At 67.9% G+C, this 92,311-nt stretch carries 88 protein-coding genes and 1 tRNA gene (2 of these 89 running past the window's edge); 36 read left to right on the forward strand and 53 right to left on the reverse strand.

All coding sequences use genetic code 11. The features are described 5' to 3' along the window. Positions 1-6 carry the end of a hypothetical protein gene (locus KBY95_RS08120; RefSeq protein ID WP_254964457.1) on the forward strand. Its footprint begins 216 nt before the window's first position, so 6 of the gene's 222 nt are visible here — the last part of the coding sequence; its start codon lies off the left edge, out of view; its stop codon occupies positions 4-6. Beyond that, on the forward strand, positions 1-155 hold the 3' portion of the coding sequence (locus KBY95_RS16485) for a nucleotidyltransferase family protein (protein WP_396094939.1). Its footprint begins 85 nt before the window's first position; only the last 155 of its 240 coding nucleotides appear in the window; its start codon lies beyond the left edge, outside the window; its stop codon occupies positions 153-155. Before KBY95_RS08120 ends, KBY95_RS16485 begins: the two co-directional genes overlap by 91 nt. Before the next feature lie 315 nt (positions 156-470). After that, positions 471-857, forward strand: coding sequence for a VOC family protein (locus KBY95_RS08125; RefSeq protein WP_254964458.1), 387 nt, complete (start codon positions 471-473; stop codon positions 855-857). A 256-nt stretch (positions 858-1,113) separates the two neighbouring features. Continuing rightward, on the forward strand, positions 1,114-1,629 hold the full coding sequence (locus tag KBY95_RS08130) for a hypothetical protein (RefSeq protein WP_254964459.1): 516 nt from the start codon (positions 1,114-1,116) through the stop codon (positions 1,627-1,629). Positions 1,630-1,723: 94 nt separating this feature from the next. Here the strand turns inward: KBY95_RS08130 and acnB are convergent, their stop codons facing one another. Next, a complete protein-coding gene (acnB, locus tag KBY95_RS08135; protein ID WP_254964460.1) occupies positions 1,724-4,366 on the reverse strand; it encodes a bifunctional aconitate hydratase 2/2-methylisocitrate dehydratase in 2,643 nt (880 codons plus the stop codon). Positions 4,367-4,534: 168 nt separating this feature from the next. Here acnB and KBY95_RS08140 point away from each other — a divergent pair, with 168 nt between their 5' ends. Both KBY95_RS08140 and KBY95_RS08145 read left to right on the forward strand, forming a co-directional pair. Next, positions 4,535-5,608, forward strand: a complete 1,074-nt coding sequence (locus KBY95_RS08140; protein WP_254964461.1) for a 3-deoxy-7-phosphoheptulonate synthase — start codon at positions 4,535-4,537, stop codon at positions 5,606-5,608. 125 nt (positions 5,609-5,733) lie between these two features. After that, the gene (locus KBY95_RS08145; protein ID WP_254964462.1) at positions 5,734-6,087 is read left to right on the forward strand and encodes a hypothetical protein; all 354 of its coding nucleotides are present in this window, start codon (positions 5,734-5,736) and stop codon (positions 6,085-6,087) included. Between the two features lie 38 nt (positions 6,088-6,125). Here KBY95_RS08145 and KBY95_RS08150 read toward each other — a convergent pair whose 3' ends face one another. From KBY95_RS08150 to KBY95_RS08180, 7 genes are all read right to left on the reverse strand, one after another. Continuing rightward, entirely contained in the window at positions 6,126-7,589 is a 1,464-nt protein-coding gene (locus tag KBY95_RS08150) for a mechanosensitive ion channel family protein (protein ID WP_254964463.1), read from the reverse strand. Beyond that, complete coding sequence (locus tag KBY95_RS08155) at positions 7,589-8,266, reverse strand: diacylglycerol/polyprenol kinase family protein (protein WP_254964464.1); 678 nt, start codon at positions 8,264-8,266, stop codon at positions 7,589-7,591. Before KBY95_RS08155 ends, KBY95_RS08150 begins: the two co-directional genes overlap by 1 nt. Before the next feature lie 20 nt (positions 8,267-8,286). Continuing rightward, positions 8,287-9,294 (reverse strand): sigma-70 family RNA polymerase sigma factor, encoded by a 1,008-nt coding sequence (locus KBY95_RS08160; protein WP_254964465.1) that lies wholly within the window; start codon positions 9,292-9,294, stop codon positions 8,287-8,289. A 117-nt stretch (positions 9,295-9,411) separates the two neighbouring features. Then, complete coding sequence (gene ppk1, locus KBY95_RS08165; protein WP_254964466.1) at positions 9,412-11,574, reverse strand: polyphosphate kinase 1; 2,163 nt, start codon at positions 11,572-11,574, stop codon at positions 9,412-9,414. A 35-nt stretch (positions 11,575-11,609) separates the two neighbouring features. Continuing rightward, positions 11,610-12,857, reverse strand: a complete 1,248-nt coding sequence (locus KBY95_RS08170; protein ID WP_254964467.1) for an MFS transporter — start codon at positions 12,855-12,857, stop codon at positions 11,610-11,612. 50 nt (positions 12,858-12,907) lie between these two features. After that, positions 12,908-14,194, reverse strand: a complete 1,287-nt coding sequence (locus KBY95_RS08175) for a glycosyltransferase family 4 protein (RefSeq protein ID WP_254964468.1) — start codon at positions 14,192-14,194, stop codon at positions 12,908-12,910. 73 nt (positions 14,195-14,267) lie between these two features. Continuing rightward, positions 14,268-15,260 (reverse strand): glycosyltransferase family 2 protein, encoded by a 993-nt coding sequence (locus KBY95_RS08180; RefSeq protein WP_254964469.1) that lies wholly within the window; start codon positions 15,258-15,260, stop codon positions 14,268-14,270. 84 nt (positions 15,261-15,344) lie between these two features. On the opposite strand from KBY95_RS08180, the gene KBY95_RS08185 reads away from it, so the two are divergent. Both KBY95_RS08185 and KBY95_RS08190 read left to right on the forward strand, forming a co-directional pair. After that, positions 15,345-15,992: a succinate dehydrogenase gene (locus tag KBY95_RS08185; RefSeq protein ID WP_254964470.1), complete on the forward strand. Its 648-nt coding sequence runs from the start codon at positions 15,345-15,347 to the stop codon at positions 15,990-15,992. Continuing rightward, a complete protein-coding gene (locus KBY95_RS08190) occupies positions 15,989-17,911 on the forward strand; it encodes a fumarate reductase/succinate dehydrogenase flavoprotein subunit (RefSeq protein WP_254964471.1) in 1,923 nt (640 codons plus the stop codon). The genes KBY95_RS08185 and KBY95_RS08190 overlap by 4 nt, the downstream gene beginning before the upstream one ends. On the opposite strand, the gene KBY95_RS08195 is transcribed toward KBY95_RS08190, so the two are convergent. After that, positions 17,883-19,646 carry an EAL domain-containing protein gene (locus KBY95_RS08195; protein WP_254964472.1) on the reverse strand — a complete coding sequence of 588 codons (1,764 nt, stop codon included), beginning with the start codon at positions 19,644-19,646 and terminating at the stop codon, positions 17,883-17,885. The genes KBY95_RS08190 and KBY95_RS08195 overlap by 29 nt on opposite strands. A 207-nt stretch (positions 19,647-19,853) precedes the next feature. Between KBY95_RS08195 and KBY95_RS08200 the strand changes: the two genes are divergently transcribed. Beyond that, positions 19,854-20,597 (forward strand): succinate dehydrogenase/fumarate reductase iron-sulfur subunit, encoded by a 744-nt coding sequence (locus KBY95_RS08200; RefSeq protein ID WP_254964473.1) that lies wholly within the window; start codon positions 19,854-19,856, stop codon positions 20,595-20,597. Positions 20,598-20,601: 4 nt separating this feature from the next. On the opposite strand, the gene KBY95_RS08205 is transcribed toward KBY95_RS08200, so the two are convergent. From KBY95_RS08205 to KBY95_RS08215, 3 genes are all read right to left on the reverse strand, one after another. After that, positions 20,602-21,705: an acetate/propionate family kinase gene (locus tag KBY95_RS08205; protein WP_254964474.1), complete on the reverse strand. Its 1,104-nt coding sequence runs from the start codon at positions 21,703-21,705 to the stop codon at positions 20,602-20,604. After that, the gene (locus tag KBY95_RS08210) at positions 21,702-24,122 is read right to left on the reverse strand and encodes a phosphoketolase (RefSeq protein ID WP_254964475.1); all 2,421 of its coding nucleotides are present in this window, start codon (positions 24,120-24,122) and stop codon (positions 21,702-21,704) included. Before KBY95_RS08210 ends, KBY95_RS08205 begins: the two co-directional genes overlap by 4 nt. A 158-nt stretch (positions 24,123-24,280) precedes the next feature. Beyond that, positions 24,281-24,463, reverse strand: a complete 183-nt coding sequence (locus tag KBY95_RS08215; RefSeq protein ID WP_254964476.1) for a hypothetical protein — start codon at positions 24,461-24,463, stop codon at positions 24,281-24,283. A gap of 203 nt (positions 24,464-24,666) precedes the next feature. Between KBY95_RS08215 and KBY95_RS08220 the strand changes: the two genes are divergently transcribed. Beyond that, on the forward strand, positions 24,667-26,502 hold the full coding sequence (locus KBY95_RS08220; protein ID WP_254964477.1) for an alpha-amylase family glycosyl hydrolase: 1,836 nt from the start codon (positions 24,667-24,669) through the stop codon (positions 26,500-26,502). Positions 26,503-26,533: 31 nt separating this feature from the next. Here the strand turns inward: KBY95_RS08220 and KBY95_RS08225 are convergent, their stop codons facing one another. The 3 genes from KBY95_RS08225 to KBY95_RS08235 all read right to left on the reverse strand — a co-directional run bounded on the left by KBY95_RS08225 (position 26,534) and on the right by KBY95_RS08235 (position 30,734). Beyond that, positions 26,534-28,462, reverse strand: coding sequence for a transketolase C-terminal domain-containing protein (locus KBY95_RS08225; protein ID WP_254964478.1), 1,929 nt, complete (start codon positions 28,460-28,462; stop codon positions 26,534-26,536). Then, on the reverse strand, positions 28,459-30,057 hold the full coding sequence (locus tag KBY95_RS08230; protein WP_254964479.1) for a glucose-6-phosphate isomerase: 1,599 nt from the start codon (positions 30,055-30,057) through the stop codon (positions 28,459-28,461). The genes KBY95_RS08225 and KBY95_RS08230 overlap by 4 nt, the downstream gene beginning before the upstream one ends. 65 nt (positions 30,058-30,122) lie before the next feature. Continuing rightward, on the reverse strand, positions 30,123-30,734 hold the full coding sequence (locus KBY95_RS08235) for a histidine phosphatase family protein (RefSeq protein ID WP_254964480.1): 612 nt from the start codon (positions 30,732-30,734) through the stop codon (positions 30,123-30,125). 157 nt (positions 30,735-30,891) lie between these two features. On the opposite strand from KBY95_RS08235, the gene KBY95_RS08240 reads away from it, so the two are divergent. Beyond that, positions 30,892-33,045, forward strand: a complete 2,154-nt coding sequence (locus tag KBY95_RS08240) for a molybdopterin oxidoreductase family protein (protein WP_254964481.1) — start codon at positions 30,892-30,894, stop codon at positions 33,043-33,045. Positions 33,046-33,050: 5 nt separating this feature from the next. Here KBY95_RS08240 and KBY95_RS08245 read toward each other — a convergent pair whose 3' ends face one another. From KBY95_RS08245 to KBY95_RS08265, 5 genes are all read right to left on the reverse strand, one after another. Continuing rightward, positions 33,051-33,884 carry a nitrate ABC transporter ATP-binding protein gene (locus KBY95_RS08245; RefSeq protein ID WP_254964482.1) on the reverse strand — a complete coding sequence of 278 codons (834 nt, stop codon included), beginning with the start codon at positions 33,882-33,884 and terminating at the stop codon, positions 33,051-33,053. 33 nt (positions 33,885-33,917) lie between these two features. Continuing rightward, positions 33,918-35,915, reverse strand: a complete 1,998-nt coding sequence (locus tag KBY95_RS08250) for a nitrate ABC transporter ATP-binding protein (RefSeq protein WP_254964483.1) — start codon at positions 35,913-35,915, stop codon at positions 33,918-33,920. Between the two features lie 2 nt (positions 35,916-35,917). Continuing rightward, the gene (gene ntrB / locus KBY95_RS08255; protein WP_254964484.1) at positions 35,918-36,751 is read right to left on the reverse strand and encodes a nitrate ABC transporter permease; all 834 of its coding nucleotides are present in this window, start codon (positions 36,749-36,751) and stop codon (positions 35,918-35,920) included. Positions 36,752-36,804: 53 nt separating this feature from the next. Further along, positions 36,805-38,118, reverse strand: coding sequence for a CmpA/NrtA family ABC transporter substrate-binding protein (locus KBY95_RS08260; protein ID WP_254964485.1), 1,314 nt, complete (start codon positions 38,116-38,118; stop codon positions 36,805-36,807). Positions 38,119-38,293: 175 nt separating this feature from the next. Next, complete coding sequence (locus KBY95_RS08265) at positions 38,294-39,403, reverse strand: anthranilate phosphoribosyltransferase (RefSeq protein WP_254964486.1); 1,110 nt, start codon at positions 39,401-39,403, stop codon at positions 38,294-38,296. A 204-nt stretch (positions 39,404-39,607) separates the two neighbouring features. On the opposite strand from KBY95_RS08265, the gene KBY95_RS08270 reads away from it, so the two are divergent. The 3 genes from KBY95_RS08270 to KBY95_RS08280 are packed head-to-tail and all read left to right on the forward strand — an operon-like array spanning position 39,608 to position 42,439. After that, positions 39,608-41,197 carry a ferredoxin--nitrite reductase gene (locus KBY95_RS08270; protein ID WP_254964487.1) on the forward strand — a complete coding sequence of 530 codons (1,590 nt, stop codon included), beginning with the start codon at positions 39,608-39,610 and terminating at the stop codon, positions 41,195-41,197. Continuing rightward, a complete protein-coding gene (locus KBY95_RS08275) occupies positions 41,194-41,892 on the forward strand; it encodes a hypothetical protein (RefSeq protein ID WP_254964488.1) in 699 nt (232 codons plus the stop codon). The genes KBY95_RS08270 and KBY95_RS08275 overlap by 4 nt, the downstream gene beginning before the upstream one ends. A gap of 37 nt (positions 41,893-41,929) precedes the next feature. Then, complete coding sequence (locus tag KBY95_RS08280; RefSeq protein WP_254964489.1) at positions 41,930-42,439, forward strand: universal stress protein; 510 nt, start codon at positions 41,930-41,932, stop codon at positions 42,437-42,439. Here KBY95_RS08280 and KBY95_RS08285 read toward each other — a convergent pair. From KBY95_RS08285 to KBY95_RS08305, 5 genes are read right to left on the reverse strand one after another with little or no spacing between them, the layout of a single operon-like run. Continuing rightward, a complete protein-coding gene (locus KBY95_RS08285) occupies positions 42,409-44,004 on the reverse strand; it encodes an ABC transporter permease/substrate-binding protein (protein WP_254964490.1) in 1,596 nt (531 codons plus the stop codon). The genes KBY95_RS08280 and KBY95_RS08285 overlap by 31 nt on opposite strands. Beyond that, complete coding sequence (locus KBY95_RS08290; protein WP_254964491.1) at positions 44,001-45,353, reverse strand: APC family permease; 1,353 nt, start codon at positions 45,351-45,353, stop codon at positions 44,001-44,003. The genes KBY95_RS08285 and KBY95_RS08290 overlap by 4 nt, the downstream gene beginning before the upstream one ends. A gap of 35 nt (positions 45,354-45,388) precedes the next feature. Continuing rightward, on the reverse strand, positions 45,389-46,453 hold the full coding sequence (locus KBY95_RS08295) for an oxygenase MpaB family protein (RefSeq protein WP_254964492.1): 1,065 nt from the start codon (positions 46,451-46,453) through the stop codon (positions 45,389-45,391). A 10-nt stretch (positions 46,454-46,463) separates the two neighbouring features. Then, a complete protein-coding gene (locus tag KBY95_RS08300; RefSeq protein ID WP_254964493.1) occupies positions 46,464-47,009 on the reverse strand; it encodes a DUF924 family protein in 546 nt (181 codons plus the stop codon). 3 nt (positions 47,010-47,012) lie between these two features. Further along, positions 47,013-47,234 carry a hypothetical protein gene (locus KBY95_RS08305; RefSeq protein WP_254964494.1) on the reverse strand — a complete coding sequence of 74 codons (222 nt, stop codon included), beginning with the start codon at positions 47,232-47,234 and terminating at the stop codon, positions 47,013-47,015. 62 nt (positions 47,235-47,296) lie between these two features. On the opposite strand from KBY95_RS08305, the gene KBY95_RS08310 reads away from it, so the two are divergent. Then, entirely contained in the window at positions 47,297-48,055 is a 759-nt protein-coding gene (locus tag KBY95_RS08310; RefSeq protein WP_254964495.1) for a type 1 glutamine amidotransferase, read from the forward strand. Here KBY95_RS08310 and KBY95_RS08315 read toward each other — a convergent pair. Further along, positions 48,000-49,154 carry an anthranilate phosphoribosyltransferase gene (locus tag KBY95_RS08315; RefSeq protein WP_254964496.1) on the reverse strand — a complete coding sequence of 385 codons (1,155 nt, stop codon included), beginning with the start codon at positions 49,152-49,154 and terminating at the stop codon, positions 48,000-48,002. The genes KBY95_RS08310 and KBY95_RS08315 overlap by 56 nt on opposite strands. Positions 49,155-49,194: 40 nt before the next feature. Here KBY95_RS08315 and KBY95_RS08320 point away from each other — a divergent pair, with 40 nt between their 5' ends. The 4 genes from KBY95_RS08320 to KBY95_RS08335 are packed head-to-tail and all read left to right on the forward strand — an operon-like array spanning position 49,195 to position 52,469. After that, on the forward strand, positions 49,195-49,842 hold the full coding sequence (locus KBY95_RS08320; RefSeq protein ID WP_254964497.1) for a CbiX/SirB N-terminal domain-containing protein: 648 nt from the start codon (positions 49,195-49,197) through the stop codon (positions 49,840-49,842). After that, complete coding sequence (gene cobA, locus KBY95_RS08325; protein ID WP_254964498.1) at positions 49,839-50,648, forward strand: uroporphyrinogen-III C-methyltransferase; 810 nt, start codon at positions 49,839-49,841, stop codon at positions 50,646-50,648. Before KBY95_RS08320 ends, cobA begins: the two co-directional genes overlap by 4 nt. Before the next feature lie 59 nt (positions 50,649-50,707). Beyond that, positions 50,708-51,223 (forward strand): cyclic pyranopterin monophosphate synthase MoaC, encoded by a 516-nt coding sequence (moaC, locus tag KBY95_RS08330; protein WP_254964499.1) that lies wholly within the window; start codon positions 50,708-50,710, stop codon positions 51,221-51,223. After that, on the forward strand, positions 51,216-52,469 hold the full coding sequence (locus tag KBY95_RS08335) for a molybdopterin molybdotransferase MoeA (RefSeq protein ID WP_254964500.1): 1,254 nt from the start codon (positions 51,216-51,218) through the stop codon (positions 52,467-52,469). The genes moaC and KBY95_RS08335 overlap by 8 nt, the downstream gene beginning before the upstream one ends. An 18-nt stretch (positions 52,470-52,487) precedes the next feature. On the opposite strand, the gene KBY95_RS08340 is transcribed toward KBY95_RS08335, so the two are convergent. The 5 genes from KBY95_RS08340 to KBY95_RS08360 all read right to left on the reverse strand — a co-directional run bounded on the left by KBY95_RS08340 (position 52,488) and on the right by KBY95_RS08360 (position 56,455). Next, positions 52,488-53,057, reverse strand: a complete 570-nt coding sequence (locus KBY95_RS08340; protein WP_254964501.1) for a pyridoxamine 5'-phosphate oxidase family protein — start codon at positions 53,055-53,057, stop codon at positions 52,488-52,490. Between the two features lie 18 nt (positions 53,058-53,075). Beyond that, positions 53,076-53,543 carry a molybdenum cofactor biosynthesis protein MoaE gene (locus tag KBY95_RS08345; protein ID WP_254964502.1) on the reverse strand — a complete coding sequence of 156 codons (468 nt, stop codon included), beginning with the start codon at positions 53,541-53,543 and terminating at the stop codon, positions 53,076-53,078. 3 nt (positions 53,544-53,546) lie between these two features. Continuing rightward, a complete protein-coding gene (locus KBY95_RS08350; protein ID WP_254964503.1) occupies positions 53,547-53,825 on the reverse strand; it encodes a MoaD/ThiS family protein in 279 nt (92 codons plus the stop codon). Then, positions 53,822-55,453, reverse strand: a complete 1,632-nt coding sequence (locus tag KBY95_RS08355; protein WP_254964504.1) for a SulP family inorganic anion transporter — start codon at positions 55,451-55,453, stop codon at positions 53,822-53,824. Before KBY95_RS08355 ends, KBY95_RS08350 begins: the two co-directional genes overlap by 4 nt. A gap of 174 nt (positions 55,454-55,627) precedes the next feature. Then, positions 55,628-56,455, reverse strand: a complete 828-nt coding sequence (locus KBY95_RS08360) for an MOSC domain-containing protein (RefSeq protein WP_254964505.1) — start codon at positions 56,453-56,455, stop codon at positions 55,628-55,630. A 107-nt stretch (positions 56,456-56,562) separates the two neighbouring features. On the opposite strand from KBY95_RS08360, the gene KBY95_RS08365 reads away from it, so the two are divergent. Then, positions 56,563-56,976, forward strand: a complete 414-nt coding sequence (locus tag KBY95_RS08365; RefSeq protein WP_254964506.1) for a hypothetical protein — start codon at positions 56,563-56,565, stop codon at positions 56,974-56,976. Here the strand turns inward: KBY95_RS08365 and KBY95_RS08370 are convergent. Both KBY95_RS08370 and KBY95_RS08375 read right to left on the reverse strand, forming a co-directional pair. Further along, positions 56,973-57,992 (reverse strand): restriction endonuclease, encoded by a 1,020-nt coding sequence (locus KBY95_RS08370; RefSeq protein WP_254964507.1) that lies wholly within the window; start codon positions 57,990-57,992, stop codon positions 56,973-56,975. The two genes, KBY95_RS08365 and KBY95_RS08370, sit on opposite strands and share 4 nt — an antisense overlap. 222 nt (positions 57,993-58,214) lie before the next feature. After that, positions 58,215-58,634, reverse strand: a complete 420-nt coding sequence (locus tag KBY95_RS08375; protein ID WP_254964508.1) for an NUDIX hydrolase — start codon at positions 58,632-58,634, stop codon at positions 58,215-58,217. 171 nt (positions 58,635-58,805) lie between these two features. Between KBY95_RS08375 and KBY95_RS08380 the strand changes: the two genes are divergently transcribed. Then, positions 58,806-59,630 carry a GGDEF domain-containing protein gene (locus KBY95_RS08380; protein WP_254964509.1) on the forward strand — a complete coding sequence of 275 codons (825 nt, stop codon included), beginning with the start codon at positions 58,806-58,808 and terminating at the stop codon, positions 59,628-59,630. 10 nt (positions 59,631-59,640) lie between these two features. On the opposite strand, the gene KBY95_RS08385 is transcribed toward KBY95_RS08380, so the two are convergent. Beyond that, positions 59,641-60,972, reverse strand: a complete 1,332-nt coding sequence (locus KBY95_RS08385) for a glutamine synthetase (RefSeq protein WP_254964540.1) — start codon at positions 60,970-60,972, stop codon at positions 59,641-59,643. 44 nt (positions 60,973-61,016) lie between these two features. On the opposite strand from KBY95_RS08385, the gene KBY95_RS08390 reads away from it, so the two are divergent. Then, entirely contained in the window at positions 61,017-61,685 is a 669-nt protein-coding gene (locus KBY95_RS08390) for a cysteine hydrolase family protein (protein ID WP_254964510.1), read from the forward strand. On the opposite strand, the gene KBY95_RS08395 is transcribed toward KBY95_RS08390, so the two are convergent. From KBY95_RS08395 to KBY95_RS08410, 4 genes are all read right to left on the reverse strand, one after another. Further along, positions 61,661-62,008, reverse strand: coding sequence for a hypothetical protein (locus KBY95_RS08395; RefSeq protein WP_254964511.1), 348 nt, complete (start codon positions 62,006-62,008; stop codon positions 61,661-61,663). The genes KBY95_RS08390 and KBY95_RS08395 overlap by 25 nt on opposite strands. Before the next feature lie 168 nt (positions 62,009-62,176). Further along, positions 62,177-62,887 (reverse strand): response regulator transcription factor, encoded by a 711-nt coding sequence (locus tag KBY95_RS08400; protein WP_254964512.1) that lies wholly within the window; start codon positions 62,885-62,887, stop codon positions 62,177-62,179. Positions 62,888-62,990: 103 nt separating this feature from the next. Then, the gene (locus KBY95_RS08405; RefSeq protein ID WP_254964513.1) at positions 62,991-63,419 is read right to left on the reverse strand and encodes a type II toxin-antitoxin system VapC family toxin; all 429 of its coding nucleotides are present in this window, start codon (positions 63,417-63,419) and stop codon (positions 62,991-62,993) included. Then, positions 63,419-63,655 carry a type II toxin-antitoxin system Phd/YefM family antitoxin gene (locus KBY95_RS08410; protein ID WP_254964514.1) on the reverse strand — a complete coding sequence of 79 codons (237 nt, stop codon included), beginning with the start codon at positions 63,653-63,655 and terminating at the stop codon, positions 63,419-63,421. The genes KBY95_RS08405 and KBY95_RS08410 overlap by 1 nt, the downstream gene beginning before the upstream one ends. Positions 63,656-63,907: 252 nt before the next feature. On the opposite strand from KBY95_RS08410, the gene KBY95_RS08415 reads away from it, so the two are divergent. Next, the gene (locus KBY95_RS08415) at positions 63,908-64,270 is read left to right on the forward strand and encodes a hypothetical protein (protein ID WP_254964515.1); all 363 of its coding nucleotides are present in this window, start codon (positions 63,908-63,910) and stop codon (positions 64,268-64,270) included. Here the strand turns inward: KBY95_RS08415 and KBY95_RS08420 are convergent. Further along, positions 64,267-64,530 (reverse strand): hypothetical protein, encoded by a 264-nt coding sequence (locus tag KBY95_RS08420; protein ID WP_254964516.1) that lies wholly within the window; start codon positions 64,528-64,530, stop codon positions 64,267-64,269. The two genes, KBY95_RS08415 and KBY95_RS08420, sit on opposite strands and share 4 nt — an antisense overlap. Between KBY95_RS08420 and KBY95_RS16490 the strand changes: the two genes are divergently transcribed. Both KBY95_RS16490 and KBY95_RS16495 read left to right on the forward strand, forming a co-directional pair. Then, positions 64,411-64,677: a GGDEF domain-containing protein gene (locus tag KBY95_RS16490; protein WP_396094935.1), complete on the forward strand. Its 267-nt coding sequence runs from the start codon at positions 64,411-64,413 to the stop codon at positions 64,675-64,677. The two genes, KBY95_RS08420 and KBY95_RS16490, sit on opposite strands and share 120 nt — an antisense overlap. Continuing rightward, on the forward strand, positions 64,641-64,913 hold the full coding sequence (locus KBY95_RS16495) for a diguanylate cyclase domain-containing protein (protein WP_396094902.1): 273 nt from the start codon (positions 64,641-64,643) through the stop codon (positions 64,911-64,913). Before KBY95_RS16490 ends, KBY95_RS16495 begins: the two co-directional genes overlap by 37 nt. 202 nt (positions 64,914-65,115) lie before the next feature. Here the strand turns inward: KBY95_RS16495 and KBY95_RS08430 are convergent. Further along, positions 65,116-65,187, reverse strand: a tRNA-Val gene (locus KBY95_RS08430). Between the two features lie 75 nt (positions 65,188-65,262). Between KBY95_RS08430 and KBY95_RS08435 the strand changes: the two genes are divergently transcribed. Next, the gene (locus KBY95_RS08435; RefSeq protein WP_254964518.1) at positions 65,263-65,799 is read left to right on the forward strand and encodes a metal-binding protein; all 537 of its coding nucleotides are present in this window, start codon (positions 65,263-65,265) and stop codon (positions 65,797-65,799) included. A 217-nt stretch (positions 65,800-66,016) separates the two neighbouring features. Further along, the gene (locus KBY95_RS08440) at positions 66,017-66,550 is read left to right on the forward strand and encodes a cytochrome b (RefSeq protein ID WP_254964519.1); all 534 of its coding nucleotides are present in this window, start codon (positions 66,017-66,019) and stop codon (positions 66,548-66,550) included. A gap of 23 nt (positions 66,551-66,573) precedes the next feature. Here the strand turns inward: KBY95_RS08440 and KBY95_RS08445 are convergent, their stop codons facing one another. Together KBY95_RS08445 and KBY95_RS08450 are read right to left on the reverse strand one after the other, a co-directional pair. Beyond that, the gene (locus tag KBY95_RS08445; protein ID WP_254964520.1) at positions 66,574-67,674 is read right to left on the reverse strand and encodes a methyltransferase domain-containing protein; all 1,101 of its coding nucleotides are present in this window, start codon (positions 67,672-67,674) and stop codon (positions 66,574-66,576) included. A 47-nt stretch (positions 67,675-67,721) separates the two neighbouring features. Beyond that, entirely contained in the window at positions 67,722-69,911 is a 2,190-nt protein-coding gene (locus KBY95_RS08450) for an FAD-dependent oxidoreductase (RefSeq protein WP_254964521.1), read from the reverse strand. Positions 69,912-69,999: 88 nt separating this feature from the next. Between KBY95_RS08450 and KBY95_RS16275 the strand changes: the two genes are divergently transcribed. Then, entirely contained in the window at positions 70,000-71,952 is a 1,953-nt protein-coding gene (locus KBY95_RS16275; RefSeq protein WP_261353577.1) for a glycosyltransferase family 2 protein, read from the forward strand. 25 nt (positions 71,953-71,977) lie between these two features. Next, on the forward strand, positions 71,978-72,847 hold the full coding sequence (locus KBY95_RS08465; protein ID WP_254964522.1) for a DUF547 domain-containing protein: 870 nt from the start codon (positions 71,978-71,980) through the stop codon (positions 72,845-72,847). Positions 72,848-72,862: 15 nt separating this feature from the next. Here KBY95_RS08465 and arsS read toward each other — a convergent pair whose 3' ends face one another. The 4 genes from arsS to KBY95_RS08485 form a co-directional block, all read right to left on the reverse strand. Further along, entirely contained in the window at positions 72,863-73,837 is a 975-nt protein-coding gene (gene arsS / locus KBY95_RS08470; protein ID WP_254964523.1) for an arsenosugar biosynthesis radical SAM (seleno)protein ArsS, read from the reverse strand. Positions 73,838-73,906: 69 nt separating this feature from the next. Next, positions 73,907-75,247, reverse strand: a complete 1,341-nt coding sequence (locus KBY95_RS08475) for a cation:proton antiporter (RefSeq protein WP_254964524.1) — start codon at positions 75,245-75,247, stop codon at positions 73,907-73,909. Between the two features lie 207 nt (positions 75,248-75,454). Next, positions 75,455-75,769, reverse strand: a complete 315-nt coding sequence (locus tag KBY95_RS08480; RefSeq protein ID WP_254964525.1) for a P-II family nitrogen regulator — start codon at positions 75,767-75,769, stop codon at positions 75,455-75,457. Between the two features lie 49 nt (positions 75,770-75,818). Further along, a complete protein-coding gene (locus KBY95_RS08485) occupies positions 75,819-76,820 on the reverse strand; it encodes a sodium-dependent bicarbonate transport family permease (protein WP_254964541.1) in 1,002 nt (333 codons plus the stop codon). Positions 76,821-77,456: 636 nt separating this feature from the next. Between KBY95_RS08485 and KBY95_RS08490 the strand changes: the two genes are divergently transcribed. Both KBY95_RS08490 and mazG read left to right on the forward strand, forming a co-directional pair. Next, complete coding sequence (locus tag KBY95_RS08490) at positions 77,457-79,145, forward strand: SulP family inorganic anion transporter (RefSeq protein ID WP_254964526.1); 1,689 nt, start codon at positions 77,457-77,459, stop codon at positions 79,143-79,145. Positions 79,146-79,196: 51 nt separating this feature from the next. Further along, positions 79,197-80,123, forward strand: coding sequence for a nucleoside triphosphate pyrophosphohydrolase (mazG, locus tag KBY95_RS08495; RefSeq protein WP_254964527.1), 927 nt, complete (start codon positions 79,197-79,199; stop codon positions 80,121-80,123). Here the strand turns inward: mazG and arfB are convergent. Both arfB and KBY95_RS08505 read right to left on the reverse strand, forming a co-directional pair. After that, a complete protein-coding gene (gene arfB / locus KBY95_RS08500) occupies positions 80,083-80,517 on the reverse strand; it encodes an alternative ribosome rescue aminoacyl-tRNA hydrolase ArfB (RefSeq protein ID WP_254964528.1) in 435 nt (144 codons plus the stop codon). The two genes, mazG and arfB, sit on opposite strands and share 41 nt — an antisense overlap. Further along, entirely contained in the window at positions 80,514-81,263 is a 750-nt protein-coding gene (locus tag KBY95_RS08505; protein WP_254964529.1) for a carbonic anhydrase, read from the reverse strand. Before KBY95_RS08505 ends, arfB begins: the two co-directional genes overlap by 4 nt. A gap of 57 nt (positions 81,264-81,320) precedes the next feature. On the opposite strand from KBY95_RS08505, the gene speE reads away from it, so the two are divergent. Both speE and speB read left to right on the forward strand, forming a co-directional pair. Further along, entirely contained in the window at positions 81,321-82,214 is an 894-nt protein-coding gene (speE, locus tag KBY95_RS08510; protein ID WP_254964530.1) for a polyamine aminopropyltransferase, read from the forward strand. Then, positions 82,211-83,071: an agmatinase gene (gene speB / locus KBY95_RS08515; protein ID WP_254964531.1), complete on the forward strand. Its 861-nt coding sequence runs from the start codon at positions 82,211-82,213 to the stop codon at positions 83,069-83,071. The genes speE and speB overlap by 4 nt, the downstream gene beginning before the upstream one ends. Here the strand turns inward: speB and KBY95_RS08520 are convergent. After that, entirely contained in the window at positions 83,065-83,424 is a 360-nt protein-coding gene (locus KBY95_RS08520) for a cyclic nucleotide-binding domain-containing protein (protein ID WP_254964532.1), read from the reverse strand. The two genes, speB and KBY95_RS08520, sit on opposite strands and share 7 nt — an antisense overlap. Positions 83,425-83,608: 184 nt before the next feature. Continuing rightward, positions 83,609-83,848 (reverse strand): hypothetical protein, encoded by a 240-nt coding sequence (locus tag KBY95_RS08525; RefSeq protein WP_254964533.1) that lies wholly within the window; start codon positions 83,846-83,848, stop codon positions 83,609-83,611. Positions 83,849-84,029: 181 nt separating this feature from the next. On the opposite strand from KBY95_RS08525, the gene gcvT reads away from it, so the two are divergent. Both gcvT and aspS read left to right on the forward strand, forming a co-directional pair. Then, positions 84,030-85,145, forward strand: coding sequence for a glycine cleavage system aminomethyltransferase GcvT (gcvT, locus tag KBY95_RS08530; protein ID WP_254964534.1), 1,116 nt, complete (start codon positions 84,030-84,032; stop codon positions 85,143-85,145). Positions 85,146-85,216: 71 nt separating this feature from the next. Then, positions 85,217-87,040 (forward strand): aspartate--tRNA ligase, encoded by a 1,824-nt coding sequence (aspS, locus tag KBY95_RS08535; RefSeq protein WP_254964535.1) that lies wholly within the window; start codon positions 85,217-85,219, stop codon positions 87,038-87,040. 81 nt (positions 87,041-87,121) lie between these two features. On the opposite strand, the gene KBY95_RS08540 is transcribed toward aspS, so the two are convergent. The 3 genes from KBY95_RS08540 to KBY95_RS08550 all read right to left on the reverse strand — a co-directional run bounded on the left by KBY95_RS08540 (position 87,122) and on the right by KBY95_RS08550 (position 90,260). After that, positions 87,122-87,850, reverse strand: coding sequence for a hypothetical protein (locus tag KBY95_RS08540; protein WP_254964536.1), 729 nt, complete (start codon positions 87,848-87,850; stop codon positions 87,122-87,124). Between the two features lie 263 nt (positions 87,851-88,113). Further along, entirely contained in the window at positions 88,114-88,671 is a 558-nt protein-coding gene (locus tag KBY95_RS08545) for a hypothetical protein (protein ID WP_254964537.1), read from the reverse strand. An 812-nt stretch (positions 88,672-89,483) separates the two neighbouring features. Next, positions 89,484-90,260 (reverse strand): Hint domain-containing protein, encoded by a 777-nt coding sequence (locus tag KBY95_RS08550; RefSeq protein WP_315861409.1) that lies wholly within the window; start codon positions 90,258-90,260, stop codon positions 89,484-89,486. 1,533 nt (positions 90,261-91,793) lie between these two features. Here KBY95_RS08550 and KBY95_RS08555 point away from each other — a divergent pair. Beyond that, on the forward strand, positions 91,794-92,311 hold a 518-nt coding region (locus KBY95_RS08555), incomplete at its 3' end, for a tetratricopeptide repeat protein (RefSeq protein WP_254964538.1).

Below are 92,311 nucleotides of genomic sequence, written 5' to 3' on the forward strand. Positions count from 1 at the left end.
CGGTGATCGTGGGCCGAGTCCAGCTCAGCCCCGCCGAGAAGGCCGCCTGCTGGCAGCGCTTTCGCCAGGTCCTTGGGCCCCTTGGCGTGGGGGTGGACTTGGTGGTGGCCGGTGCCGCCGACGCGGAACGGTGCCCGCTGGCGCCCGCGATTTAGCGCTTCGGAGTGATGCTGGGTGGAGCTTCGTGCCCAAGTTTTTCCGTCCGAACCGGCCCAATGCGGCGAGATTGGATTCAACCACTTCCTGGATGGAGCGCCAACCGATGGCCAGGTTGGGCTACGGCAGCAGGGTGTTTCTCCAGGTCTGCCTGAGTCGACGGGGTGTCATGGCTCTGAAAGGTGAACCCAGACCATCAACGGATTTGGCGGCGTTGCCCTCAGGACAACTCGAACGTATGCTTTCCACGGCGGAAGATTTGGGACTTAGACGTCTCCGCCCGAGAAGCGTTAGGCCGCACAAACGGAGATTCCATGCGAATTCCACAAGGCTTCAGTACCGTCACTCCGTACTTCTTCATGGAAGGCGCAGACCGCTTTCTTCAATTCCTCGCTGAGGCATTTGGTGGTGTCGAGATTGGCCGCCACATGAACGGTGATCGCATCGCGAACGCACAAGTGCGGATTGGAACATCAACTGTCATGGTCAGTGAGGCATCAGCAGAGTTTCCTGCCATGCCAGCCTCGTACTACCTGTACGTCGAGAACGCTGATGAGGCGATGGTGAAGGCCATTGCTGCGGGGAGCGTAAAGATCATGGATGTAGCGAACATGCCATACAACGACAGGCAGGGCGGCATCCGAGACCAGTTTGGAAATCTGTGGTGGTTGTCGGAGCGCCTCACAGATGGTCCGTACTGAAGGGCAGGCTCTGCCCATCACCTTGTGGTACTGCCAAGGACGTGCGGCCTAACCTGTAACCTGTGGCTCGAGAATTCATTCCACATTTTTCAACAGACCGGAACGGCTCACCCACTCATTGAATAGGCGGGAAGAAACGTTCCCGGGAACAAGCCAGGTAGGATTTGTCTTGACCCCGAGCAAAGGACCGAGGCGTGCTCCCTTCGCCTTCGCTGCCGCTGGCCTTCTGGCCATCAGTCTCCCAGCTGGGGTTGGATTGGCCCAGACCGCAATCGACAGTCAGAGGATCACGTTTCGAGCTGGGACCGACACCGCCCTGTTCATCGGTAGCAGCTCCGGCAATCGTTTCCGTGGGCCTTTGCCCAGCGATGGCGATGTCAGGGTGAGGGTGTATCTGATGCGGCCGGCGGCGCGCCGCAAGGAATCCAGCACCTACAGCCTCAAGGTTGGGATCAGTGGTGCTCCCCTCGCCCCGCGTGCCCTGATCCCGGGCACACCGTACGATGGCTCAGCGGAGGTGCTCTGTGGGTCCGGGAGCAGCGTTAAGGCCACCAGGTGCAAGGCCTCCGTGATCCGCCGGGCCAACAACAGCGCCACGGTGGTCGTGATGAACCCCAAAGGCCAGAAACGCCAGTTCCTGTTCGTGAAGGGCAAGGCTGTCGTTTCCGATCAGCCCGAGAAGCTCACGGTGCAGCGACGCGGCGATGTGTCGCTGCTTGGGGAGAACTTCGAGCGCTATGCGAGCGTCGACGCCCTGGTGGTGGGGGGCTGAGGCCTCAGCCCTTGGTGAGGTGAGGGATCGAGACGTGAATCACGGGTTCGATCCCTCCGTGCCCTGAACCCACGCACGGCGTGGGTGCGCCATCTCAGACCTCCGCCAGCACCTTCTGCTCCTCCTCCACGCTCACCACCCGGCCGGCATCTTCGAAGCCATCGATCTGGTCGAAGTTGAGGTAGCGGTAGAGCTGGTCGGAGAGGGGATCGATCTTGGCCGCGGCGATCTCCAGGTACTCGGCCGGGCTGGGGATGCGCCCCAGCAGGGCGCACACCGCCGCCAGTTCGGCGCTGCCCAGGTACACCTGGGCGCCGTTGCCGAGGCGGTTGTTGAAGTTGCGGGTGCTGGTGGAGAACACGGTGGTGTTGTCCTCCACCCGGGCCTGGTTGCCCATGCACAGCGAACAGCCCGGCAGCTCCATGCGGGCGCCGGCGGTCTCGAACTTGGCGGTGTACCCCTCGGCCCGCAGCACCTCGTCGTCCATGCGGGTGGGGGGGCAGACCCACAGCCGGGCGGCGCTGGTGCCGGCCCCATCCATCACCGTGGCGGCGGCGCGGTAGTGGCCGATGTTGGTCATGCAGGAGCCGATGAACACCTCATCGATCCGGTCACCGGCCACCTCGCTCAGCAGCTTGACGTTGTCGGGGTCGTTGGGGCAGGCCAGGATCGGTTCGCTCAGCTCATCGAGGTTGATGTCGATCACGGCGGCATACTCGGCGTCCGCATCGGCCTCCATCAGCACCGGATCGGCGAGCCAGGCCTCCATTGCCTTGATCCGCCGCGCCATGGTGCGGGCGTCGCTGTAGCCCCGGGCGATCATGTTCTTCAGCAGCGCCACGTTGCTGCGCAGGTATTCGCTCACCGTTTCGACGCTCAGCTTGATCGTGCTGCCGGCACAGGAGCGCTCGGCGGTCGCATCCGTCAACTCAAACGCCTGCTCCAGCTTCAGATCGGGGAGCCCTTCGATCTCCATGATGCGGCCGCTGAAGATGTTCTTCTTGCCGGCCTTCTCCACCGTCAGCAGCCCCTGCTGGATGGCCACGTAGGGGATGGCGTTGACCACGTCCCGCAGGGTGACGCCAGGTTGCAGGGAGCCGGAGAAGCGCACCAGCACCGATTCGGGCATGTCGAGGGGCATGGCCCCGATGGCCGCGGCGAAGGCCACCAGGCCGGAACCGGCCGGGAAGGAGATGCCGAGCGGGAAGCGGGTGTGGCTGTCACCGCCGGTGCCCACCGTGTCCGGCAGGAGCATGCGGTTGAGCCAGCTGTGGATGATGCCGTCGCCGGGCCGCAGGGCGACGCCGCCCCGGGAGCTGATGAAGTCGGGCAGCTCGGCGTGGGTCTTGATGTCGACAGGCTTGGGGTAGGCGGCGGTGTGGCAGAAGCTCTGCATCACCAGATCGGCGGAGAAGCCCAGGCAGGCCAGCTCCTTCATCTCATCCCGGGTCATCGGCCCGGTGGTGTCCTGGCTGCCGACGCTGGTCATCAGCGGTTCGCAGCTCGTGCCGGGGCGCACGCCCGCCAGGCCGCAGGCCTTGCCCACCATCTTCTGGGCCAGGGTGAAGCCCTTGCCGGTGTCACTGGGGGCCACCGGCCGGATGAAGGCCTCGGAGGCGGGCAGGCCCAGCTGCAGCCGCACCTTGTCGGTGAGCGAGCGGCCGATCAGCAGGGGGATGCGGCCGCCGGCCCGCACTTCGTCGGCGATGGTGCTGGGCTTGAGCTCAAAGCGGGCGACCACCTCTCCGGCGCCAGGCTCTCCGGCGGCCCGCTCGATCGTGCCCGCATACGGCCGGATCGTGATCACGTCGCCGCTGCTGAGGGCGCTCACGTCGCACTCGATCGGCAGGGCACCGGAATCCTCGGCGGTGTTGAAGAAGATCGGCGCGATCTTGCTGCCCAGCACCACCCCGCCACTGCGTTTGTTGGGCACGTGGGGAATGTCGGTGCCGATGTGCCAGAGCACCGAGTTGATGGCGGATTTGCGCGAGCTGCCCGTGCCCACCACATCGCCCACGTAGGCCAGCGGGTGGCCCTTGGCCTTCAGCTCGGCGATCAGGCCGAGCCCCTCCGGCATGCGCGTCTCCAGCATTGCCTGGGCGTGCAGGGGGATGTCCGGACGGGTGGTGGCGTGGGTGGCCGGCGACAGGTCGTCGGTGTTGGTTTCCCCGGACACCTTGAACACCGTGACGGTGATCGCCTCCGACAAGGGGGGCCTGGCGTGGAACCATTCGGCCGCCGCCCAGCTGTCCACCACCTGGCGGGCCAGGGGGTTGGTCTCGGCCAGCTCCAGGACGTCGTGGAAGGCGTCGTAGACGAGCAGGGTGCGGCTCAGCCCCCGGGCGGCCTCTGCGGCGATGGCGGCCTCCGGGCTGGAGAGCAGGGCGATCAGGGCGCCGACGTTGTAGCCGCCGATCATGGTGGCCAGGAGCCCGGTGGCCTCCAGGGGGCTGACCAGGGGGCTTGATGCGACGCCCTGGGCCACGGCGCTGAGCCAGCCGGCCTTCACATAGGCGGCCTCATCCACCCCGGGCGGGATGCGCTCGCTCAGCAGATGCAGCAGGAACGCCTCCTCGCCGGCGGGAGGCTGCTCCAGCAACTGGGTGAGGGCCTGCGCCTGGGGTGCCGTCAGGGGCAGGGGCGGCACGCCGAGGGCTTCGCGCGCCGCAGCCTCCTCGCGGTAGGTGGGCAGCAGGTCGGCAGGAGAGAGGGGGGCGGGGCTCTGGGAGACGGACATGGGGGGGAAGGGGTCCGGGTCGTACCCCCGGAGGGCATGGGCATGGACTCCATTGTTCTTCCCCGCGGGGCCGCCCTCTGGTGGCGACGGCTGCAGAAGTCGGCGAAGGCGTCAGTGCCGTCACTTCGTAGGCTGGGGGGTCTGACCCATCCCCGCCGGTCGCCGCGCATGATCCCCACCTCCGATCTCCACGTGGTGGAAACCCGGCCGCTGGTGCCGCCGGCGGTGCTGCACGCAGAATTGCCCCTGTCTGAGCAGGCCGCCCGCACGGTGCAGCAGGCGCGAGAACGCATCAAGGCCATCCTGCACGCCGGTGACCAGCGGGTGTTGGTGATCGTGGGCCCTTGTTCGGTGCATGACGTGGCCGCGGCCCGCGAGTACGCCGAGGCCATCGCCCAGGCCCAGCGCCGCCATCGGGGCGAGTTGGAGATCGTGATGCGGGTCTACTTCGAGAAGCCCCGCACCACCGTGGGCTGGAAGGGAATGATCAATGATCCCCACCTCGACGGCAGCTACGACATCAACACCGGCCTGCGCCGCGCCCGCTCCCTGCTGCTGCACCTGGCGGAGATGGGCCTGCCGGCAGCCACCGAGGTGCTCGATCCGGTGGTTCCCCAGTATCTCGCCGATCTGATCAGCTGGACCGCCATCGGCGCCCGCACCACCGAAAGCCAGACCCACCGGGAGATGGCCTCGGGCCTGTCGATGCCGATCGGCTTCAAGAACGGCACCGACGGCAGCGCCGCCACCGCCATCAATGCCATGGAGGCGGCCGCCCGGCCGCATCATTTCCTGGGCATCAACAGGGAGGGCCAGGCCGCCATCGTCTCCACCACGGGCAACCCCGACGGCCACCTGGTGCTGCGGGGGGGCAAGAGCGGCACCAATTACCACGCCGAGGCGGTGGAGGCCGCGGCGGCCCTGCTGGCCAAGGACGGCCTGCCGGCCCGGCTGATGGTGGATTGCAGCCACGGCAATTCCAACAAGGACTACCGCCGCCAGGGGGAGGTGCTGCGCCAGGTGGCCGACCAGGTGCGCCAGGGTTCGGTCCATGTGATGGGGGTGATGGTGGAGAGCCATCTGGTGGAGGGAAACCAGAAGATCTCCGCCGATCTTTCCTCCCTCACCTATGGCCAGAGCATCACCGATGCCTGCATCGATCTGGACACCACCCTGGAACTGCTGGTCGAACTCGCCGAGGCTGTCCAACAGGCTCAGGCCCGCAGTCTGGCCCTGGCCTGAGGGGTTCATCAGCACTCTGAAGCTTTGAGTGCTGATTCGATCGTCTGCAACAGACTGTTCTTGATGAACAGTTAACTGGCCCGCCCTGGGTACGTTTGGATCGGCAAGATCAACGAGGTCCGCTGATGTCCTATCTCCTGCAGTTCTGCGGGTTGTCGGATCCCTTGCAGTTGTTTTACCTCGAACAGAAGTCCGTTTCCCCGGCCTCGGGCAACCCCACCCCGGGCCCGATCTACGGCGGCTTCCGCCCCTTCCAACTGGATGATCTGCTGGGTTGGGCGCTCGACACCGCCCGGGGACGCAGCTGGGACGGTGAGGCCATCCAGCGGCTGGTGCTCGACGTCTGGATGGAGCGGGCTGACGTGATCCGCCAGTGGCAGCTGCGGTTGCGGGAGGAGCCGGCCGAGCGGATGCTGGTGGCCGGGATCGGCACCCAGCGCGACTGGGAGTTCCGCTGCGAGCAGCTCCTGAGGGCCTGATCACTCCTGCCCCTGGGCCTGCCCGGGTCAGTGCCTCCTCAAACGACCTCGATGCCGAACAGCTGGCGCATGCGCTCCAGGATGGAGGTCTGGCGCCGTGCCGCATCCGGGGAGGAGAGCTTCTCCAGTTCCGAGCGCCGTTGGCCCACGATCGCCGCCAGGGCGTCCAGCACCCCGGCGTCGTCTTCCACCAGGGGCATGATGTCCTCCCGCTCCACTTCCAGCAGCACACACTCCCCCCGGGAACGCACCGTGGCTGTGCGAGGTTCCCCCGTGCACACCGTCATCTCCCCGAAGATCTGATCACGGCCCAGCACCGCCACCGACCGCCCCAGGGGGGAGCCATCGGCCTTGAACACCTCCACCTCGCCGTCCACCACCTGGAACAGGGCGCCGCCCTCCTCCCCCTCGCCCACGATCGTTTCGCCGGAGCCGAAGCGCAGGCAGCGCACCTGGGGCGCCAAGCGGCTCACCTGCTCGGGGTCCAGCTGGGCGAACAGCCAGCTGCGCCGCAGCAGTTCCGCCGTCAGGGAGGCATCCACACCTGTGGGGTGGGCCGGATCCCGCTGGGTCTGGCGGCGCTTGAGCTCCCGCACCGGATAGGGCAGCTCCCAACCCTGCCGCTCCAGGGCATACCAGATCTGCTCCAGCAGTTCGCTGCGCAACCGGATCCGATCGCCTTCCGAGGGCCCCCATTGGTAGCCCTGAAGCTCGTAGCGGATGAGGGAGTCCTCGTAGGCGCTGACCTGCACCTCCGGTGCGGGATCGATCAGCACCAGGGGGTTGTCGGCCATCACCCGCACCAGCAGCTGGCGGGCCTGGGCCGGAGGAATTTCATAGCCCAGGGCGATCTCGAAGAGGTTCCCCACCGGTTCGTGCTGGCCGAATCGCCGCATCGGGTTGTCCGCCACCGTGTTGTTGGGCAGGGTCACGGTGGAGCCATCCCTGCGGCGTAGACGGGTGTTCATCAGATGCAGCGACTCCACTACGCCGCTCTCTTCGCCGACGCTGATCCAATCCCCTTCCCGGAAGGGCGGATCCAGCTGCAGTTCGATGCCAGCGAACAGATCCTTGAGCGATTCCTGGGCCGCCAGGCCGATGACCGCGGTGAGCACGGCTGAGGTGGTCACCAGGCCCACCAGGTTGAGGTTGGCCAGGCGCTGCAGCACCAGCACGGTGGCCACAGCCGACAGACCCAGGCTGAGCAGGTCCCGCAGGATCTTGGCGGTGGGCCGCCACCAGCCCAGGGCCTCCGGACACTCCAGGGCCAGCCAGGCCAGCAGGCCGATCAGGGCATAGGCGGTGGCCAGTTCGTCCAAGGCGCCGAGCCACTGCACCCCGGCCGGTCGGGCTGTCGTGCCGAGTGCCCACCACAGCAGCACCGCCAGCAGCGGCATGAGCAGCGGCGGGGCCGGGAGGCGAAAACGGCGGGTGGCGAGCCTTAACCCCAGCAAGGCCGCCACGAGGGCCAGGCCGATCAGGATCCGCTCGATCGGTCCCATCAGCTCAGCACCCGCCACAGACCCGCCACCGCCATCGGCACGCTGAAGTTATCGAGGCCAAACAGGGCCCATTGCTCCAGCCCCGTGGCCACCAGGGCGATCAGGACGATTCCTGCCGGTGCAGGCACATGGCCGCCGCCCAGCTGCCCCAGGGTCAGCAGAACGGTGAGGCTGGCGAGCCCCATGGTGGCCGTGCCCACCAGGGAGCGGCGCTCGCCGAGCACCGTCCAGGACGGGGAAGGAATCAACGGTCCCAGCAGACCGGCCAGGCCGTCACCGAAGGCCATCACCAGAACGCCGGCGGCCACTGTGGCGGGATAGGCGGGCCACCAGAGCCAGAGCAGCAGGGTGATCGAGGCGCCGTAGGCGATCGTGCCGTAACTGCGGCGTTCCACGTCCTCGATCGCCGGCAACACCCGCACCCGGTGGTTGAGGGCTGCCAGGAGGGTGATGGCGCCGGCGGCGGGCACGGCGATCAGCCGCTCCACCCCGAAGGCCCAGGCGATCAGCACCACCGGCCCGGCACCAATGTGGACCAGCTTGCGGCTCCATTCCCTTTGCTCGGGCCAGCGGCGGCGCAGCAGCAGGGCCGCACCGCTGAGCAGGGTCAGCCAACCAGCCACCGCGAGCACCCCGGTGAGCTGGGCAACCCCGCCTTGTTGGGGCGGAAGGACCAACGCCAGCAGGGAAAGTGGGGTCAGGCGGCCTGGTGGAGATTGCTCATCAACCGCAGCTTCATGATCGCCTTGGCCTCCAGCTGACGCACCCGTTCACGGGAGACGTTGATCTGACGGCCGATTTCAGCGAGGGTGAGGGGCTCGGAGCCCTCCAGCCCGAAGCGAAGCCGGAGGATCTTCTGTTCCCGCTCGTTGAGCTGGGAGAGCCAGGCACCGAGATGCTCCTTCTGAAGATGGCGATCCATCGAATCGAAGTGCTCGTTGCTGGCCGGGTCAGCGATCAGCTCACCCAGGGTGCTCCGGTCTTCCTCACCCCGGGCATGGGCATCAAGGGAGGCGCAGGGGGCGCTCTGGGTCATCAGTTCCTCGAGCTCCTCGGGCCGCATGCCCATGGCGTGGGCCAGCTCAAGTCGGTTGGGCTGGCGTCCCAGCCGGTGGGAGAGTTCGCGGGTGATGCGCCGCATCTTCGAGAGCTTCTCACTGATGTGAATCGGCAGCCGAATCGTGCGGGCGCTGTTGTCGATGGCGCGGGTCATGCCCTGGCGGATCCACCAGTAGGCATAGGTGGAAAACTTGTAGCCCATGGCGGGGTCGAACTTGTCGACGGCCCGCTCGAGACCGATCGCCCCTTCCTGGACCAGATCGAGCAATTCCAGACCCTGATTCTGATACTTCTTGGCCACGCTCACCACCAGCCGCAGGTTGGCGGCCATCATGCGGTCACGGGCCCGTTGGCCCATGCGCAGCTGTCGCTTCTGACGCGCCGTGAGCTCCCCATCGACGAGGGCCAGTAGCTTCTTGCCGGCCTGGACGTGGTGAGCCAGCTCAATTTCTTCGGCCGGTGTGAGAAGAGGCACACGGCCGATTGTGCTGAGATACCAACCAATGGAATCGGCGCTGAGGCGCCCTCCCTGGCGGGCTGCTGTCTTGGAACTGACTGAACCGCCGCTGGGTTTCGCCTTGCTAGGCGAAGCCACGTCTGCACTGCTTTTCAGCAGTGAGAGGGCGGAATGCAGAGGTGTCCCCATCACCCCAGGCTCCCGAATGAATTTGGCCGGAATGTAGCACCGCAGGATGGTTGAAACCAGATTCCGTTGGAAGATTGTATGTAATTTGGCTGAAAAATGTTGCTTATGTCGTGATGGCTACGCTTTGGCTTCGGTCGTGAGGCCGCCGCGCCAGCGCTCCATGAGGAGGTTCTGCGTCAGTTTTGCCTCGCCGGAGTGCTGACGCTGTGCAAAGTGTCCATCACTGTGCATGTGCCAGGCGCCGGTATCGCTCAGGTAAAGGTCAAGCAAAGCCTCGATCTGTTTCTGAAGGCGTGGATCCTCGATCGGTGCCACCGCCTCAACGCGCCGGTCAAGGTTGCGGGGCATCCAGTCGGCGCTGCCGAAGAACATCTCCGGCTGGCCGCCGTTACCGAACCAGAAGAGTCGCGAATGCTCCAGGAAGCGACCGATCACGCTCACCACGCTGATGCCCTCGCTGACCCCTTCGAGCCCGGGGCGCAGGCAGCACATGCCGCGGATGATCAGCTCGATCCGCACGCCGGCCGCGGAGGCTTCATAGAGCAGGGCGATGATCGCCGGGTCGACCAGGGCATTCATCTTGGCCCGGATGTGTCCTCCACGACCCTCCTTGGCATGGTCGATCTCCCGGCGGATCAACCCTTCCATCCCCTTGCGCAGGGTGACGGGCGCCACCAGCAACTTGCGGAAACTCTGCTGCTTGGAGAAACCCGTGAGGTAGTTGAACAGCTCCACCAGGTCCTGGCCAAGATCCTCCCTTGCCGTGAGCAAGCCGACATCGGTGTAAAGCGAGGAGGTCTTGGAGTTGTAGTTGCCGGTGCCGATGTGCACGTAGCTGCGCAGGGATCCCTTTTCGCGCCGCACCACCAGCAGCACCTTGGTGTGGGTCTTGAGCCCCAGCACCCCGTACACCACGTGCACCCCGGAGCGTTCCAGCTGACGAGCCCACTGGATGTTGTTGTCCTCGTCGAAGCGGGCCTTGAGCTCCACCAGGGCCATCACCTGCTTGCCGTTCTCAGCGGCCCGGATCAGGGAGGCCACCACCGGCGAGTCCTTCGACGTGCGGTAGAGGGTCATCTTGATGGCCAGCACCGAGGCATCGGCGGCGGCTTGGTTGAGGAATTCCTCCACTGAGGTGGAGAAGAGATCGAAGGGATGGTGCAGCAGCACATCGCCGCGGCGCAGCACCGAGAAAATGCTCTCAAATTCCTCCTGCTTGATCGACCCGTCTTCCAGCTGGCTGCGCTGGGCACGCACCAGGGAAGGCACGGTGCGGCCCTTGTGGGGGGCATCTTTCAGCTGGCTGAGGGGGATCGCCATCAGGCTCATCAGATCGTCGAGGCCGAGGGGACCGTTGGTGCGATAAATGTCCTTCGGCTCCACGTCGGTGCCCTCCATCAGCAGGTGCACCACCTCCTCGGGCATCTCGTCGGCCACCTCCACCCGCACCACCTCGCCGCCGACGCGCCGCTTGCGCAGGCCCTCCTGCAGGGCCTCCATCAGGTCGTCGGCCTCCAGGTCCCGCAGTTCCAGGTCGGCGTCTCGGGTGATGCGGAAGAAGTAGTGCCCCTCGATGGTCATGCCGGGGAACAGCCAGCGCAGGTTGAAGGCCACCAGCTGCTCCAGGGGAACCGCCGTGAAGCCAGGAGTGGGCACGATGCCGCTCAGCTCGGCGGGGATCGGCACGAAGCGGGGCAGGATCTTCTGGGGCACCTTCACCCGGGCGAACTGCTGGCGGCCGGTGTCGGGGTCGCGGATCAGGGCCGCCACGTTGAGGCTCAGGTTGCTCAGAAACGGGAACGGGTGGGCCGGGTCGACGGCCAGGGGCGTGAGCACCGGAAAGATCGCCTTGCGGAAATAGTCGTCGGCCCAGGTTTTCTGGGCCTCGTTGAGCCGCAGGTAATCGAGCAGCTGGACGCCGTACTCGGAAAGGTGGGTCTTGAGGGAGTGGCGGTAGTGCTGCTGTTGCATCTCCAGCAGGGGACGCAGCTTGGTGTGGATCGCTTCCAGCTGTTCCTGGGGCGTCAGGCCGTCGTCACTGCGGCTGGTGACGCCGGCCTCCACCTGGGACTTCAGCGAAGCCACCCGCACCATGAAGAATTCGTCGAGGTTGTTGCTGAAGATGGCGCTGAATTTGGCCTGCTCCAGCAGGGGCGTGTGCTCGTCGAGAGCCAGGGACAACACCCGATGGTTGAAATCGATCCAACTCTGCTCGCGGTTGATGTAGAGATCGGGAGCGACGACCGGCTGCGACGACATACGGCGGAGCTCCGCGGGCATGGGGGAATCGCAACGTAGCAATGGCGATCCCACCGTCAGGGTGTCGCCTCTGCTTGACGGTGGGATCCTGCCGCCACAAGCCACACCACAACAGCCATCAGCAGGATTCCCAGCCAGAACGGGCTGCGGCGGCCGATGGTCTCGTAGGCCAGCCCCGCCAGGGGCGGTCCGAGGAAGCTGGCCAGGCTCTGCAACCCCTGCAGGCTGCCGAGGGCGGCGCCCTGGCCGCTATCGGCGAGGCGCCGTGACACCAGGCTGCGCAGGCTGGGGGTCACGAGCCCGGTGCCCAGGGCCAGCAGCGCCACCGCGGTGAACACCACGGGCACGGCGTTCTGGCGTTCCGCCAGGGGCACCAACAGGAAGCCCGCCATGACACAGCCCAGGCCGATCTGGGTGAGGCGCCACTCCCCCAGCCGCTGCACCAGGGGACCGATCAGTCCGCCCTGCACCACCGTGGCCACCACGCCCACCACCAGGAAGGCGCCAGCCGAGAGGCCCGGACCCCAGCCGAACACCTGCTTGAAATAGAGCACCAGCAGGGCGGTGAAGCCGCTGAACCCGAGAAAGAAGAGGAAGAAGGCGGCACAGAGCCGCCGTACCCGGGGATTGGCGAAGACGCGCTGCAGCTGGCCGAAGGGCTGCAGCTCCCAGTGCCTGGGCAGGGGCAGCCGGGCCTGGGGCGGGTGGGTTTCCGGTAGCAGGGTCACCACCACCACCAGGTTCAGGACCGCGAAGCCCACGGCGAGCAGCAATGGCAGGCTCACGCTGATGCGGCCCAGCAAGCCCCCGAGTGCCGGGCCGAGGATGAATCCCAGCCCGAAGGCCACGCCGATCAGGCCGAAGGCCCTGGCCCGCCGCTCCGGGGTCGAGATGTCTGCCAGCACGGCCGCGGCTGTGGCGGCGGTGCCGCCGCTCACCCCATCGATCAGGCGGGCGGCGAACAGCAGGGCCAGGGGCAGACCCTTGGCGGCGGCCTGCGGCCAGAGGCGGCCCCAGGGCAGGATCACGGTGAGGGCGAACAGGCCCAGGCCCAGCACCGAACCGGCTACGCAGATCGTGATCACGGGTCTGCGGCCATAGCGATCACTGAGGGCGCCGATCAGGGGGGTGAAGGCGAACTGGGCGAGGGCATAGCTGCCGGCCAACAGGCCGAGGGTGCGGCCGTCTGCGGTGAAATCCGCCAGCAGGAACGGCAGCAGCGGGAACACGATGCTCTCCCCCAGCCGGTCGTTGAGCAGCGTCAGGAAGGCGCAGAAGAGGGGGGAGGGGCGCGACAGGCGCACGGCGACGAGCCGAGGATCCCTGGCACCCTCCCATGCCAGGGGGTGGCGGATCAGGCTGGCCGGCCCAGGGTTGCCTTGATCCGATGCTTGACCCTGGCGATGGTGGTGCGCAGGGTCTGTCGAAGCGTCGCGATCCGCGCCTTCGGTGGCTTGTATTCCTGATGGAAGGAAGGAGCGATCCGGCGCAGGCTGTCGATCCTGAGGCTGTCGATCGGATAGGGGTTGGACGGGGCGTCGCTGAACTGCCGACCCAGGCCTTCCAGCAGCTGGCGCCACTGCCGATAACTTTCGTCCGCGCTGTAATGGCCAGCAACGAGATCCCTGGCCGCGGTTGAGCAGCGCTGCCAGAGGCCGGGATCGTCGGCCAGCCGCAACAGGGCCAGGGCCGCCTCGGCCGGATCCTCCGACACCAGCAGGCCGGTGCGCTCGTGATCCACCAGTTCGGGAATGCCGCTGGGAATGGGGCGCACCACCGGCACCACCCCGGTCGCCATCGCCTCCAGCAGGGCGATGGGCAGCCCCTCAAAGTCGGACATCAGCAGGATGGCCTGGGCCTCGAGCAGCCTGGCCTGCACCTGGCTGGGCGGCAGGGGCCCGGTGAAGGTGATCGCCTCGGTGAGGCCAGCCTCCGCGACTTGCCGTTCACAGGCCTCCCGGGCATAGCCATCGCCGATCAGGGTGGCGCGGATGGTGTCCCTTGCCCCGCAAGCCCTGATCAGTGTCTGAATCACCAGCGAGGCACGTTTCTGGTGTTCCCAGATCCGACCGCTGAACACCACCTGGAAGGGATCGTTCCGGAACTCCGTGGGCGTCAATGGAACGGAGACGCCGTAGGGAATCACACTGGCTGGCCGTTCGATTCGCCTGCGGTTGAGTTCGTCGTGGATGTGGCGGGAGACGCAGACAAGGGAACTTCCATAGCTGGCCCCCCCAAAGGCTTCGACGGTGGCCCAGTAATCCGGATCATCCGAATGCAGGGTGAGGGCCCAGGGCAACCCCCGTAAGCCGGCCTGAGCCGCCGCCGCGTAATGGGCCGGTTTGCATTGGGGCAGGAACACCGTGGGTTGCCACTGATTCAGGAAGGCGAGAGTTTCCTGGACATCCTCTTTCAAGCAGCGTCGTCGCGGAGCTGAGAACACTTCAATGCCCTGCTGTCGTAGCTCCTTGAACAAGGGCGGTTCGCCGCACTGTTCAAGGCTCGGGCTACTGGGCGCGATCACGAAATGAATGGCGACGCTGACACCATCGCTGGCCAGACGTCGGGCGAGTCCCAGCACCCAGATGGTGACACCGCTGATGTCATTCGCCTGGCAGTAATGGGCAAACGCAACTCTCAACACATGTCCATGCTGTCTGGGCTCTAACGATACCCGCGGAATTGGGCCCAACCCCGGCGCCACCAGCCTTGGTTCAGCTGGTGGGCCAGCGCCAGTAGCGACGCCGCAGAATCTGGGACTGCAGCAGCCGCGTGTAGATCCCCGCGCGCAGGGGGCCACGGATGATCGGAATCCAGAGCTTTTCGGGCCAGGATGGCCTGTAACGCCAGAGGTATTCATACAGAATCCAGTCCCAGCCTCCGCTGCTGGCCACGGCATGCCAACGCCAGCGGGGCCATGGCTGGGTGACCCGTAGTACCGAGGCGATGGCGGAGGAGTACTCGGCGAAGCGGAGTTTTTCGCGGTTCCGACTGACGATGCTGCGGGTGGTTTGATCGTGGGATCGGAAGCAGGACAGCGCTTCAGCATCGAAGCTCACCGATCCACCCATCCGCATCAGATAGTGAGTCCAGAAGATCCAGTCACCAGTGCAGCGCCGACCGGCTGTCAGCGGTCCCAGTGCTTGAATCATCGCCGCATCGGGTTTGCGAAACACCACGCCACTGGCATTGGCGATGACGTTGCCACGATCCATGAATTCACGACAGAAGGCCGCGGCATGGATTGTGAACGAACTCTTCCAGCGCTCGGGGTCGAAGGAGTCTGGCCAGAAGCTCTGGTCGGCGATCGGTTGGCTTTCGACGTCGATGGAGGTGGTGCGGCAGTAGGCCAGGACGTTGTCCTGCTCCAGATGACCCACCATTCGCTCGAGAAATTCTGGTGAACAAGTGTCATCTGACTCCGCGATCCAGATGTAGCGCCCTGAAGCCTTCTTGATTCCTTTCAGCCATTGCGAGCAGGGCTCGCCTGAATTGGTTGCGCTACAGATCAGCTGGTGGGGGTGGTCCTGCAGTTGCTCCCGGATCACCGCCAGTGAGTCGTCAGAAGAGGCGTCATCCAGAACGATCAGCTCAAAGTTCTGGAACGTCTGGCTGAGAATCGATCGCAGACGTTCGCCTAGGAAGGCGGCATGGTTGTAGTTGGGTACGATGATGCTGACCAGAGGCGACTGACTGGACGTCTTCATCGCTGCCGTCCGGCCTGTGACCACCACCCGATCCTCCCGATGACTTCTGCCATCGTGCCTCCAGGGGAGTTCACCTTCAGCTGAATGATCGTCGGATTCTGGATCGCCGCCACTGGCCTGGCCCTCGTGCTGTTCCTGACCATCCACCTGGGTGGCGTGGGGATGGCCCTGGTGAATCCGACGGGTTTCGAGCGCTACGCCACCTCCCTGCACCAGCAGGCCTGGCTCCCCTGGCTGGAGGTTGCTCTGCTGGCGGCCGGCCTGGGCCATCCCCTGCTGTCCCTGCACAGAGCCCGCGCCAACCGTCAGGCCCGGGGCCCGGCCGCCGGGCCGCTGCGCAGCCGCCGCCAGGGGCCGTCGGAGACGTTGGCGGCCCTGGCGGCCCAGCTGACCCCCTGGAGCGGATCGCTGCTGCTGCTTTTCCTGGCCCTGCACCTGGCCCAGTTGCGCTGGCAGCGGCCGGCGGACGGGGCTGAACTGGCTGGAGTGCTGGCCGTGTTGCAGGCGCCCTGGTGGCTGGCCCTCTACGCGGTTGCCGGGGCTGCGGCCGGCCTGCACCTGCTGCATGGCGCCGAGAGCGCAGTGCGCCGGCTGGGATGGCTGGAGCCCGCCAATGCGGCGGTCCTGCGCCTGGTTGGCCGGGGGCTGGCCCTGCTGCTGGGAGCGGGCTTCGCGCTGCTTCCCTTCGCCCTGGTGCTGCGGTCTGCAGGCCCGCTGCTGGCTGGCGGATGAGTCCCACCCCTCGCCTGGATCCGCGCCTGCCCGAAGGCCCCGTCGCCACCGCCTGGCAGCGTTGCCGCGAGAGCCTGCCGCTGATCAGCCCCAATCGCAAGCAGCGGCTGCGGATCCTGGTGGTGGGCAGCGGTCTGTCCGGAGCCGCCGCCGCCGCCAGCCTCGCCGAGCAGGGCTATCGGGTGCAGGTGCTCACCTACCACGACAGTCCGCGCCGGGCCCACTCGGTGGCGGCCCAGGGGGGCATCAACGCCGCCCGCAACTACGCCAACGATGGTGACAGCGTCGAGCGACTGTTCCGCGACACGGTGAAGGGCGGCGATTTCCGCGCCCGGGAAGCCGGCTGTCATCGGTTGGCCGAGATCAGCGGCGCGATCATCGACCAGTGCGTGGCCCAGGGGGTGCCGTTCGCGCGGGAGTACGGCGGCACCCTGGCCAACCGCAGCTTCGGCGGTGCCCTGGTGAGCCGCACCTTCTATGCCCGGGGCCAGACGGGGCAACAACTGCTCTATGGCGCTTACCAGGCGATGCTGCGCCAGGTGGCCGCCGGGCGGGTGGAGCTGCTCTGCCGCCGGGACATGCTCGACCTGATCGTCCATGACGGTGTGGCCCGGGGGGTGGTCTGCCGGCACCAGATCAGCGGCGCCCTGGAGGTGCTCAGTGCCGATGCGGTGCTGCTGGCCACCGGTGGCTATTCGAACGTCTTCTATCTCTCCACCAATGCCCTGAAGTCGAACGCCACCGCGATCTGGCAGGCCCATCGGCGTGGGGCCTGGTTCGCCAACCCCTGCTTCACCCAGATCCACCCCACCTGCATCCCCAGCGGTGAGGCCCACCAGAGCAAGCTCACCCTGATGAGCGAGAGCCTGCGTAACGACGGTCGGATCTGGCTGCCGCTGCGGCCGGGCGACGACCGGCCGCCGGCGACGATCCCGCAAGCGGAGCGGGATTACTTCCTCGAGCGCCAGTACCCCAGCTACGGCAATCTGGTGCCGCGGGATCTGGCCTCCCGGCGGGCCCGGGAGCTCTGTCTGGAGGGCCGGGGGGTTGGCCCCGGGGGCCGCTCCGTCTATCTCGACCTGGCCGAGGCCGTCGCCAGGGATGGCACAACGGCGATCGAGACGCGCTACGGAAACCTGCTGGAGATGTACGAGCGAATCACCGGCGAGGACCCCAGAACCACCCCCATGCGGATCTATCCCGCCCCCCACTACACGATGGGCGGGCTGTGGGTCGACTACCACCTGATGAGCACGGTGCCGGGTCTGTTCGTGCTTGGGGAGGCCAACTTCTCCGAGCACGGCGCCAACCGGCTGGGGGCCAGTGCCCTGATGCAGGCGCTGGCCGATGGCTACTTCATCGCCCCGGCGACGGTGACGGGCTGGCTGGCGGGACGTGCCGCGGGCACCCTGCCCGCCGACCACCCGGCCTGTTGCGAGGCGCTGGCGACGGTGGAGGCACGCATCGAAGCCCTGCGCCGCACGGGCGGCTCCCAGCCCGTGGATGTCTTCCACCGGAGGCTCGGCCACTTGATGATCGACGCCTGCGGCATCAGCCGCCAAGCCGATCGCCTGGCGGTGGCGCTTGGCGAGCTGGAGACGCTACGGCTCGGCTTCCTGGCGGAGGTCCGCATCCCAGGCGATGACAGCGTTCTTGACGCTGAACTGGCCAAGGCCCTGCGGCTGGAGGATTTCTTCGGACTGGCGGATCTGATGCTGCGGGATGCCCTGGCGCGGCAGGAATCCTGCGGCGCCCATTTCCGCGAGGACCATCAGACTCCCTCCGGTGAAGCTCTGCGGGATGACGAACGCTTCGCCCACATCGCGGCCTGGGAGCACCGGCCTGGAGCCACGCCCGTGCGCCACAGCGAACCGCTGGTGTTCCAAACCGTTACGCCGGGACCGCGCAGCTACGGGTAAGCGGCTCGGGACGGCCGAAGAGATAGCCCTGACCCTGGGCGCAGCCCATGGCGAGCAGGCCTGCATGCTGCTCGGTGGTCTCGATGCCTTCGGCGATCAGGCCCAGACCCAGGTCGCGGGAGAGGCGAATCATCGCCTCGAGCACCACGGCTTTACGGTGATCGTGGAGAAAATCAGAGATGAAACTTCGATCCACCTTGATCGTGTCAATCGGTAGTCGCGCCAGCCAGGACATGCTCGAGTAGCCCGTGCCGAAGTCATCGAGATGCACCTTCACGCCGGCTTCCCTTAATCGACGCAGCTCAGAAGTGGCCAGGTCGGGATGTTCGATCAGGATGCTTTCAGTCACCTCGATCACCGTCCAGGAGGGATCCACACCGGAGCGTTCCGCCTGGCTGAGGAAGAAGTCGCTGAGGCCGCTTTCCTTCAGCTGCAGGGGACTGACGTTGATCGCCATGGTGACGTCCGAACCCTCGGCGCGAAGTTGGCAAAGCCGCTTCAGGGCCTGGCTGATCACCCAGCGGCCGATCGGCAGGATCAGGGCCGTGCGTTCGGCGAGCGGGATGAATTCAGACGGGGTGGCAATCGGCGCGGCCACGGCACCGAGGCGCAACAGGGCCTCCATCCCCACCACCATGCGGTTGCCCAGCTCCACGATCGGCTGATAGGCCAGGAACATGGCCTCGTGCAGGAGGGCCCCCTCCAGCTGATGACGCAGGTGGATGTTCTTTCTGACCTTTTTGTCGATGGAGGAATGGTAGAAAGAGATGTGCTGATCGCCGTTGGTCTTGGCTTCGTACATGGCAAGATCAGCCCGCCGGATCAATTCATTAACGGAGATCTCCGGATCGTCCGAGATGGTGATGCCGATGCTCATCGATGGGCGGATCGTATGATCTTCCACCGACCAAGTCTGGCCGACAGCGTCATTGAGGCGCATCGCCAGTTGCAGGGCATCGCCCTCATCAAAAATGCCCATCGTGAGAACCACGAATTCGTCGCCACCGAGGCGCGAAAGGATGTCTCCAAAACGCAAGGATCGCTGCAGTCGGCGGCCGATCTCGATCAGCAGGTCGTCGCCGATCTGATGCCCATGCAGATCGTTGATCTCCTTGAAGGAGTTGAGATCGCAGAACAGGATGCTGATCCGGCCGCCGTTCTCCCGCTGGGTCTTCAGGGCCGCACGGATGCTGACGTGCAGGGCGCGGCGATTGGGCAGGCCGGTGACTGGGCACTCCATCACTTTGGTGGCCAGGGCGAGGCGTTCCTGCTCGAGCGCCCGGTTCAGATTCTCGGTCTGCTGGCGGCGCCGCTCGATCCGTTCGGCCTCGACCCGCAGCTGCTCATAGGAGAGCAGGGCGCTGACGTCGCGGAAGCAGAAGATCAGGGGGCGGAGCCGCTCACTGCGGATGGGCTTCCACTCGATTTCGAGGGCGCGCAGCTCCTTGCGATGCAGGACCTTGGTGAACTGCCCTCCCTGGTCGTTGCCGGCCAGCACCTGCTCCGGGTTCAGCAGGGAGGCACCGTCACAGTCGCGGGGAAGCTGGTCGTAGATCGATTCGCCCAGCAGAGACGGAGGGGTCCGCGCCACCAGCTCCCCATAACTGGCGTTGCACCAGAGCACCCGCCCCTCGCAGCAGGTGATCGCCAGGGCGTCGCTGATGGTGCCCAGAGCCGCCTCAAGCCGTCCCATCGACCGGCGCAGTTCCACCACCAGCTTGCGTTGGTCGTTCACGCGGCGGCAGGGACCCGGGCGGGCATGGGGTCGGACACCAATACTGAAAATTAACTGAGTATTGCATCTTTCCCTCGCCGCCTGGCCCGGTACCGCGGCGATGACGTGGAACGACAACATCTCTGCCCCTGGAGCGGCAGAATCGGCCCGTGAGCTTGGCGCCTTCCAGGCCCCGCCAACGGCGACGCCCATGCCAAGGCTGTTCCGATGACCACCGTTTCGCTCACCCTGAGAATCTGGCGCCAGGCCGGTTCCGCCAAGCCCGGTGGTTTTGAAGTTCATCGGTTGGACGCGGTCTCCACCGACCTCTCCCTGTTGGAGGCGCTCGACCTGCTGAACGAACGGCTGATCGCTGCCGGGGAGCGCCCGGTGGGGTTCGAGCACGATTGCCGCGAGGGCATCTGCGGGTCCTGCGGCTTTCTCGTCAATGGCCAGGCCCAGGGCCCCCAGCGGGCCACCAGCGTCTGCCAGCTCTACCTGCGTCAGTTCCTCGATGGCGCGGTGCTGACGCTGGAACCCTTCCGCGCCCGGGCCTTTCCCGTGTTGCAGGATCTGGCCGTGGATCGCTCCGCCTTCGACCGGATCATCACCGCCGGCGGGTACTGCTCGATCAACACCGGCAGTGCGCCGGAAGCGAACACCCTGCTGGTCGGCCGCGAGCAGGCGGCCATGGCCTTCGACGCGGCCACCTGCATCGGCTGCGGCGCCTGTGTGGCCAGTTGCCGCAACGCCTCAGCCAGCCTCTTTGTGGCGGCCAAGCTGGCCCATCTGGGCCAGTTGCCCCAGGGCCAGCCGGAGCGGCAGCAGCGGGCCCGGGCGTTGCAGGCGCAGATGGTCAACGAAGGCTTCGGCAGCTGCAGCAGCCACCTGGAATGTGAGGCCGTCTGCCCCCAGCAGATCTCCGCCGACTGGATCAGCTGGATGCACCGCGAATCCTGGCGGCGACCCTGAGGCTTCAGGCGCTCGCAGCACCGCAGTGACGGGCGATCACCCCCTCCTCATCGGCGGGGACCTGCAGCAGTTCGAACGGCCCCAGCCAGGCGAGCTCCGCCTCCAACTCCTGCTTCAGCGTCCCATCGTGTTCGCCGATGCCCCCGGTGAGGGCCACCACGTCGACCCCCCCCAGGCTGGCGGCCATGGCCCCGATCCCCTGCAGCAGCTGGTGGCGGAACACCGCGATGGCGAGCTGGGCCCCGCCATGGCCGTCGGCGGCGGCCTGGCGGAGGTCCTTCATGCTCGGACTCAGCTCCGAGAGGCCGAGCAGCCCGCTCTCCTGCTGCAGGTCGTGGGCCAGCTCCTCCACCGTGGCCCCCCGGCGCAGCTGGTGCAGCAACAGACCCGGATCCACCGAACCGCTGCGGGTGGCCATCACCAGGCCCTCCAGGGGGGTGTAGCCCATCGTGGTGGCGATGCTGCGCCCCCCGCGGATGGCACAGAGGGAGCAGCCGGCTCCGAGGTGGCAGCTGATCAGCCTCAGGTCTTCGTCGCCTGGGCCATCGGCGCGGCGGCGGGCCACGCTTTCGGCCACGTGCTGATGGTTGAGGCCGTGGAAGCCGAAACGGCGCAGGCCCTCGGCGCGCCAGCGGGCCGGGACCGCGTAGGTGCGGGCCTCCGGTGGCAGGGTGCCGTGGAAGGCCGTGTCGAAGCAGGCCCATTGCTCGATCGCGGGCTTCCAGCGGGTCAGCCAGCGCATCACCCGCAGGGCCGGACCGTTGTGCAACGGGGCAAGGGGCACCAGCCCCTCCAGCACCTCCAGCACCTCCGCATCCAGCCGGACCGGGGCCGTGAAGCGCTCGCCACCATGGACCACCCGATGGCCGGCGCGGATCAGACCATCCCCCCAGGCCGAAAGGGCCTCAGGCAGCCAGGCGTCCAGCACCGCCTCCAGGCGCGCCTCGGGGGCTGTCCCCTCTGCGGTGCCGATGCTCCAGTTGCGCTGGTCCCTCCAGAGGCAGTCCCCTGAGCGGGTGTGCACGGAGACCTTGAGGCTGGAACTGCCGGCATTCAGCACCAGTACTTCCCCGGCCTCCGGGGGCGTCGCTGTGGACGGTGATGTCATCCCTGCCCGGCGATCGGCAGTGTCCAGCGCCAGTCGGTCACTTCCGGGGCATCCTTGCCGTGGGTATGGGCATAGGCCCGGTGGGACAGGATCGCATCCTGCATCCGCTCCTTGACGTGGGCGGCGCGGGAGCGCAGGAAGGGCACCCGATTGACCACGTCAATCACGAGATTGAAGCGGTCGATCTGGTTGTTCATCGCCAGTTCGAGCGGCGTGTTGATGTTGCCCTTCTCTTTGTACCCACGCACGTGGATGTTGGCGTGGTTGGTGCGGCGGTAGGTGAGGCGGTGGATCAGCCAGGGATAGCCGTGGAAGTTGAAGATCACCGGCCGATCGGTGGTGAACAGGGTGTCGAAATCCCGGTCGCTCAGGCCGTGGGGATGTTCGTTCGGCTCGGTGAGGGCGAACAGCTTCACCACATTGATCACCCGGATCCGCAGACTCGGGATCTCCCGGTGCAGGATCTCCACCGCCGCCAGCGTCTCCTTGGTGGGGATGTCACCGGCGCAGGCCATCACCACATCCGGTTCATCCGGCTCGGTGCCGCAGTCGTCGTTGCTGGCCCAGCCGACGATGCTGATGCCCTTGGCCACGTGGCGCCTGGCCTGCTCCAGGGTGAAGTACTGGAGGTGCTTCTGTTTGTCGGAGACGATGATGTTGCAGACGTTGGTTTCCTGCAGGGCCTCCTCCGCCACCGCCAGCAGGCAGTTGGCATCGGCCGGCAGATACACCCGCACCACATCGCCGCTCTTGTTGCCGGCCAGGTCGATGAAGCCGGGATCCTGGTGGGTGAAGCCGTTGTGGTCCTGTCGCCACACCGTGGACGAGATCAGGCAGTTCCAGGCGCCGATCGGGGCCCGCCAGGGGGCGTGCAGGAGGCAGGATTCCAGCCACTTGGCGTGCTGGTTGAACATCGAGGCGATCACATGGGCGAAGGCCTCATAGGTGTGGAAAAAGCCGTAGCGGCCGGTGAGCAGGTAGCCCTCCATCATGCCCACCAGGGTGTGCTCGCTGAGCATCTCCACCACCCGGCCGCTGCGGGCCAGCTCGCTGCCGTTGAGGTCCTCCGGCAGGAACTCCTCCATCCATACCTTCTTGCTCACTTCATAGATCGCCTGCAGGCGGTTGGAGGCGGTTTCATCGGGGCCGAACACCCGCATCGAGTAGGGATTCGCCTGGATGATGTCGCGGAGCAGTTCGCCCAGGGGGTAGGTGTTCTCCTCCTCGGAGGCACCCGGTGCCACCACCTCCACCGCGTAGTCCTCCAGGGGTGGGAACTGCAGCTTGCGGCGCAGCAGGCCGCCGTTGGCGTGGGGGTTGGAGCCCATCCGCCGGTTCCCCTGAGGCGACAGCGCCTGCAGTTCGGGCAGCAGGCTGCCGTTCTCGTCGAACAGCTCTTCGGGCCGGTAGCTCCTGAGCCACTGCTCCAGCAGCTGCAGCTGTTCGGGATCGGTGTTCGGGGCGGCCAGGGGCACCTGGTGGGCCCGCCAGAAGCCCTCCAGCTTCTTGCCGTGCAGGGAGGCCGGTCCGGTCCAGCCCTTGGGCGAGCGCAGCACGATCATCGGCCAGGCGGGGCGGACGGCCTCGCCGCTGGCGCGGGCCTCGGCGCGGATCTCCAGGATCCGCCCGATGGCCTGGTCCATGGCGGCGGCCATGGCCTGGTGCATCGCCATCGGCTCATGGCCTTCGACGAAGATCGGCTCCCAGCCGTTGCCGCGCATCAGGCTGGCCAGCTCGTCGCGGGGGATGCGGGCCAGCAGGGTGGGGTTGGCGATCTTGTAGCCGTTGAGGTGCAGCACGGGCAGCACCGCCCCGTCCCCGATCGGGTTGAGGAACTTGTTGATGTGCCAGGAGGTGGCCAGGGGGCCGGTCTCGGCTTCTCCATCCCCCACGCAGGCCAGGGCGATCAGGTTGGGGTTGTCGAACACCGCTCCGCAGGCGTGCGAGAGCACGTAGCCCAGCTCGCCCCCCTCGTGGATCGACCCGGGGGTTTCCGGGGTGCAGTGACTGCCGATGTGGCCGGGGAAGGAGAACTGCTTGAAGAAGCGCCGCATCCCTTCGGCGTCCTGGCTCTTGTCGGGGTAGACCTCGCTGTAGCTGCCGTCGAGGTAGGTGGGGCCGAGCACTCCGGGGGCGCCGTGACCGGGCCCGGAGAGGTAGATCATGTCGAGGTCATGGCGCCGGATCACCCGGTTGGCATGGGCCCAGATGAAGGCCTGGCCGGGAGAGGAGCCCCAGTGGCCCAGCAGCCGCGCCTTGACGTGATCATGCTGCAGGGGTTCGGCCAGCAGCGGGTTGGCGCGCAGGTAGATCATCCCGACGGCCAGGTAGTTGGCGGCGCGCCACCAGGCATCGATCAGGGACAGTTCCTGGGAGGGATCCGGTGTCGAGGCGTGGGTCTCGAAGGGGGCCATCATCGAAGCGGACATCACCGTCACCTGCAAAGGCTTGTAAGAAAGACTCTCGCCCGGCGGAGTTAAAGGGGCGGTAAGTTTTCAACTCTCCAGTGCCGATGTCAGGGATTCGACATGCGCGGTGGAGGGGGCCTTGGGCGTCGTGCACACCTGCGCCGTCCTCAGGCGGCCAGCGGTGGCCTGGCGGAGCGCGCCTGGGCTGCCAGCAGGGTTGCCTCCTGACGTGCATCCAGCAGCGCGTGAACCTTGCGTTGATGGCGATCCCTGTAGAGGAAGGTGTTGACGCCTTCGGGAAGGACGCTGAAGCGGCGAATCGAACCGTCACGCAGAAGAAACAGTGGCATGGATCATCTGGGGAGCCAGCCCCATGACGCCATGCTGCTCGGGTCATGTCGAGGGCTGTGGGCGGGAGCATCAGCCCTGGTGATGGTTGGTGCCAGATGCCGGGATCCGCCCCCCGCATCGGAGTGGTGCCCTGCCGCTCTTAACCCCCTGATCTCCCGCGGGCAGCAAGCTGGGGCCCTTACGCCGAGAGCGCGGTCCCGTCATGGTTGTCAGCACCCCGGATGGGTACGCTCCCGTCTCCGCCCATCAGTTGTTCGAGCAGGAGGCGGAATTCCGCAAGGAGACGATCTACTTCATCGTCATTGATCGCTTTTTCAATGGCGACAGTGCCAACGACGGCGTCAGCAAGAAGGGGCTTTATGACCCGAGCAGAAGCCAATGGGGGCACTATTGGGGTGGCGATCTCGAAGGGATCATCGAGAAGGCAGACTATCTCAAACAGCTTGGTATCACAGCAGTCTGGCTTTCCCCGCTGTTCGAGCAGGTGGATGCCATCGAGCATGGCCATGGCCCCATGCACGGCTATTGGACAAAGGACTTCAAGCGAGTCAATCCCCATTTCGTGAAGCTGGGTGACGCGACATCGGTGAAATCATGCGACACCCTGCGAAGGATGGTCGATGCCCTGCATGCACGAGGCATCAAGATTGTTCTGGATATTGTTTGCAATCATAGTTCTCCCGAGTTGAATGGCAGTAAGGGAGTTGTAACGGATGACGGCGAGCCTCTGGCGGATTTCCACCAGGATATCAATGGCTTTTATTACCATTATCCGGACATCAATGACTGGGATGATGAGTTTCAGCTGATTCATCATGAAATGCTCGGCCTGGCCACTTTTAATGAGAGTAACATTAACTTCAGAAACTACATCAAAAGTGCCATCAAGGCTTGGCTTGATCTCGGCTTTGACGCCTTGCGCATCGACACCCTGAAGCACATGCCGGTGTGGTTCTGGCAGGAGTTTGTCGCGGATATTCAGGCCCACAAACCTGACACGTTTCTCTTTGGGGAGTATGGCTTTGGTTCGCCCTGGGATGGGCGCTATCTGAACTATGCCAACCATACGGGAGTCTCGGTGCTTGACTTCGCGCTGGCGGGAGCCATCCGCTCCGCCTTCAGCGGCCATGAGCCTGGCGGCTTCCACCTGATCGAGAGGGTGCTGGCGATGGATCCGGTGTACCGGCGTTCCACCGCGTTGGTGACGTTCATCGAAAATCACGATATGCCCCGATTCCTCTCCATCTGCCCCAGCCATGGGGATCTGGAGCTGGCCACGGTGCTGCTGCTGACGCTTCGCGGCATTCCCTGTCTGTTCTATGGGACCGAGCAGTACCTGGTGAACGATTCCGACGGCGGCCATGACCCCTACAACCGGCCCATGATGGAGGCATGGGAGACGGGAACAAGACTCTCTGGGATCATCCGCACCATGGCGTCCCTGCGCAAGCGCAACCGGGCGCTCTCCTACGGCAGGCACGGCCAGAAGTACATCTCCGACGGCCTCTATGCCTTCACCCGGCGTTATCGCGACAATCGTGTCTTCGTCATCGTCAACAAGGGTGATTCCGCATCCCTCGACATCGAGCATTCCGACCTCCCTGACGGGCCCCACACCTGCCTGCTCACCGGTCAGAACGTTGTTGTGGAGCAGGGGGCGATCCGGCAGCTCTCCATCCAGGGCAAGGGCGCCTGCGTCCTGGCGGTCCAGGGAGAGCCACTGACGGCCACCACGGTGGTCAAGTTTCAGATCAACGACTACATCACCCATCCCGGTGAGGTCATGGCCGTCTGCGGCGATGCCCCGGAGCTGGGTGCCTGGGATGTCGATGTCTGCCCCCAGCTGGAGTACATCAATGGGGACGTCTGGTTTGCCGAGGTGGGGTTCCATGAATCGGCGGGTCGGCCGATTCGCTTCAAATTCGTGGTGCTGCGCCCCTCGGGCCAGCAACCCGTCTTCGAGAATCTGGTCTGTCGCACCTTCCTGCTCCCCAGGGATGGCTCGGTGAAGCTGGATCTGGACTGGGACCGCCAGTAGGACGTGGCCCGAGAGCCGACGGCAGGTCCCCTCAGCCCAGCAGATTGCGCACGTGGGCCAGGATGCCCTCGCTGTCGATGCCTTGGTGGGGAGCCTGCTCCCAGAGGCCGCCGCAGCCCTCACGCCAGGTGCCCAGGTGCGCGTACTTCGGGTGGTAGCCCCGCTCCAGCAACCAGGTGCCGAAGCGGCTGCCGAGGCCGGTGCGGCGGTTGAAGGCTTCCACCACCAGCACGAAGGGGGATGTGCCGATCGTCTCCATCATCGTTTCATCGACGACGTTGAGGCTGGCCTTGTTGATCAGCCGCACGGCGGTGCCCTCCTGACGCAGGCGCTCCACCGCATCGAGGGCCCGGTAGAGACAGTCACCGAAGCTGATGATCGTGCCGGCATCACCCTCGCGCACCACCTCATCGCGGCAGGGCTCGAAGATATAGCCGTCCCCATGCAGGTCGTGGCCCTGTTCATCCAGCAGGTTGGGCACCTTGGAGCGGGTCGAGAAGATGAAGCGCAGGCCGGGATCATGGAACACAGCCTCCACACAGGCCTTCATCTGCCCTGCATCGGCGGGGAAGTAGAGCCGGGTGGGGTGGTGGTCATCGTCGAGGCCGTTGTCGGCGAAGCAGTTGTTGAGGCCGAAATGGCAGGTGTTGTCGGCCATGTCATCCACGCCGGCATGGGAGAAATGGCAGAGCACGTTGGCACCGTTGAGCCGGGCCATGGTGATTTCGGAGATGCACATCTCCAGGAAGGCGCTGAAGGTGGCGAAGAGGCCCTGGCGGCCCTTCTGCATCCCGAATCCGGCAGCGGCGGAGAAATTGGCCCGCTCCATGATCCCACCGCTGATGAAGATCTCCGGATAGGCCTTGCGGATCTGGCTGAGTCCGCAGGAGCCTTCCAGGTCGGAGTCGACGCAGAGCACCGTGTCCTTGCGCTCGCTGGGCTCCAGCCGGGAGAGTACCTCCACCACCGTGTCACCGAAGACGTTGCGGTTGGCCGCGGTGGTGCGGCTGGAGCCCAGGTAGATGGTGGGATTGACCGGTTTCTCAATTGCCTTCAGGCAGGCGGCGGCGGCGTCCTGGCCACGCTGCTCCAGGTAGGTGATCGCCAGGGCAACGGGAATCACGTCGTGGCCGTGGGTGGAACCCTCCAGCCCCTCAATGCCCACGGCCATCGGCCGCTTGTTGACGACAGCAACCGGTCCGTCGGTGGCCACGGCGGCACAGAGTCTGCCGTAGAGGTCGTCGAGATCCTCGCCATCGCCGCTGAGGGTGGCCAGGCCCTGGCCGGCCAGGGTGCGGGCCACGTCAAAGCCCTTCTGGTATTGGGAAGGATGGCCGGCGATGGTGACGTCGTTGTCGTCGATCACCAGCTTCACGTCGAGGCCGTGGGCCACCGCGAAGCGGGCCGCTTCGGCGTCATCCCCCTCCTGCTGGGCACCATCGGAACCCAGGCAGAAGAGGATGCGGCCCGGATGGGCCAGGGCCACCCCGTTCACGAAGGGCCACAGATGTCCCAGCCGGCCGGAGCTGAACTCCACTCCGGGGGTCAGGCCCAGCTCGGGGTGGCCGGGAAGTCGCGAATGGGCGGCGCGGTAGTTCATCAGATCGTTGGCCTGCAAATGGCCGCGCAGCACCGCCATCAGGTACTGGGTGGCGACGCGGTGGCCGGCCTCGTCGAAGAACACCGGCACGAACCGATCCGGCGCGCCGCGGAAGAAGCCATCGAGGATCATCACCTCCGGCACGGTGTCGTAGGGGCCGCCGGTGTGGCCGCCCACACCCCGGGCGGCGCCAGTCGCGGTGAAGAAGACGATGGCGTCCCGGCAGAGCTGGATGTTGGAGCGCAGGGCGTCCCTCTGCAACGGGCTCAGCCTGGGCTGGGAGGGATCGAGGCTCAGGGGCTGGTAGGCCGCCAGATCGATCGGGAAGGCGTTGGTCACACCGGGCTGGGAGAGAGTCATGACTGGAGAACGAGCTGCCGGAGGGACGCGGTAAGGGTGTTGGGCTGGGCCGCATCGCCGTCGAGGACAATGCCGCGGGGATTGGCGGCCAGGTGACGCACGATCTGGTAGACGGTTTCCACCGCTTCGCCCGCGTCGGCCTGGCGGGCCAGGTCCTCCAAGGGGAGGGGGTGGTCGGCGGCCTGCAGCACCCGGACCACCCGGCGTTGCAGATCCAGGATGGCAGCGGCGGCCTTTTTGCCGGCTTCCACGCCTGGCTGGTGGTAGGCGTTGATGTTCACCAGCGAGGCATACAGTCCCACGGCCCGTTCGTAGAGCGCGATGAGAGCCCCGACGCTGCGGGGCTCCACGCGGCGGATCGTGATGGTGATCGAATCGCGCTGGTTGTCGTACAGCGCCTGGCGGGTCCCCATGAGGAAGCCGGAGAGGAAGTCGCCTGAGGTGACTCCCTCCTCCACCTCGATCGAAGCGCCGCAGCGATCTTCGAGGACTTCGATGAAGGTGGCGAAGAAATTGGGGATGCCCTCGCGCAGTTGTTGAACGTAGGCATGCTGGTCGGTGGAGCCCTTGTTGCCGTACACCGCGATCCCCTGGTGCACGACGTTGCCGTCGAGGTCCCTCTCCTTGCCGAGGGATTCCATCACCAGCTGCTGCAGGTAGCGGCTGAACAGCAGCAGGCTGTCCTTGTAGGGCAGCACCACCATGTCCTTGCTGCCGCGGCCTTCTCCGGCGTGGAACCAGCTGAGGGCCAGCAGGGCGGCTGGGTTGGTACGCACCCGGGGCACACGGGTGGCCTCGTCCATCACCCGGGCTCCCTCCAGCAGGGCCCGGATGTCGATGCCCTGAAGGGCCGCAGGCAGGAGGCCCACCGCCGACAGCACGGAGGTGCGGCCACCCACCCAGTCGTGCATGGGAAACTCGGCCAGCCAGTGCTGTTCGTGGGCCAGGAGGTCCATCCGGCTGCCCGGCATGGTGATCGCCACGGCATGGCTGGGGAAGTCCAGGCCCTGGGCGGCGAAGGCCTGTTGCACCTCCAGCAGGCCGTTGCGGGGTTCGGGGGTACCTCCGGACTTGCTGGTGTCGATCACCAGGGTGCTGCCCAGCCGGTCCCGCAGCCCCGCCAGCACCCGATCGATCCCGGCGGGGTCGGTGTTGTCGATGAAGTGGATGGCCAGGGGGGCCTGGTCGGGGGCCAGGGCGGCGGCCACGAACTGGGGTCCCAGGGCCGAGCCGCCGATGCCGATCGCCAGTAGATCGGTGAAGCGGGGGGCCGTCGGCGGATGGATCGTGCCCGCGTGTACCGCCCTGGCGAAGCCCTCGATCCGCTCGATCACCGCGATGATTTCGGTTCGGATCTCCTCGCTGGGGGCCAGGTCGGGCTGGCGAAGCCAGTAGTGACCCACCATCCTCTCCTCGTCCGGATTGGCGATGCCGCCCGCCTCAAGGTCCTCCATGGCCGCGAAGGCCGCGGTGAAGGCGGAATCCAGCCGTTCCGGCAGCTCTGCCTCGATGCGCATCCTGCTGACATCCAGGTGGAGCTGCAGGCCTGGGTGGACGTACAGCCATTCCTGGAAGCGATTCCAGAGGGATCCCATGGTTTCGCCTGCCGATGTCCTGAAACGTTCCTACCCGGCGCAGGTAAAGGAACGCGGCGAATCCATCAGATGCCCGGAGCCAGGGGGGCGTTCCAGCACTTCACCGCCGGCAGGCCGCGGTAGTCGGACAGGACCGTGAGCGTGGCGGTGTCGAGCAGGAAATGGGCGCCGTGGCTGGGCGGCAGCCCGATCCAGCGCGCCACGAACACCCGCAGCAGATGCCCGTGGGCAAACAGGGCCACCCGGCCGCCCTCCTGCCGCAGCCGACCGATCACCCGGTCGACCCGTTCCCCCACCTGGGCCGGACTCTCCCCATCGGGACAGCCGTCGCGGAACACCAGCCAGCCCGGGTGCCGCCCCTGGATCTCCGTGCTCGTCAGACTTTCGTAGGCCCCGTAGTTCCACTCGACCAGATCGGGCTCGAGGCAGGCCTGGGCGGCCAGACCCGCCAGTTCGCAGGTGCGCCGCGCCCGCTGCAGCGGGCTGGACAGCACCAGGGAGAACGGGCTCGTCGCCAGGAGTGGGGCCAGCCCGCGGGCGGCCGCCTCCCCCCGCTCGGTGAGGGGGATGTCGGTGCTGCCGGTGTGCTGGCCCGAGAGGCTCCAGGCCGTTTCGCCGTGGCGGATGAGGACCACTTCGAGGGCGGCGGGGGCAGGAGCGTTCTGAATCGTTGTCACGGCAGGGCTCTCACGGAAAATCGTCGTGCTGCTCACTTAAGCTCGGTTCCCAGGCCAGGGTGGTGATGGCGGTGGCCGGCATCCACGGCTGAAGCCTTCCACCTGACGCCCGAACGTCCGCCGGGAGGCCGCCTGCCTCTGTCGTCCGCCCGCGATCTTGAGCCACCCCTCTACGCCTCTTTCCCACGTCGACGGCCCGGCCCGGGCCCAGTGCCCCTACTGCGGTGTGGGCTGCGGGCTGGAGATGAAGCCCCCCACGGAGGCGGCCGGCTGCGAGGCGCCCTGGACGGCCCGCGGCGACCGCCACCACCCCTCCTCCCTGGGACAGGTCTGCGTCAAGGGGGCCACCGTGGGCGAGACCCTGCACCGCAATCGCCTCACCACACCTCTCTACCGGCCGCGCACCGACCAACCCTTCGTCCCGATCAGCTGGGATCGGGCCTTCGATCTGCTGGAGGCCCAGGTGCGCCGCACCCTGGCCGAGAAGGGCCCATCAGGGATCGCCATGTATGGCTCCGGGCAGTTCCAGACCGAGGACTATTACGTCGCCAACAAACTGATCAAGGGGGCGCTGGGCAGCAACAACTTCGACGCTAACTCGCGCCTGTGCATGAGCTCGGCCGTGTCGGGGTACGTCCGCAGTTTCGGTTCCGACGGCCCCCCCTGCTGCTACGACGACCTGGATCAGGCCGACACGGTGCTGCTGATCGGCACCAACACGGCCGAGTGCCATCCGGTGCTCTTCCAGCGGCTGCTGAAGCGCAAGCGCAAGCACAAGCACGCCCTGCAGCTCGTGGTGGTGGATCCCCGGGCCACGGTCACCAGCGACGCGGCCGACCTGCACCTGGCGATCCGGCCCGGCACCGACCTGGCGCTGCTGCACGGCCTCGGCCACCTGCTGCTGGAGCGGGGCGGGGTGGACCGGGCCTATGTGGAGGCCTCCACCGAGGGCTTCGACGCTCTGGCCGAGCTGTGGGCGGCCTGGACGCCTGAAGCGGTGAGCCGGTTCTGCGGCATTGGAGAGCGGCATCTGCACCAGCTCGCGGACCGCTGGGTGGCAAGCCCGGCGGTGCTGAGCCTCTGGTCGATGGGGGTGAACCAGAGCGTCGAGGGCACCGCCACCGTGGCCGGGATCATCAACCTGCATCTGGTCAGTGGCCAGATCGGCCGGCCCGGGGCGGGGCCCTTCTCCCTCACTGGCCAGCCCAATGCGATGGGGGGCCGGGAGGCCGGCGGCCTGGCCAGGCTGCTGCCGGGCTACCGCTCCGTCACCGAGGCCGGGCACCGGGCCGAGCTGGAGCGCCACTGGGGCCTGCCCCCAGGGGCCATCGCACCGGAACCGGGGCTGACGGTGTGGGAGCAGATCGAGGCGATGGAGCGGGGGGAGCTTGGGCTCTGGTGGGTGGCGGCCACCAATCCGTTGGTGAGCCTCCCCTGGCTCGATCGGGTGCGGGCCGCCGTGGCCCGTTGCCCGATGGTGGTGCTCAATGAGGCCTACGCCGGCACCGAAACCGCCGCCGTCGCCCACCTGGTGCTGCCGGCGGCCCAGTGGAGCGAAAAGGCCGGGGTGATGACCAATTCCGAGCGCCGCGTCACCCACTGTCCGGCCTTCCGTGCGCCCCCGGGCGAGGCCCGGGCCGACTGGGCGATCTTCGCCGAACTGGGGCGACGCCTCGGCTTCGAGGAGCAGTTCCGCTATGGCTCCTCTGCCGAGGTGTTCGAGGAGTTCGTGGCGATCACGGCAGGCCGGGTGTGCGACCTCAGCGGCCTCAGCCATGGGTTGCTGCACGAGCACGGCCCCCAGCAATGGCCGTTCCCCACCGGCACGTCGCCGGGCGGCGGCGCCCCGCGTCTGCACACCTCGGGCCGTTTCCCCACAGCCTCGGGCCGCGCCCGATTGATCAGCGAGCCGCCCATGGGGCTGGGCGAACCCCCCGATGGCGACTACCCCATGGTGCTCACCGTTGGCCGCTACCTGGAGCAGTGGCACACCATGACCCGCACGGGCCAGGTCGAGCGGCTGCTGCGGCCCCACGGCGAGCCGCTGCTGGAGGTGCATCCCGCCGATGCCCTGGCACACGGACTGGTCGATGGCGGCCGAGCTGAGGTGATCTCCCGCAGGGGCGCCGTGACGGCCAGCGTGCAGATCACTGAGCGCATTCGCCAGGGCACGGTGTTTCTGCCCATGCACTGGGGGGCGGCCCAGGAGCAGGCCTGCGAGGCCAACCGGCTGATGCATGCCCTGGGCTGCCCGATCTCCCAGCAGCCGGAACTCAAGGCCGCCGCGGTGCGCGTGCAGCCCAGCGCCTAGCTACGTCACTGGTCGTCGTGGGCGAACCGCCGGTAGAGGAAGTCGAGGGCGTGGTTGCGGACGTCGAAGTACTCCGGCATTTCCATCAGCTGGGCCCGCTGGCGGGGCCGCGGGAAGGGCAGATCCAGGATTTCGCCGATCGTTGCGGCAGGTCCGTTGGTCATCATCACGACCCGGTCGGCCAGGAACAGGGCCTCATCGATCGAGTGGGTGATCATCAGCACGGTCACCTTGTGCTCCTGCCAGATCTTGAGCAGCTCCTCCTGCAGCTCTTCCTTGGTGATCGGATCGAGGGCTCCAAACGGCTCATCCAGGATCAGCACCTTCGGCTGCAGGGCCAGGGCCCGGGCGATCGACACCCGTTGCTTCATCCCCCCCGACAGGCTGGCGGGCTTCTTGTCGGCCGCCTCACTCAGCCCCACCATTGCCAGGTGGCTGTCCACGATCCGGCTGGCGTCGCCGTTGCGTCTGAGGTGGGGGAACACGGTGTTCACCGCCAGGGCCACGTTCTCGGCGGCCGACATCCAGGGCAGCAGCGAATAGTTCTGAAACACCACCATCCGGTCCGGGCCGGGTTCGCGGATCGGCACCGACTCCAGCCGCACCTCGCCGCTGGTGGGTTGGCCGAAGCCGGACACCAGATCGAGCAGGGTGGATTTGCCGCAACCGGAATGGCCGATGACGCAGATGAATTCCCCCTCCGCCACCTCCAGGCTGATGTTGTCGAGCACGGTGTAGGGCCCCTTCGCGGTGGGGTACACCTTGCTGACGCCATCAATCACCAGGAACGGCTCACTGGAAACGGCTTGGCTGGACTGGGCCGACGTCAGGGTCTGCATGCAGGCGGAGAGGGAAGGGGATGCAAAGGGTCGTCAGCGGCTGGCCGGGGCGGGCAGCGGTGCCTGGGCCACCGTCACCTGGCCCTTGACGGCCAGAAGGTCGAGGTAGCCCAGGGGATCGAACGGATCGAGTCGATCGCCGTCGAAGGCCACCACCGCTGAGGGGGGGCGTTCGCTGGCCGGCAGCCCCAGGGCGGCGGCGGCGCTGCGGAACAGGGCGCGATCCTGGACCCGATCGGCCACCTCCTGCCAGTTGCTGGGAAAGCTGGTCAGGCCCCAGCGCCCCAGCTGGCTGAGGATCCAGACCGCATCACTTGCCTGGGGTTCATTCACCTCAGGGCCGAAGAAGCGGTTGAACGACGGCATCGATGTGGGCGAGCCAGTGCCGCGGTCATAGGGATCGACGAATCCCGGCCGGATCATCGCCACATCGGTACCCACGTACTGGCTCTGGGACAGCAGATCGGCCAGGTCGTGGCGGTGGCCAGGGTCGTCGCAATAGCGGCACGCTTCCAGCAGGGCCTGCACCAGGGCCTGGTGGGTGCGGGGGTAGGCGGCGGCCCAGGCCTCCCTCACCCCCAGCACCTTTTCGCAGTGGCCATTCCAGAGCTCCACATCGGTGGCGATCACCGTGCCGAGGCCTTCCAGGACGGCACGGGAGTTCCAGGGTTCGCCGACGCAGTAGCCATCGATGGTGCCCGCCTTCAGGGCGGCCACCATCTGGGGCGGCGGGATGACCAGCAACTCCACGTCGCGCTCGGGGTGGATCCCTGCCGAGGCCAGCCAGGCCCGCAGGATCAGGTTGTGCATCGAGGCCGGATGCACCACAGCGAGCACCGGCTTGGTGCCTGGGTGGGCGGCGATCCAGTCTTTGAAATCGGTCAGGGTGTTCACCCCGGCGTCGTGGAAGCGGCGGTGCAGGGTGATGGCATTGCCGTTGCAGCTCAAGGTGAGGGCGCTCACCATCGCCAGGGGGGGCTGGCCGCCACAGCCGAGGGTCATGGCGATGGGCATGCCCGCCACCATCAGGGCGCCATCGAGCACGTTCTGGCGGACGTGGGTTTCCAGGGTTTTCCAGTTGCTTTCGCGCCGCAGCCGCACCTGGCTCAGGCCGTGCTTGGCGAAGAACCCCTTCTCCTGGGCCACCACCAAGGGCAGGCAGTCGGTGAGGGGAATGAAGCCCAACTCCAGGTTCACCTTCTCCAGGCCGTTGCTGGTGACGGGATCGGCGGGCTTGAGCCGTTGCTGCCTGGCCCGGCGCTGCTCCGAAAGGAAGCCCACGATCTCGCCGCGCAGCCCGTAATAGCGGGGGTGCTCCACCGCCCCCAGCTGGGTGCGGGGCCGGGGCAGGGGCACCTCGAGAATCTGATCGATATGGGCCTCCGGCCCGTTGGTCATCAGCACCACCCTGTCGGAGAGCAGCAGGGCCTCGTCCACATCGTGGGTGACCATCAGGGCGGTGACCTTGGCTTCCTGGCAGATCTGCATCAGCTGCTCCTGCAGGTTGCCCCGGGTGAGCGCGTCAAGGGCGCCGAAGGGCTCATCGAGCAACAGGAGCTTCGGCCGCAGGGCCAGGGCCCGGGCGATCGCGACCCGTTGTTTCATTCCCCCGGAGATTTCACTGGGGAATTTATCGGCGGCGGCCTTCAGGCCCACCAACTGGATGTGGTGCTCAATGATCGCGTCCCGTTCCTGGCGATCTTTGGCGGCGATCACATTGTCGACACCCAGGGCGATGTTCTGGCGCACCGTGAGCCAGGGCAGCAGCGAATAGTTCTGGAAGACCACCATCCGATCGGGCCCGGGATCGGTGACCTGCCGCCCGTTCATCAAAATGCCGCCCTGGGTGGCACTGGTGAGGCCGGCCAGCAGATTGAGCAGGGTGGACTTGCCGCAGCCGGAGTGGCCGACGAGGGAAATGAATTCACCTTCGGCGATATCAAGGAAGATATCCCTGAGGGCTATGTACTCCCCCCCTCCAGGCAGGGGGAAGACCTGGGTGACATGGTCAACTGTGAACAGCGCGGCCATGGTCAGGCCGCTCCTTTGCTGAGCTTGCGCCCGGTGAAGGCCACCAAGCGGTCCAGCAGCAGCCCCACGATGCCCACATAGATGATGGCCAGAATGATCTGACTGGAACTACCATCACCGCCCGCGTTGTAGGCATCCCAGATGAAGTAGCCGATGCCTCCGTCGGCTTTCAACATCTCGGCGGCAACGATGGCCAGCCAGGCCAAACCAACGGCGATGCGAAGACCGGCGAAAACGAAGGGAATGGTTGAAGGAACGACAATATCCTTGATGTAGGAACTCTTTGGAAGTTTCAGGACCCTGGCCACGTTGATGTAATCCTCGGGAATCTCGCGAATACCGATCGCAGTATTAATAATGATTGGCCAGATCGCCGTGATAAAAATAACAAAAATGGCCGAAGTCGTGGAATCCTGAAACACCATGAGGGTGATAGGGAACCAGGCCAGGGGAGGGACGGTCCGCAACACCTGAATCACAGGGTCGAAGCCCTTGCCGAGGAAGCGATTCATCCCCAGAAGGCCGCCGATGGTGATTCCCACCACAGCGGCCAGGCCGTATCCCAGGGCCACCCGCTGCAGCGAGATCAGAATCTGCCAGACCAGGCCTTTGCTGGTGCCCCCATCATCGAAAAAGGGATGAATGATGTAGGGGTCCCAGGTGTCGACGACAACATTGATGGGCCCCGGCAGCCGGCTGACACCCAGGATCAGGGACAGCAGCTGCCAGACCACCAGAAAGGCGCCGATGCAGATCAGATAGGGGGACACCCGGGAGACCCAGATCGGCGTGATCCTTCTGGAAGTTTTATGCGGTGCTGCGGCGCTGAGGGCCATGGGGGAAAGGCGAGAAAGGGGCGTTGTGAAGAGCGGGCAGGGCGTCTTCCGCCTCAGGACATGGCTTTGATCTTCAGGGCGTCGAGGTACGCCTTCGGATTTTCCGGGTCGAAGACGACACCATCAAAGAAGGTTTCCTTGCCGCGTGAATCACTGGCGGGAATGGCCTTGTCCTGCCCGATCGCCTTGGCCGCCTCCTTCCAGAGATCGGCCCGGTTGACCTGGTTGACCAGGGCGTCAACGTCAGTGCTGGCGGGGAGATAGCCCCAGCGCATGTCCTCGACGACGAACCACTGGTCGTGGCTTTTGAACGGGAAGGAGGCGTTCTCACTCCAGAACCGCATCCGGTAGGGGCTGTCGGTCACGACGCGGCCATCGCCGTAGTCGAAGTTGCCGGCCAGGCGGGGTTTGATGTCCTCCACGCTGGCCTTGAAGTACTTGTCCTTCGAGGTGATCTCGCAGAGTTCGTCGAGGTTGGCGGGGTCTTCGCACCACATCTGTGCTTCCAGGACCGCCTTGAGCAGGGCCTGGGTGGCTTTGGGGTGCTTTTCCACCCAGTCGGCACGCATCGAGAAGGATTTCTCGGGGTGGAACTTCCAGAGTTCACCCGTGACAGCGGCGGTGTAGCCGAGCTTCTTGTTGACGAGGCGCTGGTTCCAGGGCTCGCCCACACAGAAGGTATCCATGGTGCCGGTCTGCATGTTGGCCACCATCTGGGGAGGGGGAACCACCACCAGGTCAGCGTCCTTGTTGGGGTCGATGCCGTTGGCGGCCAGCCAGTAGCGCATCCAGAGGTCGTGGGTGCCGCCGGGGAAGGTGACAGCCGCCTTGAACTTCCTGCCGGTCTTGGCCGTGGCGGCCACGGCGTCGGCGAGCCCCGCCTTGTTGTCGATAGTGAGCTTGTTGGCCAGAAAGTCCTTCGAGACCGAGATCCCCTGGCCCTGCGTATTCAGCCGGGCCAGGGTGGCCATCGGCAGCGGCTTCTGGCTCTTGGTGATCTTGCCCGCGGCCAGCAGCAGGGGCATCGGCGTGAGGATGTGGGCGCCCTCAATGCCGCCTCCGGCACCACCCAATTCCAGGTTGTCGCGGGTGACGGCCCAGGAGGTCTGCTTCATCACCTTCACCTCCGGCATGCCGTGTTTGGCGAAGAAGCCTTTCTCCTTGGCGATGATCAGCGGGGCGGCGTCGGTGAGGGCGATGAAGCCGAGGGTCACACCGGGGACTTCAGGGGCATCGGCGGCACCGCCTGCCGGTGTGGGGGTGGGGGCGGCCGCTTCCTTGGTGCCACCACAGGCACTCAGCCAGATGGCACCGGCGGTGGTGCCGGCGGCGGTGATCAGGAATTGGCGACGGGAAAGATTCGACATGGAGCCGGAGGGGGAGCCAGGGAGGACCGGAGGAAGGCACCTTCGGGTGCAGGTGTTCTCAGGACGGGCCTCACAACAAAGGGCACCGTGCCGGCGAAGATTGAGGGCTGGCGCACAGGCTGACCAGTCACGAATCAAGAGACCACGCCAACAGCCCCCTCAAGAGTCGCGTTGGTTACCGATTCAGAAGTTGCCGGCGCAGGCGTTCGCCGCTGCGGGCCAGCAGCAGGCCCGTGGCCCGTTCGAGGGCCTCCTCGAGACGCTCGAAGCGCCCGGCGAACCACAGGTAGGCCGCCACGTTCCAGCGCAGCGCCGGCATCAGGGCGCCTTCGCCGCAGAGGGCCGCCAGAGCCTGCGATTGCCACAGCTCCAGACCCTGCCAGGGCACCTCGGCGCTGGTGATGCCGTGGTCGCGGGGGTGGAGCAGGATCCGCTCGGTGACGCCCTGGCGCACCCGGGCGGTGATGCCGGCGCGGGAGGTGGGCAGGTCGGTGGAGCCCTCCAGCCCCTTCACGGTCAGCAGGTCGGTCTCGCCGCAGTCCTGCAGGGCCTGCCAGGCGCGGGTCTCGGTGGGGGGATGGACGAAGCCGCTCACCAGCAGGTGCTTCCCACGGTGCGGCGTCCACAGCAGCTCCAGGCTCGCCACCGGCGGCCGTTTGCCGATGGCATCGCGAACCGGCACCAGCCTCTCGGCCAGGGGGAAATGGTCAGGCTGGTGGGTGAGGGCCAGCCCATGGCAGTCGAGGCGCCGCTGGACATCGCTCAGAGGCAGGCCGCTCGAGGGGATGCCGATCGCCTCGAACAGCTCGGCCAGGGTGACGCCGAACTTCACCGGCATCGGTTCGCCGCCATGCAGCACCACCGGCAGGTCGTCGCTGGCCAGCACCAGGGCCACCAGGGGCAGCAGGGGGGCGGTGCGGCTGCGGCCGTCGTAGGGCACCCCGAAGCAGAGCGGCCGCCGTCCGGGTGTCTCCAGCACCGGACCCCAGCGGCGGTAACTGTCGAGCATGCCGGCGAGCTCGGTGGGGTGGGGGCGACGGATGCGGTGGGCGATCAGGAAGGCCCCCATCTGGGCGTCATCGACCAGCCCCCGCAGCATCAGGTCCATGGCCTCAGCGGCCTCCTGCCGATCCAGGCCGGTGCTGGTGTGCTCACCACTGCCGACCTTGCCGATCAGCTCACGGAAGCGGGCCCGCTCCGGGCCGAGCGCCCGCAGGCGGAGCTGGCGCCGATCCACCGCGGCGTCGGCCCCCAGGCGGGTCGGTTCTGGTAACAGTGACGACATGGGAGGACGGTTCCATGCCGGAAACTAATCCTTGTTGATCGGTGGGTCTGCGCAGCTTTCTCTGGCGCTCCCCGACAAACGATCCTTCCCGACGACGCAGCTCTCATCGGCGTCCCGGCCTCCGACAACCCCCCGGGGTTGTTTGCGTCCTCCTGCCAGGCAGGGATCCTCCGCGTGGCCGGCCATGCGGACCGCCGTTTTCCCATGACCAGCACCGACACCAGCACCGAGACCAGCTCCGGGCTCACCACGCCGCCAGCGCCCAGCCTCAGCAAGGTCGAACAGGCCAAGGCGGAGCTCTGCGGCCTGGATCTGGCCCCGCGGCTGGCGGAATTGGCCGCCGGGGGCTGGGAGTCCCTGGATGAGGCCACCCTGACGATTCGCCTCAAGTGGCTGGGGATCTTCTTCCGTCCCGTCACCCCCGGTCGCTTCATGGTTCGGCTGCGGCTGCCCAACGGCGTGATCCGGGCCGAACAGCTGGAAGCGCTGGGTGACGCGGTCGACCGCTGCGGCGAGCACGGCAGCGCCGACATCACCACCCGCCAGAACCTGCAGCTGCGGGGGCTGCTGCTGGAGGACATGGCGCCCCTGCTGGCGGAGCTGGAGCGGGTGGGCCTCACCAGCCGCCAGTCGGGCCACGACAACCCGCGCAACATCACCGGCAATCCCCTGGCCGGACTCGATCCTGAGGAACTGGTCGACACCCGCCCGCTGGTGGACGCCATCCAGGCCCGGCTGCTGGCCGATGGCGGTCCCCGCAACCTGCCGCGCAAGTTCAACGTGGCGGTGGGCGGCGCCCCCGACAGCTTCCTGCTCCACAACGACCTCGCCTTCCTGCCGGCGCCCCATCCGCAGGATCCGGCCGCGCCGCTCGGTTTCACGGTGATGGTGGGCGGCTTCTTCTCGGCCCAGCGCAACGAACTGGCCATTCCCCTCGGCCTCTGGCTGCGGCCCGACCAGCTGCCGGACTTCACCCTGGCCCTGCTGCGGCACTACGACACCCACGGCAACCGGGTGCAGCGCAACAAAAGCCGGCTGATGTATCTGATCGATGGCCTGGGGCTGGAGGCCTACCGCGCCGCCGTGCTGGAGGCCCACCGGGAGCTGGCCGGGGCTTCGGCGGCGCTGCCCCTGCCCCATGACGGTCGCCATCTGGTGGTGCGCTCCCCCCGCGACGGGCTGGGAGTCCAGGCCCAGAAGCAGGCGGGCCTGCACTGGGCGGGGTTGCACGTGCCGATGGGGCGCCTCGACGCCGCCTCCATGCTCGAGCTGGCCCGCCTGGCCCGCACCTACGGCAGCGGTGAGCTGCGCTTCACCGAGGCCCAGAACGTGCTGATCGTGAATGTGCCGGCCGATCGCCTCGGGGCCCTGGAGGCCGAACCGCTGCTGGAACGGTTCCGCCTGGAGCCTGGCGCCCTGCAGGCCGAAGCGGTGAGCTGCACGGGCAGCCGCTACTGCAGCTTTGCCCTGATCCCCACCAAGCGCACCGCCCAGGCGGTGATCGACGAACTGGAGCGGCGCCTGGAGCTGCCCGAGGCCGTGCGCAGCCACTGGACCGGCTGCCCCAACGCCTGCGGCCAGCCCTACATGGGCCAGATCGGCCTGATGGGGGCCAAGGCCCGCCAGGACGGCCAGATGGTGGAGGCAGCCAAGATCTTCCTGGGGGGCCGCCTGGATCAGGACCCGCAGCTGGCCGAATTGCACGGCAAGGCGGTGCCCCTGACCGAGCTCGCTGACGCGCTGGAAGGGTTGCTGGTGGAACGGTTCGGCGCCCGGCGGCGGGCCGCGCCGTGACCGTCCCCGTGACCGCCGCCCTCGCCGCCTGGGATCCCCTGCAGCTGCCCGCCAGCGGCAGTCCCGACCGCTGGCCCTGGCTGCAGGGGCTGCGGCGGTCGCGCGACCTCGATCTGGAGCCCTGGTTGCGGGCCGTCGAGTCAGGCCAGCTGCTGCCGGCCCCGGATCTCCTGGGCGCCCTGGCGGATCGGCTCGACGGCCCGGCGGCGGCCCGACTGCTGGCCTGGTGGCTGGCCGAGCCCGCGGCGGACCCTGCCCTGCTGGCCGTGATCGGCCGCCATCGCCATCCCCGCTGCCGGGTTCTGCTGCGGCAGGCCCTGGAGGCAGCCAGCACCGGCGCCGGGCGAAACGCGCTGCTGCTGCCCCTGCTGGGCCACCAGCGCGATCCCGCGGACTTCACGCTGCTGCGGCAGCGGGCCCTGGCCCCCCTGCCACTGCAGCAGCGCCGTGCGGCCCTCGAGGGCCTGGCGGTGGGGTTGGCGGCGTGGCCGCTGGCGCCCCTCCGGCAGACCCTGCGCCACCTCATCGGGGATCTGGATCCCGCCCTGGCCGCCACCGCCGTGGACCTGGTGGCCCGTCTGCCGGGGGGATCGGCGGACCTGGCCGACCTCGATCGGGGCCGGCTGGCTCCGGAGCTGGCCCGACGGGTGGAACGGCGCCTCGCCGGGGCGGGTCCGGTCACGGCGGCCGGGTGATCATGGAGTTCACCCCAGCGCCCATGCGGCGAGGCCGATGTTCCGTCACCTGCTGGTGCCCACCGACGGCTCCGATCTCTCGGACGGCGCCATCCGCCGGGCGGTGAGCTTCGCCCGCGAAACCGGGGCCACCATCACCTTCCTGCACGTGCTCGCCAACCTGTCGATGCCGCCCCAGGGCTCCCTCTACGGCGATCCGGTGCTGCTCGATCCGGCCGTGGTGGCGCAGTTCAGCCGGGCGGAGCGGGCCTACGCCGCCGGGCTGCTGGAGCGGGCCAGGGCCCTGGCCGAGGAGGCGGGTGTCCGCTGCGACACGGCCGTGGGCGAACACCCCGTCGTCCACGAGGCGATCATCGAGGCCGCCAGCCGCCATGGCTGCGACCTGATCTTCATGGCCTCCCATGGCCGCCGCGGTCTTGCCGGGCTGCTGCTGGGCAGCGAGACCCAGCGGGTGCTGACCCACACCGACCTGCCCGTGCTGGTGTTTCGGCGCCCGGAGCCCCCCGCCGGCAACGATCAGGAGGCCCCCTCGGCGCCGGCCTGCTGAAGCCGCCAGCGGCGCACCACCTCCTCCACACCCAGGCCGTCGAGATCGACCTGGGCATTGAGGCGCTGCATCGTGGCGGCGGGGATCTGGCCGGCCAGGGCTTCGATCACGGGCACCAGCTCCGGGCGCCGCCGCAGGCTGGCGGCGTTGAACACGGGTACGGCTTCGTAGGGGGGGAAGTAGTGGCGGTCGTCCCTCAGCTGTTGCAGGTCGAGGGCGGGGATCAGGCCATTGGTGGTGTCGCCGGCGATCAGGTCAACCCGCCCCTCGGCCAGGGCCCGGTAGGTGAGACCCAGGTCCATGGCCTCGGGGGGCTGGGCGAAGCGCAGCCCGTAGCGCTGGGCCAGGCCGACGAAGCCATCGGGCCGATTGAGGAATTCGTAGCCGAAGCCCGCCCGCCAGGTGGGGGTGTGGGGGGCCGCCTCACTGATCGTGGCGATCCCCAGCCGCCGGGCTGCATCGCGCCGCACCAGGATCGCAAAGCTGTTTTCGAACCCCAGCGAGGGGAACACGCTGAGTCCGAAGCGCTCGCCATACAGCCGGCGCGTTTCCTCGAACACCTGCCGCGCCGGATCGGGCGTGTCCGGCGGCGGTGGGGGCTGGTCAAGCAGCGTGGTCCAGGCGGTGCCGGTGTATTCCACATAGCCGTCGATGCGGCCGCTGCGCACGGCGGCGTGGATCAGGCCGGTGCCCCCCAGGCCGAAGTCCCGCCGCACCTTCAACGGGGTGGCGGCCTCGATCTGCTGGGCCAGCAGTTCCCCCAGGATCAGTTGTTCGGTGAAGCTCTTGCTGCCGATCCGCACCGTGCCGGTGTTGGCGGTAGGCAGCAGTTGCAGGGCCAGCACGGTGCCCAGGGCAAGGCCCGCCAGGAGCCACGCGAGCCGCAGAGGCCGTCGTCGGCCGGCGGCGGTTCCCTTGGCACGGGGCTGGGCCAGCCGTCGCTCCAGCAGCCCCAGGCCGCCATCGGCGACCAGGGCGATGGCGGCGGCCGGCAGGGCCCCGGCCAGGATCAGGCCGTTGTTCACCGTGGCGATGCCCCGGAAGATGAACACCCCCAGGCCGCCGGCGCCGATGGCGGCGGCGATCGTGGCCACCCCAACGCTGATCACCGTGGCCACCCGGAGGCCGGCCATCAGGGTGGGCAGGGCCAGAGGCAGCTCCACCCGCAGCAGCACCTGGCGGCCGCTGAGTCCGAGGGCTTGGCCGGCCTGCTTCAACCCTGGGGGCACCTGGGCCAGGCCGGTGACCAGACCCCGCAGCAGGGGCAGCAGGGCGTAGAGGGTGAGGGCCACGATCGCCGGTGTGGTGCCGATGCCCCCCAGCAGCGGCACGGTGAGCAGCAGCCCGAAGATCGCCAGGCTGGGGACCGTCTGCACCGTGCTGGCCACCGCCAGCACCGGCCCGGCCCAGCGGGGCCGGCGGCTGATCCACAGGCCCAGCGGCAGGCTGATCGCCAGGGCCAGGCCGATGGCGGTGCCCACCAGCAGCAGGTGCTCGCCGCTGCGCTGCAGGATCTCCCCCGCCAGGGCGCCATCCCACCAGGCCGGCGGCCACGGGCCGGTCAAGGCGCTTCGGCCGGCATCAGGGCCCGGGTGGCCCAGAACAGGGGCACACTCACGCCGATCAGCAGCAGGGCCCAGCCGCTGTTGGCGGTGTCGTTGAGCAGGGCGCCCACCAGGAAGGCGATCGATCCCACCAGCACGATGGCGGTGCTCCATGGGTGGCCCCAGGCCTGGAACGGCCGTGGCCGCTCCGGCTCCCGCAGGCGCAGCACAAACAGGCAGACGATCCCCACCAGGTAAAGGCTGACGTAGAGGAACGCCGCCAGCCCGAGCAGGATCGTGAAATCGCCGGCAAGCACCAGCAGGGCCGAGGCCAGGCTGGTGAGCACCAGGGCCACGGTGGGGGTGCCGCCCTTGTTCACCCGGTCGACCAGGGGGCTGAAAAGTTTGTCCCGGCTGAGGCCATAAAGGATGCGGGGGGCGCCCATGATCGAGGCGTTGATCAGGCCCGCCAGGGACACCAGCGCCAGCACGGTGATCGCCTGGCCGCCGAAGGCGCCGAACAGCAGGGCGGCCGCATCCGCCACCGGCAGGCTGGAGACGGCGATCACCTTCAGGGGCAGCACCCGCAGCAGGGCCAGGTTGAACAGGGTGTAAATGGCGATCACGGCCAGAACCCCGCCGATCAGGGAGCGGGGCAGGTCCTCCTGGGGTTCGCTGAACTCCTCGGAGAAGTAGATGGGGCTGTGCCAGCCGTCGTACGTGGTGACGATCGCCTGCAGGGAGAACACCAGCGCCACCGCCAGGCCGGTCCAGCCCGCCGGGGTGGCGAGGGCCGCGGCCGGGGTGGGGATCGCCGCACTGGCGGCGGCGCGGCTGTCGGGGCCACCCAGCAGGAAGCAGGCCGCCACCACCGCCAGGAAGGCGATCGCCTTGGCCAGGCTGAGCAGCTTCTGGCTGCCGCTGCCGGCCTCCACCCCCAGCAGCTGGATGCAGGTGAACAGGGCCACCACCGCCAGCCCCACCAGCTTTCCGGGCAGCTCCAGGCCCGGCAGCAGGAACAGCGTGTACTCGCCGATGGTGATCGCCACCCAGGCGATGCCGGTGCAGTGGCCGATCCAGTCCATCCAGCCCACGCTGAAGCCGGCGGCATCGCCGAAGCAGCGTCGGGCGTAGACGTACCAGCCGCCGGCCAGGGGCAGGCTGGCCCCCAGCTCCGCCACGGCGATGGCGCCGAGCAGGGCATAGAGGCCGCCGGCCAGCCAGGCCGCCACCACCCAGGGGCCGCTGCCCATCTGGGCCGCCACCAGACCGGGGGTGCGCAGGATGCCGGCGCCGATGGTGCCACCCACCGCTCCGGCGACGCCGAAGGTCACCCCCAGCACGTTGAGCAGGCGGCCCGGCGACTCCAAGTCCGGGGGCGCCGGATCGGGGGGAGCGGAGGGCGTCAGGAGGCGATCACCCGTTCCAGCAGGGCGTGGAGCTCGTCCAGTTCGTGGCGACTCAGCAGCCAGTCGCCCTGCTGATCCTTGGTGACGCGGGCCTCGATGATCCAGCCGTCTTCCGTGCGCGCGATGGCGAAATGGGGGGACTGGAAAGGGGCGACCATGGGCTGGCGGGAAAGAGGCGGTACCTCCTGCTTAGCCAGATCCGCCAGCAGCGGTGGTGGGCCCAGCTGCTCGAGCCGGAACGTGTCGCCGTAGCTGGGGGTGGGCTGCTGGGAATAGAAACGGGCGGCGGCGGGCCGGCCCAGGCGGCGGCGGGTGCTGGCCACCAGGGCGGCGGCCCGGCTGCGCCCTCGCAGGGCCTGCAGCACCAGCGTCTGCAGCCAGTCGGGCGGGGTGCTCCAACCCAGGGCGGCGCAGGTCTGGCGATCCAGCAGGCCCAGCAGTCCCTGCCTCAGGGCGGGGCGCAGGGGCGCGGGCCAGTCGGCCAGGAGCATGGCCAGGGTGGCCTCGGCGATGCGGCGGTTGGTGGCGGCCGGGGCGAAGACGTCCCGCTCCACCCGCTCGTTCAGGGCCAGCAGCGCCTCGAGGCTGTCCGGCAGGTCTGTGATCCCCATCCGTTCGCCCACCCCGCCCCAGAAGCGGAACAGGTGCTCCTGCTCCAGGGGCGTCAGCGGCCGCCAGCCATAACGGGCCAGCCAGCGGATCGGCTCCGCCACGAAGGTGGAGAGCACATACAGGAAATCGTCGTTGCCGATCGCGTAGTGGCCGTGGATGCGGTTCATGCGCGCGATCACGGCGGCTCCGGCCGGGCTGCCTGGCCCATGGCGCAGCAGTTCGGCCACCATCAGACCCGTGTCGTCGTAGCGCTTACGGGGCCGGTGCTCGAACTCCCCGGTGCGGGCCAGCAGGCCGGAGATGGAGGGGACGCAGAAGGTCTTGAGCAGGGCCAGCTCCAGGGCCCGGGTGAGGTCCCAGGAAAACAGTTCCCCCGCCAGCTGATGGGCGGTGGCTTCGGCGGCCCGCAGGGTCGTGGCGGCGTCTGGCGGTTCGGTGGGGGGATGCATCGGGCGCGGGTCAGAAGCGGGAGCCGGGCTGCAGGAGGAAGGCCACTTCCTCGTTGGTGCTGGGCCGGCCCAGGGCCGCGTTGCGATGGGGAAAGCGACCGAAGCGGACGATCACCTCCAGGTGGCGGCGGGCGAACTCGGCGGTGCGCGCGTCGGTGTGGCGCTCGAACAGGGGCAGGCCCAGCTCCTGGAGGGCCAGATCCTCACTGTGCATCAGGGGCATCAGCCAGAACGGCCGCCGTTCTGGTGCCGGCTCCGCGTCGACCCAGCCGGCCTCCAGGGCCCGAAGCGTCAGGGCCTGGGCCTGGCCATCCCCGGCGAAGGCGCGGGCCTGGTCGCGCCAGATCTGACGGGGGAACTGGTCGAGCAGCAGCAGCAGGGCGAGGGCGTACGGGGCGGTCTCGCCCCAGGGGGCCAGGCCGCCGGCCAGGGCCTGTTCGGTGAGCTCCGCGAACCGTTTCCGCACGGCCTGGTCGCCCTCGGCACCAGGCCTGAACCAGGCGGAGGGGGGAAGCTCATCGAACCAGAAATGCAGTACCTCCTCTGGGGTCGGCATGGCTCAGATGAGGAATCGGGACAGAAGAAAGGGAAGCACCATCAGCACCAGAGCCACGGCCACCAGGGCGGCCAGGTTGCTGAAGCCGAAGGGGATCACCACCAGCAGCACCCCACAGCCCAGGGCCACTGCGTGGCCCTGCTTCTTGCCGTACAGCATGTAGCCCAGTCCGACCGACCCGAACAACAGCGCCAGCAGCAGGCGGAGGCTGGGATCGCTGCGCATGGATCCTGGCCCGGAGCGGCGGACGCCCCCATGCTGGGGCTCCCATGTGCTCCTGCCCACCCATGACCCACCTGGTGGTGCTCCAGCACCTGGAGCGGGAAGGCCCGGGCCGCTTTGCCGAGGAGGCCAGACGTCGGGGGTGGATGGTGACGGTGTGTCGGCCCGACCGGGGGGAGGCTCTCCCCCGCCTCGGCCCCGATCAGGCTCTGCTGGTGCTGGGGGGACCGATGGGGGTGGCGGACATCGGTTCGCCGTCGTTTCCCTGGTTGGCGGGGGAGGTGGCGTTGCTGCGGGAGTGCCTGACCTGCGAGCGCCCGGTGATCGGCCTGTGTCTGGGGGCCCAGCTGCTGGCCGTCGCCGCCGGCGGCCAGGTGGTGCCGTTGATGGCGGGGGAGCCCCCCGTGCGGGCCTATGAGGTGGGCTGGGGGCCGGTGGCGTGGACCCTGCCGCAGAAGGAGGAGCCGGTGCTCGCCGGGCTCGGGGACACCATGCCGGTGCTGCACTGGCATGGGGACCGGATCCAGCTGCCGGCCGCGGCCACCCTGCTGGGGTCCACGCCCCTGTGTGCCGAGCAGATGTTCCGGATCGACCACCACGCCCACGGACTCCAGTTCCACGTGGAGGTGACGCAGGCCGCGCTGCAGGCCTGGCTCGACGAGGACGGCGACTATGTGCGGCAGGCGCTCGGGCCGGACGGGGTCGAGCAGGTGCGGGCCGGCCAGGCGCGCTGGGGGGAGGAGGGGGAGCGCCAGGGGCGCCTGCTGATCAACAACCTGCTGGATCGGGCCTGGGCCCTGCTGGGGGGGTATCCCCTGCTGTGAGCGCCAGCCCGTCGGCCAGCTGACGGCGCCGCTGCTCCACGGCCCCATCCTCCAGCAGCCGTTCCGCCAGGGTCAGCCCGGCCTGGAGGCTCTCGCTGATGCCGGCGCGCCAGAGCAGGAATCCAGCGTTCCAGATCAGCCCCGCCGCCAGGGGCCCTGATCCGGCCAGGGCCTCCCGGGCCTGGCCCCGCCACTGCGCCACGCTCTCCAGCGGCACTTCGGGCGCCCCCAGGCCGTGGTCCCGGGCTCGCAGGATCAGCCGTTCCGAGTCCCCACCCCGCCGCTGGGAGGCGATCGCCACCCGGTTGGTGGGCAGCTCCACGCCCCCCTCCATCCCCTTGATCAGCAGCAGCTCGTCCTGGCCGGTGGCGGCGAGCGCTTTGCGGGCCAGTCGCTCGGTGGGGGCATGGACGAAGCCGCTGACCTGAAGGTGGGGCCCGTCGTGGCAGCTCCACAGCAGTTCGAGGGTGGCGATCGGCGGACGCTTGCCGATCTGCTCCCGCACCGGCACCAGCTGCTCGGCGGCCGGGAAGTGCGCCGGCTGGTGCACCAGGGCCAGCCCTTCCTGGGCGAAGCGGCGGTTCACGGCGCCCCAGGGGAGATCGCGCCGATCGAGGTCGAGGGCGGCCAGGGCCTCAGCCGTGGTGAAGCCGTACTTCACGGGCATCGGGCCGCCGCCATGCAGCACCACCCCGGCGCCGGCCGTCACCAGCAGCAGGGCCACCAGGGGCAGCAGCGGGGCGGAACGGCTGCGGCCATCGAAGGGCACACCGAAACTGAGCACCCGGCGCGGCGTCGTCGCCAGCCGGGGCCCCCGCCGCCGGTAGCTGTCCAGCAGGCCGGCCAGCTCCTGGGGCTCCGGGCGCCGCAGGCGATGGGCGATCAGGAAGGCGCCGGCCTGGGCGTCGGTGCAGCGACCGTCGAGCAGCAGATCGAGGGCTTCGCCGGCCTCGGCCCGGCTCAGGGCACGTCCGCTGCGTTCGCCGCTGCCCAGGGCGGCGATCAGCTCGCGGCAGCGGCCGTGGTCGGCCCCCAGGGCCTCCCCCTGCTGCTGACGCCGCTGCGCTGTCCATTCCCCCCACGGGCTCGGCGTCGACATGCGCGGCGGCCTCCATAGGGTGATCCCTAGGCTGAGGGGTATGCGCCGGATCATCGCAAGCCCCCTTCTGCTGGTGGTGCATGGCCGTGCCGGTGGGGTGATCCCCGTCGAGCTGCTGGAGCTGGCCCGTCAGCTGGAAGAGGGCCGTGGGGCGCCCGTGGGGCTGGAGGCGCTCACCGCGGGCGAACCCCCGGCCCTGCCGTCCGGCAGCGCCGCACCCCCCCTGCTGCTGGTCCCCCTGTTCCTCCTGCCCGGCAGCCATGTGCGCCGGGACGTGCCACGGATCGCCGAGCGTTGCCGACGGCGTGGGCCGCTGCGGCGCCTGCCGTTCCTGGGCTCCTGGCCCGCCTGGCAGGGGGCCCTGGCCGCCGAACTGGCGGCCCTCAAGGCGCAGACCGTGGCGCCGGCGGGGGCTGGGCCCTGGCTGCTGCACCACCCCCTGGACGGGCCCCTGGGGGCGGCGTTCCTGGCCCACCTGGAGGTGGTCACCGGTGGCCGCTGCCGGCCCACTCCATACACTGCCCCCAATCTCGAGGACGCTCCGCTGCCCCTGCCTGGCCCCGCCCTGCCCCTGGCCCTGGCGGCCAACCGGCTCACCGACGCCCTGCCGTCGCCGCTGGGCGTGCCGTTGCTGCAGCGGCCCCGGTTCCGGGCCGTGCTGCTGGAGGCGCTGATGGCGCTGCCATGACGGACGCGACCCTGGCCCCGGCGGCGAACGACAGTCCCGGCACGGTGTACCTGGTGGGGGCCGGCCCCGGCGATCCGGACCTGCTCACCCTGCGGGCCCACCGGCTGCTGCAGCAGTGCGACGCCCTCGTCTACGACTCCCTGGTGCCCACGGCCCTGCTGGATCTGGTGCCGGCGGACTGTGAGCGGCACTTCGTCGGCAAGCGCCGCGGCCACCATTCGGTGCCCCAGCCCAGCACCAACGCCGTGCTGCGCGAACTGGCCGGCCGCCGGCGGCTGATCGTGCGCCTCAAGGGGGGCGATCCGTTCCTGTTCGGCCGCGGTGGCGAGGAGGCGGCCCACCTGGCCGCCCACGGCATCCCGGTGCAGGTGGTGCCCGGGGTCACCGCCGGCATCGCCGCCCCCGCCTACGCCGGCATTCCGGTCACCCACCGGCGGGCGGGATCGAGCGTCACCTTCGTGACCGGCCACGAGGAGATCGACAAGCGCCGCCCCGGCGTCGACTGGCGCGGCCTGGCCCGCAGCAGCGACGGCCTGGTGATCTACATGGGCCTGCACAACCTGCGCCACATCGTCGCGGAGCTGATCGCGGGGGGCCTGGACCCCACCACCCCCGCCGCCGTGATCCAGCAGGGCACCGTGCGGGGCCAGCGGCAGCTGGTGGCCACCCTGGCCGTGCTGGCCGACCGGGTGGAGGCCGAGGCCTTCGCCTCCCCCTCGATCGTGGTGGTGGGCGCGGTGGTGGAGGAGCGGGTGGCCTCCTGTGCGCCTCCGCCCGCCGATGTGGCGATGCCGATCCCCTTCTGAGCCCCGCCCGCCGGCAGGGGCGCCATGCTGGGCCCCAGCCCGATCCCGTCAGCTCCGGCATGAGCCAGCCCGGCCTCTCCCACCTCAACGCCGCCGGCCAGGTGCACATGGTGGAGGTGGGCGACCGGCCCGCCAGCGACCGCCGCGCCGTGGCCGAGGGCCACATCACCATGGCGCCCGAGGTGCTGGCCCTGGTGCTGGAGGGCCGGGCGGCCAAGGGCGACGTGCTGGCGGTGGCACGGGTGGCGGCGATCCAGGGCGCCAAGCGCACCTGGGAGCTCATTCCCCTGTGTCACCCGATCGCCCTCACCGGCCTGGAGGTGCGGATCGAGCCGATGGCCGACGGCAGCGGGCTGCGGCTGGAGGCCAGCGCCCGCACCAACGGCGCCACCGGCGTGGAGATGGAGGCCCTGACAGCGGTGCAGGTGGGCCTGCTCACCCTCTACGACATGGTCAAGTCGGCCGATCCGGCCATGACCATCGGCCCGGTGCGGCTGCTGCGCAAGGAAGGGGGACGCCGGGGCCCCTGGGAGCACCCCGACGTCCGGGGCCTGGCCGGGGCGAGCGATGGCTGAGCCGTTCCCCCGCGAGGGCCTGCCCCTGGAGGAGGCACGCCGCCGGGTGCTGGCGGCGATCACCCCGCTTACGGCCCGTGACCGGCTGCCGCTGGCCCAGTGCCTGGGCCGGGTGAGCGCTGAGCCGGTGCGGGCCGCCGAGGCCGTGCCCGGGTTCCGGGCCTCGATCATGGATGGCTACGCCATCGCCGAAGCCGATGCGCCCAGCCCGGGCCGCCGCTGGTGCCTGGTGGGCCGCTCCGCCCCCGGGGCCCCCTACGGATCGGTGCTGGCGGAAGGGGAAGCGGTCCGGATCCTCACCGGCGCGCCCCTGCCCGAGGGGGCCCAGCGGGTGCTGCCCCAGGAGCTGGTGGCGGTGGCGTCCGGCGGCAGCGCCGGCGCCGAGAGCCTCCTGCTCACCGGGGAGGCGGGCCCCAACCCCTGGATCCGCGCCCCCGAGGAGGAGGCCGCCGCCGGCGACGAACTGCTGCCGGCCGGGGTGCGCCTGGGGGCCGCCGCCCTGGGGCGGCTGGCCAGCTGCGGTGTGGCGGCGCTGGCGGTGAGCGTCCAGCCGCGGGTGGGGCTGCTGATCAGCGGCGATGAGCTGGTGGCGGCCGGCGCTGCAAGGGGGCCGGGGCAGATCTGGGAGAGCAACGGCACCCTGCTGCGGGCCCTGCTGGAGCGGCTGGGCTACCCCGTCAGCGAGCAGCGGGTGGTGGCCGACGATCCGGCCGCCCTGCGCCAGGCGCTGCGGGAGCTGGCCAGCGGCTGCGATGTGGTGGTGAGCACCGGCGGGGTGTCGGCCGGCGACAGCGACTGGATCCGGCCCCTGCTCAGCGAGCTGGGGGAGGTGGGCTTCTGGAAGCTGTTCCTCAAGCCCGGCCGTCCCTTCGCCTTCGGCCGGCTGGGGCCTTGCCCCTTCTTCGGTCTGCCCGGCAACCCGGTGGCCGCGGCGATCACGGCCCTGCAGCTGCTGTGGCCGGCCCTGCAGCGGCTAGAGGGGGGCGAGGTGGTGCTGCTGCCGCGGCTGAAGGTGCGCCTGGCCTCGGCCCTGAAGCGGGGCGCCGGCCGGCCCGAGCTGGCCCGGGCCCGGTTGACAGTGGATGGGGACGGTGCCCTGCTGGCGCTGGTGGAGGGCAGCCAGGCCTCCTCCCGCATCGGCTCGCTGCAGGGGGCCGACCTGCTGCTGGAGATCCCCGCCGAGACGGGCGCCCTGGCGGCCGGCGAGGAGCTGTGGGCCCAGCTGCTGCGGCTGCCGCTGCTCTGAGGCCGCCAGCGAGCAGCGTCAGTCGCTGGTCGTGTCCACGGGCCCGGGGGCCGGGATCGGGGCGGGGAGACCGTCGATGCTGCGGCGGTTCTTGCGCTGCCAGTAGCGTTCTAGACCGTCGTGCCCTTTGCGGCGGGCCCAGCTGTCGAGCTCGGTGCGGTCCCCCCCGTAGCTGTAGCGGGGCACCGCCATGCCGCAGGAGGTCTGGACCCGTTCGATGGCCAGATCGAAGATCTGTCGGGCGCCGGCCAGGGGCTCGAAGTGGCCGACCAGGGCGTCCCAGCCGGCCTCACCCCGTTGGATGGTGTGGGCGGTGCCGTAGAGCCGCAGGATCTTGGGTTTGCCCTCGAAGGCGCAGAACATCAGCGTCATGCGTGGGCAGGCCTGCACGTGGGCGGCGGTCTCGTTGCCGCTGCCGGTGAGGTTGAGCCAGATCACGCGGCGCTCGTCGAGCACCCGCAGGGCATCGCGCCCCTTGGGGGACACGTTCACCGTGCTGTCCGCGGTGGCGGTGCCGACGAAGAAGATCTTCTGGGCGGCGATGAAGGTGATCTGGTCGGCCGTGAGGGTGCCGCTGGACTGGCCCATGGGAGGGGGGCGATGGATTCAGAGGGGGGTGTTGCCGGCCACCCAGGTGCCGCGGCCGCCGCTCCACTCCCGTTTCCAGAAGGGGGCGTGGTGCTTGAGATCCTCCAACAGCTCCTGGACGCAGCGCAGGGCGGGACCGCGGCGGTCGGCCTGGACGGCCACCAGCACAATCGCCTCCCCCGGCCGCACCCGGCCCACCCGGTGCGCCACCAGCACCGCGCCCACCCCGTGGCGCGCCGCGCAGGCCTCGGCGAGGGCCCTTAGCTGGGCCTCGGTCATGCCGGGGTAGTGCTCCAGTTCCAGGGCCTCGAGGGGCTCGCCGGCGGCGGTGGTGGGGCGGACGCGGCCGATGAAGTGGCTTTCGGCGGCCGGGGAGGCGGCGGTCGGCCCATGGCTTCGCTGCCAGGCGGCCAGCCCCTCCAGGGGCTCGAAGGGTGCCTCCAGGAGTTGCACCGCGATCAGCCGTTCTGGGTTGGGGGTCGGCATCGCTCATCCTCCGGTGATCGGGGGCAGGAAGGCCACCTCGTCGCCTGGGGACAGGGGGGTGTCGGCGGTGGCGAAGGCCTGGTTGATGGCCACGCGGATGCTGGGCGGGAGGCCAGCAGCGCCGGCGGCGGAGCCATCATCGAGGGCCAACCGCTGCCAGAGATCGGCGGGGCTGGTGGGGCTGGCCGTCAGGGGCACCAGCCGCTCACCCCAGCCGGCCTGCTCGCGCAGGGCGGCGAACAGCCGCACCCGTACCGCGTTGGTAGCGGTGGACGCGTTCATGGCGAATCGGAAGGTAGGACGTGTGAAACGGATGGAAGGCCAGAAGGGGAGGGTGCTGGCAGCGCGCAGCCGGCTCCGACGACGAAGTCGGGGGTGTCACTGATACGGCTAAAGAGATCAAGGCTTTCCTTGTTGAGATGGATCAGCTCAACGCTGGATCCAGCCTGCTGGCGCTTGCGGATCACCTGGTCCAGGGCCCGCATGCCCGTCTGGTCCCAGACATGGGCGGCCTGCATATCGATCGTGACCCGCGCCGGATGGGCGTGCTGCTTGAAACCGGCCAGGAAGTACACCGTGCTGACAAAGAACAGCTGGCCGCGCACCGTGTAATACAAATGATCCTCGGAGAGCCAGGTGCCGGTCACCACAATCACCTTGGCCACCTTGCGGCTGAACAGGATGCCGGCCAGGGCCACACCCACCAGCACAGCGATGGCGAGGTTGCTGGTGACAAGGGCCAGGACCAGGGTGAGCAGCATCACGGCGGTGTCACTCTTGGGCACCATCCTGATGTTGAGGAAGGAGTCCCAGTTCACGGTGCTGATCGACACCATGATCATCACGGCCACCAGCGCCGCCATTGGAATCCGTGCCAGCCAGGTGTTGAGCGAGATCACCAGGATCAACAGGCCCACGCCGGCGGTGAGGGTGGAGAGGCGATAACGGCCCCCCGATTCGAGATTGATCACCGATTGGCCGATCATGCCGGCTCCGGCCATACCGCCGAACAGCCCAGCCGTGATGTTGGCGAGTCCCTGTGCCCTGGCCTCGGCCTCGTAGTCGGCCTCCTCATCCAGGCTGTCTTCCACCACGTTGGCGGTGAGAAACGACTGCAACAGACCGACGAAGGAAATCGCCAGGGCGGTGGGCAGGATGAGGCCCCAGGTGCCCCATGCTCCGAACACGGCGGGAATCTGGAAGACCGGCAGGCTGCTGGGCAACTGGCCGAGGTCACCCACCCGCGGCACAGGCAACTGCCACCACTCCGCCAGGCCGCTGATCACCAGGATCGCCACCAGGGTGGAGGGCACGAGGCGGGTGAGGCGCGGCAGCAGATAGATGATCAGCAGGCCGAGGGCCACCAGGCCCCACACCCAGGGCCAATGGATGCTCTGAGCGCTGCCCGCCAGGCTTGGGATCGTTTCAGCCCCATCGCGGCCAAAGCCGAGTTGGGGTAACTGGGCCAGAAAGATCAGCACGCCAATCGCATTGACGAAACCCAGCGTCACGCCCCGGGGTACAAAGCGCATCTGTTGGGCCAGGCGCAGGTAGCCCCAGAGGATCTGGAACACCCCCGCCAGGATGGACGCGGCCAACAGGTAGGAGAGGCCGTGCGATTGCATCAGTCCGCCCATCAGCAGCGCCACCCCGGCCGTGCAGGCCGACACCATGCCGGGCCGGCCACCGAGCAGGGCCACCACGATCAGGATGCAGATGGAACCGAACAGGCCGACCTGGGGGTCGACGCCGGCCACGATCGAGAAGGCGATCGCTTCGGGAATGATGCCGAGGGCCACCACCAGGCCGGCCAGCAGCTCCTTGGGTATGGCGTGGGGGGAAGGGACGAGGGTCCAGCGTTGCGGCACTTGGGTGAAGTTCAGCAATGGGTCGAGAGGTGGCCGCCGCATCCCCCCTGGGGCCGGCAGGCGGCGGCATGGCTCGGCCAGCCGCCAAAGCCTTGTTGCCGCTGTTTGCGGAACGATCTGGGGCTTCCCTCACCGGGCCATGTCTTGCGCGTTCGCGCCCGGCCTGTTCGCGCTAGGGAAGACTGACCATCATTTTGTCAAGTTAGCAGCGGCGGCTCAGGCCATCAGCCGCACCGGATCCCCCACGGCCACCGGGCCGGGGGTCACCACGCTCAGGCGGATGCCGGCCACCACGCCGTTGTGGCGGGCGGTGGCGCGCAGGATCTCCAGGTCTTCGCCCAAGGCGCCCTGGGCCAGGGTGGTGACCACGCAGCGGGGGCAGCCGCCGTCGACTCTCAGCACCAGCTGCTCGCCGATCTGCAGACAGGAGCCGCTCCAGGCCTCTTCCACGAAACCTTCCGCCCCTTCCGGCGTGCGGATCAGCAGGTTGGGGCGGAACCGTTCGACGGCGAAATCGAGCTGGGGTTCGAGCTGCCGCAGCCGCTCCAGGGTGGCGGTGCTGATGGCGTGGATGGGACAGGCGTCGAAGAAGGTGCCCGCAGGCAACTCCAGGGCGTTGGTGGCGTCCTGGAAGACGCGACCTTCCACCGGGGGCCAGTACTGGTCGAGACTGGCGCCGTCCGGGGGGGTGTCGAGCAGGCTCACCTGGCGCCCGAACAGGTCACTGAAGAAGGCGCTGACAGCGCCGTCGCTGCTGCAGAGCTCGGCGGTGCCGTCGTCCTCCCGCGGGCCGATCAGCACCGGTGGCAGGGGCGCGGACGGCGCCGGCTCCTCGCGAAAGCGGGCGCGGTAGTCGAGCAGTTCCCTCCAGAGGCGCGGGTTCTTGGCGCTGGCCACCCGGCCGCTGGCGTGGTCCCACAAGGCGTAGGCCCGATCGCCCCGGATGCCGCGGGCCTCCACCACCAGCCGCTGGGGGGAGTCCCCGAGCATCGATTTGACCGGATAGCGCCAGAGCGTCTGCACCGTCCCCACCAGCTCCTGCACGCCCTTGATCCGTTGTGGCCACCACACTCTGCGGGCTGAGGCGGGACAGCTCCGGTAGCAGGACTTACCGTCCGCCCAGGGGCAACCCGGATGTCCTTGTTGGGGCCATGAAGGAATTCATCCACCTGAGGTCAGCCAAATTCCCGCTGCTGCCCGGTGAGGCCGAGGAGATGGTGAACGAGGGCCTTGTGGGCAAAGCCCTGGCTCTCTACCTGCAGGAGAAGCTGCAGCGCCTGGGCCGGGATGTGCCCTTCGTCTGCTGCGAAGACTGGGGCTGGTGGGTGGAGCTGGCCGGAACCCCCTTCCGCTTCGGGGTCTGCGTCTACAGCCTCCCCAGCGACGGGGAAGGGGGCGAGTTCTGCTGCAGCGACGGGGCCAGCGCCGCGCGGATCTGGAACTGGCGGCGGTTCGGCTTCATCGACACGGCCCCCTGGGCCGAGGCCCTGCACGGCGAGCTGCTGACCATCTTCCGGGAGGATCCGGAGGTGGAGCTGCTGGGCAGCGGCCCCACGTTTCCCTAGTTCCTCACCAGGGCCTGTTCGAGCGAAAGCCGATCCCGGAGCTCACCCGGGAGGTGGGTCCAGTGGCGGGCGATCAGGTCGGCCAGCTGGTGGCCGTTGATGAGGCTGATCCTGGCGAAGCCCTCCTCCCCAGCCGCCGCCGCTGCTGCCGGCTGGAAATCGGCGGTGGTGATGTAGAGGCCATGGCCGCCGAAGGGAATGAACTGACGCAGCTCCCGCACCGCGTCGGCGCCGACGCGCGCCCCGAGGTTGCCGCGGTGAAAACGGGCATGGAGGCGGATGCGGGCTGGGAACGACAGGGTGATGTCGCCGTAGGCATCGAAGACGTCACGCAGCATTCCGTGGTGTTCGGTCCGCTCCCAGTCCTCGAAACCCAGGGCATCGAGCAACTGAACCACAAGCCGCTCGAACTCGGGTGGCGTCAGCTGCATCAACTGTTCGAGCACGATGCGGTGCGACTCCATCCGGGCGGTCGGCTGGGCAGAGGCCGCCATCTCGGGCCGGCCGATGGCCCGGATGAATTCCGCCTTGTGCTCCACCATGAACACTGTCAGCAGCGACCGCATCCGGGTGTGGGCCGGAACGTCGAGGAGGGTGCGGATGGAATCCCGGAACGGTGTGGTGAAATCGTCCAGGCGGATCGGCTCTGCCGCCCAGGTGACGGGACGGCGGTGCCGCAAGGGACAGCCGTCTTCACCGCTGGGGTCGTAGTAGGGCGTGCCGGCATCGACGACGCCGTAGCTGAGCAGGTCGGCCTCCGTCGAAGGGATGATCACATGGTCATTGGGCTGGATTTCAAACAGAAAGCGATGGATCTCGTTGACGTAATTGGAGAGCAGGATCGCGCTTTGAATGTCCGGGAAGTAACGCCGCACCACCGAATAGAGCTGCTCCCGGGTCTTGATGGGGCCGAGATCCTCGCTGATCTCCCGCCAGCCGATGCCCACGAAGCCGCCCTTGAGGAAGTTGTCTGCGTACATTCCTCCGCCAGCGCGTACGCACCAGACGTTGCTCATCGCTTCACCCCAGGGTGCCCCTTCAAGGCGCGGCTCATGTCAGGGAATCGGATGGGGACGGCAGACCTTTGGACGCCATGGTTGGAGTGACTCTCGTCACAACCTGTCTGCGGAAACCCGGCGTCATTGTCGCCAATCTTGCCGAGAAGCGCATCCTCATCAACCATGAGACGCAGGAGAATGGTCTATTACCTCAGATCTTAAGGCATCACTCACCCTTTTTTAGTTCTTTGGCCCGAGTCGCTGCACGACCCGCTCCAGGGAGGGGGCCAGGCCGCGCCGCTCCCGCCGCCTTGGGCTCCAGATCTGGCCGCTGCGCAACTCATCGAGGCTGGCCATCACCATGTCCTGCCCCTCGTTCAGCTGCAGCGCCGAAAGGGGCACCGTGAGGGGGCCGCGGAAGTAGTAGGCACTGAGCTGGGCATCGTGGTGCTCGAACCAGAGCGGTAGCGCCGGCGCTACCCAGCCGATCTCCTCCTCCAGCTCGCGCAGGATCGCCTGCTCCGGCCGTTCCCCCGGATCGAGGTGGCCGCCGAACAGGCCCCAGCAGCCCGGATGGACGATGCCCTCGATGTCGTCACGGAGCTGAAGCAGCCAGCGGCCCTCCCGCTCCAGCATCCCCAGGGCCACCGCGAAGGTCATGGGCGGAGGGGTGCCATGGAGCGAAGGACCTGGGTGGGGGGAGTCTGGCTGGGGATGGGCGCCTTGGGAGGGCCGGAGGGCCCCCGCCCATGGCTCCATCTCGCTGCCTCCCTAGTGTTGTGTGAAGCACCCACCGAGCACCGGCTGAGGGGTGACCGAGATCCTGACCCTGTGACCACCGCCGATCTCGCTTTCCTGTTGCTGCGTGGCGCGACGGCGATCCTCTGCGCCCTGGCCGCGCGGGGCGCGCTGCGTCGGGCCCGATTGCCTGGTCAGGCGCGGCAGCGGCGCTGGAGGTCGCGGCTGGCGGCGGTGGTGATGCTGGCCCTCGGGGTGTTTGCCCTTGAAGACGGGCTGCACGTGGCGCTCGGTCAGCCGGGAGACCCGATCGGCTGGCGCAGCTGGGTATGGGTGCTGCTCGACATCTCCATCCCCGCCCAGGTGCTCGCCGCGCTGGCCACCTTGCGCCAGCGCGACGTGCTGGAGGTCGAGCTGGCCGCCGCGGCGCGGCGCGACCCGCTGACCGGCCTGCCCAACCGCGAGGGCTTCGCCGAGGCGGCCACCGCCGCCCTTGCCACCGCCGCCCGCGACGGCCGGCCGGTGGCCGGGGCCATGCTCGACATCGACCATTTCAAGGCCATCAACGACGGCTGGGGCCACGCGGCCGGCGATGCGGTGCTGCGCGAGGCGGCCACGGCCATGCGGGGTGTGCTGCGCCCGGGCGACGTGCTGGCGCGAGTGGGCGGCGAAGAGTTCGCGCTGGTGCTGCCCGGGGTGGACGCCGAGGGCGCCCGGCCCCTGGTTGAGCGGCTGCGGGCGGCGGCGGCGATGGTGCCCCATCCAGGGGCGCCCGAACGACGGGTCACCCTTTCTGCCGGTCTGGCGCCGCTGCAGGGGCTGGGCCTGGCCGCGCTGGAGAGCGGGCTGCGCGCTGCCGACGGCGCGCTCTACGCCGCCAAGGCCGCGGGGCGTGATCGGGTGACGGTGGCGGGCTGAGGGGTGGCGCTCAGCCAATCCCCCCCACCACCGGCCACCAGGCGTCCGCCGCCACCAGCTCCGCCTCGCTGAGGTCCGCCGCCCGCCGCGCCTCTGCCGCCTGGCTGTCGAGCAGGGAGCCGTGCAGCGCTTCCCCCAGGGCCTGGCGCAGCAGGCCACTGGCGGCGAAGGAGGCCGAGGCCTCCGCCAGGCTGGTGGGCAGGCGCGGCACCGCACCGGCGGGCAACTTGGCCGGATCACCAACCACCGGTGGCGGCAGGGTCCGGGGGCGCGCCAGGCCGTCGGCCACCACGGCCGCCGCGGCCCCCAGCAGCAGGTAGGGATTGGCGGCCAGGTCCGCCACCTTCAGCTCCAGGTGGGCCGGGACGCCATCGGCCGCGGCGGGGACCAGCCGCAGGGCCGCCTCGCGGTTCTCCACGCCCCACACCTGGAAGGGGGCCGACCAGGAGCTCGGGCCCAGCCGCCGGTAGGACACCGCCAGGGGGCAGGCCAGGGCCATCAGGGCCGGCAGTTCCGCCAGCAGGGCCGCCAGCACCCCGGAGCCCGGCGCTTGGAGGCCGGCCTCCCCGTCACCGCCCTCCAGCAGCGGCACCCCATGGCGTTGCAGGCTCAGGTGCAGGTGGCCGCCGTTGCCCGCCCGCTCCAGGCTGGGTTTGGGGCTGAAGCTGCAGCGCCAGCCGAAGCGGCGCGTCACCCGCTGGATCAGCAACCTGGCGTGCACCAGCCGGTCGGCGGCCTGCAGGGGTGTGCCCGGCGCCAGCGACAGCTCGAACTGGCTGGCGCCGTATTCCGGGTGGAACTGCAGCCAGGGCAGGCCGGCCGTCTCCAGGGCCTCGAGCAGGGTCGTGGCGTAGTCGAGGCCCTCCATCAGCCGATCGGCCCCATAGGGCCCACCGGGGACCGCCGGCACCGGCGAGCCGTCGGCAGCGGGGCTGGCCACCAGCCACTCCAGCTCGAAGCCGGCCCACAGTTCCACCCCGGCCTGCTGCAGCAGCTCCTGGTGGCGGCGGCACAGGTGGCGCTGGTCGCCCGCGTAGGCCACGCCGCTGCGCTCGAAGCGCTCCCCCGGCGCCCAGGCCCAGCCGCTGCCCGGCTCCAGCGGCGCCAGGGCACCGGCATCGGCCCGCAGGCGCAGGTCGCCATCCGGCCGGGCCAGGCGATGGGCGGCAGCGATGGTGCCGTCGGCGCCGAAGGCATCGGCCACCGGTGAGAAGCCCACCCCCACCGCCACCGCCGCCTCAAACGCGGCCAGCGGCACCACCTTCACCAGCGGCGCCCCCGCGTGGTTCACCCAGGTGATCGCCACCCAGCGGATCCCCTGCTCTGCCAGCACTGCGGCCATCGGCAAGGAGGGAGTGGACACAGGTCCAGCAAGCGTCTGCCCCCATGATTGGACGGATCGCCGCCGCCTGCATGCCGTCGAGCTCACCCGCGGAGTGGCTCCACCCGGGCGGCACCGCCCTGCTGCTGGTGGACCTGCAGCAGGGCACCTGCGGCGACGCCCAGCCCCGGCCGGATCCGGACTTCGATCGCCGTTTCCGCGCCACCACCCTGCCGAACGCCCAGCTAGCGCTGGCGGCAGCGCGGCAGGGTGGCCTGGAGGTGATCCACACCCTGATCGCCAACCTCACCGCCGACGGGCGCGACCGCAGTTTTGACTACAAGCGCTGCGGCATGGGCTTCCCGCCCGGCAGCCGCGCCGCCGAGGTGATCGCCGAGCTGGTACCCCTGGCCGATGAGCTGGTGCTCCCCAAGAGCTCCTCCTCGCCCTTCAGCTCCACCAGCCTCGACTACCTGCTGCGCAACCTGGGCATTCGCACCCTTGTGGTGATTGGCCTGCTCACCGACCAGTGCATCGACCACACCGTGAAGGATGCCGCCGACCGCGGCTACTGCGTCGTGTGCGTCCACGACGCCTGCCAGGCTGCGACGCCGGAGCGCCATGCCGCGGCCCTGGAGTGCTTTGCCGGCTATGGCGAGCAGATCAGCAGTGGGGACTTCGTGGCGGCACTGAAAGCACAGCCTTGCCCTCAGGCGATCGGCTCCGGGTCGTAGTACACGCCGGAGACGTTGAACGGGGGCACGCTGGTGACGTACTCCGTCGTCAGGCTGGCGGGGTCGAAGGCGATGATCGTCCGGGTCCGGTCGAGCCACTGCACCCGGTCGGCGCCGGTGACCGTCAGGGTGGCCACCCAGGGACCAACGACGCTGTCGTTGAGATCGAAGTCGCCGCCCTCGGGGTGGCGCTCGTAGAGCTTGACGACGCCATGGGCCAGGACCCGGTCCGGGTCGCAGAGCCAGAAGCCGGTGCGGCCGGCCAGGATGATTTCTGAGACGCGGGAGTGCCCGGCCGCGGCGAAACTGAGGTGGACGGCCATCGTGCGCTGAATTGCTGCTGAGGTCTTGGGGGAGCCGGGGGGGAACGGCTGGCGATGTCCCGGCTTGGCATCGGGAGGCCGCTCGGTTCATCCCCGTCCTGACCACCATCCCCTGGAGCAGCCTCCGCCCGCATCCCCAGAACGGGGGATTGGCCCAGAGCAGGGGGTTCAGCCGGTGACCGGGGTGCGGCCCTCCAGGGCCGATTCCAGGTTGATCAGCCCGGCGGCGATCGACTTGACGACGGCCTTGGTGCGGTTGTCGACCTGGAGCTTCTGGAAGATGTGCTTCACATGGGTCCTGACGGTCTCGGTGCTGACCACCAGTTCCTGGCTGATCCGCTGGTCGGTCAGGCCCAACATCAGATGGTTCAGGACCACCCGCTCGCGCTCGGTCAGCGGTTCGATCGGGGCCGCGGGCGGCTGCTGCCGCAGCACCGCCGCCACCGGCTGGGGGTAGTAGATGCCGCCGCCGGCCACCACCCGCAGCGCCGGCATGAACAGGCCCGACTCGAAGCAGATGCCGTTGCAGCCCCGGGCCAGGGCCTCCCGCACCAGGGCCTCGTTGGCATCGTCGGCGATCAGCAGGGTCCGGATGGCGGGATCCAGCGCCTCCGTGCGCTCCACCAGCGAGAGCCCGGTGCCCTCCTGCAGTCTCTGGCTGACCACCAGCAGGGACGGCCGCTGCCGCTTCACCAGCCGAAAGCCTTCCTCCTCCGTCGTGGCGGCCCCCACCAGGCTCTTCTGAACCGGGGTGATGCACATGAAGGCCCCCAGCCATTTCATGTGCTCCAGGCAGGCGACCGTGGTGAGCCCGGCCAGGATGTCCTCGAGGTCCTCCAGGAGGGCGGGGATCCCCGGGATGAGCTCCGTCAGGTCCACGGCTGGCGGAACATGCGGGTCCCATGTTGGCGCGGGTTGGATCGATCTGGGTCACAGGGGCTCGGCTGAATCCCGCACCACTGAGCTTGCCGCCAGAGACGCTTCAATCAGCCCCGATCAGCCGGGCCTCGAGCCCCAGCTGCCGGGCGGCCCTCACGAACGGCGCATCCAGGCTGCAGAGGGTGGCGCCCCGTCCGGCGGCGATCGCCAGGTGCAGCGCATCGGCCGCCCGCAGGGCCGTGGTCCAGCCGCGCAGACAGGCGTTGGCATTGCGGAAGTCCTGGGGTTCCACCTCCAGCATCAGAAAAGCCGGCGCCAGGCTGCGATCAAAGCCCTGCAGCACTGCCTCAGCCTGCGAGGGGCTCAGGGCCCCGGTGCGCAGCTTGAGCCCGAGAGCGGAATGGAGCTCGGTGGCACTCCAGGGGCTGATCGCCAGTGGCGCTGGGGCCTGCTCGAGGAAGGCCGCGGCGGCGCCGGAGTGGGCCTCCGGTGTGAGGGCCGCCAGCAGCACGCAGGTGTCCACGTACAGCATCAGGAGCCGCCGTCGTCCCGCAGGGCTCGCATCGTCTCGACGCCGCCGGTGGCCTGATGGGGCAGGGAGTCCCGCAGAGCCTGGAGCTGGGGCAGGAGATCGCGCACGGCCTGCCGGGGAACCAGCTCAGCGATGGCTTTGCCGCGTCTGGTGATCACCACCGGTTGGCCTTGCTCTACCGCATCGAGCAGGCTCGACAGCTGGGCTTTGGCCTCCGCCACCGTGACCTGTCGCATGGAGTTGGTCATCGAGATGACCAACTTTAGACGGGATCCTTTGGTGGGACCCAGGCAGGAGTGGCCAGCGCGCGCCGTCTGTTCATCCCCCCTGCAGCCACCAGCCCCGCTGGTTGCGTGCGATCGCTGCGATGACGAGGCCAAGGAAGTGGCAGGGCCCACCTCAGTGGCGGGCCAGGTGCCGCCCGGCTCTGGCGAGGGCGATCACTGTTGTGATGGCGGCTGCCATCCAGACGGGCCTGCACGGAAGCGTTGGCGCTGCGGCAACGCCCCATTCCTGCGGCACGGCATCAAAAAAGGTTCTTTTCCCATGTGAAGAGTTCATTGGTGATGGGCGACAAGAGAATGACATCGGACAAAGTCAGCAAGCAGCCACCAGCCGAGAGCTCTTCGCTCGATGACCTTCTGAGTCGGAACAAGGACATCAAAAGAAATGTCGATGAGTCTGGTGCTGAGCTCGGCGATGTCAATGCTGTATTCGACCAAGAGCGGGGCGTATCTCAGGAGATTGTTGACGCCTATGCTCAGAATAAAGCAACGGAACGATCTATCGTCGTCTCAGGCTTGGCCCTTGGCGATGTGAATAGAAGTCTTGCCAATGAAATAGAGGCCTAGCAGATGTCAGGGGTGAACTTGCTGACGCGAAGTTCCAGCTGGATGAAGCCCGCGTTGATTTGCTGGATTCTCGTTACCAAGCGGACGAAGCAAGGAGGCAGTTCACCCTTGAGGACCCACTGACTCATCTGCCCAATCGATTGGGCTTTGAAAAGCGTCTGGAGCTTGCCCTGGCCCAGGCCAAGCGTCATGGTTGGGGGCTCGCGGTTTTCTCCATTGATGTGGATGAATTCAAAACCAGCAACGATGCCCATGGTCATGATGCGGGTGATGAGGTCTTGCAGATGGTGGCTGCGCGCTTGGCGTTAGTGGTGCGAGAGGAAGACATGGTCAGTCGCTGGGGGGAGGGGATGAATTCGTCTGCCTTTTGGTGGAAGTTGGAAGTCCTGAAGATGTTACGCATGTAGCCAAGAAGATGGTGGCGAGTGTTGCCGAGCCCTTTGTTCTCCGTAAGGAGGTTCTCAGGGTGCAGGTCAGCCTTGGAATCGCCATCTTCCCCGCCCATGGACATGCTGCCGAGATCCTTCTCAGAAATGCCGATCTGGCGATGTATTCGGCGAAAGGAGAGAAGGACCGGATCGTCCTCTTCCAAGGCCCTGAGCCGGCGAAGGCGGCCTTGCCCATCGGCCCTGCAACGTTCTGAAACTGCCCGTCCTGGCTCAGGATGATCCGCCCAAGGGCTTGGCCAATGAGGCGTCTTGCGTCACCAGCTCGATCCCCTCCTCGCCGGTGTGTGAATTCGGGGGCTGGTTCACGAGGGAGCGGGCCATCGCGACGCGTTGCTGCGCCCCACCTGCGCGGTCTGGGCGGGAAGAGCCGCCTGGCCTGGCACGGCGATGCCCTGATGCCCGATGCCGGTTTCGAACCAGCGACATCCTGCTTGTAAGGCAGGCGCTCTACCGCTGAGCTAATCGGGCGATGGCGCCATTCTGGCGGAAGGGGCGCCGCGGACCGTTGGCCGGTACGTTGCCGGCAGCGTCCGAACTCCGGCGATGGCCAGCGGCCGCAGCCACGATCGCGCCACCCGACGGCTGGCCCTGCCGTTCGGGCTGCTCTGGTGGCCGGCCCTGGGGCCCGTGGGCGCGGCCGTCGCCGCCGGCGCCTTCCTGGTCGGCGGCCTCTGGCTCTCCCCCGATCTCGACACCCACTCCAACGCCAGCCGCCGCTGGGGGCCGCTGCGGCTGCTGTGGTGGCCCTACCGCCGGTTGCTCAGCCACCGCTCCCTGTTCTCCCACAGCCCCCTGCTCGGCACGAGCCTGCGGCTTGGGTGGCTGGCGTTAATGGTGCTGGCGGCCTGTGCCGCCCTTGGGCCCCTGGGGGCCCCGCCGCCTGGCGACGTTCTGCAGCGGGGCCAGGAGCTCTGGCGCGCCCAGCGGCCCCTGCTGCTGACGGCCTTCGTGGGCCTGGAGGCCAGCAGCTGGCTGCACCTGCTCCAGGACGGCGATCCAATCCCCCGGTTGCCGCGCTTGTTGCGTCGCTTCAGCGGCAAGAGCCGTCGGCGCCGGAGGCCCGCTGGTCCTCGCCCTTGAGCCGCTCAAGGCTTGCTGGACGACTGGCGCGAATAGCGCCTCCGATGAACAGTGGGTCCGATTTAGCGGAGATAAGCTCCCACGACCAGAGATGGGGGTTGTTTGCCGATGACACAGCCGCACCTATCCAGTTCTTCTGCTGCCTGAGCCCACCCCCATGAACCAGGCCCTCACCACAGCCCGAAAACCACGGTTCACCTCGGCCTTTCAGTGATTGATGTCGGTGCATTGGTGGATGGCAGGCTTCTATCTGCTGTTGTTCATCGGCGGCGCCTTCATGGCCCAGCTGAGTCGGGAGGTGTCCTTTCGCGGCTCCCTTTACGACGTTCACAAGTCGATCGGCCTGCTCACCATCGCCCTGCTGCTTTGGCGGATCGTGGTACTGCTTCAGGTGTGGTGGAAGAAGTACACCCGGCACCTTCCTCGGCTCAGTCCGAAGTGGTGGCGCAACATGCTGCTGCATGCCTTGCTTTATGGCTTCATGGTGGTGGTTCCACTGGCCGGATTGCTGCTGTCCAATTCCTTCAAGGCAGGAAATGTTGCTTTCTTCGGCCTTGTGATTACCGATCTGTTTCCAGAGAACAAGGCGATGGTGGATGTGGGCCGCAGCCTGCACTTCTGGCTTTCTTATACCTTTCTCGCCTTCATCGTTCTGCACACCATCGCCCAGTGGCGAGTGGCGCAGGCCAACCTGCGCCGGCTGGGCGACACCATCAAGCGCCTGCGCCCCTCCGATGTCGCTCCCAGCTGAGGCGCCCTGGGCGGGGCCCCGCTTCAGCAGCAGGAGCCGCTCGTTGCAGACGTCTTTGCGGGAGTGGCTGCCGCGGCTGGGTCAGCCGTCGTCGCCTCGGGCCCGCCGAACGGCAGGGCCGTGCCGCAGCCCTCAAACAATCCGTAGTGGCGGCTGAAATCGCCGATGAAGTCGAAGTGGGGCGCCAACCGGCTTTCGGCCAGCATGCGGAAGGTGTTGCCGCAGACCGGAAACACCCGGCCCGTCTCGATGCGGTGGTGCTTGTCGAAGGGCAGGGCGTCGGGGTGGCCGGCGATGCTGCCGCGGTAGATCACCGCCTGGCCGTGGTCCTCGCAGGCGTCCTCCAGCGCCTCGATATGGAACAGGCGGTAGGTGGCGGAGAAGAAGCGGATCGCCCCGGTGCGCCCGGCCAGCTCCGGGTCGGTGATCTCCAGGGGGCGGTCGTCCACCAGGCGGGCATCGGCGAAGCCGGAGCACCGCGCCAGCCGCAGGAAGTCATTCCAGTAGAGGGCGCCGCTGAGGCACTCGCCGTGCAGCACCGGGTCGTGACGCAGGGCTTCGGGCACGCGCCGATCGGCGTAGACGTCGGCGAAGAAGAACTCGCCACCGGGCTTCAGCAGCCGCCGCACCCCGTTCAGCACCGCCAGCTTGTCGGGCGAAAGGTTGACCACGCAGTTGGAGATCACCAGATCGAAGCTGCCGGGCTCCAGGGGCAGGGCCTCCAGCTGCTCGATGCGGCCCTCCAGGAAGCGCACATTGGCGTAGCCGAACGCCTCGGCGTGGTGCTGGCTGTGGCGCCGGGCCACCTCCAGCTGCTCCGGCGTCATGTCGACGCCCACCACCTCACCGCCGGCCCCCACCAGCTGGGCCAGCAGATACACATCGCGGCCGCTGCCGCAACCCAGGTCGAGCACCCGCAGGCCCTCCAGCAACGGCGGCACCACCAGGCCGCAGCCGTAGTAGCGGCTGAGCACCTCGGGGTGCAGGCGGGCCAGCAGGGGGCGCAGGGGTGCGGGCACGCTGCTGGCATCACAGCAGGCGTTGGTGCGCAGGTCGGCGCTGCTGCTCAGGGTGGAGCCGTAGTACTCCTGAACGCTGCGGTGGAGGTCGGTGGCGCTGGTCATGGTGGGGGTTAAGGGGCGGGTGTGTCCTTGGTGCGGTGGGGTGGAGCTCAGCCCTGACGCCGCCAGGCGTGGTAGCGGCGCAGCCAGGGCAGCAGGTGCTGGGGCACCCGCTGCTTCTTCCAGACGCCGGCGGCGTACTTGTTGGCCTCGGCCAGGGTGGGGTAAGCGTGGATCGTCCCGAAGATCTTGCCCAATCCCAGGCCCCACTTCATGGCCAGCACGATCTCAGCCAGCAGTTCGCCGGCGTGCTCTCCCACGATCGTGGCGCCGAGGATTTGGTCGCTGCCGGGTGAGGTGAGCACTTTCACGAACCCCTGCTCGACACTGTCCACGATGGCGCGATCGAGTTCGTGCAGGGGGAAGCGCGTCACCTCCACCGCCACCCCCTGGGCGGCCGCCTCGGCTTCGGTGAGCCCCACCGTGGCCACCTCCGGTTCGGTGAAGGTGGTGCGCGGGATGACGCGGTCGTCCACCTTGAAGGAGCGAAACTGGCCGAACAGGGCATTCACCGCGGCGTACCAGGCCTGGTGGGCCGCGGTGTGGGTGAACTGGAACGGCCCGGCCACATCACCGGCGGCGTAGATGTTCGGGTAGATCGTCTGCAGCAAGGCGTTGGTGGTGATCGTGGCGCCGGTTGGAATGCCCAGTTCCTCAAGGCCGTAGCCCTGCAGCCGGGCGCGGCGGCCCAGGGCGCAGAGCACGGCATCACAGGCGATCCGCTCCTGCCGCTCCCCCTGCCGCACCAGCACCGTCACCCCCCCGCCGGGGGAGAGATCCGGCTCGAAGCCAAGCACCTGGGTGCCGAGGAGCAGTCGGACGCCGTCGGCCTCCAGGCCCTGCTGCACCTCGGCGGCCACATCGGCGTCCTCCTTGCGCAGCAGGCGGTCGGTGCGCTGGATCTGGGTGATCGGCAGGCCCAGCTGGGCCAGGGCCTGGGCCAGTTCGCAGGCGATCGGCCCGCCCCCCAGCACCGCCAGCCGCGGCCGCTCCAGCGGGCAGTGGGCCAGCCAGCCCCAGACGGTTTCACTGGTCAGCAGGGGCACCGCCTCGCTCCCGGGCCAGTCGGGCCGCACCGGCTCGGCGCCAGTGGCCAGCACGATCGCCCTGGCCGTGAGCCGCTGTTCGGTGCCCGCGCCGGTGCGGATCGCCACGGTCCAGGGATCCAGCAGGCGGGCCTGGCCGCGCAGCACCTCCACCCCCAGGCCCTCGTAACGCGCGACGCTGTCATGGGGGGCCACGGCCTCCACCTTGGCGGCCACCCGCGCCAGCACCTGACGCACGCTCAGCCGCGGTTCCATCGGCTCGAGTCCGTAGCGGTCGGCCCGTCGCAGGCGTGCCGCCAGCCGGGCCGAGCTGATCAGCGCCTTGCTGGGCACACAGCCGGTGTTGAGGCAGTCGCCGCCCATGGCGCTGCGTTCCACCAGCGTCACCCGCGCCTTCACCGTGGCGGCGATGTAGGAGGTCACCAATCCCGCCGCGCCGGCGCCGATCACGATCAGGTTGCGATCGAAGCGGCGTGGCCGTTGCCAGGGGCGGTAGAGCCGCCAGGTCTGCCAGCGGCCGATGGCCGCCTTGGCCAGCCAGGGGAACAGGGCCAGCAGCAGCAGGGACCCCAGCAGCGGCGGGCTGAGGATGCCGCCGAGCCCACGCAGCTGGCCCAGCTGGGTGCCGGCGTTCACGTACACGAACGTGCCGGGCAGCATGCCGATCTGGCTGGTGAGGTAGTAGCTGGCCGCCCGGATCGGCGTCAGCGCCATCAGCAGGTTCACCAGGAAGAAGGGGAACACCGGCGCCAGCCGAAGGCTGAGCAGGTAGAACACCCCATCGCGCGCCACGCCCGCCTCGATCGGCGCCAGCTGGCGGCCGAAGCGCCGCCGCACCAGATCGCGCAGCAGGGTGCGGGCCACCAGGAAGGCCAGCAGGGCGCCGATGCTGGAGGCGAACGACACCAGCAGGGTGCCCACCCCCGCCCCGAAGATCGCCCCGCCGGCCAGGGTGAGCACCGCGGCCCCCGGCAGCGACAGGGCCGCCACCAGCACGTACAGCGCCACATAGGCGCCCCCCACCAGCAGGGGCGACTGCTGGCGCCGCTCCAGCAGGGCGCCATGGGCCCGCTGCAGGGCCTCCAGGGTGAGCTGGCGGTGCAGGCCGAGCCCGAAGAACAGGGCCACCACCAGGGCGATGGCGGTGAGCAGCAGCAGCTGGCGCCAGCGGGAAGGCGAGGGGGGTGGGGGCATGCAACAGGGGCGTCTGAACAGCTACCGGCGAAGCTCCGCGGCGGATTGCCCGGCAGGCTGAGGGGGCTGTTGCGCTCTGCGTTCGCCCATGACTCTGGAGGCCATTCAGGTGGTGATCCCGGTGCGCAATGAGGAGAGCACCCTGGCCCATGTGATCGGCCAGCTGCAGGCCCAGGGGCTGCGCCGCATCCGGGTCGTCGACAACGGCAGCAGCGATCGCAGTGTGGCCATCGCCCGGCAGCTGGAGGCGGAGGTGATCAGCGAACCCCGTCCCGGCTACGGCCGGGCCTGCTGGGCCGGCTGCCTCAACCTCGACCCCGCGGTGCAGTGGCTGATGTTCTGCGACGGCGACGGTGGCGATCCCATCGAGGAGCTGCCCCGCTTCCTGGCGCTCCTGCCCGACCACGACCTGCTCCTGGGTGATCGCACCGCCACGGCCGTGGGGCGCGCCTCGCTCACGCCCCTGCAGCAGGGGGGCAACCGGCTGGCCACCACGCTGATCGGCCTGGGCTGGGGCTTCCGCTACCGCGACATGGGTCCGCTGCGCCTGGTGCGGCGCGAGGCCTTCGACGCCATGGCCATGGCCGACCGCGGCTACGGCTGGACCCTGGAGATGCAGGTGCGGGCGGTCGAGCTGGGCCTGCGCATCCGGGAGGTTCCCATCGCCCACCGCCCGCGCCTGGCGGGCGACTCGAAGATTTCAGGACGCCCGGGGGCGAGCCTCCGGGCCGGCAGCGTGATCCTGTTCACGCTGGGCCTGTTGTGGCTGCGGCGGCTGCAGCTGCCGGCCAGTGCCCTGCTGCTGATCGTCGGGGCGCTGCTGATGCAGCCCCACGGCCATGTGTTCGAGCCCGCCCATCTGCTGCCGTTCTGGCTGGCGGCCGCGGTGATGGGGCTGGGTTTCGCCCTGTCCTGGTCGCTGCCCACCATCCCCCGCGCCCTGTTCTGGGCCGTGGCGGTGCTGACGCGGCTGGCCCTGCTGGCCATGGAGCCCGGTGATGACATCTGGCGGTACCTCTGGGAGGGGGGGATCCAGCTGCAGGGGTTCAATCCCTATCGCCTGGCACCGGACGCCGCGGTGCTGGAGGGGTTGCGCACGCCCTGGTGGTCGTTGATCAACCACCCCGACACCACCGCCATCTATCCGCCGCTGGCGCAGCTGCTGTTCCAGCTGCATGCCGCCGTGGCCCAGCAGGTGCTGCTGTTCAAGCTCTCGTTCACGGCCGCCGACCTGGCGATCTGCGCGCTGTTGGCGGCCCGTTTCGGCGCGGCACGTACGGCGCTCTACGCCTGGAATCCGCTGGTGATCTACAGCATCAGCGGCGGCGGCCATTACGACAGCTGGTTCCTGTTGCCGCTGGTGGCCGCCTGGCTGCTGGCTGAGCGGGACCCCCCGCCCCAGGGTCGCCGCCCCCAGGCCTGGGTCGACCTGTTGCTGGGGCTGAGCGTGGCCCTGAAGTGGATCACCCTGCCGCTGCTGCTGCAGCGAGCCTGGAGCCGCTGGTGGCAGTTTCGGCGGCCCGGGCCCATGCTCAGCACCCTGCTGCTGGGGCTGGCGCCGCTGCTGCTGGGGGCCTCCCTGTTCTGCGGCCTGCGCAGCTGCCCGCTGCTGCCCACCGGCTCCACCTTCATCCGCCACGGCCGCAGCGCCGAGTGGTTGCCGCATTGGATCGGCCAGCTCTGGCCCTGGACCCTGCAGACCAATGCCGTGCATGGGCTGCTGCTGCTCCTGGCGCTGGCGGTGCTGCTCCCCACCAGCGCCCGGCTGGGCGTTTTCGCCTGGCGCTACCTGGTGGTGGTGCTGCTGCTCTCCCCGGTGGTGCACGCCTGGTACTTCATCTGGCTGATGCCCTTCGCCGTGCCCAGCCAGAACTGGGGGGCGCGGCTGGTGAGCCTCTCCGCGTTTGTGTATTTCGTGCTGCCCTCGCGGGTGCCCAACTGGCAGCTCACGACCCCGGAACGGCTGCTGCTCTGGTTGCCCCTGCTGCTGGGGCTGCTGCTCAGCGCCCGCGGTCGAACCGAATCGCCCGCTCGCCGGTAAACAGCGTGTCTGCTTTCGCCCTGCCATGGTTCCCGTCCGTTCACGCACCCCGTTGCTCCTGGTCTGCGGCCTGGTGCTGATCACCGCCACGGGCTGCGGCCGCGGGCCGGCCACGCCATTGATGGCTGGCGACGCCAGCCGCCCCTCGCTGGCGGCCGTGGCCCCCCAGCCCCCCCTCGATCCAGCCCCCTTCAACGCGGTGCTGCGGTCGGTGGTGGATGGGCGGGGCCTGGTGGATTACGCCGCCCTGCAACGGGATCCGGCCCAGCTCGATCGCTATCTCGAGGCGCTGGGCGCTCTGGCGCCCGAGCGCTTCGCCTCCTGGTCGGAAGCCGAGCAGATCGCCGTCCTGATCAACGCCTACAACGGCTTCACCCTGCGCGCGATCATTGAAAACGATCCGATCCGGCCCAGCATCAAGGCCATCCCCGGTGTGTGGAAGTTCCGCCGCCACCAGCTGATGGGCCGTGGCCTCACCCTCGATGCGATCGAGCACGAGATCCTGCGGCGCGAGTACAACGAGCCCCGCATCCACGCGGCCCTGGTGTGCGCCGCCATCAGCTGCCCGCCGTTGCGGCAGGAGGCCTTCACGGGGGCGGCGCTGGAGCGGCAACTGGAGGATCAGACCACCCGCTGGCTGGCCAGCCCCGTGGGCCTGAAGATCGACCGGGCCGCCGGAACGGTGCAGCTCTCCCAGATCTTTCAGTGGTTCGCCGAGGACTGGCCGCGCGCCGATCCGCAGGCGGCGGCCGTGCCGGGCCACCAGAAGCAGAGTGCCGTGCTGCGCTTCGTCGCCCGCTACGTCCCCGCCCAGGAGCGGGCGCTGATCCTGGGCGGCGATTTTCGCCTCTCCTACCTCCCCTACAACTGGGACCTGAATCGCCAGAGCCGCTGAGCGGCCCAGGGGGCTTCAGCTCAGGGCGCCCCCACAGCTGGAGCCGGCGCCGGCGCTGCAGCCGAAACAGTGATCCGCCACGGCGATCGGCTCACCATCGGGGTCCTGCTCCAGCAACTGGCGCAGGTGGGCCCGGGGTCTGCCCTGGCCGATGGGCAAGCCGAGCATCTGGTTGAAGTCGCAGTCGAACAGGAAGCCCTGCCAGTCGACGCTGAGGGTGGAGCGGCACATCACCTGGGCCAGGTTGGCCGGGTTGTGGTGCTGGCGCAGCAGGGCCATGTAGCCCTCCAGCTGCCCCTGCTGGCGCAGCACCGCCGCGAAGCGCTGGATGGGCATGTTGGTGATTGTGAACAGCCGGTTGAAGCGGAGGCCGAAGCGATCGGCCAGCTCGCGCCGGTAGTCGGCCTCCAGGGCGGCCTGGGGGGGCGGCAGTTGCGGTCCCTGGGGGTTGTAGACCAGATCCAGCTCCAGGCCTGAGTTGACGTCGCCGTAGCCGAGGGCGTTGAGCTGGCGCAGGCCAGAAAGGCTGCGCTCGAACACCCCATCGCCGCGCTGCCGGTCAACGTTGTCGGCGCTGTAGCAGGGCAGGGAGGCCACCACCTTCACCCCCTGCTGGGCCAGGAACGCGGCCAGGTCCTCCTGGCCGGGCTCACTGAGGATGGTGAGGTTGCAGCGGTCGATCACCGCCACCCCCAGCCCTCGGGCCTGGCGCACCAGGTCGCGGAAGCCGGGATGCAGCTCCGGCGCGCCACCGGTGAGATCGAGGCTGGTGAGGCCCCGGGCCTGCAGCACCGCCGGCACCAGGGCGATGGTCTGGGGATCCATCATCTCGGTGCGGCTGGGGCCGGCGTTGACGTGGCAGTGGCTGCAGCTCTGGTTGCAGCGATAGCCCAGGTTCACCTGCAGGGTCTCGAGCCGGCCGCGGCGCAGGGCCGGGAACGGCGGGGCCAGGGTGATGGTGGTGGAGCCGTTCGGATCGGCGACGCCCATGGATGGAGGGGATGGATATCGGGGGTACCGGCCGGGCGGCGAATCGGATGGGCCGCCAGGCCGGGCGGCTCAGGTGGTCTGGGCCGCGGTCTCCGACTGACCACCGATCACGACCCGCAGCAGAACCGGGGCCAGGAAGGTGGTGCCGATCACCATCAACAGGATGGCGGCTTCGAGGGCCGGGGTGAGGATGCCGGCCTGGTTGCCCAGGCCCAGGAAGATCAGACCGACTTCCCCGCGGGGCATCATCCCCAGACCCACCACCAGCCGGTTGGTGGGGTCTTTGCTGGTGTAGGTCCAGCCGGCGGCCACCTTGCCGACCACGGCCACCACCAGCAGGAACAGGGCCACCACCAGACCCTCGCGGTTGGCGGGATCGAAGGGGTTCAGCACCGACAGGTCCATGCCGGTGCCGATCAGCACGAAGAACACCGTGGCGAACAGGGCCACCAGGGGTTTGACGGCCGTTTCGATGTCGTGGGTGTGCTTGGAGGCGCTCAGGATCAGGCCGGCGGCGAAGGCCCCCAGGGCGGCCTCAAGGCCGATCGCCTGGGCGGCGAAGCAGCAGAGGGTGAGGACCACGAAGCTGGCCACCGCCACATCACCGGGGGCTTTGAGCTGATCCACCACCCAGTCGAAGGCCGGAGCGGCGTAGCGGCTGAGCACCAGGGCGATCGCCACGAAGATCACCGCCGCGGTGCACAGCTTGACGATCGGCCCCAGGGTGAAGGAACCGCCACCAGCCAGGGAGACCACCACCGCCAGGATCACGATGCCGAGGATGTCGTCGAGCACGGCGGCACCGATGACGATCTGGCCTTCCTTGCGCTTCAGCCATTGCAGCTCACCGAACACGCTCGCGGTGATGCCGATCGAGGTGGCCGTCATGGCGGCGCCGGCGAAGAGGGAAGGGATGAACGGCACGTGGAAGAGGTAGTAGAGGCCGGCGGTGCCGGCGGCGAAGGGCAACACCACCCCGGTGAAGGCCACGGTGCCGGCCTGGACCCCCACGGCCACGAGTTCATCGAGCTCGCTCTCCAGGCCCGTCAGGAAGAGCAGCGAGAACAGGCCGATCTCGGCCACCACCTTGAGGCTGGAGAACGTCTCGCCATAGAGGGAGGTGATGGCGTCAGGCGTCATTCCGCCCAGGGAGCTGAGCAGCCCGAGGACGGCGCCGCTCAGCTGGGCCTGGGCCTCAGGGGGCACGACCAGATGCAGGCCGGAGGCGCCGATGATCACCCCGGCGACCAGTTCGCCCAGGATGGTGGGCAGTTGCAGGCGGACCATCAGCTCTGCCATCAAGCGGGCTGCCACGAAAATCACAAGAAAACGTCCAACCCCGATCAGGGTTTCCGTCACTTCAACTTGGTGGTTGCCGACTTCCATCAGCAGCGTGGGCAAAAAATCCATCAGGTGGGTTTGGGGGTGGGTGCAGTTTTAGGTGGAATCCAGGGCAATCGGTTGCCTTTAACAAGTCGGAATCCACTCGAGAAGGTGATGGCTCCGATCAGCGGTGGTGATCGATGCTGGTGATTGATCGGGACGGAGAGCTGGAGTTGAGGGCCGAGCTGGCCATGGAATCAGGAGATTTCAGCGGCAGCCAGTGATCCTGGTGGATCAGAACTTGTGATCGCGCAGGGCCTCCACCTGGTAGATGTAAGTGATGATCGAGAAGTCCGCGTAATACTTGGCTTCGATCGCACGGGTGATCTCGTCAGCCAGCTCGCGGGTACCTGTGAGCACTTCGATTTTCACATTCGAAAGGGTGTGGGACACGCTGGGCTCTCCCGTGGAGCGCACATTGCGGCTACCTTCTCCACCCGCTGCATTGACGGTGTAACCGGTGGCACCTGCCGCCTTGATGATCTTGATCAGTTTCTTGGAGAGGATTTCCTCCGCAACGATCACCAGCTTCCAGACCTGTTGACTCATGACCTTAGCCTCCGTATGGTTGTGGATTGGAAAGTTTAACGAGCGATGATCACCCCATCATCTCGGCAAGCCCAATGAACAGGGGGATGCAGATGGCGATGGCCACGGGCGTGCCGATGGCTGTGGAAGCACCGATGTAGGCCGAAGGGTTGGCCGACGGGATGCCAGCGCGAAGGGTCGGCGGGCCCGAGATATCCGAGCTTGACGCTGCGATCACTGCTAGAACGACAGCGCCACCGATGCTGAAGCCGGTGATTTTGTGAATGATCAGGCCAAGACCGAAGGCCAGAAAACCATGCACGATCGGCGCAAAGAAGGCATAGATGGCAAACCACTGGGCCACCTTGCGCAGCTCGTTCATGCGTTGGGCGGCCTCCATCCCCATGATGATCATCAGAATCGCGAGGAAACCGCGGAACAGAGGGTTGAAGAAGCTCTCATAGACGGGCTCGGGCTTGGTGAGAATGCCGAGGGCCACGCCCAGGAGCAGCGACGTGACCGCCGAGCTCTGCATGCTCTCTTGGATGATCGGCCAGATCTCGACTTTTTCGGAGGCGTTGTCGTTTCGCTTGCTGAGATAAACGCTGGCCACCACGATCGCCGTCACCAGGGCCGGAATGTCCATGAAGGGATAGAGGGCCGCCGTCCAGGCCTCATAGGGGATCTTGGCGGAATCCAGCTGTGGCAGGACCGCCGCCAGCGTGGAGCCACTCACCGCGCCGAACAGGCCACCCGTGGCGACGGCGTCAGGCACCGTGATGCCGGGCAGTTTCCCCAGGGTGTAACGACCGATGAAAACGATCACGATGCCAATCAGCACGGCCGCGAGAGCCGGGAGCAGGATCTCGGAAGGGTTGGAATTGCGAATGGCGATCCCGCCGGTCAAGCCGATCTTCATCAGCAGGAAGAAACTGATGAACTTGTAGATTGAATCTGGAATGGCCAGCTGGCTGCCAAGCGAGGCGACGATGATGCCTCCGATCAGGAATCCGAGGGTCGGGGACTGAAGCTGCTCCAGGAAGAGCGGGATGAAGTCGGAAAGAAAATTCACGTTGTGAGTTCGCGGCTCCTGAATGAAGTCTGTGGAAGGTAGCAGGTTTGCGAAGACTTTATTTGAGCAATAGGAGCCATAAGGCATTGTTATCTCCACGCGTTCTGCTATAAACAAGCGAGCAGTCGATGCATGTCGCGAGTCGTGTTCTTGTTCGGCAGATGTGACTGGCATAGTTATTGCACATCACTACGCTGCGTCGCGTATAGGCAAGTCATGAACTACACGTCCACTTCGTATTCAGGAGCTTACGGATCGCCGGCTGGGACGAGGGAAAGGGAGGCCTGGGCTGGTCAAGTCAGTTCTGCCTGTTCTCTCAGGAACCGTGATATACCAAGATGTCTGGGCGTCTAAGCGGAATGCCGCAGCCTCCGAAAGTCCCCGGCTGCATGCCCCTTGTCTGGGCATGAATCGCTCATCTGATTCCATCCCCAGTCCGCACCCCTTCAAGGGTGACGCTGTGCGATCCAGGCCTGACGGGTTCTGAAGCAAGCAGGCGGAAACTTGCCGGCAGGGAGGCTCGGCCAGCACGGGGCAAGATTGCGATTCTCTTCGGCCATGGTCCTGACAAGCCTGAAGACACCCAGCCGTCCTGAGTAACCCCTATGGTTGCGCCCACCACGCCTGTCTGTAGTGATGGCAACTGTTTCATCCCCTCCAGGGCCTCCGCCTTTCCGCCTGCTGAATCACATCAGCACCCAGAACATCAAAGGCGACATCTTCGGCGGGGTCACGGCTGCGGTGATCGCCCTGCCGATGGCCCTTGCTTTCGGCGTGGCCTCCGGTGCCGGTGCCGCTGCCGGCCTCTGGGGCGCCGTGCTGGTGGGCCTGTTCGCCGCCCTGTTCGGCGGTACGCCCACTCTGATCTCCGAGCCCACCGGTCCGATGACGGTGGTGATGACGGCCGTCATCGCCAGCCTCACCGCCCGGGATCCTGAGAACGGCCTGGCCATGGCCTTCACCGTGGTGATGCTGGCCGGTGTGTTCCAGATCGTCTTCGGGATGCTGAAGCTGGGCCGCTACATCACCCAGATGCCCTACACGGTGATCTCGGGCTTCATGAGCGGCATCGGGATCATCCTGATGGTGCTGCAATTCGGTCCTTTCCTGGGTCAGGCCATCCCCAAAGGTGGTGTGCTCGGCACCCTCACGAACGTGCCCTCGCTGCTGGCCAACGCCCGGCCCGCTGAAGTCACCCTGGCCGTGGTCACCCTGGCGATCCTCTGGTTCACGCCGGGCCAGATCAAGAAGGTGGCCCCGCCCCAGCTGATCGCGCTGGTCTTGGGCACGGTCCTCTCCCTCACCCTGCTCACCGGCGGTGGCGGCGAGGACATCCGCCGCATTGGTGAGATCGCCTCCGGTTTCCCCAGCCTGCGGTTGCCCCACTTCGCGCTGCCCCAGCTCCAGGTGATGCTGATCGATGCCGCGGTGCTCGGCATGCTCGGCTGCATCGACGCCCTGCTCACCGCCGTGATCGCCGACAGCATCACCCGTACCGAGCACGATCCCAACAAGGAACTGATCGGCCAGGGCCTGGGCAACCTCGTTTCCGGTCTGTTCGGTGGCATTGCCGGCGCTGGCGCCACCATGGGCACCGTCGTCAACATCCAGGCAGGCGGGCGCAGTGCCCTGTCCGGCATCAGCCGCGCCCTGATCCTGATGCTGGTGATCCTGGCCGGCACCCGGTTGGCGGCCCAGATTCCCCAGGCCGTTCTGGCCGGCATTGCCCTGAAGGTGGGTTTCGACATCGTCGACTGGGGCTTCCTCAAGCGCGCCCACCGCATCTCGATCACCGGGGCGCTGATCATGTATCTGGTGATCGGGCTCACCGTGCTGGTGGACCTGATTGCCGCCGTGGGGATCGGCGTGTTCATCGCCAACATCCTCACGATCGACAAGATGAGCGCTCTGCAGAGCAAGTCGGTCAAGTCGGTCTCCACCGGCGACGGCGACCTGTTGCTCAACCCCGAGGAGAAGACCCTCCTCGACCAGGGCAAGGGGGAGGTGCTGCTATTCCAGCTCACCGGCGCGATGATCTTCGGTGTGGCCAAGGCGATCGGCCGCGAGCACAACGCCATCGGCGTCTGCAAGGCCGTGGTGTTCGATCTCACCGAGGTCTCCCACCTTGGCGTCACCGCGGCCCTGGCGGTGGAGCTCGCCGTCGAGGAAGCGATCGAGAAGGGTCGTCAGGTGTTCGTGGTCGGTGCCAGCGGCACCACCCGCCAGCGCCTCGAGAAGCTCGGGCTGTACGCCAAGCTGCCGCTGGAGCGCACCACCCTCAGCCGCCACGACGCCCTGCAGCAGGCCGTCGCCGGGCTGGGCTGATCACCGGGCGGTTCCATCACCAAGGATGGTGGTGGTTCTGCCCTCCCGCGAATGTCCGGTTCCCGGCCGCCTTCCCCTTCTGAGGCCGATGGGGCCACCCTGGCGGCCCTCGGCGAACTGGTGGCGGTCGTGGCCCGGCTGCGGGATCCCCAGGGGGGCTGCCCCTGGGACCTGGCCCAGACCCACAGCACCCTGATCCCCTACGTGCTGGAGGAGGCCCATGAGGTGGCCGATGCGATCCGCCAGGGCGATGACGGCCATCTGGCCGAAGAACTGGGTGATCTGCTGCTGCAGGTGGTCCTGCACGCCCGCATCGCCAGCGAAACGGAACGCTTTGATCTGGCCGCCGTCGCCGCCGCCATCACGGAGAAGCTGGTGCGGCGCCACCCGCATGTGTTTGACCCGGCGGCCCAGCGGGCCGCCGACCCCGAGGCCGTGCGCCGCAGCTGGGAGGCGATCAAGGCCGCGGAACGCCAGGAGTGGCAGCGGACCACTGCCGGCGATGGTTCCCCGATCCAGCCCGCCAGCCCCCTCAGCGACCGGCTGGCGGAAAAGGTGCGCGGCCAGCCGGCCCTGGCCGGCGCCATGACCATCTCCCGCAAGGCCGCCGCGGCCGGATTCGAGTGGGACACCATGGAGGCCGTGTGGGCGAAGGTGCAGGAGGAAATGGACGAGCTGCGGGAGGCCGTGGCCAGCGGCGATCGGGTTCACGCCCAGGAAGAACTGGGCGACGTCCTTTTCACCCTGGTGAACGTGGCCCGCTGGTGCGATCTCGACCCCGAGGAGGGCCTGGCCGGCACCAACCACCGCTTCCTCGACCGCTTCTCCCGGGTGGAGGCCGCCCTGGGCGGCGACCTCGGCGGGCGGGGCCTGGCGGAGCTGGAGGGCCACTGGCAGGCGGCCAAGGCCCAGATCCGCTCCGAGAGTGGCCCAGGTCCTACCCCTCCTCAGGCGGACCCTGCCGCCGGCGGCTCTTGAGTGATCCCCGCTGTCGTTTGGCCTGCAGGCGGCGCTCCACCGAGCCGCGGCTGGGTTTCGTCGGGCGGCGCGGTGGCGGTGGCGGCGCGATCGCCGCCTGGATCAGCTCCACCAGGCGCTTCTGCGCCGCCTGACGGTTCTGCCACTGGGAGCGGTGTTCCATCGCCACGATCACCAGGCCGGCCGGGGTGAGCCGGGCGGCCAGTCGCCGCAGGGCGCGCTCCAGCAGCGTCGGCGGCAGGGCGCTGCTGGCGGCCAGGTCGTACACCAGCTCCACCCGGGAGTCGGTGGTGTTCACCCCCTGGCCCCCGGGGCCGGAGGCGCGCGAGAAGCGCCAGCTCAGCTCGGCCGCCGGGATCGCCAGGCCATTCCCCAGGGGCAGATCGCCGCTCACACCAGGCTCACTTCGCCACTGCCGATGTCGAAGTAGGCGGCCTGGATGCGCAAACGCCCGTCCGCCAGGGCCTCGCGCAGCAGAGCACTGCGTTGCGGCAGGTCGGCGGCGGCGGCGGCCGCGTTGGTGCGCACCGCCTGGGCCAGGTCCGCCCCTGGCTTGAGGCTGGCCCGGATCGGTGCCACCAGCTCCTCCAGCAGGGGCGTGAGTGGGGCGCTGGCCATGGCGGCGGTCACCGCGCCGCAGCCGCTGTGGCCCATCACCAGGATCAGGGGCATCGCCAGCTCCGCCACGGCGTACTCCAGGGAGGCGATGCCCTCGTCGAAGGCCGTGTTGCCGGCGCTGCGCACTTCAAACAGCTCCCCGGCCCCGCAGGCGAAGATCCACTCCGGTGCCACCCGCGAATCGGCGCAGCAGAGCACCGCAGCCCAGGGCCGCTGGCCGGCGGCCAGGGCATCGGGCCGCACCTGGCAGTGCAGCGGCCAGGTTTCGTGCAGCAGAGTGGCCCGGCCCTGGGGATCCTCGCTGCGCTCGGCCGCCTGCCAGGCCTTGCAGAAGTCGCGGTTGCGGCGCAACAGCTCCTGCAGCGGGTCGCCGCTGGGCCGGCACACCGACAGCCGCTCAGCCAGGCTGCCGCCCGCCGCCGCCGCCGCCGCCGCCGCTTCCGCCGGCCGCAGGGTGTTCAGGGCCAGCCCGGCGCCCGCCAGACCCAGGTACTGCAACAGGTGGCGTCTGGAATGTGCCATGGCGCCGTGACAAGAGGTCCTGCCGAAGGTTTAGCTGGAAAGCCACGAGCCAACCGCATGGGACCGCAACAGCCACCGGCCGACGCCTTCCCCAGCGGCGCCTGGGTGGACGAGGAGCTGGGAGGGGTGCGCTACGGCCTGGCCGCCACCGTGGTGGAGGAGCACACCAGCCCCTACCAGCGCATCACGATCATTGACAGCCAGACCTACGGCAAGGGCCTGCTGCTCGACGGCTGCTGGATGACGGCGGAGAAGCAGGAGCGGCACTACCACGAACCGCTGGTGCATCCGGCCCTCTGCGCCGCCGCCTCGATCGAGCGGGTGCTGGTGATCGGTGGCGGGGATGGCGGCACCGCCCGCGAGTGCCTGCGCCATCCCGGCGTTGCCCACCTCGACATGGTGGAGATCGACGGGCTGGTGGTGGAGCTGTCCCAGAAGCACCTGCCCAGCCTCGGCGGCGACGCCTGGACCGACCCCCGCTTCCACCTCACCGTCGGCGACGGCATCGCCTGGGCGGCCACCGCCCCCGACGCCAGCTACGACGTGGTGCTGGTGGATGGTTCCGACCCGGCTGGACCGGCCGAGGGCCTGTTCAACCGCACGTTCTTCCAGAACTGCCGCCGCCTGCTGCGCCCCGGCGGTGTGTTCGCCACCCAGAGCGAATCCCCCGAGGCTTTCCGTCAGGTTCACATCGACACCGTGCGGCTGCTGCGCGAGGTGTTCGGCCATGCCGATCCGCTCTACGGCTGGGTGCCCATGTATCCGAGCGGCTGGTGGAGCTGGACCTTCGCCTGCCCCGACGGCCCCCGCTACCGGGAACCGCTGGCAGAGCGCGCCGCGGCGGTGGCGCCGGGCTGCAGCATCTGGTCGCCCCGCTGGCAGCGGGGTGCCTTCGAGGCGGTGCCGGCCTTTGTGGAGCGCCAGCTGGCCGACACCACGGCCCAGCCATGAGCCTGGAGCTGTTCGACACCGAAGGGGCGATCTACATGGGCGCCCGCCGTGAGCCCCGGGGCTGCGCCGTGGGGCTGTTCGGCGTTCCCTACGACGGCACCACCTCCTTCCGCCCCGGCGCCCGCTTCGGCCCGGCGGCGATCCGGGAGGTGAGCAGTGGCCTGGAGAGCTATGACCCCCAGCTCGACCTGGATCTCGAGGACCTGGCCTTCGCCGACCTGGGGGCCGTGGCGATCCCCTTCGGCGCCCCCGAACCGGTGGTGGCGGCGGTACGCCAGGCCACGGAGGCGGTGCTGGACCTGGGCCTGGCGCCCCTGATGCTGGGCGGTGAGCACTCGATCAGCAGTGGGGCCGTGGCGGCGGTGGCGCAACGCCACCCGGATCTGGTGATGGTGCAGCTGGATGCCCACGCCGACCTGCGCCAGAGCTGGCTCGGGGCCCGCCACAGCCACGCCTGCGCCATGCGCCGCTGCCTGGAGGTGCTGCCCAGCGGCGAGCTGCGCCAGATCGCCATCCGCAGCGGCACCCGCGAGGAGTTCCTGGAACTGCACGCCAGTGGCCGGCTGGTGCCGATCGCCGCGATGGCCGCGGCGCTGGCGCCCTTGCGGGGCCGGCCCCTCTATCTCACCGTCGACCTCGACTGGTTCGATCCCGCCGTGATGCCCGGCACGGGCACGCCGGAGCCCGGTGGTTTCCACTGGCCCCAGTTCGCCGAACTGGTGGAGGAACTGCGCCAGCACCAGCTGGTGGCCGCCGACGTGGTGGAACTCGCCCCCCAGCTCGACCCCAGCGGCGTCAGCGCCGTGCTGGCCGCCAAGGTGACCCGCAGCCTGCTGCTGTTGCTTGGCGCTCAGTAGCAGCAGGTGCCACTGGCGCGCTGCTCCCGCAGGCGGGTGTGCTGCTGGCCGATCAGTTGCACCGCCAGGGTGGGATGGTTGTGCAGCAGGTTGAGGAAGCGGAGCCGATCCAGCCGCAGCACTTCAACGGGCGTTCGGGCGAAGGCGTCGCCGCGGTGGCTCAGTTCGCGCCAGGTGATGTCCTGGTAACTGAACAGCTCGCCGGGGCGGAAGCAGGTTTTTTCGCCCTGCTCGCCCACCAGTTCAACGATGCCGCGCCGGACGGCGTAGATGGCGTCGGCGTTGGCGCCGCGGCAGAAGACATGGGCCCCTGTGGGAAGGGTGAAGGTTTCACAATCCACATGCACAGCCATCAGTTCGATGGGTGATGGGGATGTGGTGGTTCTGATCAATTCAGGGGACCTCCGTGGTGGGGGTTGAACGGGGTTCTGCCGTCCTAGGGCCAAACGGGGCGCTCCGCTAGGAGAAGCGGGGAAGAAACAGCGGAAAAAAGTCAAAAACGAATCAACCGTCACACTTTTGACCGTTCCCGCGCCGTCAGCTGAGTCCGGTGGCCAGGCTGAGCTGCTGACTGCCCAGCGGAACGCGGGCCGGCCTGAGATGGCCGTCGGGTGACACCACCGGCAGCCGGGGCGGGCGCGCCGTCCAGTGGTGGCACCAGAGGTCGGCCACCAGCTCGGCGTGGATGGGAAGCTGGCGCAGCTGGCACCATCCCATCTCCACCCCGGCGGGAGGGGTGCAATGGCGGCAGCTGCGACAGTTGGGACGGTTGCCCATCCGCTTGACCTTGTGGGGGATTCAACGTACGCAGTTCCACGCTTCTGTGATAGGGGTGGAAGCCGAATCACAGGCTTTCTTCGGTATTGGCGGCGACAGCGCCGCCCCGGCCGGTGCCTGCTTCCTCCATAGGATCGCGCCACCGGGCACCGGCGTCCCCTTGGCCGGCCGGCTGCGATCCATGGATTCCACCCCCCTGCGCCGAACCCCCCTGGACGCCGCGGCCGTTGCTGCGGGCGCCCGCATGGTCCCGTTTGCCGGCTGGCAGATGGCGATCCAGTTCTCCGGCCTGGTGCAGGAGCACAACGCCGTGCGGCAGCACTGCGGCGTTTTTGATATCTCCCACATGGGGGTGCTCACCCTGCGCGGGCAAGGCACCAAGGAGGCCCTGCAGCGGCTGGTGCCCACCGACCTGTTCCGCATCGGCCCCGGCGAGGCCTGCTACACCGTGCTGCTCAACGCAGCTGGTGGCATCCGCGACGACCTGATCGTCTACGACCGGGGCCGGCTGGACGGTCCCGAGGGCGAGCGGGACGAACTGGTGCTGGTGATCAACGCCGCCTGCGCCGAGGCCGACACCGCCTGGATCGCCAGCCAGCTGGAGCCCGAGGGGATCGTCATCAGCGACCGCAAGGGCGATGGCGTGCTGCTGGCCCTGCAGGGCCCGGAAGCGCCCGCCCGGCTCGAGGCCCTCACGGGCACCAGCCTGGCGGGGCTGCCCCGCTTCGGCCACCGGGAGCTGGCCATCGACGGGGCGCCGGTGTTCGTGGGCCGCACGGGTTATACCGGTGAAGACGGCTTCGAGCTGCTGCTGGGGCGCGAGGCCGGCCGGGCCCTCTGGCAGCGCCTGCTGGACGACGGCGTCACCCCCTGCGGCCTCGGCGCCCGCGACACCCTGCGGCTGGAGGCGGCGATGCACCTCTACGGCAACGAGATGGACGCGGCCACCACGCCGCTGGAGGCGGGCCTCGGGTGGCTGGTGCACCTGGAGATGCCCACCGACTTCATCGGCCGCGCCGCCCTGGAGCGCCAGACCGCCGAGGGGGTGGGCCGCAAGCTGGTGGGGCTGAAGCTGCAGGGCCGCGCCATCGCCCGCCACGGCTACCCTGTGCTGCAGGACGGCGTGGCCGTGGGCGTGGTCACCAGCGGCACCTGGTCCCCCACCCTGGGGGAAGCGGTGGCCCTGGCCTACGTGCCGGCGGCGGCGGCGAAACCCGGCACGGAACTGGCGGTGGAGATCCGCAGCCGGGCGGAGCCGGCGCTGGTGGTGCGGCGGCCCTTCTACCGGCGCGGCTGAGCACGGAGTCCTGAGAGCGCCCGGGCCGCGGGCGCCCTGTGGGAAACTCGCGGATTGATGTGTTCCTCCCCATGCGCAGCCACGGGTGCGGCGATCTGCGCAACGACGCCATCGGCCAGCAGGTCCAGCTGTGCGGCTGGGTCGACCGGCGCCGTGACCACGGCGGGGTGATCTTCATCGACCTGCGCGACCGCAGCGGCACCGTGCAGATCACGGTGGATCCCGACCTGGCCCCCGCCGCCTTCGCCGTGGCCGAACGGCTGCGCCACGAGACGGTGCTGCGGGTGGACGGCAAGGTGCGGGCCCGGCCGGCCGCGTCCCTCAACGAACGCCTGGCCACCGGGGCGATCGAGGTGCTGGCGAGCGGCATCACGGTGCTCAACGAGGTGCGCGGCAACCTGCCCTTCCCGGTGTCGGTGCACGACGAGGAGAACACCCGCGAGGAACTGCGCCTGCGCCACCGCTACCTGGATCTGCGCCGCGAGCGCATGGGTCGCAACCTGCGGCTGCGCCACGCCACCGTGCGGGCCGCCCGCGGCTTTCTGGAGGGGGAAGGCTTCATCGAGGTGGAAACCCCGGTGCTCACCCGCTCCACCCCGGAAGGCGCCCGCGACTACCTGGTGCCTTCCCGGGTCTGCGGCGGCGAGTGGTTCGCCCTGCCCCAGTCGCCCCAGCTGTTCAAGCAACTGCTGATGGTGGGCGGCCTGGAGCGCTACTACCAGCTGGCCCGCTGCTTCCGCGACGAGGACCTGCGGGCCGACCGCCAGCCGGAGTTCACCCAGCTGGACATGGAGATGAGCTTCATGGACCAGGAGCAGATCCTGGCCCTCAACGAGGGCCTGATCGCCGCCATCTGGAAACAGGTGAAAGGCCTCGAGCTGCCGCGGCCGTTCCCCCGCCTCACCTGGCATGAGGCGATGGCCCGTTACGGCACCGATCGGCCAGACACCCGCTACGGCATGGAGCTCACCGACGTGAGCGACCTGGTGGCCAGCATGGGCTTCAAGGTGTTCTCCGGTGCCGTGGCCGCCGGCGGATCGGTGAAATGCATCGCCGTGGCCGGCGGCAACGAGGCCGTCAGCAACGTGCGCATCAAGCCGGGCGGGGATGTGTTCAGCGAGGCCCAGAAGGCGGGGGCCGGCGGCCTGGCCTTCATCCGGGTGCGGGCCGGCGGCGAGATCGACACGATCGGCGCCATCAAGGACAACCTCACGGCCGAGACGAAGGCCGAACTGCTGGAGCGCACCGGCGCCAGTGAAGGCACCCTGCTGCTGTTCGGTGCCGGCGACACGGCCACGGTCAACAAGGCCCTCGACCGGGTGCGCCAGTACCTGGCCCGCGAACTGGGCCTGGTGCCGGCCGAGCGGGATAACGACCAGTGGAACTTCCTCTGGGTGGTGGATTTCCCGATGTTCGAGTTCAACGCCGGCGAGAACCGTCTCGAAGCCCTGCACCACCCCTTCTGTGCCCCCAACGCCGGGGATCTGGGCGGCGACCCCACCGCCTGGGCCGGGACGCTGCCCACGGCCCGCGCCCAGGCCTACGACCTGGTGCTCAACGGCCTGGAGCTGGGCGGCGGTTCGCTGCGCATCCACGATTCGGCCCTGCAGCGCCAGGTGCTGCAGACCATCGGCCTGCCGCTGGAGGAGGCCGAGCGCCAGTTCGGCTTCCTGATGGAGGCCCTCGACATGGGCGCCCCGCCCCACGGCGGCATCGCCTTCGGCATGGACCGGCTGGTGATGCTGCTGGCGGGCGAGGAATCGATCCGCGACACGATCGCCTTCCCGAAAACCCAGCAGGCCCGCTGCCTGATGACCCAGGCCCCGGCGGATGTGGCACCGAAGCAGCTGGAGGAGCTGCACGTGGCCAGCACCTGGGAGGACGAGGAGGCTTGAGCTAAACCGATGGCATTCAAATGCCGCAGAATCGCTTATTGTCTGCCTACGGGTCAGTCAACTCGAAACCAACTACATTCCTTATCTCGCGCGCCTCTGAGCGGCCTTACCGCGAGGCAGCACACCAGCCAGATAAGCAAAACCCAACGCATAGGCCACGGCAGAAACGGAGATGCGGATGCTTTCTTTGACCAGTTGATCCGGCCTTCCGCCGGCTTGAGCTTCGATCTGACGCATCAGTTGATTGGACGCCTGTTCGGCGCGAGCTAGCAACAAGCCGCGGAGTTCGCCCATGGGGGTGCGCAATTCCAACGGAGAGAGGCCGGCGTTGTTGCCGAACAGCTGCTGAACCCTGGACTGCAGCTCTTGATGGCTGGTGGCCGTACTGATGGCCTGGCGCAGTTGGGCGAGTTTCTGGGCGGAATTGCTGGTTTCCCGCTGTTGGGCGAGGGTGACAACCGTATGGAACCTCCAGGCGACGAAGCCCTGCAGGGGGATCAGGAGTACAAAGCCCAGGCAGGCGGCCAGTATCCAGGGACGGAGGGCTTTCCAGCGTGCTCGCAGCAAATGGTGCGTGGGGTCAAACCCTAGGGCCAGCGTCAGCAGCAAGACTCCCATCAGCGCCAGAGAGGCGTTATTGATCAGGGCAGCGATTAGACCCAGTTGCCAGGCTGGATCCAGGAGCTTTGGCGGAAGGGCGGCGGTGAGTACCGCAGCCAGGAAAACCGCCAGCAGCACCGGGGACACCGTCGCCAGGAGTCGTGCCACGGCTGCGCTGTTCAAGTTCTGCTGCGGCAGGGAAAAACGCACGGACGGGAGCTCGGCGGTAGAAGCAGAGGTTATGTGAAAACCTGGGGCCTCGCAGCGATCATCCCAGGGCATAACTTGTCGACTTCCAGATTGAAAGCACTTCGGAGGAACCAGCTTTGGACGGGTTATGCGAGGAAGCTTCTAGATGCGATGAACCGGGCCAACCGACCATAAGAAAGGGGCCCTACTGCATGGCAGAGGGGCCCCTTGATGGAAACATGGAGTCCGGTGGGGACGCGCAGGGGGTTGGCTGTGGAGGGGACTCAGGGGGTTGGCTGTGAAGAAATGGTCAATTCGCTGGCCTGGATCCGCTTCCTCAGCCTGCGGCTGAAACCGAAGGCAGCCGCAGCTCCAACGATGGGCAAAGGACCGGGAACCGAAGAAGTTGCTGGCGCGGGTGCCGGCGTTTGAAGGTAAGTCGGAAGTCCTGCAACAGTGGCACGGCTGACATTTCTGAATCCCCCTTGGATGATATTTAGCGATGAGGACGTGGGGGAATTGGCAAAGGCAAGCCAGGCGATCGTGGCTGTTGAGCCCGCCGGATCATGGGTTAACCCGGTAGAGCTGCCAAGGCCCAGCCAATTCGCCGATGTGATCGCCCCTGAGGCGACAGTGAAACCGCCTGTCCCAATGCGCAAGAACGAACCAGTGCTTCCGATCGAAGAGTTCAGCACTTCAACGGAACCAGGAGAATTGAAACCTTCTTCAAGGCCCTTGATGATTCCTGAAACACTCCCGCCCGTGGAGTCGGAGAAGAAAAAATTGAAATCCAGTGCCAGGGCTCGTTGGGGAGCCAGAAGCAGTGCAGTGGTGAGGGTCACCGAGGAAGCTGCGAGCGATAGATGGCGCATTGATCAGGAAAACTCAGCGGAACTTAGCCATTCATTAAACCATGTCCCGACTGCCTCCAGACGAAAATGGGGAACTACCAAGGGGCAATTTCGATTCTCTTGCCCAATTTTAAGGAAATTTACCCCATGGGCTCCCCGCATTCCCCCCGGCCTTGCACGGGGCCCTGACGCTTCGCTGGCTGGATCTCTGGCGCTGCGCCCACTGCTGCAGCGAGTTTGCGCCAGAACAGAACAGCCACCAAGGGCAGTGGCAACCAGCGGTGGGCCCAATTCAGAGACCATTTCCCCCCATCTCCTTCGCCCGCTGCTTGAAAGCCCTCCTCCACCGATGACCGTCCTCACCACAACACGGCGCCGATGTACTCCTCAACAGAATTCCGGAGGTTATTGACCTCTGGCGGTCGCTGGCCTCTCCTGCGATGCCGTCCCCCAACGGCCTGGCTTTGCTTCCAGCAGCAGGCCCTTCTGCGTGAGCCAGGCTCGCAGGGATCGGGGCGAGGCGGGCCCCCCTCCAACAGGGCCACCTCACCAAGGAGGAGCGTGCCTGGCTCAGCCGGCTACGCAAGGAGATGCGAGCGATCAGCAGGAACATGGAGGTTGTCAGTCTGGTGGCAGCGCACATGAGCCAGGGGCAGTTGCCGCCACCGTGCCGCATTGCCCTTCCTTACAGGCGCAGCAACGGCTATTGGAATTCGTCTGGGAAGGCGGCTGGTATGGACGGGTGCCGGGATGCTGGACGTCTACCGGACTCAGTCTCTCGAGATTGCCGCTTCCCGATCAACTCAGGCCGCCAGAAGCGACTGAGCCAATGCTGCGTATTCGACATCAACATCGTCTCCGAAGCGGCCGATGCCAAAGCGTGCGGCGGTCTCAACTGGCAGCTGGCGACGTGAGGAGACACGGGGGCGTGGCATCTCGGGGATGATTCGCTCGGAGCCATACAGATCGAGATACTCCTGATGATTATCGAAGGAGCGACGACCGATGTAATCAATAAAGGTTTCTACCGCGGCCCCGTTGGCCAGGATCTCCTCGTGCTCTTCGGTCTCGATGTGCCAATAGGTGATCCTGTCGGGCAATTCCTCCATCGGCTCAAAGGTGATTGTGGTGCCGTTCACCAGTGCCGAGGCGTTGATCGCCAGTTCGTCAACGATCAAGGCGTGGTCACCGGTGAGGATCAGATCGGTATGTGGCATTCCCGTCGCCAACGCACCCGCCCGCATCCGCACCGGCGCATAACTGCTCTCAGAGGTCAACAACTTCTGCCGAGTCTGCCGGCCCATCCAACGCACCGGTACCGAACGACCATCAGCGTTGAGCACAAGATCACCGATCACCAAGGTTTCGACCGGACGCTCCCCATCTGGGGTGGCAATCAAGGTGCCGGCCGCAAAACATATGATGATATCGGAGGCTGAGAAGCTTGGAAATGCCTGCTCATTCGTGATGGGAGAATTTGAGAAGAAGAACCATTCTGTTCCTACTAAGTCGTCCTGGCCGATGACCCCCCCCCCGTTAGCATCTTGTCCTCTATAAACCAATATCTTGCCCGATGGCAATCCATTGAAAAAAAGGTGAAAGAGTCGCCCACCGCCAAGTCGTCACCTCCACCGACTCTGGTAATGATCAACTCACCAGAGCGCGGAGGAAGATCAATGGTGGCAGCGGGAACACCAGGGGTAACGCTAAATCCAATCCCTTCAAAGCCAAAAACTCCAGCCGCCATTTTCTGATTTAAGAGAGAATTTATTAATGATACTGCCTTGCCTTGCACTGGTCAACCCAATCCAAGACATTCATCTCCGGCTCATCTGAGGCTTCCTGCCCATGGCCGCCAAATAGAAAGTGTTTGCAATCCATGAAGATGTTGAAGGATTCGCTCCCAGGCCCTAAATGAGCATGTCTCCATTAAGACTTACTTGCTGCGCTTAATCAGGTTCTCACTGGCAGTGGGATTGGACACGTAGGCCCGCGTCCGAGCGCTCCACAATCGCCTGCTAACTTTCCCAGAAGCGAGTAACTTTAACCATTCTGGTCGGGCGCACGGGGCATGGTCAAGGCCAAATCCTTTCGCCCCTGGAACCCGGCTCTGACGCTGCTGTTATTGGCCTCGCCGGTGGGGAGGCTGCCGGAGAACCACTTGGTCTTCTTGCTGTTGGATCTGGACGAGATCCACGCCTCTCTACCGCCAAAACGTTCCGCGAGGCGAGAAGGCCTGCGACCCGCGGAGGATAATGGTCGTGTTGCTCCTATACGCCTACGGCGTCGGCCTGAGCTGTTCCCGCTGCCCTGGCCAATATCCAGTGTTCGGGAGGCACTAGATCAAAATGGGCTTGCTGGGTGGAGGCTACTTTCCGGTTGCTCACCGACAACCAGCGGCCGGATCACAGCCGAATCAGCGATTTCCGCCGCCTCCTCCTCGATTCCCTGGCTGGGTTGTGGGGTTCCCCGATTCCACGAACCTGTGATCGGTGTCTACGAAATCTGGGGACCCCCACTGCCGGCACCGGCCACCAAGGGAGCTGGAAACGGTCAGAGATCGCAGTGATGGATGTGGTCTTCCATGCCTCCACATTGCCACTCTATTGTGGACTCTTGCCAAGTCTAACTGACACAGACCTGCTGGTCTGATTGAGGCTGAAATCGCCACGATCTGGTCCAGGCATGAGCATCTCTTTCGAGTGCGCAAGTAGCAGTGGGGAGGCGAGACGTCCACAGACCACTTGAGATGATTCAGAACGAGGTGTGGTCAATGTGTAGGCTGGAATGAATGCTCTTTTCATCCCCGTCATCAGTGATTGCTGATAGACTTGGCAGTGAGCATGTTTGACCATTCATTCTGAGTAGTCTTGATCATCAGCGTACGAGGAGATCAGGCCTCCGAAGTATGATGGAAGTTGACCCGATGGCGGTTGATCGATGTTCAATCATGCCCATCTTTCTGCCTCTGGGCACAGCCAGCGCTTCGTTGCCCTGAGCTTGTCCACTAGAGTGAATGGAAGCCTCCATGACAGTTCTTGTCAACAGGTTGAATGACAGATCCAACAAATCCAGCTCCGGCTATCGCGCCAAAACGTTTGGTCAGCGCTGCGGTGGCCTTACGGACCAAAGGCAACTGCCGCAACAGTGTTCAGGAGCTTGAACGACTGGTCTCCGCATTCCCGTCCGACATCACCGTGCGTCACGAACTGGCGCTCAGCCTGCGTGCGGCCGGTGATGTCGTGGCCAGCCTGGCGATGCTGGAAGCGATCGTGGCTGAGTCACCGGAGCACAGGCCGTCCGTGGTGGCGCGGATTGACACCCTTCTCCAGGACAAGCGTCCGCTGGAGGCACTGCAGGCGGCAGAGGTGGCGCTGGCCCGGCGCAGCGGTGATCGGGCGCTCCGGATCAAACATGCGGTGACCCTGCGTCAGGCGCAGCGACCGTCAGAGAGCATCGCGGCCCTTGAGGTCCTACGAGCGGCGGATCCGTCCGACATCACCGTGCGTCACGAACTGGCGCTCAGCCTGCGTGCGGCCGGTGATGTCGTGGCCAGCCTGGCGATGCTGGAAGCGATCGTGGCTGAGTCACCGGAGCACAGGCCGTCCGTGGTGGCGCGGATTGACACCCT

The sequence above is a fragment of the Cyanobium sp. Aljojuca 7A6 genome, assembly GCF_024346455.1.
Classification (GTDB): domain Bacteria; phylum Cyanobacteriota; class Cyanobacteriia; order PCC-6307; family Cyanobiaceae; genus Cyanobium.

Coding starts and splice junctions, on each gene's coding strand:
- KBY95_RS08185 (WP_254964470.1), top strand. CDS start 15,345: ATGATCGTCGGATTCTGGATCGCCGCCACTGGCCTGGCCCTCGTGCTG.
- KBY95_RS08390 (WP_254964510.1), top strand. CDS start 61,017: ATGATTGGACGGATCGCCGCCGCCTGCATGCCGTCGAGCTCACCCGCG.
- KBY95_RS08520 (WP_254964532.1), bottom strand. CDS start 83,424: ATGGCTGTGCATGTGGATTGTGAAACCTTCACCCTTCCCACAGGGGCC.
- KBY95_RS08410 (WP_254964514.1), bottom strand. CDS start 63,655: ATGCGACAGGTCACGGTGGCGGAGGCCAAAGCCCAGCTGTCGAGCCTG.
- KBY95_RS08305 (WP_254964494.1), bottom strand. CDS start 47,234: ATGCGCAGCGATCCCAGCCTCCGCCTGCTGCTGGCGCTGTTGTTCGGG.
- KBY95_RS08335 (WP_254964500.1), top strand. CDS start 51,216: ATGGCTGAGCCGTTCCCCCGCGAGGGCCTGCCCCTGGAGGAGGCACGC.
- KBY95_RS08160 (WP_254964465.1), bottom strand. CDS start 9,294: ATGGGGACACCTCTGCATTCCGCCCTCTCACTGCTGAAAAGCAGTGCA.
- KBY95_RS08355 (WP_254964504.1), bottom strand. CDS start 55,453: ATGCGGCGGCCACCTCTCGACCCATTGCTGAACTTCACCCAAGTGCCG.
- KBY95_RS08180 (WP_254964469.1), bottom strand. CDS start 15,260: ATGAAGACGTCCAGTCAGTCGCCTCTGGTCAGCATCATCGTACCCAAC.
- mazG (WP_254964527.1), top strand. CDS start 79,197: ATGTCCGGTTCCCGGCCGCCTTCCCCTTCTGAGGCCGATGGGGCCACC.
- KBY95_RS08310 (WP_254964495.1), top strand. CDS start 47,297: ATGACCCACCTGGTGGTGCTCCAGCACCTGGAGCGGGAAGGCCCGGGC.
- KBY95_RS08210 (WP_254964475.1), bottom strand. CDS start 24,122: ATGATGGCCCCCTTCGAGACCCACGCCTCGACACCGGATCCCTCCCAG.
- aspS (WP_254964535.1), top strand. CDS start 85,217: ATGCGCAGCCACGGGTGCGGCGATCTGCGCAACGACGCCATCGGCCAG.
- arsS (WP_254964523.1), bottom strand. CDS start 73,837: ATGGGCGTCGCCGATCCGAACGGCTCCACCACCATCACCCTGGCCCCG.
- KBY95_RS08215 (WP_254964476.1), bottom strand. CDS start 24,463: ATGCCACTGTTTCTTCTGCGTGACGGTTCGATTCGCCGCTTCAGCGTC.
- KBY95_RS08125 (WP_254964458.1), top strand. CDS start 471: ATGCGAATTCCACAAGGCTTCAGTACCGTCACTCCGTACTTCTTCATG.
- acnB (WP_254964460.1), bottom strand. CDS start 4,366: ATGTCCGTCTCCCAGAGCCCCGCCCCCCTCTCTCCTGCCGACCTGCTG.
- KBY95_RS08220 (WP_254964477.1), top strand. CDS start 24,667: ATGGTTGTCAGCACCCCGGATGGGTACGCTCCCGTCTCCGCCCATCAG.
- KBY95_RS08260 (WP_254964485.1), bottom strand. CDS start 38,118: ATGTCGAATCTTTCCCGTCGCCAATTCCTGATCACCGCCGCCGGCACC.
- KBY95_RS08445 (WP_254964520.1), bottom strand. CDS start 67,674: ATGACCAGCGCCACCGACCTCCACCGCAGCGTTCAGGAGTACTACGGC.
- KBY95_RS08200 (WP_254964473.1), top strand. CDS start 19,854: ATGACCACCGTTTCGCTCACCCTGAGAATCTGGCGCCAGGCCGGTTCC.
- KBY95_RS08340 (WP_254964501.1), bottom strand. CDS start 53,057: ATGGGCCAGTCCAGCGGCACCCTCACGGCCGACCAGATCACCTTCATC.
- KBY95_RS08250 (WP_254964483.1), bottom strand. CDS start 35,915: ATGGCCGCGCTGTTCACAGTTGACCATGTCACCCAGGTCTTCCCCCTG.
- KBY95_RS08315 (WP_254964496.1), bottom strand. CDS start 49,154: ATGTCGACGCCGAGCCCGTGGGGGGAATGGACAGCGCAGCGGCGTCAG.
- KBY95_RS08465 (WP_254964522.1), top strand. CDS start 71,978: ATGGTTCCCGTCCGTTCACGCACCCCGTTGCTCCTGGTCTGCGGCCTG.
- KBY95_RS08295 (WP_254964492.1), bottom strand. CDS start 46,453: ATGCATCCCCCCACCGAACCGCCAGACGCCGCCACGACCCTGCGGGCC.
- KBY95_RS08230 (WP_254964479.1), bottom strand. CDS start 30,057: ATGGGATCCCTCTGGAATCGCTTCCAGGAATGGCTGTACGTCCACCCA.
- speB (WP_254964531.1), top strand. CDS start 82,211: ATGAGCCTGGAGCTGTTCGACACCGAAGGGGCGATCTACATGGGCGCC.
- KBY95_RS08245 (WP_254964482.1), bottom strand. CDS start 33,884: ATGCAGACCCTGACGTCGGCCCAGTCCAGCCAAGCCGTTTCCAGTGAG.
- KBY95_RS08480 (WP_254964525.1), bottom strand. CDS start 75,769: ATGAGTCAACAGGTCTGGAAGCTGGTGATCGTTGCGGAGGAAATCCTC.
- KBY95_RS08190 (WP_254964471.1), top strand. CDS start 15,989: ATGAGTCCCACCCCTCGCCTGGATCCGCGCCTGCCCGAAGGCCCCGTC.
- KBY95_RS08505 (WP_254964529.1), bottom strand. CDS start 81,263: ATGGCACATTCCAGACGCCACCTGTTGCAGTACCTGGGTCTGGCGGGC.
- KBY95_RS08375 (WP_254964508.1), bottom strand. CDS start 58,634: ATGACCTTCGCGGTGGCCCTGGGGATGCTGGAGCGGGAGGGCCGCTGG.
- ppk1 (WP_254964466.1), bottom strand. CDS start 11,574: ATGCCCGCGGAGCTCCGCCGTATGTCGTCGCAGCCGGTCGTCGCTCCC.
- KBY95_RS08280 (WP_254964489.1), top strand. CDS start 41,930: ATGTTCCGTCACCTGCTGGTGCCCACCGACGGCTCCGATCTCTCGGAC.
- KBY95_RS08475 (WP_254964524.1), bottom strand. CDS start 75,247: ATGGATTTTTTGCCCACGCTGCTGATGGAAGTCGGCAACCACCAAGTT.
- KBY95_RS08145 (WP_254964462.1), top strand. CDS start 5,734: ATGTCCTATCTCCTGCAGTTCTGCGGGTTGTCGGATCCCTTGCAGTTG.
- KBY95_RS08205 (WP_254964474.1), bottom strand. CDS start 21,705: ATGACATCACCGTCCACAGCGACGCCCCCGGAGGCCGGGGAAGTACTG.
- KBY95_RS08300 (WP_254964493.1), bottom strand. CDS start 47,009: ATGCCGACCCCAGAGGAGGTACTGCATTTCTGGTTCGATGAGCTTCCC.
- KBY95_RS08525 (WP_254964533.1), bottom strand. CDS start 83,848: ATGGGCAACCGTCCCAACTGTCGCAGCTGCCGCCATTGCACCCCTCCC.
- KBY95_RS08420 (WP_254964516.1), bottom strand. CDS start 64,530: ATGACCATGGGCATCGTTGCTGGTTTTGAATTCATCCACATCAATGGA.
- moaC (WP_254964499.1), top strand. CDS start 50,708: ATGAGCCAGCCCGGCCTCTCCCACCTCAACGCCGCCGGCCAGGTGCAC.
- KBY95_RS08405 (WP_254964513.1), bottom strand. CDS start 63,419: ATGCTGTACGTGGACACCTGCGTGCTGCTGGCGGCCCTCACACCGGAG.
- KBY95_RS08350 (WP_254964503.1), bottom strand. CDS start 53,825: ATGAACGCGTCCACCGCTACCAACGCGGTACGGGTGCGGCTGTTCGCC.
- ntrB (WP_254964484.1), bottom strand. CDS start 36,751: ATGGCCCTCAGCGCCGCAGCACCGCATAAAACTTCCAGAAGGATCACG.
- KBY95_RS08225 (WP_254964478.1), bottom strand. CDS start 28,462: ATGACTCTCTCCCAGCCCGGTGTGACCAACGCCTTCCCGATCGATCTG.
- KBY95_RS08395 (WP_254964511.1), bottom strand. CDS start 62,008: ATGGCCGTCCACCTCAGTTTCGCCGCGGCCGGGCACTCCCGCGTCTCA.
- KBY95_RS08140 (WP_254964461.1), top strand. CDS start 4,535: ATGATCCCCACCTCCGATCTCCACGTGGTGGAAACCCGGCCGCTGGTG.
- KBY95_RS16275 (WP_261353577.1), top strand. CDS start 70,000: ATGACTCTGGAGGCCATTCAGGTGGTGATCCCGGTGCGCAATGAGGAG.
- KBY95_RS08490 (WP_254964526.1), top strand. CDS start 77,457: ATGGCAACTGTTTCATCCCCTCCAGGGCCTCCGCCTTTCCGCCTGCTG.
- KBY95_RS08320 (WP_254964497.1), top strand. CDS start 49,195: ATGCGCCGGATCATCGCAAGCCCCCTTCTGCTGGTGGTGCATGGCCGT.
- KBY95_RS08440 (WP_254964519.1), top strand. CDS start 66,017: ATGTCGGTGCATTGGTGGATGGCAGGCTTCTATCTGCTGTTGTTCATC.
- speE (WP_254964530.1), top strand. CDS start 81,321: ATGGGACCGCAACAGCCACCGGCCGACGCCTTCCCCAGCGGCGCCTGG.
- KBY95_RS08345 (WP_254964502.1), bottom strand. CDS start 53,543: ATGCCGACCCCCAACCCAGAACGGCTGATCGCGGTGCAACTCCTGGAG.
- cobA (WP_254964498.1), top strand. CDS start 49,839: ATGACGGACGCGACCCTGGCCCCGGCGGCGAACGACAGTCCCGGCACG.
- KBY95_RS08150 (WP_254964463.1), bottom strand. CDS start 7,589: ATGGGACCGATCGAGCGGATCCTGATCGGCCTGGCCCTCGTGGCGGCC.
- KBY95_RS08450 (WP_254964521.1), bottom strand. CDS start 69,911: ATGCCCCCACCCCCCTCGCCTTCCCGCTGGCGCCAGCTGCTGCTGCTC.
- KBY95_RS08435 (WP_254964518.1), top strand. CDS start 65,263: ATGGCCAGCGGCCGCAGCCACGATCGCGCCACCCGACGGCTGGCCCTG.
- KBY95_RS08270 (WP_254964487.1), top strand. CDS start 39,608: ATGACCAGCACCGACACCAGCACCGAGACCAGCTCCGGGCTCACCACG.
- KBY95_RS08365 (WP_254964506.1), top strand. CDS start 56,563: ATGAAGGAATTCATCCACCTGAGGTCAGCCAAATTCCCGCTGCTGCCC.
- KBY95_RS08385 (WP_254964540.1), bottom strand. CDS start 60,972: ATGGCCGCAGTGCTGGCAGAGCAGGGGATCCGCTGGGTGGCGATCACC.
- KBY95_RS08265 (WP_254964486.1), bottom strand. CDS start 39,403: ATGTCGTCACTGTTACCAGAACCGACCCGCCTGGGGGCCGACGCCGCG.
- gcvT (WP_254964534.1), top strand. CDS start 84,030: ATGGATTCCACCCCCCTGCGCCGAACCCCCCTGGACGCCGCGGCCGTT.
- KBY95_RS08370 (WP_254964507.1), bottom strand. CDS start 57,992: ATGAGCAACGTCTGGTGCGTACGCGCTGGCGGAGGAATGTACGCAGAC.